We start from the raw sequence: 81,105 nt of genomic DNA, 5'->3' as shown, positions 1-81,105 counted from the left end.
CCATTCAGGCCCATTTCTCCGATCATTTTCGTTGAATATGCTCAACATTCGCCTCAAACGATCAAAAAAATGGACTCAAAATGGCTTTCCCTCGCTACGATCACCTAAGCCCGACAGCCTCCTAGCAATTCAATAGAGGTACTCTAAATGTATAAACCCAAGCGCATTCAAGCCTAAAAACTATGAATTGTTCAGGAGCATCCGAAATGCACCGAAAAGAAATACCAACACACTAAGCCCCTATTTTTAGACTTTATCTAAATGACGGCGCACGAAGTATAACACCGTAGCTGCATCGTGCAAATCCCTCTAATAAAGTAGCCTTACCTCCCGATACACAGTGCATAAAACAGACAAAGGGAGCTTGAGCTCCCTTTGTCTGTTTTATGCACTGTAAGAAATGGCCTAGCTCTTTTTCTCTTCTGAAGCAGGTGCTACCGGTAACAGCTCTGCACGAATAGCCGTCTCGATCGTCGCGGCAATTTTTGGGTTTTCCTTCAAGAAGTTGCGCACATTATCCTTCCCTTGGCCAATACGATTACCGTTGTAGCTATACCAAGCACCCGCCTTATCAACCAAGCCGAGTTTAACACCCAGGTCAATAATTTCACCTTGGCGTGAGATCCCATGCCCATACATAATTTCAAATTCAGCTTGCTTAAAAGGGGGGGCCACTTTATTTTTGACTACTTTTACGCGAGTCTCGTTACCCACCACTTCGTCGCCCTTCTTAATCGCGCCAATACGGCGGATATCCAAACGAACAGATGAGTAGAACTTCAACGCATTGCCACCCGTGGTGGTCTCAGGGTTACCAAACATCACGCCAATTTTCATACGAATCTGATTAATAAAAATAACCAGTGTATTAGAGCGTTTAATATTAGCCGTTAACTTACGCAGTGCCTGTGACATTAATCGCGCTTGCAAGCCAACATGTGTATCGCCCATATCACCTTCAATTTCTGCTTTTGGAGTCAAAGCAGCCACCGAGTCGACCACAACCACATCCACCGCTGCCGAACGCACCAACATATCTGTTATCTCCAGCGCCTGCTCACCTGTATCTGGCTGTGATACCAGCAGTTCATCCACATTGACCCCGATTTTTTCGGCATACTGGGGATCCAATGCATGCTCTGCATCAACAAAAGCACAGGTACCACCCGCTTTTTGTGCCTCGGCAATCACCTGCAACGTCAGTGTCGTTTTACCCGATGATTCTGGGCCATAAATTTCAACCACTCGCCCTTTGGGTAGACCACCGATACCCAGCGCAACATCCAGCGTCAGTGAGCCCGTCGATATTACCCCAATATCCCGCAGTGCACTGGTATCACCCATACGCATAACGGATCCCTTACCAAATTGCTTCTCAATTTGACTCAAAGCCGCTTGCAGCGCTTTCTGTTTATTTGCATCCACGAGAGTCTCTCCTGACGAGTATCTTTAGTTTTTGTTAGCCACCACCCAGAGGGGTTCCGAAGAGTTCATGATAATAGATATTATTCGGAAAACACTAAAGCAATGCCTGCTTGAAATGAATTATACACAACATGTACATTTATACACTATTTTTTCATCCTTCGACAACATCAGCAGGCTCATCCAAAATGCGCAGCACCCCCTGCAGGGCGTAAGCAATGGATTGCTCGCGAACAGCTTCACGCTCACCACTAAACTGTTTCACTTCGGATCGCAGTTCATCCTCTCCATAACTCCAGGCAAAACAGACTGTTCCCACAGGTTTATCTGCCGTGGCACCACTTGGGCCGGCGATACCACTAATTGCCAGTGTCAATTTAGCATCGCTATTTTGTCGAGCACCCAGCGCCATTTCGAGCACCACGGGTTCACTCACCGCACCATATTTAGCCAGCGTTTGCCCAGAGACACCCAACATCTCTTGTTTAGCCTGATTAGTGTAGGTTACAAAGCCACGGTCAAACCACGCTGAACTACCCGAAATCGCAGTAATAGCATAAGCGACACCGCCTCCCGTGCAGGACTCCGCAGCCGCCATCATTACGCCACGCACTTTTAGCGCATGCCCCACTTTCTTTGCCAAAATACACTTGTTCATCAAGGAACCTCTTGTACTGATTCGCTTCGAGTAATAGAGTTACGACCCAACTCTAGCAACCTTTGTGTGGTGGAATGAATAACAATACAAAACAGCGACTCACCCTTACCCTTCTTATGCTACTGGCAACCCATCTTGCTGTGGCCGGTTGTGATGACCCACCGCAAGCGGGCGTTAATTGGATGGACTGCGATCACAGTGGCCGTGATTTAGCTGAAGCTGATCTCAGTGAGGCCCTGCTACTCAACAGTAACCTGAAGAACAGCAGCCTTGCTGATGCCGATCTTACGGGCGCAGACCTTGATCGCGCCGATCTAAGTGGCAGCAACCTAAGCAATGCGGCTATGCGTCGCACCCATGCTGTACGCGCTGATTTCACTGGCGCCAATCTGAGCGGAGCCAAACTACAGAGAGCACGACTTGATCGGGCTGTTTTAAAAAAGGCCAATTTAGAAAATGCTCGCCTGCAAAAGGCGCGCCTCTACAGTGCCAACCTTAGCCAAGCCACACTCAGCGGTGCAAACCTAACAGAAGCCAATCTAGAACAAGCCAACCTGAAGAGAGCCAAGCTAAATAACAGCCAAGCAAAGCTTGCCAACTTCAGCAAGGCCAAGCTAGACGGCGCCGATCTCAGCCACGGTAATTTCACCAAAGCCAAGTTCCAAGGCGCCTCACTCATGGACGCCAACCTGACCGGTGCAAATTTAACTGGCGCTGACTTCAGCACGGCTGACCTAAGCGATGTCACCCTCGACAATGCGATACTTGGCAACGCCATCTGGCCGAACCGAAAGCGCTGTAAACCGCAATCTGTAGGTGAGTGCTTGTAGGTCACATCCGGAGGGCTTTTAACAACCTGCTCGAGTACTCAAGAAACCCCTGAATGACTCTGGATGAGGTTTTATGACTTGCTCAGAGCCTCTTCAACTACTCATAGAGCTTTACCTTCATCAGCTTCAAGCCCCTACGAATATCAACAGAAGCATCCATCACCATACGGATTGCCTTGGGATAATTCCCAGCATCAGCCGTAATTTGTGCCTGCTCAGCCTTCCACAAGCCTTCATCCACCTTTCGGGTGATCAACATCAGTTGCATTTTATTGGGTTTTTTCATCTCAATGGCTACAGGGATGAGTTCTTCATAACTGCGAAAACGCCCTACCTCATATTGATACTCACGCGCCGGCGTGCTGACATCAACAGGGTAGGTAACCGTCTGATTATCCAACATCTCCAGGGTAGCAAGGTCTACCAGCATTCGAGCTTGTCGCAAATGCCGGTTAGCCTCTTGATAGTTGTTATCAGCTACTTCACCAACCGCCAGCTGTTCAAGTTGATAAACCGCCTCCATATCAAAGTTAATATGTTGACTGGTTTCAGCCACTCGCTGGTAGGCATTTGTATGAAGCTCCTTAGCGTGAGCCAAGCCTTTAACCATACTGGAGTGGGATGTCTCCGCAAGAGCGCGTTGATGCTCACTAGGCACCAGAGTTGAGGCAATTGCCATGCTGCGATAGCACTGATTGACTAAATCATCAGCCTCCAGCAGCGCGCCATTAGCGAGCGCTTGCTGTGCAGCATCAGCCTGTGCATGCGCCTGCTCCAACAACATGGTTGCCTGCTCGTGATGACTATTAGCGATTCGTTTAGCGAGGCCCATATTAAAAAGACGATGGGCATACTCCACCTTGATACGTACTTCGCTTTCGCTCAAAGGAATATCTGTCAGGGTATTTAATTGAACTTCAGCGGGTAGTTCTGAAATATTTTTGCTGGGTTCTGCTGCAATAGCCGGAGCTAACAACACAAGCCATGCCAGACTCAGCAACAAAAAACATCGGCTATCTCTCATTTTAAATCCTTTCCATACCCTGAAATATCCACAGGTTTTTTGAAAAACCACAGTGTGATAAACCATCACGCGGACAGGGTAACATAACACTCTAATGCTTGAAAAAATCTGATGAATCGATGATACCCAACCCTCCGTTAGCACCCTTTTTTTCACGTTAGTTTGATGCTGGGCATAGACTATGCCGCACCAATTTATTAAGATGCTTCAATATTGGTGCAACTAGCCGATAAAGAGGGAACAAGGTTGCGGCTAATTATGCCAAAAAAAAATGGAACAAGATGAACTTAAAAGACTCTCTAAAATTTCATATGCCCTTGGGTGGAAAGCGCCTACTACTGCTCTCCGCTGCAATTGTAGCAGCCTTCGGGCTGTCGCAAGCTTTGGCGACGGTCGGGATCATAGCTGATCCCGTCATTGGCCTTAATGATCCGATCATGGGCTCGAAGCACGATTTTACTGGCCTTAATGAGCGTGCCGGGGTTAATGCAATGCCAGGGGTTGCCTTCTCTGATTACGGAAACCCATGCGTCTACTGCCATTTACCACCGGAAGAGGCCGATACTGACAGTGAGTTATTGGGAGGCATTGCTGGCTGGAATCGTTTTGCACCCTCAGTAGATCAATACACTCCCTATACATCACCCAGCCTTGACGCACCACTGCGCACTCCATCCAGCATTAGCCTGCTCTGTCTCTCGTGTCATGATGGCACTATGGCGATGGATATGGTGCTATTCAAACCCGGCAGCTTCAGAAGCGAAGATGATACCGCGCTACACATGCGGATGAACGGCTCAGAAGATCTGGACAGCTGTGGCCGATGTCATAACGGCATCGCAGCGCACGACATCTCCCCAAAAGTAATGGGTACAGACCTTTCAGATGATCACCCGATATCCATCCAGTATGGGGGCCTCAACTGGCGTGACCGTGATTTCAATCTCCCCTTGCAAACAACCGGCTTCAGTAATGGCGTTCGCCTTTACGATGGAAATATAGAGTGCGCATCCTGTCACGATGTACACAATTCAACCAACGAACTTCTACTAACGGTAAGAAGAGAAATTTTATGCAACACTTGCCACGCAAAATAATAACAACAACTATTGCGCTTTCACTACTATTTGCCACAGCCGCCCTAACGGGCTGCTCCGGCGAGACACGACCAGAGTTCAAGCCGCCGCAATACCCTCCAGAGGACCCCCGATTTGTATATGAGCGGACTATCTACAGCGGTGCCAGTATTAAAGATGTAACGGCCGCAATGAAATTCAAATTTCTGGCAACCGGCACCACTGAAAGCGAAACCGGGCTGGGAAAACCCTTTGATATCGCGGTAAGAAAGGGGAAGATATATGTCAGTGACACCGTTCAGCGCGCCGTCATTTTATTCGATGTCCCCAGGGGGAAAACCTCTTTTATCGGTGTAAAAGAGGGGCCCGGCGCACTCATGAAGCCACTGGGTATCGACATTGATGCTGATGGCAATCTTTATGTTGCCGACATCACCGACAAAAGTATAAAAGTTTACGATGAAGAGGGTGAATACCTGCGCAAGCTGGAAGGACGAACTCTCTTTGACCGACCATCCGGTGTCGCCATCAGCCCAGATGGAAAAACCCTCTATGTCATCGATAGCGGGGGAATCAGCAGCACCCGCCATCACCTGTATGTAATCGATGCGGAGACATTTGAAGTCAAAAGGGTTGTTGGAAAGCGAGGCAAAGAGCCGGGTAATTTCAACCTACCCATTCAGGTCAGTACTGCGCCAGATGGAACAGTTTACGTTGTAGATGGTGGCAACTTCCGCGTCCAGTCTTTCACTGCAGAGGGTGATTTTAAATCAACATTCGGCGTTGCCGGACGTTTCAGCGGTAACTTTTCACGACCAAAAGGGATCGCGACAGACAAAGATAATAATGTTTATGTTGGCGACTCAGCATTTGGTAATTTTCAGATATTCAACCCCAAGGGTGAACTGCTTCTATTCATCGGCAGACGTAGTAACGACGGCAGACCGGGCACCTTCATGCTCCCTTCTGGATTAGAGGTTGATGAGGATGGTCGCATCTATTATGCAGATCAATTCTTCCGAAAGATTGATATATTCAGGCCAACCTCAATCACATCACAAGATGGCTATTTAGGCGTAAAATATAGAAACAAAATCCGCAAAGAGATGGAAGAGCAGCAGTAGTATAGTCGCAGATTAGCCCTCAGGATGAGGGCTAACTCACCTTAATCCCACCCCTAATCCCTATCTCTATCAGAGCAGATTCAATTCGGTGCATAGAGAAGCGAAAATCACCCCTCCTTTACCTTCAACACCATCACCTCTATTTGATTATCCAGCAGGCGGTTACGGATTTTATCTAGGGATTTGTTGTTATCGAAAGGACCCACACGTACTCGATACCAGGTATTTGAATTATCAATAACAACCGGCTCAACATACGACTCGACACCTAAAAATGCCAGCTCAACCTTAACCCGCTCCGCATCAGAAGCCTTACGAAATGAACCCGCTTGCAATAGATAGCGTCCTGGCTTTTTAATTGGCTTAATGGCTTTTTTCGCCTCACTCCCCTGAGACTCTTTTCTCAACTCGTAGATCTCCTGATCCGGAATTATCACCTCAAGCGTGGGAAGAATTGAATAAAAATCAAAACGCGCTCCCTCGACATCGGCCGCTTTTTTCACTGATGGGGTGGGGCCACTCTCTTTTATAACCACCTCAACTTTAGATGCCGCCGCCTCCTCTAACGAGTCGGGCAAAAGAACAAAGTAGATATAAGCGGCTACGCTCAGACCAATACCCAGCCCCAAGCTCAATGCCACTACAGGTGACATTCCCGCACGAGGGGATGCCACAGCACTCTCAGGCTTACGCTTCGCGCTAACAGCTCCACGCTTTTTCGATATACTGGAGCTGCTCGAATCAGCCGCTTTTGAGCGACTACTGTTTTTATAGTCACGTGCCATTACATGGACTCCGGCGCACTCACCCCAAGCAGTTTCAGCCCATTTGCCAGCACCTGCTTAACCGCTAGAATTAGCGCCAGACGCGCATTTCTCTGTGTTTCACTCTCAACGATAAATGGGTGAGCATTGTAATAAGTATGAAATTTATTTGCCGTATCACGCAGGTAGTGTGCGATTTGATGAGGCTCATGATTAAGTGCCGCCGCCTCAACAATTTCCGGAAACTTGGCAAGTGCTACCAGCAATGCCTGCTCACACTCTTCACTCAACAGCTCCAGCGCACTAAACGCACTCGCCTGGTCATAGGTGAGGCCTTTCTCTTCTAACTGGCGCATGACACTACAAACCCGCGCATGACCATATTGAATATAATAGATGGGGTTTTCATTGGACTTCGACTTCGCCAGGTCAAGATCAAAATCAAGGTGTTGTTCACTTTTACGCATCACATAGAAGAAACGAGCAGCATCGTTCCCTACCTCATTACGCAGCTCGCGCAGCGTCACAAAGGAGCCACTGCGGGTCGACATGGGTACCCGCTCTCCTGCTCGGTAAAGTATCGCAAACTGCACCAGTAATACATCCAGCTTGCTCACATCCTCACCCAGCGCCTGCAGTGCCGCTTTCACTCGGGGAATATAGCCATGATGGTCCGCTCCCCAAACATCAATCACCCGCTCATAGCCTCGCTCTAGCTTCTCCATGTGGTAGGCGATATCAGAAGCAAAATAGGTTGTCTGGCCATTATCACGCACCACAACCCGGTCTTTTTCATCACCAAATGCCGTGGACTTAAACCACTGGGCACCCTCTTTCAAATAGATATAACCATTAGCCTCTAGGCGATCAAGTGCCTGCTGAATCTTATCACCACCCCCTTCTGTTAATGAACGCTCGGAGTACCAGTCATCATAGACAACACCAAACTCTTGCAAGTCTTGGCGAATATCGCTCAGTATCAAGTTCAAGCCATGGTCAAAAACAGTACGGTAGCCCTCTACACCTAACAGCTTCTTTGCACGGCTGATAATAGAGTCGATATAAGCCTCTTTATCGCCACTACCATCCGGCTGAGCATCAACCGGATGGCCCAATAGCACTTCGTCTGCCGTCCATTTAAATCGCTCACCCTCACGCTCTTTCAATAAGCTGGCAATATCCGAAACATAATCACCTTTATAACCATTCACCGGAAACATAATTTCTTCACCACACAGCTGCAAATAACGCAGCCAGACGGAAGCAGCCAAGATATCCATTTGGCGACCCGCATCATTTACATAGTATTCGCGATGAACTTCAAACCCCACAGCACTCAGCAGGTCAGCCACTGCCGCGCCATAAGCCGCGCCTCTGCCATGCCCTACGTGTAGCGGCCCGGTAGGGTTAGCCGAGACAAATTCGACCTGAACCAACTTACCCTCACCCATCAAACTATGGCCATATCCCTCGCCCGCTTCGACAATCCGTTTAACAACCGATTGCAACACATCATCGGTGATGTAGAAGTTTATAAAGCCGGGGCCTGCCACATCGACCTTACTCACACTCACCGAGCTTGGTAGGCGCTCAACAATCATTTCAGCCAGCTCACGTGGCTTGCGGCGAGCATGCTTGGCCATCACCATAGCGACATTGGTGGCAAAATCACCATGCGAAGAGTCCCGTGTGCGCTCTATTTTCACATCAATACTCGCCTCTTCGGGAAGAACCCCCTCTTTACAAAGTTGTGCGACAGCATCCAAAATCAAGCCATGTAGATGATCTTTCAAGTAAATTCTCCAGAGAGTAGCCAGCGTGTCTAATTTATGACGCTATTTTAACGCATCCTGACAGGATGCAAAATGGAGCGATACGATTATTTCGGTGAAAGCAGCTGGGCCGTCAAGCTAATACATTTCGATCGGGTCGATATCCAGCGACCAGCGGACTTTTCGCCCCAGCTTGCTCTTTTCTAATTGGGGTAACAACAGATCCAGGAGACGATGCAGAGCACCCCGTTGCGGTGCTTGAATTAACAGCTGGGCGCGGTAACGGCCCGCCCGGCGCTCCATTGGCGAGGGTACCGGACCTAACAGAAGAACATCGGGCAGCGCATGTGCCGCCGCTAACTGGTAGACCTCACTCAGAAATCTTTGCGGTAACGCCTGGTCAGTCGACTCCGCCCGCAACAGAGCTAACGCGGTAAAAGGCGGCATCTCCGTCTCTTTTCGTTCACGCATCAGTGCGGTGGAAAACTTTGTGTAACCCTGCTCCAGCAACTCGCGCAACATCGGGTGTTCGGGATGATGCGTTTGAATAATAACCGTACCCGGGCGCTGGGCTCTGCCTGCGCGCCCGGAGACTTGTAAAACCTGCTGCGCCATCCGCTCCATAGCGCGATAATCAGCACTATACAAACCCTGCTCTGCATCAAGAATTCCCACCAGCGTTACGTTGGGAAAGTGGTGCCCCTTTGCCAGCATTTGCGTCCCCAATAAAATTTGATACTTAGCATCATGGATCCCATCAATCATCGCTTGAAGTGAGCCCTTGCGCCGGGTGCTATCACGGTCGATCCTGACGATTCCATACTCAGGAAAATGGTGTTGCAGTGCCTCCTCAATACGCTCCGTCCCCTGGCCTATCGAACGTAACTGCTCACTTTTACACTGCGGGCAAACCCGCACCATGCGCTCATCCTTACCACAGTGGTGGCAACGAAGCCGCTGCTCGCGCTGGTGTAAGACCATGTGACTATCACAGCGCTGGCACTCGGCAGACCAGCCGCAATCATGGCATAGGAGGGTAGGTGAATAACCTCGACGATTAAGAAACAATAACACTTGCCCAGACTTTGCAAGATGTTGACGCATTTGTGTAATCAGCGCATTGGAGATGCCGTGCTCCATATATTGACCGCGCACATCCAGCGCCTCAATTTTAGGTGGTTTTGCTCCACCGGCTCGCTGGGTTAGTTTAAGCTCACGGTATCGCCCCTGCGCGACGTTATACAGTGTCTCCAGAGAAGGGGTTGCCGAACCCAAAACAATCGCTACTTTTTCAAGACGGGCACGCATTACCGCAACATCACGGGCAGAGTATCTAAAGCCATCCTGCTGCTTAAACGAAGCGTCGTGCTCCTCATCAACAATAATCAGACCCAGATTTTTTATCTGCGAAAATACCGCCGAGCGGGTACCGATAATCAATGGCGCACGGCCATCACGGGCAATGAGCCAGCTATCAAGGCGCTCTTGGTCGTTTAACCCCGAGTGCATCAATGCAATGGGCACTGCAAAGCGTTGCTGAAAACGTGAAACCAGCTGCGGTGTGAGGCCTATTTCAGGCACCAGTATCAACACCTGGCGACCTTGCTCAATCACCTTTTCTGCAATGGAGAGATAGACCTCCGTTTTTCCCGAACCGGTAACACCATTCAGTAAAAAGGGGTGAAAAGCAGACAGACCTGCCAGCACATCATTGACCGCCACCGCCTGCTCAGCATTGAGCTCTCTCAGCTCTTCAGCAGCCATTGGGTGAATTTCGGCTCGCTGCTCAGCCTCCACCAACGCCTTCTCACGCAGTGAACGCATGGCCGGCTGCCACCCTTTGGCGTATTGATTCAGTTGTCGATCACTCAATACTCCGTGTTCGCTCAACAGTGTCAGCAACAAACGTTGTTTGGGTGCTCGCTTAAGGCTCTCTTGGTCAACATCGAGACCTGTATCACTTAAATGCCAGCAACGCTGCCCACGATACGACAGCTCACCCCCTTGGCGCAGCAACGTTGGCAGTGCGGCCGAAAAAACCTCACCCATCGGGTGATGGTAATAACCACTGCTCCACGCCAGTAGGCGAAACAGCGTACCGCCCAACAACGCTTCATCATCCAACACCTTGATAATGCTTTTAAGTTTACTATCGGGTGTCACACTGCCGCCGGCCTGAGAGCGAATCAACACCCCGATCAGCTGCCGGCCGGCAAAAGGCACTTCAACTCGCAACCCAGGCCGAGGCACTACCGTCAAGCCATCCGGCAGCCAATAATCAAAAACACGGCGCAAGGGTGAAGGAACGGCAACTGACCAGATAGATTTACGACTCAACATAAAATTAATATTGCCATCTTTTCTGTATCTCCTAATCCCCAGATAGAAACGCGAGATGATGTGTAAGCGTTTGGTTTCACAGTGAAACTAAAAACATTAGTCGCACCCGCAGGTTCGGCGGCTATTTTTGTTTTGCTGTAGAATCAAGAGCTTGTGTAGCATACGGGTTTCTATCTGGGGATTAGGGGTATCTATATACAGATATTTCGCCCATTAAAAAGGGCGGCAATGCCACCCTTTTTAACTAAACACACCGCACAATAGAGGGGTTAAATTTCATCCACCGTACAGCCCTGAATCAAGCGAGTACCCGCATCATAACCGCGACCAAATGGACTGGTGTAACCCGCCGGAGGCACATCCTCCTGATTAAGGTCACTGGCCAGCGCCGGTAAACGGAAGCGTACTCGGGCTGAATCTTCCGTGCCATCAACAATGGCCGATGCGGTGAGTGACACCTCTAACCAGTTTGCATAGTTTTCAGGATAGATGACCGCAAAGATCGCGACACCGTTCTCATCCGTAGTGGTATTGATTGAGAAGGCACCGATAGTGTCATCCACTGAAATGGTCGCGATATTACCCGGATCAAGGCGGCCATTAACATTAACATCCACATCAACCGGCAGATCAAGTATGCCGTTACCGTTCAGATCTTCACCTGCATCCAGAAGCCCATTCTGATTGCTGTCTTCATAGGTATCAAACACCCCATCGCCATCAATATCCTCATCGACATCCAGCACACCATTGCCATTGATATCTTCGCTGAGATCTAAAATATTATTGCCATTGAGGTCTTCACCCGGATCCAGCGTGCCATTTCTGTTGGCATCTTCCAGCACATCCAGAAAGCCATTCCGGTTACGGTCCTCACTAACATCAATAATGCCGTTACCATTCAGATCCTCACCCAGATCTAGCAGACCGTTGAGGTTGCGGTCTTCGCTGACATCCAGCACCCCGTTACCGTTAAGGTCTTCCGTGGTTAATACGCCATCACCGTTAGTATCTTCACCCGCATCCAAAATACCGTTGCGATTAATATCTTCGCTGGTCAAGAAACCATCACCGTCCAGATCCTCCGTGGCGTCTAACACACCATTGAAATTCAAATCCTCACCTGGATCTAATCGGCCATTGAGGTTGGTATCTTCAAGCACATCCAAAACACCATTTTCATTAGTATCTTCACTGCCATCCAACACCCCATTGAGATTGATATCCTCAGTGGCATCCAGCTTACCATTCCCATTAAGATCCTCACCCGGATCTAAAATACCGTTACGGTTCACATCTTCAAGGATATCCAGAATACCATTTGCATTGGTATCTTCACTTAAATCGATCGTACCGTTACCGTTCAGATCTTCATTGATTCGATCAAAAAATCTATTCCTGTTGAGATCTTCGTCAAAGTCAGCAATACCATTCAGGTCAGTATCCTCATTACCGCAGGTGACCACACGCCCCCAGTTAATCACGCCATCATCAGGCACATCCCACTGATACTCATCAACGGGCGCATTGCTATAAAGGATAAAGCCACCGGTTGGAGAGTAGGTGGGGTAGTAGCTACCCTTGTAATAACGGTGCGACCAGATGGAGATACTGACCGCCTGATTAGCAACCGGTTGCCCAGCAGAGTCGGTGACTATTGCGCTATAGGGGAGAGCATAGCTGGTCAATGACTCATCATCATAATTAGCCATGGTATTACCGGTACCCAGCGCTACATGCAATGCTCTGTTTTGTACCGTAAGCTCTGTGGTCGAAAAAAGTCCCGATTCATAATCTTGCGCTTTAATGACCACATCATACAGCCCCGAACTGGCCATCCCCGCTGTATAAACAACCGTCGCCTCTCCATTGCTGTTGGTGATTGCTGTAGGAGGGTTGAGGTTACCATTACTGGCATCGGCATCAATGGAAAAGCTCACCGTTCTGTTTTTCACCAGATTATAGTGGCTATCACGCAGTGTGGCGACAATCTGGGTCTGCTCCCCACGTACCAAAATAGATTTTTCAGCCTGTACATTAACCTGGCTGACCGTGGTTGAAATAAACTCAAGTAGTTTTGAAGCACTCAAGCCATCATAAGCAGTTGTGGCACTGGAGGTGGTCGCCAGTACTTGAGCAAAACCCGCGCCCTGATTCGACAATGTATCATCCCAGCAAGTGGCAACTCCGTTCGAGCTATAAGAGGCAACCGCGCCGCCGCTTGAACCGAACGCTCCACGGGTGGATGAGATTTGAATAACGGTACCCGCTGCCACAGCCGCTGCGCTATCGGTCAGGCAGACACGAAACGCCGCATTGGCACCCAATGCAACCTCAGCATTATCAACGGGCAAGTCGAAGTAGAAGGAGATAGCATCTGCAGTGATAATATCCAGCGCAAAGCTACTATTATCCGCATTCAGGCCAGTGGCAGCCGTGGCGGTAATGATATCGGAACCCGCCACCCCGCCAAGCACCGTTACGGTAACACGGCCAGTGCTGTCTGTGGTCAGACCGTTAGGGGTTTGAATAGTATTACCCAAAGAGGAGATTAAGGTGATCGTCTCAAAAGCGATCGGGTTGCCACCGGCATCCACCAGTTGCACCACCAGCTCGGCACTCTCACCCACCTCAATACGCTGGGGGCCGGAAAAGACAAACTGTGTATCCCTCACTTCAACCAATTGGCTGGCACTCTGACCGGTTACACTATCAACTGCGGTCACCGTAATGGTTCGATTAGCGGGATCACCACCCACATCCAACGTTGCAGAGACTCGCCCTGAAGAGTTAGTTATGGTGCGCTCACCCGGTAAAATACCACCCGATGATGCAGAAAATTCAATGGTTGTATTCTCCACATACCGGTTACTGTTATCTCTGGCCACTGCCGTCAGGGTGACTGTATTTGAGCCATCTGAAGGCATTTGCCGACTACTGACCTCTAGCGTTATATTAGTTGCATTAGAGGTAGGGACGGGCACATCGGGATCGGGATCGGGCACTGTAGTGTCCTGGCCTGTTGAGTTGGAGGTTCCCAAGCCATCACCACCGCAAGCGGCCAGTACCAATGAAAAGGTAATAACCATTATTAGTTTAATCCAATCGCGCATCTATCTACTCCCACTCTTTGCTTTTGCCATACATCTGGCCGCTTCGAACCTTTCAGGACCCATGACTTTATACACTGGAATATGTACAATTCCTTTAATAATTGTAAGCTTCCATCAATTCTTTAACAAGCTACTTGATTGTAACGGCATAATCCAGCCAAACATGTGTGCCGATCGGCACTTTTTTCATTTTGAGGTCAAAAAAAGCTTTCAGCCCAATGAACAGACAAAAACGATATGAAATTTTTTCACGTTGGCGTGAAGAGAACCCTCAACCGGTTACCGAACTTAACTACTCAAGCCCTTTTGAACTGCTGATCGCGGTTATCCTCTCTGCACAAGCAACCGACAAAGGGGTGAATAAGGCAACTGACAAGCTGTTTCCCATCGCCAATACCCCGCAGGCAATTTTTGAGCTGGGCGAAAAGGGGCTCAAACAGTATATTAAAAGTATCGGCCTCTTCAACACCAAAGCGGCCAATATTATCAAAACCTGCGCCCTGCTGGTCGGCCGCCACCAGAGTGAAGTACCCGAAAGCCGTGAAGCTCTGGAGGCACTGCCCGGCGTGGGGCGAAAAACCGCCAATGTTGTACTCAATACCGCCTTTGGTCACCCGGCAATGGCGGTGGACACACACATATTTCGAGTCTCCAACCGAACCCGAATTGCGCCAGGAAGCAATGTACTGGTGGTAGAGAAAAAACTGATGAACGTTATTCCCAAAGCGTTTTTGGTTGATGCACACCACTGGCTGATTCTGCATGGCCGTTACACCTGTATCGCACGCAAGCCTCGCTGTGGATCCTGTCTTATTGAGGATTTATGCGAATATCACGAGAAAACGGAGATATAAACGATGTTTTTCAGTCAAGACCGCAAGCAGCTGCGTAAAGGTTTTTTTGATGCCTGGGAGAAGCAGCAACAACAGCTGCCGCTCACTCCGCTGGAAGAGATCATCACCGGGGTTATTAAAATGCACCCTGAATATCAAAAGCTGATAGCGCAAAAAAACCAGCACGCAGAACGCGAATACCCTCCCGAACTGGGAGAGACCAACCCCTTTTTGCATATGGCGATGCACATCGCCCTGCATGAGCAGATATCAACTGACCGCCCTGCCGGAATCCGTGATGTAGCCCGCCAGCTGTTAGAAAAAAAGAAGGTTGCTCACGATGCCGAGCACCTGATGATGGAACAGCTGGCGGAAGAGATGTGGCGCTCGCAGCGCTATAATGTATTGCCCGACGAGCAGGCCTACCTCGCACAACTACAGGAGCTGGCAAGGCAGCTCTAAGGCTCGGTGCGCCCACTCACCGCGAGCGGCCCTACCACTGCTTTTTATTTCCGGCAATCCGCAAACGTAACGCATTCAGTTTAATAAACCCTTCAGCATCGGCTTGATTATAAGCACCTTCATCATCTTCAAAGGTTGCGATATTAGCATCAAACAGACTGTTGCTCTTAGACTCACGACCCACAACGGTCACATTACCCTTGTAGAGTTTCAAGCGCACCTTACCGTTCACAGTAACCTGTGAAGCATCGATCATCTCCTGCATCATTTGCCGCTCAGGTGCCCACCAATAGCCGTTATAGATCATCTGCGCGTAGCGCGGCATCAGCTCATCTTTCAAGTGCGCCACTTCACGGTCCAGAGTAATCGACTCAATGGCGCGATGCCCTTTCAGCATAATGGTTCCCGCTGGGGTTTCGTAGCAGCCGCGAGACTTCATGCCCACATAACGATTTTCTACAATATCCAGTCGACCGATACCGTTATCACCTCCAACTTTATTCAAGTGCTCCATTACCTGAGCAGGGGTCATCCCCATATTGTCGATCGCAATAATATCGCCTTGTAGGTAGGTCAGTTCGATATAAGTTGCCACATCAGGCGCTTGCTCAGGAGAGACACTCCAGCGCCACATCTCCTCTTCTGGCTCCGCCCAGGGGTCCTCCAGAATTCCGCCTTCGTAGGAGATATGCAGCAGATTGGCATCCATCGAGTAGGGCGATTTTTTGCCTTTCTTGTTTTCAACCGCAATGCCATGCTCATCAGCATACGCCAGCAGTTTTTTACGGGAATTAAGATCCCACTCACGCCAAGGAGCGATCACATGCACACCGGGATTCAATCCGTAGTAGCCCAGCTCAAAGCGCACCTGATCGTTACCCTTGCCGGTGGCACCGTGAGAGACGGCATCTGCTCCGGTCTCTTTTGCAATCTCAATTTGGCGCTTGGCAATCAGTGGCCGGGCAATCGAGGTACCCAGCAGATATTCACCTTCATAAATCGCATTGGCTCGAAACATCGGAAAGATAAAGTCACGCGCATACTCTTCACGCAGGTCGTCAATGTAGATCTCTTTGATCCCAAGCGCCTCCGCCTTTTTCCGCGCTGGCTCAACCTCTTCGCCCTGTCCGATATCAGCCGTGAAAGTAACCACCTCACATTGATACTCATCCTGTAGCCACTTGAGAATAATAGATGTATCCAAGCCACCAGAGTAAGCCAGGACAACCTTTTTGATATCAGACATGAAAACTCCAAATCGAAAATATTAAATTAAACTGATTCTATTATACTCTAAATCCCTAGGGATTAGAGTGACTACTGGCCACGCATAAAGAGTTTATCCAGATCAGCCATGGCGAGCTGAGTCCAGGTGGGTCTGCCGTGATTACACTGGCCGCTGCGCTCAGTCTGTTCCATATCCCGCAGCAACGCATTCATTTCAGGCAGGGCCAACTGACGGTTAGCGCGCACTGACCCATGGCATGCCATGGTACCCAAAATCTCATTCATCTCCTGCTCAACACGCCGCGAGCTGCCATGCACCAGCACATCCGCCAGCAAATCCCTTACCAGCTGCTCTGCATTCGCATCTTTTAAAATAGTGGGCACCTGACGTATCACGATACTTTGCGGCCCTGCGGGTGAAAGCTCAAAGCCAAAATCACTAAAGAGCTCACCACGCTCCTCAACCAGGCGCGCCTCACACTCACTGACCGCCATATTAATGGGAACCAGCAGTGGCTGGGATTTAATCCCATCGCTCTGCATCGAGCACTTCATTCGCTCATAAGTGATTCGCTCGTGGGCCGCATGCATATCAACAATCACCATTCCCTGGCTGTTTTGGGAAATAATATAGACACCGTGTATCTGCGCAACCGCATAACCCAAAGGCGGCACTTCATCGCCCTCTAGGTCGCCGTTAAAAGATTGCGGCAGCCCCCCTCTACCTGACGATGCCGCACCCGCGTGTAGCTTGCCATAAAGGGCAACCTGCTCCATCACCTTCAAGGGCATCCGTTGCTGACTTTGTGGGTTAAATGCGGTGCCCTGTGGTGTGGCGTTTTCACCCACTGCGGCCAGACTCAGCGGTGGCGCAACATCGCCAACGGGGTGTTCAATAACCTCTGGACGATCACCGGGGCGAACGGCGGCCAACCCTTGATGAATCGATCGAAACAGAAAATCATGAACCAAACGCCCCTCGCGAAAACGCACTTCGTGCTTGGTCGGGTGAACATTCACATCCACTAATATCGGCTCAATCTCCAAATAGAGAATATAAGCCGGGTGTCGCCCCTGAAAAAGCACATCTTTATAAGCTTGACGAATCGCGTGGGTGATCAATTTATCTCGCACCACGCGGCCGTTTACAAAAAAGTATTGCTGGTCGGCTTGGCTCCGGGAAAAAGCAGGCTCGGCAATCCAGCCGGTAAGATGCAAACCGGCTGCCTCAAAATCGATAGTGATGGCATGCTCAACAAAGCCTGAACCGCAGATGGCCGCGATACGCTGACGATGTGAAGCAGCATCATTCGCGGCACGGTAGCCCTTCACCCGCTTACTGTTGTGATGAACGGTAATCGCTACATCGTGGCGACTCAGCGCAATGCGCTTTACCACTTCATCCAGATGATTGAATTCTGTTTTTTCGGTGCGTAAGAATTTCCGTCGCGCCGGTAAATTGTAGAAAAGATCACGAATTTCCAGTGTCGTTCCGGGTGGATGAGCCACCGGCTCCGGCGCACTGCTGACATCACTACCATCACCCTGAATGCTCCACCCACACTCTTCCGTCGCTGTACGGGAATCAATTTTAAGACGCGACACCGAGCTGATACTGGGTAGCGCTTCGCCTCGAAAGCCCAGTGTCGCCACCTCCTCAAGATCTTCAGCTCGACTAATTTTACTGGTAGCGTGCCGACACAGCGCCAGTGTCAAATCATCTTTATGGATACCACAACCATTATCGCGGATACGAATCAGCTTGATACCGCCCTGCTCCACTTCCAACTCGATTTTATCGGCACCGGCATCCAACGCGTTTTCCATCAGCTCCTTAACCACAGAAGCCGGGCGCTCGACCACCTCACCTGCGGCAATTTGGTTTGAGACCTGGGTAGACAAGGGGCGTATACGGGGAGCGGGTTGGCTTGATTTCATAGCAGCGTGCACACGTCATGTAAGTGTGCGGTATTCTAACACAGCAAAAAGCGTGAATCAGCCGTCAACATACGTTGGGATGAGAATGGCCTGCCCGATGCGCAGTCGGTCACTACGCAGTGCATTTGCAGAGCGGATCGCATCCATACTCACCCGATAGCGGTGAGCTAAACCACTGAGTGTCTCGCCCGAGCGAATAATATGCTTGGCATCATTAAGTGCCAGCAGCGTACCGGGCGGTGGCGTATCGACAAAATAGTCATGCACACCCGCCCAAATTGAGCGTGCCAGTTTATCTTGATGCTTGTGATCTTTAAGACGGCGCTCTTCACCTGGGTTAGAGAGAAAAGCCAGCTCAATCAATATCGAGGGTACGTCATGTGCTTTAAGTACCGCAAAACCAGCCTGCTCCACCTGGTTTTTATGTAATTTATTAACTTGGCCCATCTTGCGCAATACTCGCTCACCCACTGCAATGCTCTCCTTAATAGCTCCGGTCTGGGAGAGGTCTAATAGAACCGAGCGCAGCATCTCGTTCTCTTCATCAGCATCGGTACCGGCAATCAAGTCAGCCGCATTCTCTTTCTCGGCAAGCAGGCGTGCTGCCTCGCTACTAGCACCCCGCTGGGATAGCGCGTAAACCGATGATCCTTTAGCACGGTGGGAGCTGAATGAGTCGGCATGAATCGAGACAAACAGATCAGCATGGTTGTCGCGGGCAATTCGGGTACGCTCACGTAGTGTTAAAAAATGATCGTCTTCACGGGTTAAAACAGCCCGCATACCAGGCTGTGCATTGATCAACTTGGCAAGTTTTTTCGAAACCGCCAAGACAATGTTTTTCTCGTAGGTACCGGCTGCACCAATCGCCCCGACATCCTTACCGCCATGACCAGCATCGATCACCACCACCACATCACGATAGCTTTGTGGTGCTGTTTTTGACACATGCTTTGGCTTGGCTACAGCCGTCGTCTGCTTTTTTGCCACACGTTGCTCTGCCGACTCCCCTACCCCCGGAAAATCGATCACTAGACGATAGCCAGCCCCCCCTTGTGGCTCCAAAAGAAAAGATTTTGGCACTACCTTCTGATTTACATCCAGAACGATACGCAGGTCATCCCCTTTACGGGTGCCAAAGCGTACATGTTGAATCGGCCCGTGAATCAAGGCACGCTGGTTAATTGTGGCATCGAGGCGAGTATCGGCGATATCTACCACCACACGGTGAGGATTGCCAAGGGTGAAGATCTGATAATCGACGCGATTGCTCAGGTCGATAACAATACGAGTAGCGTTATGATCAGCACTGGCACGCAGCTCTTTCACCTGCTGCTCGGCAAAAGCGGCCAGCGGTAAGCAGAGCAACAAAAACAGTAACAAAACTCGGGTCATCATGCCTCGCACTCAGGGATAGTTAATCACCTCTAAATTCTGAACCGAGAACGCCTACTTTTCAAGATTTTAAACCTTTTTAAAATCAATAAGTTAAAAAAGAAACCTACCAAACACCATTAAGCGGCTACTAAAAACAACTCTTTTCAATCCAACTGAGCAAGAATAGTCCGCCCTTTTTCACTCCGTACCAACAACCGAGCACTGCGTGCAGGAAGCTGGTAGTCGAGGTAAATATCCAGATCAGCAGCGGGTAAAATACCCTGGCCACACTGCGGCCACTCCACCAGACAAAGCTCACCACAATCTGAAAAATAGTCACGAATCCCCATATACTCCAGCTCTTCAGGATCCGCTAATCGATAGAGGTCAAAATGATAGACAGATTGACCAGCCAACTCATAGGGTTCAACTAAGGTATAAGTGGGGCTTTTCACCGGCCCCTGATAACCCAGCGCCTGTAAAATACCGCGAACCAGGGTGGTTTTACCCGCCCCCAAATCACCGTACAGGTAAATTATCGCCCCCGAGGCACATGCCGCTGAGAGTTCACTACCCAAATTTAGAGTCGCCTGCTCATCTGCCAGAAAAATGTTTTTTTCATCCATCATTGTGAGTAACTATTCAGCGTGTTTAGATTTTTCTTCAAATCGAGGCCTTTTCGCACGGAAAGAGAGAGCATATAGGGCATATGTGACCGATTGGGTACGAAAATAACGAAGAGTTGAGGTAAAAGATGAATACGCCCATTCATCATGACGGGTTCACCAACTGACGAAGGTGAGGAAGCAGATCACTGGCCAATAAACCTCGTGGTGCATGGCCTGCGGCACCATCACCTGCTGCGGCATGGATAGCAACCCCCAAAGGAAGCGCTTGAGCAAGTGTCACGCCCTGTGCAATCAACGCTGCTAACAATCCGCTCAACAGATCACCCATGCCCCCACTCGCCATTCCGGGGTTGCCACCGCTACACAGCTTTATGCCACCCGAAGGGTCGCACATCAGTGTACCCGCCCCCTTAAGCAGCACATAACCACCATAACGTTGCTGCAATGCACTCACCGCCGCAAAACGATCCGCGCTCACCTCGGCAGTTGAAATGGAGAGCAACCGCGCGGCTTCAGCGGGGTGGGGGGTTAATAGCCAATTTCCCCGCCTGTGCGGGTTCTGGGCCAACAGGTTCAAAGCATCCGCATCCAGCACTAACGGCTGGGGTTGCGCTAAAACCTGCGCCAGCATTACCTCTCCCCAGCGGTTCATCCCAAGTCCAGGCCCGCAAGCGATCACCTCCGCACGGGCAAAAAGTGGTGAGAGTTGCGCTTCATTTTCAACGCCATGACTCATCAATTCAGGACGCTGTGCTGTGATCAGCGGTGCATGCGCTTTGCGGGTGGCTATGGAGACCAGTCCACTCCCTCCTCGCAATGCGGCCTCTCCGGCTAGGCGAATTGCACCACTCATGCCCAGCTCACCCCCCACCAACAACAGGTGCCCACACATCCCCTTGTGGGCGTAAGCTGGCCTGGGTCGAATCAAATGCTTGAGTGAGGCGTAATCGACCCGCTCAACACCACTGTTTAGCTGCAAAAATAGAGCCTCGGGGAGCGCCAGATCAGAGAAGTGGAGCTCACCGCTATAACCCGGCCCCACCCCCGTCAACAGTCCGCGCTTCAGACCAATGAAACTGATAGTTACTGAAGCCTTGACTCCGCACCCCATCACCTGACCGCTGTCGGCATTTAGCCCGGAGGGAAGGTCCAGCGATAAAACCGGCTTTGTCGCTTGGTTTATCCGCTCAATCGCATCGGCAACTTCACCACGCACCGTCGCGGCCAAGCCGCTGCCCAGTAACGCATCAACCACCACATCAAAACTATCAAGCGCCTCTGGCAGGCCATACACCCGTGTGACGGAGCTGTGCTTGAGCCTCTCGAACGCCTCAGCGGCCTCACCCTTCAGTCGCGTCGGCTTTTGCAGTAGAAAAAGTGTTACCGAATCCCCCGCCTGCTGTGCTAGACGTGCCACCACAAAACCATCACCACCATTATTACCGCCGCCACAAACTACCGCAATTTTTTGTGCGTTAGGCCAGCACGCTTTGAGCAGCTTAAACGCGGCCTCTCCAGCACGCTCCATCAGCTCAATGCCGGGAAGGCCACTCTCAATCGCTAACGCGTCCAGCGCCCGGGTCTGCTGTGCGGAATAAAGTGTGTGAGGAAGTGAGTCCATAGCGCTATCATAACCACTATGCCCGAAAAAAAACATAATGATAATCAAGCACTGCTGATAAAAATCAGACAAAAATCGCTCCAACTCGGCTTTCAGCAACTGGGGGTCGCTGACTGCCAGTTAGACGATGCCGAGCAGCACCTGAACCGCTGGTTGGAGAAGGGCTACCACGGCGAAATGGACTACATGGCGCGCCATGGCAACAAGCGTAGCCGTCCCGCCGAGCTGGAACCGGGCACTCTGCGCATCATCTCAGTACGGATGGACTACCTGCCACCCGATGGGGTCATTGCAGGCAAGCTACTACAACAACCGGACAGCGGCTACATTTCACGCTACGCCCTCGGGCGGGATTACCACAAGGTGGTGCGTAAACGGTTGCAGCAACTGGCCGACTACATTCAACAGCAGGTGGGGGCGTTTGGCTATCGCGCCTTTGTAGACAGTGCCCCGGTATTGGAAAAGGCGTTGGCCGAAAAAGCGGGGCTTGGCTGGATCGGTAAGCACAGCAACCTGATCAACCGACAGGCGGGCTCGTGGTTTTTTCTGGGTGAACTCTACACTGACCTACCACTCCCCATTGATATAGAAAGCCGCGCTGAAAACCACTGCGGCCGCTGCACGGCCTGTATTGATCTCTGCCCTACCCAGGCCATTGTCGCGCCTTATCAGGTGGATGGCCGTCGTTGCATCTCTTACCTGACCATTGAGCTGCACGGCGTCATCCCCATCGAATTCCGCAAAGCCATCGGCAACAGAATATATGGCTGTGATGATTGCCAACTCGCCTGCCCGTGGAACCGCTTTGCCCGCTATAGCCGTGAGCAGGATTTTCTACCCCGTCATGGACTGGCAGAACCGGAGCTGATCGAACTGTTTTTATGGAGTGAAGCAACCTTTCTCGACAATATGGCCGGCTCGCCAATTCGCCGTATTGGTCACACCCGCTGGATACGCAACATTGCCGTGGCACTGGGGAATGCACCAAGCAGTGAGCAAATCATCAGCGCCCTGCTAGAGAGAGCGGATGATAAAAGTGAGTTGATCAGAGAACACGTTGCCTGGGCGTTAGCCCAGCACCAAAACACCCCATAAAGCCCAAAATGACTCATCCCCAAATAACACTAAAAATGCTATCTGGGGATGAGTTTAGTCATCCTATAAATCAGAGGTACCCACGTTGCAGGTGAAAAGTGAGAGCACCCCCGATTAAGCTCTAGATCAAATAGGCGCGCACACCTCGCCGATACCAACAGGTATGGTAATACACGCTTCCAATCCGCTGCTACCCGCCCTAACCCGACCGCCGCTAAGTGTGGTGCAATCACCGGCAAAGCAGTAGTCACCGCTCACTTCACCACCGATACCCTGATTACCCAGCAACAGTTCAATATCACCACGGAACTCACCTTTTGGAAGGGTGATATTGGTGCTGTTATCACAGCCACGGGGGATATCACAGCTTGCAGGTATCGAGCAGGTGTTGGCAATATTGCATGAGCTGGGAACACTACAACTATTGGCGACATTACAGGTTCTGGCAACATTACAACCGCCCTGGCCGGTAATAACACTCCAACCACAAGTGACAATATCTGTAACCCATTGACTTCCACAAATAGCCGCACTGGTTACGCTCCTAGTACCGCATTGCACCGCGCTGGTCACGGTCTGGACACCACAAATAGCACCATCGGTTACGAGTTGAGTGCCACAAATAGCGCCACTGGTGACCGTATCGAGACCGCACCGGGCGGCATCGGTCACCCGTTCGGTACCACAAATGGCGGCATCCACCACCCACTCAACCACCGTCTCCACAACACTAATCGGAATAGTGATGCCGGTATTGCCGCGCATCTCAATACCACTGGAATCAATCTGCCCACGCATCCCGATACGGGTCAACGGCGTAACAAACTCACCACTCACCAGCATGCCCGCCGTACTGACCTCTAACCGCCCCTCACTAATTGGCGTATTGGCTATGGCCATATCACCGGTGATGTCGATACGCCAGTCGGTAGGAGAACCCGTAAAATTGGCATTTAGCTGGGCATCGCCATCAAAGCCCACATCAGGGTAGATGCTGGTGCGCGTATAACCGGTCAAGTTTATACCATCACGATCAGCGCTAAACGTTGCGTTGGTCGTACTCAGGTTGTTGAGGTTAATGCCTACCAAGCGCCCTAGGGTCGAAGCATCGAGATTGAATTCACCCTCACCTCGCAAAAATGACTTGGCAATATCGTCACTGATAAGACCGGCCATATTAACCGCCGCGCTGGGGCGGATGGGCACCAGCTCTTGTGGCAAGAAAGCGGTATCAGGATCAAGCATGCCGCTGAAGTAGGCATTCTGCTCACCATCGGTCACTTTAATACCCAAGCTGGCACTGCCTAATTCAAAACCAAAGCTAAAGAATCTCAAGAAATCGACACCCACATTGAGGGTACCATTACCCCCATACTCCACATCCGGTGCAAAGCTATTAAACAGCGTCTGTCCATCGTCATTGACATCAACATCGACTGCCAGCGAGCCATCAAGGTTTAGCGGCCAGCGTGCGAAGGGGATGACACCTTGCAGATAGAGGTTGGCATCAAAGCTACCAATACCCTCACTAATACCCCAGGTAGTATCCGGTGCAAAGGGAATCAAGCCCTGTAGTGACATGGCAATTCCAAGGCCTTCAACACCAATATCAGATAAACCGGGCAGGTCGCCGGTGAAGAAAAAGAAGGGGTCTAATGGATCGAGAACAAAGGTGACCGCTTTGCCACCCGGCGCTTCAAAGCTAATAGGGCCAACAGTCGCCTCAAAGCCGGCGCTAAAGTCGAAAAACAGATACTGGCGATCATCCACCAACGGTGCTTCAAGGTCAGACAAATTACGACCATAATCCAAACCCACATCAGCCATCACCGGCGTACCGACCTCTGCATCAGCTAGCATTCCCACATCGGGAAAGGGGACTTGCGCTGTACCCCGTAGGCGCTCGATACCGCCCACACCGGAAGCACCATACTCAAAAACCAACTCAGCCTCTTTCAATACAATATCACCGAGAGGAGTCAGCAGTAAGAGTGAGCCACTGGCCTGCAATCCGGTGAGTGTGCCGTTTAAGTACTGCTCTTCTAAATTATTCTCTTGCACACGAAAAATAATCTCACCTATCTGCAAGTCACGAAAGGCACTGCTATCAACCACGTCGGTCACCGCACAACCACTATTGTCGACGGAGTCACCCAAGGTGCTATAGGCACACAGGTCAATCTCATCCGGCACACCATCACCATCCATGTCGGCTTCAACAATAATATTGATACGCACGCTCTGCTCCAAGCCCGTACTAGGCAAGGTAGCAGTGAGGGTTAATTCAAAACGACCGGTTGTCAGAGGGCTGACACTCTGGCTAAGCCGAAAGCTATTACTGCCTGGGTTCAGGCGAATGATGCCACTATTACGGCTGCTCAATTGCAAAGCGCCCCCACCCTCTTCACGTAAGCTCACTTCTGTGATGACGGTATCCGGATTAAAGGCCAGCAGTTGATAACTGATATCGCGGCTCTCACCAACCCCCATTCGCAACTCATACTGTTCAGCATCAAAACTGAGGCTGGCTTCACGCTGAGCCTCAATAACCCAAACGAGATCATTTACATGAAATGGCTTGCTAAGATCACGTTGAAGAATAAAGCTTTTGCTACTCACCTGACGACCACCGGCATCCACATTGTCGAAACTCAAGGTACCATCAACGATGACAGTACCATCGGGGCTTTCGGTAATGCGTGCGGTCACTTGGCTTGCTGGAAAGTTGTCATTATCAAAGGTGGCGAGATATGTGTATTGTACCGTTGTGTCATCGACTGGGGTGCTCGCCACCAGAACATAACTCGAGATCTTGGATGTCGCCACAATTGCCTCCTCCTGCAACGTCTCCGGCGCGCCCTCCGCAGTGCTGTTTTCACTTCCGCCACAACCACTAAGCAGGGTTATGGAGAGAAGCAGCGCACCCATCAGAAACGGGTAAAACAAGGTACCTTTTTTCGGTATAGACATGTGGCAAATCCTTTTTTAATGCTGATATTTAGTGCGCTCATTATCACCTAAACAGCCTCTATCCAATATTAACTTTGGTTAGTAACTGCGACTAACTTTGGTTAGTATTGCGACGAAAAATGGGTTAGGGTCATCCACTCTATTTCTATCTCTGAGGCCGCACCGTTTTGCATCTATTACTTGCCGATGACCACGGCCTGTTCCGCGACAGCATGGCGGTCTGGTTGAAACAACTCGATGAAAATATGACCATTGATTTTGCCGATACACTGGATAGTGTCAGGGAGCGCCTGCATCACACGGATTACGATTTACTGATGATGGATTTGGGGATGCCAGGAATGCAGGGGGCTGTCAGTATCCAACAGCTCTGTTCGCAGCTAAAAGACACACATTTGATGATCGTTTCTGCCGATGAAAATAGCCAGACCATTCGCAGCTGTATTGACGCAGGCGCAGCCGGCTATGTCACCAAATCATCCTCCGGTGAGACCATTTTACTGGCAGTAAAACAGGTGTTATCGGGTGTTCGTTATCTACCTATTGATCTGGATAAAGCCAATACAATTGACCTTTCAGATAAACAGAAGCAGATTCTCGCTCATCTTGCCGAAGGGCTGAGCAACAAGGGTATTGCAAAAAAGATGTATCTATCGGAAGGTACCATCAAGCAGTACGTCACTGTACTGCTGCGTTTACTGAGGGTCGATAATCGCATGCAGGCTGGTCTGAAAGCACGCGAACTTTTAGGCATCTGCAGATAAAGCAGCAAGGTTATAAATTGCGGTGCGCAATCGCTCGGGTCGGATCGGTTTGTGTAAAACATCACATCCCTGCGTCACCGCCGCCACTTCTATCACCTTGTCGGTATCACCACTGATAATAAGCGCTGGAATTTCTGTATTGAAATATTGCCGCATCGCGATAACGACCTCCAAGCCATTCTGATTCTCCCGCAGGCGATAGTCACACAGCAATACATCGGGCTGCGGGTAGTTAATCTCGGCCAGCTCCCGCTGCAATGACTTCAGGCTATCCGCCACCAGTAACTCGCACCCCCACTGCAACAGCAGAGTACGCATGGCGTTTCTGATATCCGCTTCATCATCAATAAGAATGACAAACAGCCCAGAGACATCCAAACTGGCGGTGTCCACCGCATCGGTAATCACATTATCAACCACCCCCGCGAAGGGTAGGCGCAACTTAAAAGAGCAGCCACCTCCTGCCGCACTCTCCAAGTGCAACTCATGGTGTAGCAAACGAGCAAGGCGCTTAACGATAGCCAAACCCAGGCCTAGGCCTTTATTTCTATCGCGTTCAGGGTTATTCAACTGATAAAACTCAGAAAACACCTGTCGCTGTTGCGGCTCAGGAATGCCTTTACCATCATCGCATACCGTGAGCAGCACCTGCTCCCCCACCCTCTCGGCTTTAAGTGCAACATGAGTTCCTTCACTGTGGGTGCACGCATTATTAACCAGATTGCGCAACATCCTCCCCAGCATTAATTCATCACTCTCCACTAGCAGTTTCGACGGCTTAAACTCAAGCACCATTTTATGGCAGCTCGCCTTCTCCTGATATTCGTCACAAATAGTCTGGAGCAAAATATCAACATTAACGACCCCGCGATCAACAACCACATCACCCGCATCCAGGCGTGATACATCCATCAGCGCCGCCAACAGTTCACCCAGCGCAGCACTGGATTGCAGTCCTTTATTTAACAGCTCAACCTGCGCCGGCTCTGTCAGTATATTTTTTAAGGCACCAAAATAGAGATCCATGGCGTGCAGTGGCTGCCTAAGGTCATGACTGGTCGCCGCAAGAAACCGGGATTTGTCTGTATTTGCTTTTTCAGCAATATCTTTTTGCAGCTCAAGGCTCTCCAAAAGATCCAGATTCTCGAAGCGCAAGCGTATCGACTCCGAAACATTGCGGTTCATAATGAGGGAGAAGGCCAGGCTGGCAATAATGAACACCATCACCATATAGCCAATCAATACAAAAGTATCCTCAGGCTGATTGAATAAAACAACCGCCAGTGGCAACAGCGTCGGCACACCAAAACCAAAGTAGGCCGGCAAAAAAGTGGACAACGAAATTTGGCTTCCCGAAGCCATGCCAACTAACACCAATACCGCAAACAGGGTGTTAATCACATCGCGGGTATCCATAAACAACACCGCAATTTGACCCCAAATAATACCAGAAAGCACCGATGAAAAAGAGAACAATAGCCCCCACTTCACCAGAATAGCGCCCTGGGGGTTAACACGATGAAAAGACTTAACCAGCACTACCCTGGCAAAAGTGAGCGTCACGTTAATCACCACCCAGGAGATCAACAGCTTATGATCGACCTGCTCCCAGAAAAAGATGGCAACAATGAAAGTAACTGCCAGCACACTGAACAAAACAAAAGGTGACTGCTGATACAGGGCGCGTATTTGCTCATGATGGATCGGTGTATCAAATTTATCGATCAGTTTTTTCATACTTAAAGGGCTGCCTTTTTCGGCTCTTCGGACGCTTTTAATTCACCCAACACCTTCTCTATTAACACCAAAACACTCACCCACGCTTAATTCGAATCATTCATACATGATACGCAATTTTACTTGCCTATTAACTCCACAGCGCATATTCCCTGTAAAACCAACACCCTGCGTGACCTTTGCACAAATTCACGAAATATCCGGGCCAACAGATTCAACAAAAAACAAAAGGTTTTTAAGGGTTGGTCGACTATATATAGAGTGATTATGGTAGTAGCGCCAGACCAACTAACACTTACCTAACAAAATAACATCCTATTTTTTATCTGTTTTAACGAAAGACTAACAACTATACTATCAAAATAATCATTAGCATCTATATGTATAGATCGTGGAGGTTACATGCGTTCCAAGCTCTGTCCCCTGATATTACTCATCACAATCAGCAGTCTGCTATTGATGGCCTCAGTAGCCTCTGCGGATGGCTGGCGCGCCGCCTCCAAAGCACCTAACCATACCACGGTAGCCAACACCGGGCATAACCTGACCCAGCGCTACTCAGATATGGAGGTGTTCATGAACGCCTATCGCAACGACTACAATGAGGTGTGTGTCTATTGCCACACTCCCCATGGGGCCAGCGGCCAAATGGGGGCGATACCACTCTGGAACAGAACCCGCCCATCGGACCCCTATACACTCTACGCCATGCCCACTACCTTGGGCCAGACGATGACCGACCCGGGGGCCAACTCTTTAACCTGTCTCTCCTGTCACGATGGCACCATCGCTATGGACTCGGTTATCAACATGCCTGGCTCAGGTGGCTATAATCCTGCTCAGGAACTCAATGTCGATATGGCCTTTCTCGATAGCTGGAGTGGCCCTGGCCCTACCAGTGGCTATCACGCGGTTATGTTTAATAGCACCATCGTCGATTGCAACCGCTGCCATGGCACACCCGCCATGTTCCCCTCACTGGGCATGGCCGATTTTTCAGCATTTTTCATCAGTACTGACCTGCGCAATGACCACCCCATCGGCGTGGAATACCCCACCAATCTAGGGGCGGGTGTCGACTTTAGGATACCGACCGGCATTCAACTTGGAAAGTTAAGCTTTTTTGATACCAATGGAAATGGCCGGAGCGATACCAACGAAATTCGCATGTACCAGACGGGTGAGGGTTATGAGGTGGAGTGTGCCTCTTGCCATGATCCCCATGGGGTGCCTTCGGCAGGGCCAACCAGTGAATTTATTCCCAGTTTTTTGCGGGTCTCAAATGCGGAAAGCGCATTGTGTCTCACCTGCCATACCAAGTGAGAGGGTTTAAGCTCGGCTCTTGAGTGCTGCTGCGGTTTTCTGTGCCAGCTCACGCAGTGCATTTTCGGTCATCTCCCAATCAATGCACTTATCAGTAACCGACACACCATAGGCTAACTGACCATGGTCTGCGGGAATGGGCTGGTTACCCGCCTTGATATTGCTCTCAATCATCACGCCTTTGATGGATTGATTGCCGTCAACAACTTGCTGAGCAATATCATCCAGTACCGCCAACTGCTTCAGGTGGTTTTTCTGGGCATTGGCATGGCTGCAATCTACCATAATATTAAGTGGCAACCCGCCATGGGCCAGCTGTTTTTCACAGGCTGAAATATGCTTTGCGTCATAATTCGGGCCATCACTCCCGCCACGCAACACCATGTGCGTGTAGGGGTTGCCTTTGGTGCGAATAACCGCCACCTGCCCCAATGGGTCAATACTGACAAAATCATTTTTATGGGCTGCGCAGATGATGGCATTGATCGCCACATCATAATCACCATTGGTACCATTTTTGAACCCGACCGGTGTGGAGAAACCACTGGCCATTTTACGATGGGTTTGCGACTCGGTGGTACGCGCACCAATCGCCGTCCAAGAGAAGAGATCCTGAACATATTGCGGTGTGATCAAGTCCAGCGCCTCACCGGCAGCGGGTAGACCCAGTTCGGCAATTTTCAGCAGCAGTTTACGTGACATCAGCAGCCCTTTGGCGATATCACAGCTACCATCCATATCAGGGTCGTTGATCAACCCCTGCCAACCGATGCTGGTGCGAGGCTTTTCAAAGTAGACCCGCATCACAATGCAGAGGCTCTCTTTTAATTCATCAGCCAACACCTTAAGCCGCTTGGCGTAGTCAACTGCCAACTCAACATCATGAATGGAACAGGGGCCAACCACCACAAACAGACGTTTATCTGTTCCATCCAGAATATCGCGAATCTGCTGCTGCCCTTGCATAACCGTGTCGATACTTTCCGGGGTAAGCGGATACATCGCTTTTACCTGATCAGGGCGAATCAGGGGAACTTCGGAGATGATGTGCAAATTTTCGACGCGATTATCCATTGAGATGCTTTATTCTCTGGTTTTTGTAAATTCAGCTAAAAAAGAGGCACAAACAGTAGCAGGATACGCCGCTTAACGCATCCTGTTTTTCATTTTGAGGATTTTATTGACCACCGTTCACTCAACACGAAAGCTTCCCAGCACGGCACCCGACTGATCCAACACAATCAACCCGTCACCAAAGCGGCCACTGAGCGGTAGCAGCAATGAGTCATCTTCAGTTAACGGGTTTCCTGATAAAATCGAGTGGTAACGCGCCATGACTAATTCATTGTCACGATACCGGCGCTTCACTTTGTCAGACGCTGCCTGCAGTGCCGCCATATGAAGCTTAAGTGGATCAAAAAGTGTCACCACAGCCCATTCGGGAAGCGAGTTGATAAACAGGTGTATCACCACCCCAGCACCCTCTTCAGTTGTTTGAGGCTTGCGGGCGTAGTAAATCAACGGCAGTGGAGCACCCTCTCTATTCAAGGAGCCGATATCAACCTGCTGCTTCTCTAGATAATCCTTATCCACAACCTGAAAAGCACTGCCATCAAACACCAGCGCCAGTGGCTTTTGATCATATATGGTGTTAACGCCCCAAGCCAAAGCACCCACCTGAATGGCCGCTATCAGCATGAAATCCATCACAATATGGCGGCGTGTTTTAGTGGGGTTGTAAATAATCAGGGTTAACAGCGGCCCTAAAACCAAGTCGACTGCGATCAGGATTTGGACCCCGCTAACCCCGCCGTCGACCCAAAACAGCGCATCGGGATACCAGACGTAGACAATCAAACTGAGTAGTACCAGGAAAACAGCCAGGCTAAGAGCAAAGTGGATTGCACTCGCCCGTAATCGGGCGGGCAGTGTTGCGGGTAGTTTCATGCTTTTTTATCCTTAATGAACTACCTTGCTATCGACACCATCCACCTCTGATTGAAACCATATTGCCTGGCTGCCACTCTTTTTATCAATCAACTGCATCTGCTTATCATGCTCTTCGAGTTCACTTGCTGTCGCAGTGACCACTTTCAATGCTGCCCGCCCAGGCTTTAGACGTTGAATATCAGCACTCTCCATGGTATCTGCATTATCATCACCCTGGCTATCCAGCGAGAGGTTGCGCTGCCCACCGGTCATCGCTAAGTAAACATCTGCGAGAATTTCCGAATCTAGCAGCGCACCATGCAACTCACGCTTGGTGTTATCAATAAAGTAGCGCTTACAGAGGGCGTCCAGGCTATTTCTCTGCCCTGGGTGTTTTTTACGTGCCATTGCCAAGGTGTCAACCACCGTGCAGTGGTCACGAATATCCGTAAATTGACCATTCAGCAATTTGAACTCATGGTTAATAAAACCAATATCGAATGCCGCGTTGTGGATGATTAACTCTGCCCCTTTGATGAATTGAAGAAAGTCATCGGCAATCGCCCCATAGAGCGGTTTATCTGTCAAAAATTCATTGGTAATACCATGAATTTCAATCGCCTCCTGCGGCACCTCTCGCTCAGGCTGAATATATTGATGATAGTTATTCCCCGTCAAACGGCGGTTAATCATCTCAACACAACCGATTTCAATAATACGATGTCCCGATTTAGGCTCTATGCCGGTTGTCTCTGTATCCAATATAATTTGGCGCATAATAGTATAAGTCCTGATGCCTTAAATAATCTCTGAATTAAGAAGGGAGCTCAGATATCCCTCTGTTTGCCAGATCATCCGCTATCTCATTTTCACGATGGCCGGTATGGCCGCGCACCCAGTGCCACTCCACTTGGTGACGTGCCACCGCCGCATCGAGGCGTTGCCAAAGGTCCACATTTTTTACTGGTTTTTTATTGGCTGTTTTCCAGCCTCGTTTTTTCCAGTTTATAATCCAGTCATTAATGCCGTTTTTCACATATTGTGAATCGGTGGTCAGTGAAACTTCACACGCCTCACTTAAACTCTCAAGCCCCATAATGGCTGCCATCAACTCCATACGATTATTGGTTGTCAGCTTTTCGCCGCCAAACAGCGGTTTTTCCCTGTTATCGTATCGTAACAGCGCCCCCCACCCGCCGGGGCCAGGATTGCCTTTACAGGCACCATCAGTAAACAACTCAACTCTCTTCACTATCATTATCTCTTTGCATGGATGATTGGGCGGTTCCTAATACGCCAAGGCGACGGCGCATCTGCCAGCGGGGGCGAATAGGGGTCAATGTTGAAACCTGCTTTCTGGCCACAAGGATATAGCCTCCACCCAAAATAGGCCAGTAGCGAGCACCCCAGCGCTCCAGCCACATCAATTTTCCCATCAACACCGGATGGCGAAGCGCCGGACGGTAAAAATAGCTCTCTATATGCTCGATCTCATACCCCAGCAGCTTCAACCAATCTTTCACCCGTCCTGGAGATAAAAAGTGCCCTTGCCACGGTAAACGACCCACATTTTTTTGCAGCCACATCGTGCCCCCCCAAAGACTATAAGGGTTAAATCCCATCACCAAAACGTGCCCTTCAGGCACCAAAATCCGATCCACCTCGCGCAATATCTGATGGGCATTATCATGAATTTCAAGGGTATGAGGCAAAACCACCACATCGACACTGTCGGTCACAATCGAGAGTTTGTCGACTTCACACGGCAATAGCGGATAAGGCTGGGAGTGCGCCCGACTGCTATCATCGAGAATAATCCGCTGTTTAATACGGCTCTGACCCAACAGATCCACACTACCCAGCCCACCGACCTGGAGCAGGTAATAACCAAAGAGATCCGCCAGCAGCGCCTCTAGGCGAGGCTGCACCAGTGCCAGAAATTGCTGCCCAGTATAACCACCGTACCAGTGATTCAGCGCATCACGCCGCAATGGATACGTTTTATTTTGGTACTTTAGCTTGCTGATTGCGTTATACATTGCGTAAAATTTCATCTCTTCGATTAATTAGAGATTAGCACTCTTATGCTCACGGTTTACCCTATTACTGCCTTTGAAGATAATTATATCTGGTTAATTGGCAATCAGCAGCATCCACAAGTGGCCATTGTTGACCCGGGTGATGGTGAGCGGGTGATCGCCTACTGTCGATTGCATAATTTAATCCCTGTGGCCATTTTAATCACCCACCACCACGCTGACCATACCGGTGGCATTGCGGCCATTACACAACACTATGAGATCCCGGTTTATGGCCCGGCCCACGAAAATATCAATGGAGTCACTCACCCGCTAAAAGGGGCAGAGCAGGTTACAATCAGCGAAATAGCGGCTACATTCCAAGTCATTGATACGCCGGGCCACACCGTAGGACACATCATCTATTATGGTCACGAGAGACTCTTTTGCGGCGATACACTGTTTGCAGGGGGGTGCGGGCGAGTGTTTAAGGGCACCGCCGCACAGATGCAACACGCTATGGAGAAAATTAGAGCCTTACCTGACAAAACGTTGATCTATTGTGCACATGAATATACTCTCGCCAACCTGACCTTTGCACAGGTTGCCGAACCTGACAATGGCGCAATCACGCAGCGACTGCAGCAAGTACAGCAGCTTCGCACTGAAAGAAAAGCCACCGTACCCAGTCAGTTAAGTGTTGAAAAGCAGACCAACCCCTTTCTCCGCTGGGACAGCCCGCTACTGATTAAAGCCGCATCAAACTATAGTAAAACAGCGTTAACCCACCCAGTCGAAGTATTTGCCGCTGTACGCAAATGGAAAGACGATTTAGACTGAGCACAAAATCCCCTGATTCACATTGATGGAATATCACTTTGCTACAAACAACGCATAAAATTTCACTCAAGTTAATAGCCCTTTCCAGTAGCCTACTGCTACTCAATGGATGTATCACAGCGCCTGAAAAAGTGAGTGACACACCCTTAGACCCGATCAGCAAGACGGTTCAAACCGAGCAGCCCGAAGAGAGCAATATTGAGTCCATTCACTACATCAGCAAACAACCGGGGAGTGAGGCACTACGTGAGCCACTAGAGCCACTGATTCCCGAACTGACTGACGCTCAAGAGAGCCTGCCCACACCCGCCGCCATAGCCGATGTGACCATCGCAGAGCAAGCGCCCACCATAATCGAGCCGACAGATCTCTGGCACCGTTTGCGCCAAAACTATGGGCTACCCGATAGCGACCACCCCGGCGTAAAAGCTGACCAAGCGTGGTATGCAAAACACCCGGACTATCTACTACGGGTTACTGAGCGCGCACACCCCTATCTGCACTTTATTCTCGAAGAGGTTGAGGCGCGTGGTATGCCCAGCGAAATCGCCCTGCTACCCATCGTTGAGAGCGCCTTCCTGCCCTTCGCCTACTCCCATGGACGTGCCGCAGGCATCTGGCAATTTATACCCAGCACCGGAGAGTACTTTGGTCTAAAACAGAACTGGTGGTATGACGGCCGACGCGATGTCTACGCATCCACAATAGCAGCGCTCACCTATCTACAGCGGCTACATAAAACGTTTGATGGTGACTGGTTGCTCGCCCTTGCCGCCTATAACTCGGGTTCAGGCACTGTTTCACGCGCTATTCGCAAAAACAAGAGCAGAGGAAAACCCACCGATTACTGGAATCTGGACCTACCCAAAGAGACCAAAGGCTATGTGCCAAAACTGCTGGCACTGAGCAATCTTGTCGCCAAGCCTGATGCTTTTAATGTTAAATTCACCTCTATCCCGAATGAACATTACTTTGAAAAAGTCGAGACCGGTGGCCAAATTGACCTTGCCCTCGCCGCCGAATTGGCCGAACTCAGCACCGACCATCTCTACAACCTCAACCCCGGCTTCAATCGCTGGGCGACAGACCCCGCTGGCCCTCACTACCTGCTGCTACCCAAGGAAAACGCGACGATATTTACCCAAGCTTTATCGCAACTCCCTGAAAATAAACGGGTAAAATGGGTACGCCATATCATTCAGCCGGGAGAAAGCCTGCTATTGATCGCCAAAAAGTATCAAACCAGTGTTGATTTATTAAAAGAGAGCAACAAGATCAGTGGCAGCATGATTCGCGCCGGAAAACATCTTCTGGTACCCACCGCAACGCGCAACCTGAACAGCTACCGTCAAACAGCTGAGATACGCAAAAAAACCATCCAGCAACGCAAACGGGATGGCCATAAGGTCACCCATACCGTAATAGGTGGTGACACACTATGGGATATTTCGAGAAAACATAAAGTTGAGGTCAAAGCGCTTGCAAAGTGGAATGCCATGGCCCCTAGGGACCCCTTAAAACCAGGTCAACAACTGGTCATCTGGAGCAGCAAGCCACCACTGACAATACAGTTCAACAACGGGCCCGGCACACCGCTACAAAACATAAAATACCGAGTCCGCCAAGGAGACTCCCTCTCGCGGATTGCACAAAAATTTAGCGTAACCGTGGCCGACTTAAAACGCTGGAACAGCCTCAACACCCAAAAATACCTACAACCAGGACAGCGCATCACGCTCTATGTTGATGTCACCCGCCAATCGGGGAGCTAGCCCACCACCTGCTGGACAAGCTCCATTTTGGTGTTATAGCGTCCACTTCTCCCGGAGGAGACTTACAGATTTCACGGCGTAACCAGCTCTGCATAGGTTTCTGAAAAAGCGGTTATCGCTTTATCTAGGTCGGCCTTGGTGTGGGCGGCTGAGATTTGGGTGCGGATGCGCGCTTTCCCTTTGGGTACGACCGGAAAAAAGAAACCGATGGCGTAAATTCCGCGCTCCAGAAGCCGTTGTGACATTTTTTGCGCTAGCTGAGCGTCACCCAGCATGACAGGGACAATGGGATGCTCGCCCGCCGCAATGGCAAACCCTGCTGCCTGCATCCCGGCCCTGAAGTAACGTGTATTCTCTTCCAGTCGATCACACAGTGCCGTTGATGCCGAGAGCATCTCTAACACTTTAATCGATGCGGCACAGATAGCCGGTGCCACGGTGTTGGAAAACAGGTAAGGACGAGAGCGCTGACGCAACATGTCGATAATCTCTTTACGTCCCGAGGTGTAGCCACCGGAAGCGCCGCCCAGTGCTTTACCAAAGGTGCCGGTTATAATATCCACCCGATCCATTACGCCACAATACTCATGCACACCACGGCCTTGTTTACCCATAAACCCGACCGCGTGGCAATCATCATGGTGAACCATTGCATCATATTTATCAGCCAGATCGCAGATTTTATCAAGCTGCGCGATGGTGCCATCCATCGAAAAAACACCATCGGTAGTAATCAGTATCCGCCGCGCTCCGGCTGCTTTTGCCTCTTTTAGCTTCAGCTCAAGATCATGCATATCACTGTTTTTATAGCGGTGGCGGGCTGCTTTACAGAGCCGGACGCCATCAATAATCGAGGCGTGATTTAATTCGTCGGAGATCACTGCATCTTGATGGGTCAAAAGGGTTTCAAATAACCCGGCATTGGCATCAAAGCAGGCGGCGTAGAGAATGGTATCTTCCATGCCGAGGAATTGACTCACTTTATCTTCCAACACTTTGTGGATACTCTGGGTACCACAGATAAAGCGTACTGAGGAGAGGCCAAAGCCCCACTGATCGTAACTCTGTTTGGCTGCTTGAATCACTTCAGGATTATTAGCCAGACCAAGGTAGTTGTTGGCGCACATGTTGACCACTTCGCGGCCATCCGCCAGGGTGATGTCATTTTTTTGGTCTGAGGCGATAATACGTTCGGTCTTCCATAGCCCAGCCGCTTGTATCTCTGCTAGATCTTTTGCCAGACTTTTTTGTGCACTTTTATAGGCCATGGTAATTACCCCGTTAGAGGCCTTTGCATCTGTTTGTACAAAGGCATTCGCTTGTTAATCGCACCACTCCAGCACAACCTTGCCCGACTGCCCAGAGCGCATAACATCAAACCCTTTTTGGAAGTCGGTGTAGTGAAAGCGGTGGGTGATAATCTTCTCCAGCGGCAAGCCGCTTTGAACCATCATGACACCCTTGTACCAGGTTTCAAATATTTCGCGGCCATAGATGCCTTTGATATTTAACCCTTTAAAGACCACTTGATCCCAATCAATACCCGTTCCATTGGGCATGATGGCCAGCATGGCGATACTGCCACCATTGATCATTTTGCTCAGCATATCTTTAAACGCATGGGGTGACCCTGACATCTCCAGGCCCACGTCAAACCCTTCGAGAATACCCAGGCTACGCATAAACTCGCGGCTGATGGTGTGCTCTTTAACATTTAACGGGATCACTCTGGGTGCCACTTTTTTTACCAGGTCGAGCCGATATGGGTTGAGGTCGGTAATCACAACATTGCGCGCTCCGCAATGTGTCGCCACCATGGCGGCCATGATACCAATCGGCCCTGCACCGGTGATCAGGACATCTTCGCCCACCATGTTGAAAGAGAGCGCTGTGTGCACCGCATTACCATAAGGGTCAAAACAGGCCAGCACCTCGGTAGGGATTTTAATATTGGGTCTGAATACATTTTTTGCCGGGATCGAGAGATACTCAGCAAAGCAGCCGGTACGGTTCACGCCGATACCGATGGTATTGGGGCAGAGGTGTCGCCGCCCTGCCAGGCAGTTGCGACACCGTTCACAAACAATGTGCCCCTCTCCCGAGACCACATCACCGATCTTGATATCTTCCACGTTGGCGCCCATCTCCACCACCACACCGGCAAACTCGTGGCCAATGGTCATCGGCACTGGAATGGTTTTTTGCGCCCACTCATCCCAGTTATAGATATGGATGTCGGTACCACAGATCGCTGTTTTTTGAATTTTCACCAGCACATCGTTATTGCCCACCTCTGGCAGCGGCACATCCTCCATCCACAACCCCTGCTGAGCCTCGCGTTTAACCAGCGCTTTCATCGTCTCCATGCTCGAACCTCACTACTCATTAAGGGGTGTTAGGGTGTCGCAAACAGCTCTACCAACTTTTCACCTGGCTGATCCGCACGCATAAAGGCTTCACCAACCAGAAAAGCATTCACCTGGTGATCACGCATCAGAGCCACATCCTGTTGATCAACTATGCCACTTTCTGTCACTACAATTCGGTCGTCAGGTATCTGTTGTAACATATCCAGCGTGGTTTGCAGGCTCACATCAAAGGTACGCAAGTTGCGGTTATTAATTCCGATCAAGGGCAGGTTGAGTGGCAGGGTTCGCTGTAACTCCGCTTCATCGTGTACTTCAATCAACACATCCATCGCCAGTCTGCTCGCTGACTCAGCCAGCTGAGCCAACTGCTTGTCATCGAGCACCGCCGCGATCAATAAAATACAGTCCGCGCCGATTGCCCGTGCTTCAACTACCTGGTATTCGTCAATAATAAAGTCTTTACGAATCACCGGCAGGCTGCAGGCATCACGGGCCTGTTGCAGGTAGCGTTCATGGCCTTGAAAGAAGTCCGTATCGGTTAGAACAGAGAGGCAAGCCGCCCCCCCTTTTTCGTAACTGCGGGCAATCTCCGCCGGTATAAAATTTTCGCGAATCACCCCTTTGCTGGGTGAAGCTTTTTTTATCTCGGCAATGACCGCAGCCTGCCCGGCATTTAATTTGGTTTGAATTGACCGAACAAAACCACGGGGAGAAGATGCGCTGGCGGCTTGTTTTCTGAGTGTATCGATGGCGACTCGCGCACTGCGCTCTGCGATCTCCTGCCTTTTGCGGGCAATGATTTTCTTTAATATATCGGGGGGATTACTCATAGCGTGTCGGCCACCATTATTCGGCTAGGTTTAGAAGGTGTTTGTCAGGGTAACCAATGCATCCAGCTTGGCGCGTGCTCTACCCGATGCAATCACTTCAGCCGCCTTTTCGACACCCTCTGCAAGGGTGTCGACCAGGTTTGCGGCATAGATCGCGGCACCGGCATTCAGCACCACAATATCACGGGCAGGGCCTAGCTCGTTATTCAGTACCGCTTTGATCACTGCCAGGCTCTGGTCGGCACAGTCAACTGCAAGCTCGCTTATTTTGCCCCGTGCAATGCCAAACTCTTCGGGGGTAATGGTGTAGCCGTTAATCGTGCCATCTTTAAGCTCTGCCACACGGGTTGGGCTCTCTATGGAGATTTCATCCAGGCCATCAACCGCATGCACCACCAGTACATGCTGGCTGCCCAACTGCTTCAATACCTGTGCTAACGACTCAACCCACGGCTCGGCAAAAACACCTAGCACCTGGTTAGGTGCTGCGGCCGGATTGGTAAGCGGGCCAAGTACATTAAACAGGGTGCGAACCCCCATCTCTTTGCGTGGGCCAATGGCGTGTTTCATGGCTCCGTGGTGTGCCGGGGCAAACATAAAACCAACCCCAAGTTCATCCACACACTGTGCCACCTGCTGCGGGGTGATATCCAATTTTACGCCGGCGGCCTCCAGCACATCGGCACTGCCGGTATTACTGGAGATGGAGCGGTTGCCATGCTTCGCTACCTGCCCACCGGCGGCGGCAACAACAAAGGCGGAAGCGGTGGAGATGTTGAAAGTTTTAGCACCATCACCACCGGTTCCGCAGGTGTCGACCAGGTGGTCACCCGCAATGGAGACCGGTGTTGCCAGCTCGCGCATCACGGTGGCCGCTGCTGTGATCTCATCGACCGTTTCGCCCTTAATACGCAAACCAACCAGAAAACCACCGATCTGTGCCGGTGTCGCTTCACCCGTCATGATCAGACGCATGGTGGCGACCATCTCCTCTCGGGTCAGGTCGTGATTATCAATTACGGCTTGAATCGCCTGCTGCATTTTCACGCTTTGATCTCCCCTACCGGGCGCATGCCTGATTTCTGCTGCAAGAAGTTATCCAGCATCTCATGCCCCTGCTCAGTCAGAATGGATTCCGGGTGAAATTGCACCCCTTCAATCATATATTTTTTGTGGCGCACACCCATGATCTCTTCAAGTTCACCACCCGCTGTCTCTGTCCAGGCTGTCAGTTCCAGAGACTCCGGCAGTGCGCTTTTATCAATGACCAGTGAGTGGTAGCGTGTCACCTGTAACGGGTTTTTCAACCCCTTAAACACCCCAACATCCCGGTGTTTAACCGGTGAGGTTTTACCATGCATAATTTGACCGGCGTGGATAATGCGGCCACCAAAAGCCTGGCCGATACTTTGATGCCCAAGGCAGACACCCAATATCGGCAGCTTTCCTTTGAAGTGTTCAATCACCGCCAGCGAGATACCCGCTTCATTGGGTGTGCAGGGGCCGGGGGAAATCATCAAATGATCCGGTTTTTTTGCCTCAATCTGTTGCAGGGTAATCTGGTCATTACGGTACACCTCCACCTCAGCACCCAGCTCACCGAGGTATTGCACCAGGTTGTAGGTGAAGGAGTCGTAGTTATCGATCATTAACAGCATTAAATCAGCTTCCGCGATAGAAACGTAAAGACGTTTTTCAATTATTTATGGAGGATCTGAACACGTCATGAATATTTTATGCTGACTGAAATTACCCTCACTCACCCCAAAAAGGCACCAATAGGGCGACTATTGCTGCGCATTTCAAAACAAACGAGAGCAACCCCCTCTCAGTCTAAATTCATCCAGACTTAGTCAGAACTTCCTTTACGATGGCCATCAAGTCCTGCAGTGGCCATTTCGACGGCCTTAAAGACAGCACGCCCTTTGTTCATGGTCTCTTTCCACTCATATTTGGCAATGGAGTCGTGCACCACGCCAGCTCCCACTTGAATATGGAGCTGTTGATCCTTAATGACTGCGGTGCGAATGGCAATCGCGGTATCCATATTACCACTCCAGGAGAGGTAGCCCACCGCACCCGCATAAACACCTCGCTTAACCGGCTCTAGCTCATCAATAATCTGCATTGCGCGAATTTTTGGCGCACCGCTCACTGTGCCCGCCGGGAATGTGGCACGCAGCACATCCATTGGTGAGGTGTTCTTTTTCAGAATACCGGTCACATTAGAGACAATGTGCATGACATGAGAGTAGCGCTCGATCTTCATTTTTTCGGTGAGTTTAACACTCCCAGTCTCGGCGATGCGCCCCGCATCATTACGGCCAAGGTCAATCAACATCAGATGCTCTGCAAGCTCTTTGGGGTCGGCCAGTAACTCTTTCTCCCAGGCCTGATCTTCTTCTTCCGTGGTGCCACGAGGGCGTGTGCCAGCAATGGGGCGCACGGTCACCTCTCCCTCTTCCAGACGCACTAAAATTTCGGGAGAGGAGCCCACAATGTGGAAATCAGCTAAATCCATAAAGTACATATAGGGTGATGGATTGAGGCTGCGAAGTGCACGGTAAAGATCTAGCGGACGCGCTTTGAAAGGCACAGAGAGGCGCTGTGAAAGCACCACCTGCATGACATCACCCTCGGCGATATACTGTTTACACACCTCAACGGCATCCTTAAAACGCTGCTCGGTGAAGCCTGAAACAAAGTCATCCTCATCAACCGTATCGAGCCGTTCGGAACAGTGGCTGGGAACCGCCTCCCCCATCTTACCAACCAGGTGATCCAGGCGACGTTCGGCCAGGCCCAAAGCATCTGGCTGATCCAGATCCGCATGGACAATAATGTACATTTTACCACTGAGATTATCGAACACCACCACCTCTTCCGAGAGTGCCAGCAGAATATCTGGATTATTCAGTGGGTCGGGGTTTGGGCACGCTTTGAGCCTCGGTTCGATATAGCGGATCGTATCATAACCAAAGTAGCCAACCAGGCCACCGGTAAATCGTGGCAATCCCGCCACTTCACTCACCTCAAAACTTGCCTGTAATGTTTCCACCCAAGTGAGTGGGTCTTCAACGGTGATGGTCTCGATCACTCGCTGATCCTCAATCATCGAAATTTGATGACCATGGATACGAAAAGCGGTGCGACTGGGGAGGCCAATCATAGAGTATCGCCCCCACTTTTCACCGCCTTGTACCGATTCAAACAGATAGGAGTATGGCCCATGGGCCAATTTCAGATAAACACTCAGCGGGGTCTCCAGATCAGCAAGTATTTCGCGCATTACTGGAGTGCGTTTAAAACGTTTGTTACGCAGCGATTGAAACTGTTGTTGTGCCATTGTTGGTTACCACTAAATAGTAAGATGAATACCGAAACCCAAAATCAAACGGGCTTTACCATCGCTCTTTTAGTGTCATGACCTGTCTCATTCTCACGCCTTTATAACATTAGCCAGTTGCGCCATGGAGTCGATCACCAGGTCGGGATTTGAATCACGAATATCAGCACCGTGATTATAACCATAACTCATACAGATAATACCAAAACCTGCGGCACGCGCTGCCTTTACGTCTGAGATTGAATCGCCAATCATCAGTGCTTTTTCGGGGGCTACGCCCAACACCTCAGCAGAGTGCAGCAGCGGTAGTGGATGTGGCTTTCGCTCTGCAAGGGTATCACCACAAATGATCGATTCGAAATCATCAAAAACAGCCAGTTTTTTCAAAATAGGCAGGGTGAACTGCGCCGCCTTATTGGTCACACAGCCGAGTCGGATATTTTGGCTTTTCAACCAATCTATCCCTTCACGAACGCCCTCATAAAGGTAGCTTTTCTGGCAACTATTCTCAGCATACAGCGCCATAAAAATCGGGTAAGCTTGCTGAAAAAGTGCCTCATCAGGCTCGCCTTGCAGCTGATTGACCAGTGCACGTCGCACCAAACGTTCAACCCCATTCCCTACCCAATCGCGAACAGCCGTCTCACCACGTGGTGGCATCTCAAGCTGCTGCATCATTTCATCAATGCAGTAAGCCAGGTCGGGTACCGAATCGACCAGCGTACCATCCACATCAATCAAAACCATCTCTGGCTTATTAATCATAACTTAATCCTGATCATGCGGGCGCTCCCACTTCGCCATCTAGCGATGGCACCTAGGTGTTCAACAATATTTTAGCGGGAAACGCCTGTCGATAAGCTACCGGGCTACTTTAGCCAATTCGGCACGGAAAGCCGCCATAACGGTGTCGTAATCATTGGCATCTGCTGTATTTCGTGCGCCGAATACTGCCGACCCAGCCACAAACATATCAGCGCCTGCTTCAGCGATTTCACGGATATTATCGACCTTAACGCCTCCGTCAATCTCCAAACGAATATCGCGGCCCGACTCATCAATAATTTTGCGCGCTTCACGCAGTTTATCCAGTGTAGCGGGGATAAAGCTCTGACCGCCAAAACCGGGGTTAACTGACATCAGCAGTATAATATCCACTTTATCGATCACATGTTTCAATACATCGAGTGAAGTGGCTGGATTAAAGACCAAACCCGACTTACACCCTTCGCCTTTAATCAGCTGAAGGGTACGATCAACGTGCTCGGATGCTTCTGGGTGGAAGGTGATATAACTTGCCCCCGCTTTGGCAAAATCAGGAATAATCCGGTCAACCGGCTTCACCATCAGATGAACATCAATATCTGCAGTAACGCCATGTTTACGCAGCGCTTCACATACCAGCGGACCAATCGTTAAATTGGGCACATAGTGGTTATCCATTACATCGAAGTGAACGATGTCAGCACCCGATTTAAGTACATTGTCTACCTCCTCACCCAGTCGAGCAAAATCAGCAGAGAGGATTGAGGGAGCAATTTTAAAATCAGCCATGGTTAAAACCTCTTAGGTTGCGGTGCGAAACACCCTGTTTACATTCAGCAAAAATTCGAGCGCCAACTCTACCCGATTTGAACAATCTTTTCAGCCCTTCGCTGCGGATATCTTATTCAGATCGTGATAGAAAGGCAGAATACCAAGTAAAACAGGCAGGTTTAGAAGCTAAAAAAGATATTGATTGTATCCGCAAGGTCGGCGACTATTTTTATATTACCGTGGAATCAACAAGTTGAGAAGCGCGCAGACCTCTACCCTGGAAACAGGAATTATCGGTGCGTGTATAGCGTCGCGGCTCATGGTATCTTCAGGGTCTCTGAAACAAGCCTTGGTTATCGGCTCTGCCTTTTGCTGGCAATACCGGATCGATAGGTACTTTATAGAGGAATTCATGAAAATACTACTCGTAGAAGATGACTGCCTCACGCTAACACTACTCAGCCACTGGCTATCAGAAGCTGGCTTCACTTTTGACTGTGCACGCGATGGCCTAGAGGCCGTAACGCTGGCCTACCAAAGCAATCACTATCAACTCGGAATTATCGACATTGAGATGCCGGAACTAAACGGCATCGCTGCGGCCGATTTGATACGAAGCCACCAACCACATATCGTATTTATATTCACCTCTAGCGGTGTCACGCACCGAAACTATTGTCTCCACCGACCGCAGGATACCTTTATTGAAAAACCCTGCACCCAATCAAAACTAATGGAGCTGATTACAGCTGCAACATCAAAAATGTCAGGTGGACCTCTTGGAAGATAAAGAGTAAAAACAGAAGGGTTTCAGCTACTCGAATTTTGCAGATAGGCTTTTTGTGCTCGGCGGTAGGTATTAAAGTCACCAATCCTCTCGGAAAGGTGTTGTAAAGAGTTTTCGGTTAATTCACGCAACTTTTCATCGAGCGTTACGATACGCTGCAGTGCAACCTGTATCAACTGCCGCTCCGCATCGATAACAGGCAACAGGTCGTACTCTTTTAAATTTTTATCGCGCTCGTCTTGCAATAACATCATTGCCGACCACTCTTTCTCAACTACCAACGCATACATTTTTTCAGTCACTTTTTCAGCATCGAGCAGTCGCTGTAACTTTTCACTCACTATGAGCCACCTGCGCTGGGCCATCTCTTAGCGCCATGGGAATATCATCCCATCCCACCTTGACCTCCCGTAACAGGTCAATCACCTCATCAATCATCGCAATATCGTCATTGCGATTGGCCTCGACCAGTCGCCTTTCCATATAGTCGTAAAGAGAGTAAAGGTTCTGAGAAATATCACCCCCTTTATCCATATCCAAACTACCCCGTAAACCGCCAATAATCGAGATTGCCCAGAAGATAAACCGCCCTTTTTCAGCAATATCTCCACGCTCGACAAACCCTTTTGCCGCCGCTAATTTATCCAGGGCACCTTCCATCAGCAATTGTATAAGGCGGTGGGGAGATGCGGATTCGACCCCTGAAGAGGTACCAACCTGACTGTATTGATTGATGCCTTTTCTTGCATTTGGAAATGACATTAAGCTTCCCCAGTAAGTTATTTTTAACCAAGAAAGAGAGCCCATGCACTCTGTGAGTCTAGGCAGCTCTCATATGAGCTTTTGATTTACCCCGAAAAAACATGCACATTTCAGGATAGCACCCTATCGAAATTCGTTACCTCAAAGAATATTTTTCTCCGCATGAAGATCACAGAGTCGAACAGAATCACCCGTAAAAAACACTAATTGTTATTCGACATTGCACCCAATTGAGCGGTCAGATAAGCGCCTGTTGAATTCATTTTTGCAACCAATCCATCCAGCGTGCTGAATTGATTGAAGTAGTTTTGCTCCCGAGTCTCGAGCAGCGCTTCCAGGCGGAGAATGTTATTATCCAGTCGCCGAACACTCTCTTGCAAGCCATTTGAGCGGATATCGATAAGCCCGGTACTGGATTGAAGCATCAGATCTGCAGAATCGGCAAGCCGCATAGCAATGCCATCGGTGGCATTGCCAAACAGGTGCGCCACATCAGAAAAATTATTTGCAATAGCCGCATCAAAATCTGCAGCATCCAGCTCTAACTTTCCGGTATCTTTGTTGGTTGTAACCCCCACCTCGGAGAGCATCGTTAAGTTGCCGCCGGCCACAGCGGTATTAATTTCACCGCGAAATTCTGAAACGACTCTGCGCAGTGAACTGTCACCCGCCAGCTTCCCCGTGTCAACAGCACCCAACTGGTCAACTTTAGTCAAAAGGTCATTGTAGCCAGAGACAAACCCCTCAATTGATTTTTTTACTTCATCTTTGTCGTTCGCAATATCAACCCGGCTACTGCCCACACCGGTCAATTCCAGCGTAACACCACCAATAACATCATTGATAGAGTTCGAAGCTCGAGTGATACCGGCAACTCCATCAACTGAAAATAGCGCGTCCAGCTTACTCAAATCAGCCAAGGGCGTACCTGAAAGGTCAGGATCATCATTTAATGTGGCCAAGCCGAGTGCTGAGGTGTTTCCAGAACCCGCATAACTGGCCTGAATACGCTCATCATAACCGCTATTTTTTGAGGTGAGGCTCAGTTGCTGCTCACCGTTGTTGCCGGTAATAAGAGTTGCCGAGACGGCGTCGTTATCGGCATCTGCGTTAATGGCATCGCTTATCTCTGCCAAGGTCATCCCAGCACCGCCATTATAGGTATTAATGGAGAAGGTACTGCTGCCTGCGGTTATATTAAGCGCATCCAACGGATCGGCACCACCAAAAGTAGTGGTGGGTGCCACCATGCCCGCAGAACCCATTTTATGCGGTTGCGCCAAACGATCGACCGTCAGCTGATAGCTGCCTGCCGTTGCATCGCTATCAGTCGTAGCAGTAGTGACACCCTCGTCACTGGAGCTTGCTTTATAAATTTCAAACTTGTCCAGACTGGAGAGGTCATCCATTGCCGCCTTGAAATCATCCAACGCGCTGCGAAGTGTGCCGTAGCCGCTAATTTGATCCTCAAAACTCTGCTTTCGATCTTCAAGACGCAGCAGTGGAACCCGCTCAACGCCCATCATCGCATTAACAATGGCCGTCACGTCGAGGCCGGAGCCGATACCTGGAGCACTAATCATGACATCTCACCTCCAAAACAGAAAATCTGAACCTTACAGAGCATTCAGGCTTTCTCCTGGAACATTGTTCCCGTTATCTCAGAGAGCTGATGTGACATGGCCAACACCTGCTCCGAAGGCATCTGGCGAATCACCTCACCATTTTCAACATTCATCACCTTAACAACGGTGCGTCCACTCTCATCATCAATCTGAAACTGTAATTCACGACGGTACTGCTGGATATGATCATTTAAGTTTTTAACCACATCATCGAGTGCATCGCTCTCTTTTTTTACATCACCGCGATCATCAGCCTTTTTCACCTCGCTGAGTGGTGATAAAGGCGGTGTTTCCTGAGGTCTGCTTGCCTGATTAGGCTCGGTGCTTTGAACGCGTTGATTCGGCTGAGGCGTGGTAGTGATTTTTGATGGATCCAATGGCAACTGCGTAGGTATATTCATGCTCATTGTCCTTTTTTCACATCGAAACTAAACGATACCCCCAAAAACATTGGGGGTATCACCCTATCAGCTACCGTAACAAGCTCAACACACTTTGTGAGGACTGGTTGGCCTGTGACAACATCGCGATGCCCGCTTGCTGTAACACCTGACCTTTGGTCAAAGTAGCTGTTTCAGATGCAAAATCGGCATCCATTATACGGCCACGTGCAGCCTCCTGATTTTCAGAGTTGATACGTAACACATTAATTGCAGACTCCATTCGACTTTGTGCCGCACCCAAATTGGCCCGTGTACTGGTAATGGTATCAATTGCTGCATCAAGATTATCCATCGCAGTCGCCGCATTTGCAGAAGTCGTAATATCACCACCCGTTACAGCAGTAATCGTTCCCGCAGACGTGTAGTTAGAGGTGGTGACTACAATCCGATTATCCGCCTGGTTGTTAGCCCCCACCTGGAAGTTAAATGCACCAGCATCCGCACCCAAAATAGCCTTTCCATTGAATTCAGTAGAGGTAATTACACGCGTCACCTCAGAGGCAAGCGCCTGAAATTCCGCATCCAGATTGGCGCGGTCACTTGCGCTATTAGTGCCGTTGGCAGACTGTACAGACAATTCACGCATGCGCTGCATTAAATCACCCATTGAACCCAGCGCACCCTCAGCGGTTTGCGCCATGGAGATACCATCCGATGCATTACGAATACCCACATTCATACCCTTTACTTGGGCATTCATACGTTCAGCAATCGCAAGACCTGCGGCATCATCCTTGGCACTATTCACACGTAGTCCAGTCGAAAGGCGTGTCATGGAGGTGCTCAACATGCTATCGGTATTAGCAAGTGCGCGCTGTGCGGAAAGTGACATTACATTGGTTTGAACTGATAGAGCCATTTTAGTATCTCCCAAGACCTACCCAATATCCACGGGTATCGCCTCATCTAGATTGTGCTTAGCGGATATATCTTTCAACATTTTCGAAGATATTTACCGCTCCCAGTTCACCTAACGTCCCGGGCAATAAGTTCCTTTAGTTTTTTTATAAAAAAGCACGCCTCTACTCTTTAGCGTTACCTGTACCTTGCTGTTCACGCAGCATTTCCAAGATCGAAACCGAAGGAAACCCATCGGCTACCCGCCCTGTAGATGCTTGATAACTGCGCACTGCTTCACGGGTTTTTCGACCTGCGATGCCATCGGGTGTTCCTGCATCAAAGCCTAGTTCATTGAGGCGCTGCTGCATCTCTTTTGCCGCATCAAAGCTTAAGGGGCGATTATCGGCATTTCGACCACCCTTCAACTCGGGCAGGTCGATTAGACGATCAGCCAGGTGCCCCACCGCAATTGCATATTTAATCGATCGATTCCAATCCATAATGACATCAAAATTATCATAAACCAGAAAAGCCGGGCCCGCTGCGCCTTGGGGTAGAATAATCGCCCCCAATGTTTTATCTTTTGCCAGTGGGCGGCCATCCGCTTTGCTAACACCTTGTGAGCGCCAATAATCAACCGTTTGACGGTTTTTTAAGGTGGCCAGTTGCCAGTTAAAATCTGGGGGCAGGCGTACTTCACGCCCCCAAAGCTCGCCATAGCGCCAACCGATACTCTTTAGATAAAAACCACCTGAGGAGAAAACATCGGGCAGATTCCCCCATAGGTCAATACGGTTATCATTATCGCCATCGGCGGCATACTGCAAAAAAGTGCTCGGCATAAATTGTAGGTGCCCCACCGCTCCAGCCCATGAACCCACCATGTTTTCAGTTTTCACATGCCCCTGATCAATAATACGCAGCGCATCAATCAACTGTTTACGGAAAAATGTGCTACGCCGAGGGTCATATGCCAATGTTGCCAGTGAAGCGATCGTTGAGTGGTTGCCAAGATAGTTGCCGTAGTTGGTCTCCATACCCCAAAAAGCAACCAAATAGCGTGCAGGAACACCGTACTGCTGCTCTATTTCAGAAAGCAGTTTGGCATGTTTTTTCAACATGCTTTTGCCGCGCTGGATACGCCAGTTGGTTATACGAGCATCCAGGTAAGACCAAAAGGTCTGAGTGAATTCTGGCTGGCGGCGGTCGAGTGCCACCACCTTCTCCACCACACTCAGGTCGGTTAAAGCATGCTGGACCGTTTCGGCTGAAATGCCCTCGCGAAGCGCCTCGTCGCGCAGATCAGCCAGCCACTCTGCAAAAGAGATTTCACTATTCACATCAGATTTGCTATAGACCGCACTACTAAAAAGCAGTGCTATAAAAAATAGCACGATTGGAATGGTTGAGTTTTTACGTCGCTTTACTATCATCATTTCACATTATCACAATTTATTATCTTGACCCATTAAAACGGCGGCTCTGAACTGAGCCGTAGTCGTTCTCTCGAGGTGGGGTGTTGAATAACGAGTTCGTTGGCGTGCAGTTGGAGGCGCGGCACTTTCATCTTAATATCAGGCGGCGCGTAAAGGGAGTCCCCCAAAATAGGGTGGCCTAGGGATAACATATGCACCCGCAACTGGTGGGATCGACCTGTAACGGGTGATAGGGCAACACGTGTCGCCTCTAAGGTCTCATCATAAGAGAGGGAGTGGTAACGGGTTAAGCTGGGTTTTCCCGCTTCATGATCTACTTTCTGTCGCGGACGATTTGGCCAATCACAAATAAGTGGTAAGTTAATTTCACCACTCTCGGCATCCGGCCTGCCCGCAATAAGAGCGGTGTACTGTTTTTCAACACACCGTGTCTGGAAAGCATGGCTGAGCAGCCGATGCGCCTCTTTACCTCGTGCTAAAATCAGAATACCCGATGTCGCCATATCCAGGCGATGTACGGTCAACGCATCGGCAAAGCAGCGCTGCACACGATAAATCATACAATCCTGTTTATCCACTCCCCGTCCCGGCACAGAGAGCAGCCCACTCGGTTTGTTGACAACAACCAGCTGGTCATCCTGGTAAATAAGATCCAAACCATCGTCCACAGGAGGTGTATAACAGAAATCATTCATCGGAGAGTTGGAGGGAGCTGGTGTTTTTCATGGGAATAGGTGCGGCGTGTAGAAGGGTAAAGGGCACCCCGCAGAGCACCCCTCTAGTGTAGAGGATAACTACCCTTTGTAACGCTGCATCACCAGTGTTGCGTTGGTACCACCGAAGCCAAAGCTATTACTCATCACCCTATCCAGGTGCAGCTCTTCGAGCTTGCGTACAATCGGCATCCCTTGTGCCGCTGCATCGAGTTCTTCGATGTTAGCGGATGCGGCAACAAAGCCCTCTTCCATCATGATAATCGAATAGATCGCCTCATTAACACCCGCCGCACCCAGTGCGTGCCCGGTGAGTGATTTAGTGGAGTTGATCTTTGGCATATCATCGCCAAACACATCACGAATTGCTCCCAGCTCTTTCACATCACCCGCCGGGGTGCTGGTTCCGTGGGCGTTGATATAGTCAATTTTGCCATCAACCGTCGACATCGCCAGCTGCATACAGCGCACCGCACCTTCTCCGGATGGCTGCACCATATCAAAGCCATCAGATGTGGCACCATAACCTACGATTTCGGCATAGATTTTGGCACCGCGTGCCTCCGCATGTTCCAATGACTCTAAGACCACCAAGCCACCGCCACCGGAGATGACAAAGCCATCACGATGAGCATCGTAGGCTCGGGAGGCTTTATCAGGCGTTTCGTTATATTTGCTTGAGAGCGCACCCATTGCATCAAACATCAACGAGCTCTCCCAGCTCAGCTCCTCACCACCACCGGCAAAAACAACATCCTGTTTACCCATTTGAATCTGCTCGCAGGCGTTGCCAATGCAGTGAGCACTGGTCGAACAAGCTGAACTGATCGAATAGTTAATCCCTTTAATTTTGAAGGCGGTTGCCAAATTTGCTGACGTGGTTGAACCCATGGTTTTTGGCACCATATAAGGTCCAACACGGCGAACACCACGCTCACGCAGAATATCTGCCGCAGCAACGGAGTTGGCATGAGATGCACCACCAGACCCTACGATTAAACCGGTACGCGGGTTGGATATTTGCTCTTTTGTCAGACCCGACATCTCAACCGCTTGCTGCATTGCGATATAGTTGTAGGCCGCTGCCGCCCCCATAAATCGACGAATTTTACGCTCAATCAGCGCTTCAATATCGATATTGATCGAGCCGTAAACATGAGAACGAAAACCCTTTTCCGCATATTCAGAGGCGTACTCGATACCCGACCTTCCTTGTCGCAATGAGTCCGCTACTTCTTGTCTATTGTTGCCAATACTGGAAACAATGCCCAAACCGGTAATAACGACGCGTTTCAAGAGCACCCCCTAAAAGTTTTCTGTCGAGGTAAAAAGACCCACTCGTAAATCTTTGGCGGTATAAATTTCACGGCCATCCACCTCCATGCGAGCGTCAGCAATACCCATCACCAATCGGCGCATAATTAACCGTTTGATATCGATGCGATAAGTTACTTTTTTGCACTCAGGCGTTACTTGGCCTGTAAACTTAACCTCACCGGATCCCAAGGCGCGACCACGACCCGCGCCGCCCATCCAACCTAGGTAAAAACCAACTAACTGCCACATTGCATCCAGCCCCAAGCAACCCGGCATCACTGGATCATTATTAAAGTGACACTCAAAAAACCACATGTCGGGATTGATATCCAGCTCGGCAATAATCTGTCCTTTTCCGTGCTCCCCACCCTCCTCAGAGATCGTTGTGATCCGATCCAGCATCAGCATTGGCGGCGCAGGCAGTTGTGCGTTGCCAGGGCCAAAAACTTCACCTTGTCCGCAACGAATCAAATCTTCGTAGGAGTAACTTGGTTGTTTTGTCATTTTCCATCCTCGGATGCCGAACGATAGTGCCGACAACGCTAGTTCTTTAAATACACACCAAAAAGTTGTCGCATTATACTGCAATTAATACGCTAAGCCCATCCTTTGGACTCATTTCATATTGAACAATGCAGTGAGTAACGCGCTCACCTTCTTTCTGCTATGATTGATAAAACCGTATGACAACAATAAAGAATTGAGATTCAATGAGTTCAGCAACCTTAACCCTCGCCAAACAGTTGATCAACCGACCTTCGATTACGCCCTCTGACGGGGGGTGTCACGATTTAATGATCAAGCGACTGGAAGCAATTGGCTTTACGATTACCCGGCTCCCCTTCGGCGAGGTCGATAATTTTTGGGCGCATCGAGGTGAATCTAAGCCTCTGTTTGCATTTGCAGGGCATACCGACGTTGTGCCAACAGGCCCTTTAAATGAGTGGGACTCCCCCCCTTTTGAGGCGACTGAGCGCGATGGCTACCTCTACGGGCGTGGTGCGGCCGATATGAAAGGGAGCCTTGCGGCGATGATAACCGCCTGTGAAACATTTGTAGCACAGCACCCTGATCACCTCGGCACCCTTGGCTTTTTGATCACCAGTGATGAAGAGGGCCCCTCCATCAACGGCACGGTCAAAGTTGTCGACTATCTTGAAAAAAACAACATAAAGATGGATTACTGCCTGGTTGGTGAGCCTTCAAGCACCACAAAATTGGGTGATGTCATCAAAAATGGGCGGCGTGGCTCACTGGGATGCCGCTTGGTTATTAAGGGAATTCAAGGACATGTTGCCTACCCACACCTGGCAGAAAACCCGATACACAAAGCGATGCCTGCACTAACCGAACTCTGCGCAATTGAGTGGGACAATGGGAATGAGTTTTTCCCCGCCACCTCTTTTCAAATATCCAACATTAACAGTGGCACGGGCGCAACGAATGTTATTCCTGGTGAATGCGAGGTGATTTTCAACTTTCGATACTCAACTGAAACCACCCATCAAAAGCTCCAGCAACAGGTGGAGTCGATCCTTGACCGCCATCAGCTCAATTACCAAGTCGAGTGGAATTTATCAGGACTCGCCTTTCTAACCAAAGCGGGTGCGCTGGTCGAGGCCACGGGTGATGCCATAGAGTCTATAACCGGTTACCGTGCCGAGCTCTCCACATCCGGTGGAACCTCAGATGGTCGTTTCATTGCGCCAACAGGCTCACAAGTGGTAGAACTGGGGCCCATCAACGCAACCATCCACAAGGTAAATGAGTGTGTACGCAGCAGTGACCTTGACCTCCTTAGCTCAATATATCAACGCCTGCTGAAGAATCTACTCACCAAGTAACAAGATAAAGATTGCATCATCGGCTTTTAATGCAGTAGTTTAATACTGAGCCTACCGGGGGAAATATGATAGAGAAGAGACGCTTTACACGCATACCATTTGAGGCAACTGCCAATATTGTCAACGTTATGGGCAGCTGGAGCAGTCCGCTTATCGACATCTCGTTAAAGGGCGCACTGCTTGACCGACCCAGCGACTGGGAAGGCGCGTTGGGGGATAAGTTCTTGATTGAGCTTGATCTTGATGGAGGAGAGAATGCCGTCTCGATCAGAATGGAAGCTGAGGTGACACACCTGGATGATAAACATATCGGCTTCAACTGCCTGCACATAGGCCTAGATAGCATCACCCACCTGCGCCGCTTAATTGAATTGAACCTAGGCGATGAGAGTATTCTCGATCGTGAACTTGCCGCTCTGATTGAGAACAAAGATCGATAGAAATCAGCAACTACAAATAGCCTAATGCGTCACTCAAGCGACTGACGGCTATAATCTCCAGCCCCTCTATTTTACCGCTTTTGGGGGCATTCTCTTTTGGTATAATCGCACGCTTGAAACCGTGCTTCGCCGCCTCTTTCAAGCGATCCAAGCCACTCTGCACTGGCCGCACCTCTCCGGACAGCCCCACCTCACCAAAGACTATTGTCCCATTATCGAGGGGTCGGCTACGCAAGCTGGAAAGCACTGCCATGATCACAGGCAGGTCGGCCGCTGTTTCGGTGACCCGAACACCACCCACCACATTCACAAACACATCCTGATCAAAGGTGGGTATACCGCCATGCCGATGCAGCACCGCCAGTAGCATGGCCAAACGGTTGTGTTCCAAGCCAATCGTTACACGCCGTGGGTTGGCAAGGTGGCTCTCATCCACCAGTGCCTGAACCTCTACCAGCAGTGGCCGAGTTCCCTCGCGGGTAACCATCACCACACTGCCAGGAACCGGCTCAGGGTGCCGTGAAAGAAACATCGCTGAGGGGTTGGTGACAGCGCGCAGCCCTTTCTCTGTCATGGCAAACATACCCAGCTCGTTCACCGCGCCGAAACGATTTTTGATGGCGCGTATGGCGCGAAATGAGCTACTGGCATCACCTTCGAAATAGAGCACCGTATCAACCATGTGCTCCAACACCCTTGGCCCTGCCAAGGTACCCTCTTTTGTGACATGTCCCACCAGAAAAATCGCCGTATCACTCTGCTTAGCATAACGTACCAGCATCGCAGCACTTTCACGCAGCTGGGAGACACCGCCGGGTGCTGATTGAAGCGCCTCGGTGTAGACCGTTTGAATGGAGTCAATGACCATCACTTTAGGCTGCGCTTGTTGAGCAATTTCCAGGATACGTTCAACACAGGTCTCTGCCAGCAGCTGAAGACGATCCAGTTGAAGGCTGAGCCGCTGAGCACGCGCACTCACCTGATAGAGCGACTCCTCGCCGGTAATATAGAGACAAGGCAACCGGTCGCTCAGCGCCGCTATCGCTTGTAGTAACAGAGTGGATTTACCGATTCCAGGGTCACCGCCCAGCATCACAACCGCACCATGGACCAAGCCGTCGCCTAATACCCGATCCAGCTCCTTAATGCCCGTGAGGGTTTTCAGGTCGGTGCGGCGCTCCACGTCAGAGAGCATCTGTATTTGTGAACGAACTCCACCACTGTAACCTGCAAAACGGGGGTGAACATTCGCCGGCGATGCCGACTCAAACTTCTGCTCAACCAGCGAGTTCCAGACCCCACAATCTGCACATTGACCCGCCCACTTGCCTGCCTGGGCACCGCACTCGGTACAGGCAAAAACTGTTTTAGCCTTGGCCATCGCTCACCCCAAATACTCCAACTTAACCCGTGATGTAACTCCGCACAGCAGCTCATAGCCAATCGTATCTGCTGCGATGGCAACCCGTTCTATGGCAAGCCCAGCACCCCATAAAACAGCCTCGTTACCACATTGGGCACCTGGGTGATTTCGCAGATCCACACAGATCATATCCATAGAGACCCGCCCCACCAGCGAGCAATTATAACCGTCAATCAACACGGGTGTGCCGCTGGCGGCATGACGCGGGTAACCATCGCCATAGCCGATAGAGACCACGCCAACCTTCATATCCTCGGGGCAGACCCAACTACCACCATAGCCGATAGCATCGCCCTTTTTGAGCCGTTTAATCTCAAACAGCCTCGCCTTTAACGTCATCACAGGGCGTAGATCGTGCCCTTCAGCTTCCCACGCGACGAAAGGAGAGCAGCCAAAAAGCATGATACCCGGTCGTACCCAGTCAAATCGACTCTGCGGCAGCGCAAGCAGTGCTGCGGAATTCGCCATACTTTTCGATGATGTTTTCGATAGCGTATTGAACAAAGAGAGTTGCCGCTGATTTGCCGGGTGAGAGGGTGAGTCGGCATTTGCAAAATGACTCATCAGGGTAATATCACTACCAACCACCGCACAATTTTTCAGGCGTGCTGCGGCCTCAACAAACTGCGCGGCAGAAAAACCCAAACGGTGCATGCCTGTGTCGAGCTTCAGCCAGGTGGATATCAAGCCATCACGGCTATTCGCTAACTGCTCTAGCCACTCAACCTGCTGAAGCTGGTGAACAACAATCGACAATTGATACTGCTGCACCCCTTTAAGCTCTTCAAAGCTGAAAACACCTTCCAACAGCAGAATAGTTTTCTGGATGCCCGACTCACGCAGCTTGATCGCCTCTTGCAGGCAAGCCACACCAAAACCATCGGCATTTTTCAGCGCCTTGGCGACCTGGCAGAGACCATGACCATAACTATCCGCCTTGATCACCGCCAATAACTTACTCTGTGGCGCGGCCTGTTTTGCAACCGACAGATTATGCTGTAGCGCGACCAGGTCAATGGTAGCCCAGGCTCGTTGAATCACGTGAACCCATCCTCATCGTAGGCAGGCCCGGCGTAGTTTTCAAATTTGGTGTATTTACCCAAAAAGGTCAGGCGCGTGGTGCCAATGGGGCCATTACGCTGTTTACCGATAATAATCTCCGCCACACCTTTGTCTGGGCTATCTTCGTTATAAACCTCATCACGATAGATAAAGACAATCACATCCGCATCCTGCTCAATCGCCCCCGACTCGCGCAAATCAGAGTTGATCGGACGTTTATTAGGCCGACTCTCCAAGCTACGGTTAAGCTGAGAGAGCGCCACAACCGGCACATTCAACTCTTTAGCCAACGCCTTCAACGACCGTGAAATTTCAGATATTTCTGCAGTACGGTTCTCTTTTGAACCCGGCACCTGCATCAGCTGAAGATAATCAATCACGATCAGTGCCAGATCACCGTGCTCACGCACCAGCCGACGGGAACGGGCACGCAAGTCGTTGGGGCTTAAGCTAGGTGTATCATCGATAAAAATCTGCGTCTGCTGCAAGAGTGAGACAGCCGAGGTAAGACGCGGCCAATCTTCATCCTCCAGATTACCACTGCGGAGCCTGGTCTGATCAATACGGCCAAATGAGGAGAGCATTCGCATCACCAACTGCTCACCCGGCATCTCCATACTGAAAATAGCCACTGGCTTTTTGGTCTTCAGTGCCGCGTTTTCAGCAATGTTCATTGAAAAGGTTGTTTTGCCCATTGAGGGCCGGCCCGCAACAATAATTAAATCTGACGGCTGCATCCCCGAGGTCTGTTTATCAAAATCGACAAAACCGGTCGTAATACCGGTAATCGGTGAGTCGCTATTATAGAGAGTATCAATTTTATCAACAGCCTTGACCAGCAGCTCGTTAATATCCTGAAAGCCCTGCTTACTTTTCGAACCCTGCTCCGCAATTTTGAAAACCAGACTCTCAGCCAGGTCAAGCAGCTCACTACTGCTACGCCCATCGGGTTGATAGCCACTGTTGGCAATCGTTGTTCCCACATCAATCAACTGCCGCAACACTGATTTTTCGCGGACTATTTCAGCGTATGCACGAATATTGGCCGCACTCGGGGTGTTTTTTGCCAACATCCCCAGCTGACTAAGCCCCCCCACACCCTCCAGCTCTGCCATTTTATCCAGCTGTTCAGAGAGTGTAATGGCATCACATGGCTCATTTCGCCCCGCTAGAACCGCTATCGCCGCAAAAATCATCCGGTGATCATGGCGATAAAAGTCCTCCTCGGCGATCAGATCAAGCACCTGATCCCAGGCGTTGTTATCTAACATGAGCCCGCCGAGCACCGACTGCTCCGCCTCAATCGAGTGCGGTGGAATCTTTAAAGAGGCTGTCGATTCATCGACCGGGTTACCCGAGTTTGCTTTTGGGGACATAATCACTTTATTCAGAATAGAGGGTTAACTGAGAGGTTATCACAATAGAAGGGCGTACCACAGATGCCGTTGCCACCCCAAATATCACAACGAAAAAAGGCGGGCACCCGTTTCGAGTGCCCGCCCTCTTTTACCGCAGTGTTATTCAGCTATTACGCTAACACTCACTTGGCTATCAACATCAACATGCAGATGAACCGCAACACTATATTCACCTATTGCACGAATAGCCCCTTCAGGCATACGCACTTCAGCTTTACTGAGCTCAACACCCGCCGCTGTTACTGCAGCCGCAATATCGGCTGTACCGATAGAGCCAAACAACTTACCTTCATCGCCTGCATTACCAACGATTGTTACCGCTACAAGCCCTTCCAGCTTTTCCGCACGCAACTGAGCTGCTACCAACAGTTCAGATGCGTCCTTTTCAAGCTCGGCACGACGTGCCTCAAAAGAGGCAATGTTTGATGCCGTTGCCGGCACTGCCTTACTTTGTGGAATTAAAAAATTACGGCCATAGCCCGATTTTACAGAAACTTTATCACCCAGGCTTCCCAGGTTACGAACTTTCTCGAGAAGAATCACATCCATCCCAATACACCTCTTGTTTAATCATTAAATTCAATCAGCGCTGTCCTGATCATCACTCTTCTGCTGATCTTTCTCGGGGCGAGAGAGGCGTCGGCGTATATCAAGCCAAGTATCACTAAGCCCCAGCAGCATCAACAGAGCTGCAACTTGCGGCAGTGCAAACACCATCAAAAGATAGAGGCCGATCAACCAGCCCACATTCATTTTCCGTTCGGCAACCACGCCATGGATAATCGCCACCCCCTGTAGGAGGTAGAAAAAAACCAAAACAATCATCAAGTTGCCTGCCAGCATCCCCGCGCCCTGCTGGGCAAACATTGACACTAACATCACCACAAGGGCTATCCATGCGAGTGCTTTTGGCAGGCGAAGCTGATGAAACTCTAGCCTAAACCCGCCCGGGTTATACAACTGTGACTGCCACCATCGCCCAATAAAAAGGCCAAACAGTATATTCAGTGTCAAGGCAACTACGACAATCGCTGTCATGAGTCGGGACAACTGCTCGGTAAAAGCCGCCATTTCGACGCCACCGGCCACATCACCCATGGTTGCCAAGAGCGGCTCCAACACCTGCTGCCACCAGGCAACCGGATCACCCAATAACAGATGTGCCAACAAGGTCAATAGCAACCCGATACCACATGCGATGGCGATCACGTAATTCAGCGAACCGCTCTGCCGTAACTGCACTGATAGCGCCCAAACGGGCAACCAGATCATCGCCATGAACACAATGCCGGGAAGCAAGCTCCCCATCGCAATCATCGCTAATAGCGAAATCGCAACACCGGATATTAGAACAACCGAAAAGCCGCTCAATGGACCCAAGCGCAATGTCACCAGCGCCACCGCACCACCACTCAGGTAGATGAAGGGCGCGAGCGGCAGCGATAATCCAGCAAACAGTATTGTAATCAGAACTGCCTGCATGCGGCCACGCATAATAAATGATGCCAAAGACCGCATAACCTATTCCTACCTTATACCTTGTACAAAAACGGCTTAGTTTTCGTGCGCATCACAATAGGGCAATAGCGCAAGGAAACGAGCACGTTTGATAGCGGTAGAGAGCTGACGCTGATAGCGTGCTTTTGTACCTGTAATACGACTAGGTACAATTTTACCGGTTTCAGTAACATAATTTTTCAGGGTAGCGAGATCTTTGTAATCGATTTCTGTAATACCCTCTGCCGTGAAGCGGCAGAACTTTCTACGACGAAAATAACGAGCCATCTCTATATCCTATCTTAACAATTCAAATAACAAACAGCGCTTACTCTGCAGCTGCTTTAGTCTCTTCAGTACGTCCCTGGCTCTCTTCACGACGTGCTTGTGGTGATGCTTCAACCACTGGGCCCTTCATGCTGACAACCATATTACGCAGCACCGCGTCATTAAAGCGGAACATACTGGTCAACTCATCCAATGCATTTTTTGAGCACTCAACATTCATCAGAACATAGTGTGCTTTATGGATTTTGTTAATAGGATAGGCCAACTGGCGGCGACCCCAATCTTCCAGGCGATGAACTTTTCCTTCATCCGCCTCGATGATTCCACGGTAACGCTCGATCATTGCAGAGACCTGCTCGCTCTGATCCGGATGAACCAGAAATACGATTTCATAATGTTTCATTAAAAGCTCCCTTCGGACTTTTTCTGGCCTTCAGCACATAGCAAAAGGCAAGGAGTTAATACAAAAATACCGCACACACAAGTACGGCAACGCGCATTCTACTGAAGCCCGAAAGATAATGCAATCCCCCTCACCCCCAGATAGAAACCTCTAAACCGCAGAAAGCCTTGACTGTATAATGGTTAGCAACGAAACCCACCATCACCCAATGGGTGCACAGCTCAAGGCTTATGATGATTCGACCCTACAAACTTGATACCACAAACGACTTACTCACATCCCGTGCCGGCTTATTAGCCACGGCCCAGTTAATGGACTCTCCCAATCTCGCCGAGCGTATTGACCATCACTTTCCGCTGCCCAAAAGCAATCGCGGATATAAACCGTCTGAATTCATCAAGGCGCTCATTTTAATGCAGCATGAAGGCCGCTTTCACCTAGACGATCTTCGCCACCTTCAGGAAGATGAAGCACTGCGCACTGTACTGGATCTCAACACACTCCCCCAAGTAAAGAGGGTCAAGTATAATATTAACTATTTATCTATACCAGGCTGACAAACTAAGCTCTTATTTTCTTCTAATCACCTCTTCATTTTTACCTGGTCGCTGGAATATTTATTGTGCGCCTCAATCCTAAGTGAACAGTGAGTAGTCTGTATAACCAAGGATAGGCTATACAACCAAAGAGTTAATATTGTATTTGACCCCTTATTAAGCTCTCTCTTCTTGAGAGACCGTTCAGGATCTCCCGAGTTGCCGATACTTCATAATGGTCAACATGCCATGCTTTACAACCCCGAAGCAGCTCTATGGCACTTGTCTGATGCACCACGCAATGGAGACTTCCAGGAGGGGTACCCTGTCGTCCTGCTTGGATAAAAAACTTACGAGGCTAAATCACTTCAGCTAATGCTTACGGCCTGTTGCCTTGCGCACATCGTGCTTAATATTTGGAGTTACCTCCGCCTACCCGATGTTTACTACCCAGTGGCTGACATACCTTGCTGGAACGGGATTCTCACCCGTTGGAAATATCGACCTTGCTCGGCCGCACACCCCTTATTTTCTTATTTTTTCGTAGAAAGAGTAACTTTTGGCGCATCTCCGAAGGATAGCTATCAAATACGGCCAGTACCTCCGGTTTTTCTATCTCACTCACACGCTTCCAGCTTTTTCTTGTCGGCTTTAGTCAGCTTACTGACAACCAAATCATATGACCCATTGGCCAAATCCAGAATCATCTCCTCGGGCAACTCTCCGCTTAATGAAATAGTGATCCAGTGTCGTTTATTCATATAGTACCCAGGTGAAATAGAGTCATATTGACTCACTAATACCTCGCCATCCGCCGGGCGGCATTTCAATGTAATTCTGGGCATTTCTTCCTTCTGAGATACCAACGCAAACATTTTGCCCATGACTTTAAAGACCAGTGCCTCTGGGCCAAATGGGTTACTTCCCTCTGCGCCTTTTTGTTTTCCGAGAGTTTCTTCGAGCTTATTTACCTTCACAGAATGTAACCTCAGTTCTTACAGGTGATCGCTAAAAAACCCATATCGAAAAACCGCTGATCAAACTCTTCTTTATCTTCTCTGCGGCGCATATCTTCCAACGCCTTTTTTCTTTCAAATGAAGGCGTTTGTATGCGTGTTTCTGGCCTTGGAAAAAAGATACGTTTTAGGCAATAGATTGTCAGTGCCACGCCCAACACCCAGTGGAGAAAAAAACCAACGGATATCCCTACGAATAGCGCCAAACATGCATCTATAATTTTCAGTATGATATTCCGCATTCTCTTACCCTCTAAAATCATTCAGGGAATAGGAGGATCAACCACGCGCTTAAACCAAGATTTAACATAATGAATCGGCATATGCCATACGTTATTTATAAATCACTTGAAATCAATCAATATCCTCAACATCACTCCCCCACTCCACCGCCATCTCTTCCACCACAAATTCAGCAAAGGCACTGATATCATGTTTCGATGAGGCTAGATCCAACGCATCCATGTATTTATCTCGCCGTGGTTTGTCAGAGCGAATCACTGTCCAGCGATAGCCACCTGAGGCCAGCATCGCATTCATAATGAAACGACCAATGCGGCCATTGCCATCCATATAAGGATGGATAAAAACAAACATGAAATGCCCTAACACTGCCCTCACCGAAGCTTCTGGTTCGTTTTTTAGGCAATAGAAAAATGCCTCCATCGCATCCATCAACGCACTTTTTGGTGGAGGCACATGGGCGGCACCACGAATGAATACCTGATCATTACGATACCCGGCCAAATCGGAGGCACGCACTATTGCGGCTTGAACAGAGGGTTCAAATAGTGATTGATACCATTTATGCAGATCACGCTCGATCACCTCACCCGCAGTGGCGTTCTCAAAGATGGCCGATAGACTCTCACAGACTTTATTGAACGCTAAGTGGTAGCCTTTAGCCGCCATGGCATTACGTTGATCACGATCGTTAGCTGAGTCATCAGGGTTCCATGCCCCCTGCCGGATGCGTTCTATCAAATCATAGTTGACCTGATAACCTTCGATAGAGAGTGAGTGATAGGCATCAAACCGGTAACGTTCCTCCACTTGGGCAAGGTACTGGGATGAGTCATCAGGCAATCCTGGTGCTTTAGGAAAAGCAGCCATCACGCCTTCGCGCATCTGTTGCCACAGGGCTTCAATACGTGCGACATAGGGGGAACGTGTTGGGCGTGAGCGTTGCCCTAACAGTGGTTGCTCAATGGTGAATGGGTTGGTTTCACGAATGCGCTCCCCTGCCATGTTATATCCGGCACTGATGGTCTCTGCTGCGGCCTCATCGCCTAAAAAGCGATAAGCCGCCACCATACGCCCTGCGATTACCGAGTGACCACCGTCGAGCACATAGCGGGCGATAGCCGCTGGATCGACCATGCGCAGAGCGATCTCGGCAGAGGTGGGGTTATGGCTAAAAAATGAGGGGGAGGCACGGCAAAGCGCAGCGGCCAGTGGCAGGGTTTGAATGCCCTCAATCACCTCACGCGCCTGAGCAACCTCACCTTTCCAAACCAACAGTGAGGTGTCATGGGGTAGTTCTACACGGGTATTGCCCCCTGAGGCACCCACCACCATCAACTGTTGGGGGACGTTATTCTGATCCAGCCAAAAATCTAATGATGACTCTGGAGAGAGGCAATACGCTTCACCGTATCGTTCAGCTAGGTAATCACAAATAAAATGCCAATAGGTGGCATACCACTGGGTGGTTTCCCCCTGCCCTTCAGGATGACCAAGAATGTACCAGCCACGGATAATCGGCGTGAGCCAGCCATTTTTCAGCAAACGCTCCCGGTCAGCACGCCCTATGTGGCTTGCCTGTACAATATTATCCTTAGCAACACCCTTTACACGTTCCAAAGAGGTTGCCAGTAATTCCCCAAATGTGGCCATCAGATTCTCATTTTACGACTTAGATTTTATTGTTTAGTGTTGAATGTTACTTATAATTTAACGCTGAACTATATTTATACTTTAATGTTGTAGCAAAGCATTCCTTTAATGTAAACCTCACTAAAATTAAAATACTCACAATACGGCTAATCTTGCCAAGCATCTCTCCCGTTAAGGCTAATTCTGTGATCTTAGCTGTATCTTCAACGCTTTTACGCTAGACTTTCCGATGCGAAAAAAGAAAAAAGAGGCTGATGATTTCGCGCTTGAGCAAATGGATCGCTTTGGTATCCCCGTCGACCATTTTGCGGCGGTCATGGGGCGCTTAGGAGGTTTTTACCTGAATAAAAATGATGCGGCGGAAACAGAAACACTACAACAAGAAAAATCAATTGCTGATTTCTTTTCTACACACCCAACGACTAAAGAACGAATAAAACTCGTTGATCAATTCAAAGCAAACCACCCATGATAGTCACCCGGAGACGTTAGGCCTCACCTCATCAGATAATTTTTTCCAAGTAAAGTGTTCATAAACACCCGACCAATACATGCCGAAACCGATGGCGAATAGCAGCTCTTCGATGGGCATAAACCAAATCGTCATACCGGTTAGCACGTCCATATTCCACACCCGGTCGATATAGCCCGGCGCACTCCACTCCAAACCGGCCAGAAAGATGGCGTAATAGACCAAAAACAGCAGTCCGCCTATCCAGGTTTTTCGCTTCAGATCCGGTCGGCACATCAGGGTGGCCCATGCGCCGGCAAACATGGCGATAATAGCGGGGTAGATTGGATTCCAGGGGAAGAAGTAGAGCACCATAAATACAACAAATGGCGTGGAGAGTGCTGCATAATGATAACGGTGTTGATGGCGTGTACAAGCCGCCACGGCTTGGGGGACTTTCTGGCTTATCAGGTTGTAAAATACCGACCCAATACCGCCAATACCAAAACAGAAAATCAGGCTTTCGATATCAAAGCCGGTCGTCTCTGCCAGGTCAAACAGACTGGGGGGCATCCAGTATTCGGGCACAAAAATAGGCTCGCTCAGGCCAAACGGCATGGTAAACAGGCTGGCCCATAGCATCGCTCGCCGCTGTGCGGGAAAGCGCCAGTAGACTAGCCCCCACGGAACTAGGAACGCACTCGACCAGAGTAGCCACACATATTGATCAGAATTCATCACTCCCCCTTACCCTAGGAGGCTGTCGGACTGAGGGTGAATCGACTGCGGAAAAGCCATTCAGGCCCCTTTCTCCGATCCTTTTCGTTGAATATGCCCAATATTCGCCTCAAACGATCAAAAAAATGGACTCAAAATGGCTTTCCCTCGCTACGATCACCTCAGTCCGACAGCCTCCTAGTACATCAACTCTCTTATATTGCCGAGGCGAAGTGCCACAGAAACGCCCGCAGGGTTGATGTACTCGTTGTTTACAACCAGCGCCGCACGCTCCACCCCAAAAGTTCAGCCAACCGAGGAATCCAGCGGCGTTGCCGCCAACGTGTCGCACACACCGGCGAAGCCTCTGCCAAATCGGCCTCAAACTGTGCTTGCAGACGTTGACAAAGATCGGGGTCTCGACTGACCAGGTTCAACTCGTAATTTTGAAGCAGGCTGCGGTAGTCAAGGTTGGCGGTACCCAGCGTTGCCCACTGGCCATCGGCAATAGCCACTTTGGCGTGCAGCATTCGCGGCTGATATTCATAAATTTTCACCCCGGCATCCAGCAGAGAGGCGTACACTGCATTTGCGGCCCAGCGGGCCAGGCGAACATCACTGGAGCACGGTACTAGCAGACGCACATTAACACCACGTTTTACCGCTGCCAGCAAGGTTTTCTGGGTGTGGTGATCAGGCACAAAGTAGGGTGTCGTCAGGCAGACCTGCTGTTTGGCAGCGCCCAGAAAGTCGGCATAGATACAGGCGATTCTCCGCCGGCTGGAGCGCGTTTGGTTGGGTACTAATACGCTATTCACCTGTTTATCTTCTCGCGGTACATGTTTTTTATCGCCCCGCCAAAAGGCATCAAACAGCTCATCAGCCTGAAGTGCTAGCGCCCCTTTAAATGAAGCGTGAGTATCACGCCAGCGCTTAGCGCCATAATAGCGTTGCGAGCTTTGTCGGTGAATATTAAAACCACCCAAAAAAGCGACCTCACCATCCACTACCAGCAGTTTGCGGTGGTCACGGCGGTTATATCGGAAGGGCTCACGCCAATACCAGCGATGAAAATGGTGCAGCTCCACACCGGCTATTTTAAGCTGCGGCCCCAGTGTTCGGTAAAACTGAAACAGCGAACCCCACGCGTCCACCAAAAGGTGTACTTCAACACCCGCTTTCGCTTTATCTGCTAGAGCCTGAGCAAAACAGCGCCCCACTTCATCATCCGCAAAAATATAGGTCTCCATCCAGACCCGTTTTTTCGCTGCCGCTATCTTCGCAAGCATGGCATCAAACAGCTCATCCCCTTCGGTATAAAGCTTAATAAAATCGTCATCAGCTTGTTGAGCTGGCTGCGCGTTACTGACACTGGAGGTTGTCATTACACCCTCGGCACCCGGATAAAATTGTATCGTCAAAGTCTATCGTAGTTCTCACTATTTGACAGGTCTTGTGCTGCGATGGCACCCGAGTGAACCATCAATCACATCTCAACCCCTTATCATTAATACACGGTTATAGGGTTTCATCTGCTCTCTATTTTCCATGTTCACGGCTTTCTGACTCATCAGTAACAGCAGGCTGACGCAAATAGTACCGCTCGCCCACAAAGACAATCAACACGCCAATCAACGCGGCATAGATCACCATCATATCAGTGGAGGCTTTCACGATTAAAAAGGCACTCAATACCACCACATCAAAAACAATCGCCGTAATCAAAACCGCCGCGTTGGCTTTAATCTCTTTTCGAAGGTGGCGGTAGACACCCCAATGCACGGCAATATCCATTAACAGATAGAAAATAGCGCCGAGGGATGCGATACGGCTTAAGTCAAAAAACAGAGTGAGGAAAATAGCAATCACGATGGTGTAGACCAGGGTGTGATTTTGAATAGTACCCGGCATACCAAAGTGGCGATGGGGCACCAGCTTCATGTCGGTTAACATTGCCAGCATGCGTGATACGGCGAATATGCTGGCGATCACACCGGATGCGGTGGCAACAATGGCCAGCGCGACAGTAAACCAGAGGCCATAGTCACCCATTGCCGGGCGCGCCGCCTCTGCCAGTGCAAAATCCTTTGCGGCGATAATTTCCGGTAGACTCAAGTTACCCGCGACCGCCAGTGCCACCAGAAAATAGATCACCACACAAATCACAATTGAGATAATAATCGCTCGACCGACATTGCGATGAGGATCTACAATCTCAGAGCCGCTATTAGTAATCGTGGTAAAGCCCTTATAAGCCAAAATCGCCAACGCCATAGCGGCAATAAACCCGGTAACAGTAGCATCTGCCTCGCTTGTCACCGGACTACTTTCAAACGAAAAGTCTGCAATCCATAAACCACCCACGGCAAATACCACAATGCCGCCAATTTTAATAAAGGCCATCACCAGCGAGAAAAAACCAATCGCACGGTTACCCGAAACATTGAGCAGAAAGGCAAAAATAAGCAAACCAACCGCCAGCGCCAGCACGATCCAGCTGCCCGGATCAATATCAAACAGTTGAACACTGTAAGTACCAAAGGTTTTTGCCACTAGACTTTGGTTAATAACCATTGAAAAGTACATCAGCAGTGCGCCCGCCGCTGTCATCACGCCCTTGCCGTAGGCTTTTTGCAAAAACATCGCAATACCACCTGCCGAAGGGTAGGCGTTGGATAGCTTCACATAGGAGTATGCACTAAATCCTGTTACCACCGCCGCCGCAAGAAACGCCAGCGGAAACAGCGAACCTGCAAGCTCTGCAATCTGCCCGGTCAGCGCTAGAATGCCCGCGCCGATCATCACCCCAGTACCCATGGATACCGCGCCCAATAAGGTCAGGCTATTTTTCTTATACTGCAGTTTTTTATTGTGTTGAGAGTGATTTTCCATAGGGAGCCCTTTGATGAGGTGCTCTTAACATTGCGCCTGGATAGCCGCACAGCTATGAGCATTATCTTTTTAGTTCACTTGTCCTTGAGCTTTCAATTAAGCTCAAAAACAGAAACCTGATAAAAATCAGAAAAACAGTAAAACGCATCAATCTGCCGAATCACCTTGCCCTGTTTTTTTGCATGTTTATTCAACATCTCCATCAAATCTACCTGCCAAAAACTCCCCAGGAAGGGTTCCAGACGCTGCAATACCCAGCGTGTTACTGGAAACCGCCACAGCAGGTGCTTTTTAGGAGAGGCGCCATATTCAGTGATAACAAAGCGACCGCCAGGTTTGAGTACTCGAATGGCCTCTCCAAGGCTGCGTTCCCGCGCATCAGGTGGCAATTCGTGCAGTAGAAAGAAGATTAAAACCGTGGTAAATACATCATCACCATAGGCAAGGTACTCTGCATTCATACGCGCACAAAGTAACCGCTTTTTATCTGCATCCGTCAGTTTTTTCTGGGTTGCTCTGAGCTGAATATCCGCTACATCCATAAGATAAAGCTCATCATCCATCGCTTTGAGCAGCGAGGGTGTCATGCTTCCATAAGCACAGGTGAGTTGTAACATCCGCCCTTCTGGCCGCTCTTTCATGCAGTCGCTTAGTGCCCGTTGAGAGAGTGTTTTGTACTGGCCAAAAAGAATCGCATTGATAATCAGTTGATGATCAAAAAACCAGACACCCCAATGCCAGAGATAGGCCCACCAATAGTTACGCACCAAATATTCGGGTTTACCATCGATAAAACGATACCAAATATTCATGACCTTCCACTGTGGTGTTCAACCTGCTCTACTAACGTTCCTGAAAGCAACTGATCCAGAAACTCTTTTTCATCGAGGCTTGTCGCACGAAACATCACACCGATCCCCCTATCCCCGCTGTGCACCACCAAAGCAGGTAAATACCCACAAGATGAGCATTCAACATCGACCGCCGTATGTATGGGTACGCTCTCGTTCAGTTCAATAAACATACCCTCGCTGGAGATATCGCAACTTCGGCCATACAGAATCGAACCATCACCTCCCCTGACAGTGACATCCAAAGAGAACTGAAAGCGTTTTTTATATCGATGTTCCATATTCAAGCTCCTTGAACTTGCCATTAGCGGCTCCCCTCACCATGCACCTCAACGGTGAGAAATGCCTTCCACTGGTCTAGCGGTGGAAAAAAGCCGCTGTTTTATGCACATATTCACTGTATGTTTCGCCGAATTCGACCTCGGCGCGCCGCTCTTCTACCCGCGCCAGGTGTACATAGGCGTAGAGCATCATGGGTGCCATCAACACCGTGAGAAAGGTAGGCCACTGCACCAAAAAACCGATAATGAGCAGAAACAGCCCTGTATATTGTGGGTGGCGGGCGTAAGCATAAATACCATCGGTTACCAGCTCGCCTCGGGCGGCATGGATCTGTGTCCAGCCTTTTGAGAGCAGGGTGTAACCCATCAGCATCAACAGCAGACTTAAGCCCATCACAATGATCCAGGCCAGATTTGAGCCACCAAATACCACTACCCAGAGGTGCCCCAGTTTGTGATTAAAGGGTTGCAGAGCAGGGTAAGCATCGCCCAGCCAACCGGTGAGTAGATAGATGGTGAGCGGGAAACCATACATTTCACTAAAAAGTGCTACCAGAAAGGCAACCACCACTCCCATGCTACGCCACTCCTGCCCTCCCCTTGGCTTAAGAAAGCTCAAGATAAAAAACAGAAACAGCCCGACATTAAAGGCGGCAACTACCCACATGCCATAAGCGTATTCGAGATCCCCACCGTGCATTTTTTGACACCCCTTGTTAACCCTAAAATCAATCTTTTGGACGCTGATATACAAAAGGTGCAATGGATTTTTTATGGCTCCCTTTTCGCTGAATTTCGACCACGATACGGTAGCGCTCGGCTTGATGCATCATGAAGTAGTTGCCATAACTCAAGGCATTTCCTGGCATCACTTCCAACTCTTTTGAAGAGCCCGTAACACCCAGAAGACCCACCGTAGCTTTTAACTTGGCATCCGCAATGCGCAGGCCGTTTTTACTATCAAAAATGGCAATCAGGATGTGATAACCATGCTCTTTAGGGGTTGCGCTGTTGTGCATTTTTTCCGAGGTTAACTGTGCCGGAATAACACCTAGGTAAACATCCATACCATCTATTTGAAGATGGCGATTAGAGTCATCAGCCATCACTAGACTGGCCGCAAACAGTAAACAGAAAAAAACCGCTATATTTCTATATAACATTGTCTTGCTCCTCTTTTGCATGAGCCGCTTGGTGCGGAAAAACACCCCTTCACCCCCCCCTTTAAAAAAAAGGGGGGCGAAGGGGGTTAACGCCATTACAACTTAACCCTCTTTAATCTAAGTGCATTAGTAATCACCGACACTGAACTAAATCCCATCGCCGCCGCCGCAAAAATAGGCGAGAGCAACAAGCCAAAGGCTGGGTAGAGTAAACCGGCGGCAATGGGTACGCCCGCCGTGTTATAGATAAAGGCAAAAAAGAGGTTTTGACGGATATTACGCATGGTTGCACGGCTCAGACGTCTGGCCCGCACGATGCCTCGCAGATCGCCTTTAACCAGGGTGACACCGGCGCTCTCCATGGCGACATCGGTACCGGTGCCCATGGCAATCCCCACATGGGCTTGAGCCAGCGCCGGAGCATCGTTGATGCCATCACCCGCCATGGCAACAATATGACCTTCGGCCTGTAACTGCTTGACCACTTCGGCCTTTTGCTCTGGCAGCACCTCGGCGTGTACTTGATCAATATCCAGCTTGGCGGCGACCGCTTCTGCGGTCTTGCGACTGTCACCGGTGAGCATCACAATTTTGATCCCCTCACCATGCAGGTCACGGATCGCTTCGGGGGTCGTCTCTTTAATGGGGTCGGCCACACCGATCAAGCCAGCCGCCTTGCCATCAATGGCCAATAGCATCACAGTTTGACCTTCAGCCCGCTGGTTGTCTGCCTGTTGTGGAAGGGCACCGGCGTGGATACCCAAACTCTCCAGCAGTTTAATATTGCCCAGTGCCACCTGGCGCCCATCAACCACTCCCGTAACACCCATACCGGTAACCGATTGAAAGTCATCAGCCTGAGTCAACGCCACACCTCTCGCCTCAGCACCCTGTACAATAGCCTCAGCCAGTGGATGCTCGCTGGCCCGTTCAAGCGTGGCGGCAAGGCGCAGATTTTCATTCTCCTGAAAACCCTCGGTGGCCATGACTGAAACTAGCTTGGGCTTGCCTTCAGTGAGGGTGCCGGTTTTGTCAACCACCAAGGTGTCGACTTTTCGTAACACCTCTAATGATTCCGCGTTTTTAAACAACACGCCCATCATGGCCCCTTTGCCGGTGCCCACCATAATTGACATCGGTGTTGCCAAGCCTAATGCACAAGGGCAAGCAATAATCAGCACAGCTACCGCATTAATCACCGCATAAGCAATCGCAGGCTCTGGCCCCCACAGACTCCAAACGATGAAAGTAATTATTGAGATGAGCACCACCACCGGGACAAAGTAACCGGAAACGGTATCGACCAGCCTTTGGATGGGTGCCCGGGAGCGTTGCGCCTCAGCGACCATTTTGACGATCTGTGATAGCAGTGTGTCTGAACCCACTTTTTCGGCGCGCATCAACAAGCTGCCGGTACCGTTAACCGTGGCACCAATCAAACGTTCTCCCGCTGCTTTGGCAACCGGTAGCGGCTCTCCTGTGACCATCGATTCATCAACATTGCTTTCACCGCTAAGGGTAGTGCCGTCGACGGGGACTTTTTCACCTGGCCGTACCCGAAGCGTGTCACCCACCTGCACGTGCTCCATGGGAATATCTTCTTCACTGCCATCTTCTCGTACAATACGTGCGGTCTTGGGCGCAAGCCCCAGCAGCAGCTTGATCGCCGCATTGGTCTGGCTGCGCGCCCGCAACTCCAACATCTGTCCCAGCAGTATCAATACAGTAATCACCGCCGCCGCCTCGAAATAAGCGGGTACAACACCGACTTTGTTAAGCACTTCGGGTGGAAAAATACCGGGGAAAACGGTGGCGATAACGCTGTAACTCCAGGCCACAGAGACACCCAGTCCAATCAGGGTAAACATATTAAGGTTACGCGTAACCAGCGACTGAATTGCACGCACATAAAATATCCAGCCACCCCAGATGACCACCGGGGCTGAGAGCACCATCTCAATCCACTGGCGAAGGTTGGGTTCAATCAATTCAGCCATCGCCTGTGGCCAAAACTCAGCGGCCATGGCACTGAAAAAAACCGGAATGGCGAACAGGGCGCTGATCCAGAAGCGGCGGCTCATATAGTCCAGCTCGCTGGTGTCATCCTCCACTTCAACCGTCATTGCCTCTAACGCCATACCACATTTGGGACAGGAGCCAGGGTGATCCTGAATAATTTCTGGATGCATCGGACAGGTGTATTGAGTTTTGGTGGCGATGACGGGAACCCCTTTTGGCTCCAGTGCCATGCCACATTTAGGGCAGCTGCCAGGGCCTTGTTGCTCCACTTCCGGGTGCATCGGGCAGGTGTAGATTGCAGACTCATCCACAGGCTGATTTGATGCTTGTGTGGCGTGAGACACCTGTGATTTTCCATCACAACAGCTGTGGGGGTTTTCTGCTGTCGGCTCTGGTTCGGCCGCCGCTTTGCCACCGCAGCAACTCTCTGTTTTTTCTGCTGGCTCGGGCGTGGCACTCTTCTGGCCACCGCAACACCCCTCTGTTTTTCCTGCTGGCTTCGATTCTGCCTGTTTTTTACTGCTGCAACAGCAGCCACCCTTCTCTTTACCCTTATTTTCTGCCAGATACTGGGTCGGTGATGCCGAAAATTTACTCAAACAACCTGCACTGCAAAAAGTGTATTTTTCACCTTCATACTCTGCATGATGTTCAGATGCCTCAGTGACACTCATGCCACATACCGGATCCACCAGCGCCTCACTCGGTAGATATTTTTCAGCATCATCCTCAAATTTATGCTGACAATGCTCACTACAAAAGTGATAACGCTGCCCTTGGTACTCAGCGTGATATTTTGACTCTTTAGTAACACGCATTCCGCATACCGGATCGCTTTTCATAACCCATATCCTTTTATCATCTTTAACCTACTCACAGGCTAGGCCTGCGCAATCACTACTTTTCCATACTCATTTTTTGTTGCTGCATCATCTGCTCCATCATCTGCTCCATCATATTTTGCATCATATCCATACGCTGCATCATCATGCTGTGACAGTTTTTCATCTTTTCGGGGGCCATCATGCCCGACATATTTCCTTGCATACCTTTGGGCATCATAGCCATCCCTTTGTGCATCACCTGCATATGTTGCCGCAGCAGTTTTTTCTTCTCCTGCTTGTTCTCTGCACTGTGAATTCGCATCATAATCGCCTTCATTTCGTTCATATGTTGATGCATTTTTTCCATCTCCATCGTGGCCATTCCATCTGACTGGAGAGTCTTTTCAGTGCTATTTTCTTTCTCTTTATGATGGCTGCTGTCTGCCAGCAACGGTGTTGATAACAGCATCAGAGCCGTGGTTGTTACAGCCAATAATTTAATGTTCATTTTCGCTCTCCCGGTTAGTTTAGGTAGGTCATAAATATCATTTTATGGATTCAATCAGGTGGCAGATCGCCTCACCATCCGGTTCGCCATCCGGCATCTCCTTCCATCTATTAAGAGCTTCATCCATACGTTGTTGCAGGTTGTTCAATTCGAAGAGTCGCACTCTATTTTCATCAATCCGTTGTTGAATCATGTCGCGCACCACCGGACAGGGCGACTCTCCATCACTGCTGTGGTCAAAAATGGTTTGTATATCACCTAACGTAAAGCCAAGCCCTTTAGCACGGCGAATAAACGCCAACTTTTTTAAATCATTATCAGAAAAAAGCTTGTAACCGTTTACAGGGTTTCGAGTGGGCGTTAATAATCCGATGCGCACATAGTGACGCACCGTGTCGGGTGTGGTTTTTGTCGCTTTTGATAACGTTCCAACCGTTAGCATTGCTTCACTCTCTTCCCATTCCTGCGGCCCTACTCCCAAGAGTAAGGCCTATGTGTTGCACACAGGTCAATGCACTATTTTTTTATCCGAGAAGGATCCAACCCAATCGAGTGGTGCGGCTGACAATCTCATCAGCCGAAAGACCCTAGACAATCGCTTCTTTGCTTAACGATAGACGGTTTAGGATGTCACTGTGGTGACATGTTCATTACAAAGCTGTCATAAATGCACCTGTACATCTGAGCGCGTGCTCTACGCAAAACAGAACCCCCCATGCCATTCACCCCCCCTTTTTTAAATGCGAACGATAGTAATTATCATTTACATTTGCATTCAATGCGTTCATAATTTACTCAGCTACCCCCTATTCAATGCTAGCGAGCGATACAGCATGATCTGGGTAAAGCCCGCTACAGCAACCCTTATTGAGGAAATATAACAGTGAAAAAACAATACCGTTTACTGCACGGCGCTATCACCATGGCGGCACTTGGCCTGGCACTTCCTGCGGGTGCAGCAGATAAGATGGCGGTTGATGCCCATGCGGGTGCCAAGGTGCTTGATAAGATTATGGTGATCGGCAATCCGGCGAATATTGAAAAAATACCCGGCTCTGCTCAGGTTGTTAAAAAAGAGGATATTCGCCAGCAGAATTATGATGATGTGAATCGCGTGCTACGCAAAGTACCGGGTGTCTATGTGCGTGAAGAGGATGGTTTTGGTCTCTTTCCAAGCATCAGTTTGCGAGGAGTGGATACCACCCGCAGCTCTAAGGTAACCGTTATGGAAGATGGCGTGATGATGTCCCCCGCCCCCTACACCGCACCCGCTGCTTACTATTCACCCACCGCAGGGCGCATGAGTGGACTAGAGGTATTGAAAGGTTCCAGCCAGATAAAATATGGCCCACACACTACCGGTGGCGTTATCAACTACCTCTCAACAGCGATTCCAACCCAAGAGAAAGCGTATCTAAAGTCAACCTTTGGCCGCTTTAACGAGCAACGCACCCACGCCTATGTAGGAAATACTTTTGATGCCGGTGCCGCCGGTCAGTTCGGTATTTTGCTGGAGGGGTATCGCCGACAGAGTGATGGTTTCAAAAAAATTGATGAGCGTGCTGATTTTCGCAACGGAGATGAGACCGGATTTTCTAAAACAGATGCCATGATTAAACTTTCATGGGAACCAGACAGCACAATCTATCAGCGTTTTGAGTTTAAATACGGTAGCAGTGAGCTGGATGCTAATGAGACCTACCTCGGCTTGAGCCAAGCCGACTTTGATGCCGACCCAACACGCCGTTATGCCGCGTCACGTTTTGATAACATCAAGAGTGAACAGAGCCAGACATCTCTGCGCTGGAGCATCAGCCCTACAGATGATATCGATGTTATTACCACCCTCTACCAAACTGACTTCAAACGCAACTGGTACAAACTCAGCAGTATTAATGGAGATAAAATCGCCGCCGTTGTGGAGACACCCGGCCCATCACAAACATGCATGAAAGGGCGCGGGCCTTGTGATATGGATATCAAGGCCAACAACCGATCCTACACTACACAAGGCATCGAAACAGTGGGTTATTTTCGTTTTTCGAACGGTGATATCCAACACGAAATCATGGCCGGTCTTCGACTGCACGAGGATGATATAACGCGCTTTCAGTGGCAGGACACCTACACTCAGGATGGTAATGGCCTCATCACCGCAGTGAGCCGTGGCACCCCGGGCGCTGCCGGTAATCGTTATCAAAAAACCAAAGCATTGGCACTGTTTGTTCAAGACACCATTGAAACCGGCGCCTGGACTTTTACCCCCGGATTTCGTTACGAGCAGCTCAATCAGACCTCCGAAGAACCCAAGGGCACCCTGCAAAGCGCCGGTGGCACCAAAGGCCGAGATGGCGAAAACAGCTTTAGTGTCAACGCCTATGGTGTGGGTGCGGCGTACCAGATCAACACACAATGGACGGGGTTTAGCAGCCTGCACACCGGCTACTCCACCCCCAGCCCACGAGGTACCCGAGGCGGTCTTGACCCGGAATCCAGTACCGCCTTTGAAGTGGGCGTACGCTATGCCAACCCAGCACAGGCATTCGCCGCTGAAAGCACATTTTTCTACACCGCTTTTAATGACTTGATCGTCACCGACAACGTCGGCGGTACCGGAACCGGTGAGGATGAAAATTTTGGAGAGTTGGATACTTTGGGTATCGAGCTTGCCCTTCAATATGATGCCGGTCTTGCTAATAGCTGGGGGCTGAGCAACCCCTCTTTTATCAGTGCCACCTACACCAATGCTACACAAAAAAATGACTCGATCTCTACCGATGCCGAGTCTATTTTCAGCTATGGCAAAGCGGGCAACGCCGTTCCCTATATTCCGGCACTCACCTTGAGCCTCGGCACGGGTATCGAGACCCAAAAATGGGGCGCATTCATCTCCGGTAACTATGTAAGCGCCACCTATACCAGTGCCAGCAATGTTAATGATCAGATCAACGGCGCGGGTGATCCCGATGCACGATATGGCAAAACAGATCGCTATTTTACCGCTGATATTTCAGCCTTTTATCGCCTGAATGAAACCGTGAAAATTTTCAGTGGAGTACAGAACATCTTTGATGCGACATATGTGGTATCACGTCAACCCTATGGCGCACGCGGTGGTTTACCACGGTTTGTTTATGCCGGCATTGAGGTGGATATGTAAACCACCCTTTCTTTAAAGAGCGCTCTCTCAACAATCAAAACCACGGTAAATAAACATGAACATAGTCGATCTATTCCAACAAGGTGGGCCGGTGATGTGGGTATTACTCGCCATGTCGATACTGGCCGTCACCATTATCCTACTGAAGCTGTTTCAGTTCTTTCGTAGCGGTTTGCGGCGCCTGGACTTTGTCGACCCTGCACTCACGGCACTCCAGCACCATGACCACCACACGGCATTAGCGGCCTTAAAAAAACAGCGCAGCCCGGTAGCCCATGTCATGGAGAGCGCCATACGCTGCGGCGCTGATCCCGCCATGAACGCAAAAGATGTCGAGGCGGAAGTGAGCCGCATCGGCTCGGCCCAGATACGCAACCTTGAATCATGGCTGCGCGGGCTCTCATCCATCGCCCACTTGAGTCCACTATTGGGATTATTGGGAACGGTGACCGGTATGATCGCCGCCTTCATGAGCCTTGAAGCGGCGGGCAGTCAGGTTGATCCATCGATCCTCTCCGGGGGGATCTGGGAAGCGCTACTCACCACCGCCTTTGGTTTAACCGTAGCGATTCCGGCGATGGCGGCCTTCTACTATCTGGAAGGTGAAGTTGACCATGTACGCGCCTCCATGAAAGATGTGAGTATTCGGGTATTGCGCCATTTTGGTAAAACACCCAGTAACATCTCTAGCCGCGATGATGAGAAAATCGAGGATGAGACCCATGGAATTTGAAGGCCGTGCACGCATTCACTCGCACCTCGATATTGCTCCACTCATCGACATCGTCTTTCTGTTATTGGTGTTTTTTATGTTAACCAGCACCTTTTTAGTACCCGAAGCGATTGAGCTGGAGCTACCTAAATCCAGCAGCGCCACCCTCACCGAAGAGAGGCCGATAGTGGTCGCCTTCAATAGAGAGGGCCAGCTCGCACTCAACGGCAAAACCCTCCAACTCAGCGAACTTGGCAACGCCATCAAACCACTGATTGCAGGCAACAGTGAACTCACCATCACCCTAAAAAGTGATGCCCACACTGAAGTGCAGCAACTGCTGGCGATTATGGATGAGATCCGAGCTGCCGGTGGCAACAACGTTGCGTTAGCAACCCTACAGAAGTAGAGCATACCGATGTCAATTACATGGCGACAGATGAGCATTGCACTGCTCGTCACACTTGCGCTACACGCTGGCGTGGCGGCTTGGTTGGTGCTACCTGCGCCCCTATTGGTAGAAAAACCACCGGAGAAAATGCTTCGAGTCAGTCTGTTGGCGATTGCCGCCGAGCAGACCCGTGTAACAGCGGCTGCCCCTACACCAAAAACTGAACCCACGGTACAACCAAAACCAGAGCCAGAGCCAGAGCCAGAGCCCATCATTCAAAAGCCTGAGCCTGTCATTAAACCCACACCACTACCCGTTGAAAATATCCCCGAAGTGGTAGCGCACCCAGTGATCGAGCAGAACGCCCCCAGACAAGATGTCGCCCCCGCACCGTTAAGTGCCGTAGCGAGCGCACAATATGAGCAGCAACTGGGCGCCTGGCTAGAGCAGCAGAAAAAATACCCCCGTCAAGCCAAGCGGATGCGTATTGAAGGTGAAGTCTGGTTACGCATTTTAATCGATCGCAATGGCCAGACCAAAAGCGTCACATTAGAACAGCGCAGTGGTAACCGCTTGCTTGATAAAGCGGCCCTCAAGATGGCAGAGCGGGCAAATCCTTTCCCGCCCATACCTGAAAACGACCCGCGCCAGAAGGTAGAGTTTATCGTGCCGGTACTGTTTGCCTTGCAGTAACCGTTTGCTAATGTTTGTGATCGTGCCCATCATCACTCATCTCATCCATGCCACTAAAGTCCATCATATCGTCGTGATCGGTCACCTGCCCCTTGTCATCTCCATGGGCATGACCGCCACCCTCACCGTGCGCATGAGAATGCCCGTCACCTTCGGACTGCGGCAACGACATCACGCCTAAACCATAGCGGTAAACCAACTCACCGCCGTGCCAGGCAGTAGCGCCTAAAACACCCCCCGCAATAACCATACAGGCTGCAAAGGCGACCCCCCTAGCGCTCTCTTTTCTGGCCCAGATAATCGACCAGGCAGCCAATGTCAAAAACAGCGTAACAGTAACTACCGCCCAGTTACGGTGTTCGGTCATCGCCAGATGAGAAGGGGTGTCATGGGCAACCGTGTTATAAGCATCCAGCCCGGTAAGCGCGGTAATAACAGTCACTCCAGCACCAAACCAGAGCGACCAGTTTGCCACCGTTTTCCACTGCTCTTTTAACGGTGATTTGACAAAAAACATCACCACATGCAGAGCCACAGAGAGTGAGAGTAGCGCCACCGTAAAGTGGACAAAAATGGGATGAAAATTAGGGATGATTTCAGGCATTACTCGGTTCCTTATAAATTTATTAGACGTTTTCTACCACCGCCTCAGAGCGGGTTCGAATACGGTAGAGCTTTTCTACTGGCAGTACCGCGACGATTCCATCTCCCGCCAGTCCCACATGGGCTGTATCTATGATCGCCTAGGCAATGGTTTCGGCATTTTTCTCTTTCGTAAATATCTCAATCCGTGCATGGCTCACCATCCAGTCGCTCGAGTAAAAGTCCACATACTCACCGTAACCCTTCACCTTGGTCACACTAATACCACTCACCCCAAGGTCTTGCAGCCTCTTCTCTACCTTCTCCAGCACATCACGCTGGATAATCGCGGTTATTTTTCGGTAATTCATATTTTCACCTCTTTTTTGGGGCTCACTCATAACCGGCTGTGGTGCCACCGCACAAAAACCCTGCGGCTCCACACCAAGCGCTGCATTAAATTTACTCGACATATTTTGAAAGCCAATCAACCCGGTCATCTCTATAATCGCATCATCATCAAAGTACCGACGCAGCACCTCAAAGTGTGCTTCGTGGGTCTGTCTATTGCTATAGGTCATCGCCTCAGCATAATGGAGTGCCGCTTTCTCCTGATCACTGTACAGATCACAATCAGCAAACGCTGCAAGCTGGATGAGCTTCTCCTCACCGATACCCCGCTTTAGTGCAGTGGAAGAGTTAATATCGACACAGAAAGGACACCCATTTATCTGCGAAACCCGCACCGTTATTAATGTCCTTAAAGCCGGTTCCAACGGTGAAGAGGCACAGTCAAAAGCACCATAGAGCAGCGCAAGGGAAGCAAACACTTTAGGTGACCGCCCCCACAGTCGAGCAGGCTCCAGAACCGCACCATATTTCCGCTTTTGATTCCAGAAAAAGAGCTTCACATACCAAGGGAACTTATACTCGGCGGCGGTGCTGATGATTGACATAGCCACTCCTCCTATTATGAATCACGCGAAAGCCTATAGACTTGTAGGAGTCTAGTAACCGCACCCTGTCTATCGGGTGACATACTCATTACAGTTTTGTCATGTTGCCGCCCCTAAACTAAGAAAAGAAAAGAAAAGAAAAAAGGGGTCAAATGCAATATTACTCTTTTTGTTGTATGACTTATCCTTGGTTATCCATGCTGCTCTCAGTTCGCTTGGGATTGAGGCGTATGATGGAAGAAGATAAAAGTTTAGTTTGTCAGGTCTAAAAAACATAGCGTCAATATTGTATTTGGTCGAGTAGATGGGTTCCTCTAGCTTTATCAGGATCATGATGGCCATCACACGGCCGATTTCCTGCTTCTACCATTGTTGCCACACCCCTCTCAGAACCGTGCTTGCGCTATTTACGCACAC

At 50.0% G+C, this 81,105-nt stretch carries 76 protein-coding genes and 2 pseudogenes; 19 read left to right on the top strand and 59 right to left on the bottom strand.

Annotation, left to right across the window (positions count from 1 at the left end; genetic code table 11):
* Positions 1-405: 405 nt before the first annotated feature.
* Both recA and L3J94_03150 read right to left on the bottom strand, forming a co-directional pair.
* Entirely contained in the window at positions 406-1,425 is a 1,020-nt protein-coding gene (gene recA, locus L3J94_03155; protein MCF6217754.1) for a recombinase RecA, read from the bottom strand.
* Positions 1,426-1,579: 154 nt separating this feature from the next.
* Positions 1,580-2,083 carry a nicotinamide-nucleotide amidohydrolase family protein gene (locus L3J94_03150; protein ID MCF6217753.1) on the bottom strand — a complete coding sequence of 168 codons (504 nt, stop codon included), beginning with the start codon at positions 2,081-2,083 and terminating at the stop codon, positions 1,580-1,582.
* 74 nt (positions 2,084-2,157) lie between these two features.
* Here L3J94_03150 and L3J94_03145 point away from each other — a divergent pair, with 74 nt between their 5' ends.
* Positions 2,158-2,913, top strand: a complete 756-nt coding sequence (locus L3J94_03145; protein ID MCF6217752.1) for a pentapeptide repeat-containing protein — start codon at positions 2,158-2,160, stop codon at positions 2,911-2,913.
* Between the two features lie 97 nt (positions 2,914-3,010).
* On the opposite strand, the gene L3J94_03140 is transcribed toward L3J94_03145, so the two are convergent.
* Positions 3,011-3,937 (bottom strand): hypothetical protein, encoded by a 927-nt coding sequence (locus tag L3J94_03140; protein MCF6217751.1) that lies wholly within the window; start codon positions 3,935-3,937, stop codon positions 3,011-3,013.
* A gap of 281 nt (positions 3,938-4,218) precedes the next feature.
* Here L3J94_03140 and L3J94_03135 point away from each other — a divergent pair, with 281 nt between their 5' ends.
* Together L3J94_03135 and L3J94_03130 are read left to right on the top strand one after the other, a co-directional pair.
* Positions 4,219-5,034, top strand: coding sequence for a hypothetical protein (locus L3J94_03135; protein ID MCF6217750.1), 816 nt, complete (start codon positions 4,219-4,221; stop codon positions 5,032-5,034).
* A 170-nt stretch (positions 5,035-5,204) separates the two neighbouring features.
* Complete coding sequence (locus L3J94_03130) at positions 5,205-6,137, top strand: 6-bladed beta-propeller (GenBank protein ID MCF6217749.1); 933 nt, start codon at positions 5,205-5,207, stop codon at positions 6,135-6,137.
* Positions 6,138-6,244: 107 nt separating this feature from the next.
* Here L3J94_03130 and L3J94_03125 read toward each other — a convergent pair whose 3' ends face one another.
* The 4 genes from L3J94_03125 to L3J94_03110 form a co-directional block, all read right to left on the bottom strand.
* On the bottom strand, positions 6,245-6,922 hold the full coding sequence (locus L3J94_03125) for an SPOR domain-containing protein (protein ID MCF6217748.1): 678 nt from the start codon (positions 6,920-6,922) through the stop codon (positions 6,245-6,247).
* On the bottom strand, positions 6,922-8,694 hold the full coding sequence (argS, locus tag L3J94_03120) for an arginine--tRNA ligase (GenBank protein MCF6217747.1): 1,773 nt from the start codon (positions 8,692-8,694) through the stop codon (positions 6,922-6,924). The genes L3J94_03125 and argS overlap by 1 nt, the downstream gene beginning before the upstream one ends.
* A gap of 117 nt (positions 8,695-8,811) precedes the next feature.
* Positions 8,812-11,013, bottom strand: a complete 2,202-nt coding sequence (locus L3J94_03115) for a primosomal protein N' (GenBank protein MCF6217746.1) — start codon at positions 11,011-11,013, stop codon at positions 8,812-8,814.
* Positions 11,014-11,282: 269 nt separating this feature from the next.
* On the bottom strand, positions 11,283-14,126 hold the full coding sequence (locus tag L3J94_03110) for an Ig-like domain-containing protein (protein MCF6217745.1): 2,844 nt from the start codon (positions 14,124-14,126) through the stop codon (positions 11,283-11,285).
* A 218-nt stretch (positions 14,127-14,344) separates the two neighbouring features.
* Between L3J94_03110 and nth the strand changes: the two genes are divergently transcribed.
* Together nth and L3J94_03100 are read left to right on the top strand one after the other, a co-directional pair.
* Positions 14,345-14,980 carry an endonuclease III gene (nth, locus tag L3J94_03105; protein MCF6217744.1) on the top strand — a complete coding sequence of 212 codons (636 nt, stop codon included), beginning with the start codon at positions 14,345-14,347 and terminating at the stop codon, positions 14,978-14,980.
* Positions 14,981-14,983: 3 nt separating this feature from the next.
* The gene (locus tag L3J94_03100; protein MCF6217743.1) at positions 14,984-15,421 is read left to right on the top strand and encodes a DUF1841 family protein; all 438 of its coding nucleotides are present in this window, start codon (positions 14,984-14,986) and stop codon (positions 15,419-15,421) included.
* Between the two features lie 31 nt (positions 15,422-15,452).
* Here the strand turns inward: L3J94_03100 and L3J94_03095 are convergent, their stop codons facing one another.
* The 5 genes from L3J94_03095 to L3J94_03075 form a co-directional block, all read right to left on the bottom strand.
* On the bottom strand, positions 15,453-16,667 hold the full coding sequence (locus L3J94_03095; GenBank protein ID MCF6217742.1) for an argininosuccinate synthase: 1,215 nt from the start codon (positions 16,665-16,667) through the stop codon (positions 15,453-15,455).
* Positions 16,668-16,738: 71 nt separating this feature from the next.
* A complete protein-coding gene (mutL, locus tag L3J94_03090; GenBank protein MCF6217741.1) occupies positions 16,739-18,586 on the bottom strand; it encodes a DNA mismatch repair endonuclease MutL in 1,848 nt (615 codons plus the stop codon).
* A gap of 57 nt (positions 18,587-18,643) precedes the next feature.
* Positions 18,644-19,984 carry an N-acetylmuramoyl-L-alanine amidase gene (locus L3J94_03085; protein MCF6217740.1) on the bottom strand — a complete coding sequence of 447 codons (1,341 nt, stop codon included), beginning with the start codon at positions 19,982-19,984 and terminating at the stop codon, positions 18,644-18,646.
* 143 nt (positions 19,985-20,127) lie between these two features.
* A complete protein-coding gene (gene tsaE / locus L3J94_03080; protein ID MCF6217739.1) occupies positions 20,128-20,589 on the bottom strand; it encodes a tRNA (adenosine(37)-N6)-threonylcarbamoyltransferase complex ATPase subunit type 1 TsaE in 462 nt (153 codons plus the stop codon).
* A gap of 145 nt (positions 20,590-20,734) precedes the next feature.
* The gene (locus L3J94_03075) at positions 20,735-22,213 is read right to left on the bottom strand and encodes an NAD(P)H-hydrate dehydratase (protein MCF6217738.1); all 1,479 of its coding nucleotides are present in this window, start codon (positions 22,211-22,213) and stop codon (positions 20,735-20,737) included.
* Positions 22,214-22,231: 18 nt separating this feature from the next.
* Here L3J94_03075 and queG point away from each other — a divergent pair, with 18 nt between their 5' ends.
* On the top strand, positions 22,232-23,308 hold the full coding sequence (gene queG / locus L3J94_03070; protein ID MCF6217737.1) for a tRNA epoxyqueuosine(34) reductase QueG: 1,077 nt from the start codon (positions 22,232-22,234) through the stop codon (positions 23,306-23,308).
* A gap of 126 nt (positions 23,309-23,434) precedes the next feature.
* Here queG and L3J94_03065 read toward each other — a convergent pair whose 3' ends face one another.
* Complete coding sequence (locus L3J94_03065; GenBank protein ID MCF6217736.1) at positions 23,435-26,278, bottom strand: hypothetical protein; 2,844 nt, start codon at positions 26,276-26,278, stop codon at positions 23,435-23,437.
* A 167-nt stretch (positions 26,279-26,445) separates the two neighbouring features.
* Between L3J94_03065 and L3J94_03060 the strand changes: the two genes are divergently transcribed.
* Positions 26,446-27,042 carry a response regulator transcription factor gene (locus L3J94_03060; GenBank protein ID MCF6217735.1) on the top strand — a complete coding sequence of 199 codons (597 nt, stop codon included), beginning with the start codon at positions 26,446-26,448 and terminating at the stop codon, positions 27,040-27,042.
* Here the strand turns inward: L3J94_03060 and L3J94_03055 are convergent.
* Positions 27,025-28,779, bottom strand: a complete 1,755-nt coding sequence (locus L3J94_03055; protein MCF6217734.1) for a hybrid sensor histidine kinase/response regulator — start codon at positions 28,777-28,779, stop codon at positions 27,025-27,027. The genes L3J94_03060 and L3J94_03055 overlap by 18 nt on opposite strands.
* Positions 28,780-29,181: 402 nt before the next feature.
* Here L3J94_03055 and L3J94_03050 point away from each other — a divergent pair, with 402 nt between their 5' ends.
* On the top strand, positions 29,182-30,102 hold the full coding sequence (locus L3J94_03050) for a hypothetical protein (GenBank protein MCF6217733.1): 921 nt from the start codon (positions 29,182-29,184) through the stop codon (positions 30,100-30,102).
* A 6-nt stretch (positions 30,103-30,108) separates the two neighbouring features.
* Here the strand turns inward: L3J94_03050 and L3J94_03045 are convergent, their stop codons facing one another.
* The 5 genes from L3J94_03045 to L3J94_03025 all read right to left on the bottom strand — a co-directional run bounded on the left by L3J94_03045 (position 30,109) and on the right by L3J94_03025 (position 34,085).
* Positions 30,109-31,176 carry a 3-deoxy-7-phosphoheptulonate synthase gene (locus L3J94_03045; protein ID MCF6217732.1) on the bottom strand — a complete coding sequence of 356 codons (1,068 nt, stop codon included), beginning with the start codon at positions 31,174-31,176 and terminating at the stop codon, positions 30,109-30,111.
* Between the two features lie 117 nt (positions 31,177-31,293).
* Positions 31,294-32,049 carry a hypothetical protein gene (locus L3J94_03040; protein MCF6217731.1) on the bottom strand — a complete coding sequence of 252 codons (756 nt, stop codon included), beginning with the start codon at positions 32,047-32,049 and terminating at the stop codon, positions 31,294-31,296.
* Between the two features lie 12 nt (positions 32,050-32,061).
* Positions 32,062-32,808 carry a DNA polymerase III subunit epsilon gene (gene dnaQ, locus L3J94_03035; protein MCF6217730.1) on the bottom strand — a complete coding sequence of 249 codons (747 nt, stop codon included), beginning with the start codon at positions 32,806-32,808 and terminating at the stop codon, positions 32,062-32,064.
* Between the two features lie 37 nt (positions 32,809-32,845).
* Positions 32,846-33,283, bottom strand: a complete 438-nt coding sequence (gene rnhA / locus L3J94_03030) for a ribonuclease HI (GenBank protein ID MCF6217729.1) — start codon at positions 33,281-33,283, stop codon at positions 32,846-32,848.
* The gene (locus L3J94_03025; protein ID MCF6217728.1) at positions 33,270-34,085 is read right to left on the bottom strand and encodes a class I SAM-dependent methyltransferase; all 816 of its coding nucleotides are present in this window, start codon (positions 34,083-34,085) and stop codon (positions 33,270-33,272) included. Before L3J94_03025 ends, rnhA begins: the two co-directional genes overlap by 14 nt.
* A gap of 30 nt (positions 34,086-34,115) precedes the next feature.
* Between L3J94_03025 and gloB the strand changes: the two genes are divergently transcribed.
* Entirely contained in the window at positions 34,116-34,889 is a 774-nt protein-coding gene (gloB, locus tag L3J94_03020) for a hydroxyacylglutathione hydrolase (GenBank protein MCF6217727.1), read from the top strand.
* Positions 34,890-34,927: 38 nt separating this feature from the next.
* Entirely contained in the window at positions 34,928-36,661 is a 1,734-nt protein-coding gene (locus L3J94_03015; protein ID MCF6217726.1) for a LysM peptidoglycan-binding domain-containing protein, read from the top strand.
* A gap of 71 nt (positions 36,662-36,732) precedes the next feature.
* On the opposite strand, the gene kbl is transcribed toward L3J94_03015, so the two are convergent.
* The 8 genes from kbl to rpe all read right to left on the bottom strand — a co-directional run bounded on the left by kbl (position 36,733) and on the right by rpe (position 44,760).
* Positions 36,733-37,929, bottom strand: a complete 1,197-nt coding sequence (gene kbl, locus L3J94_03010) for a glycine C-acetyltransferase (protein ID MCF6217725.1) — start codon at positions 37,927-37,929, stop codon at positions 36,733-36,735.
* A gap of 54 nt (positions 37,930-37,983) precedes the next feature.
* On the bottom strand, positions 37,984-39,018 hold the full coding sequence (gene tdh, locus L3J94_03005; GenBank protein MCF6217724.1) for an L-threonine 3-dehydrogenase: 1,035 nt from the start codon (positions 39,016-39,018) through the stop codon (positions 37,984-37,986).
* Between the two features lie 38 nt (positions 39,019-39,056).
* Positions 39,057-39,860, bottom strand: coding sequence for an indole-3-glycerol phosphate synthase TrpC (gene trpC, locus L3J94_03000; protein MCF6217723.1), 804 nt, complete (start codon positions 39,858-39,860; stop codon positions 39,057-39,059).
* Between the two features lie 30 nt (positions 39,861-39,890).
* Positions 39,891-40,907 (bottom strand): anthranilate phosphoribosyltransferase, encoded by a 1,017-nt coding sequence (gene trpD / locus L3J94_02995; GenBank protein MCF6217722.1) that lies wholly within the window; start codon positions 40,905-40,907, stop codon positions 39,891-39,893.
* Positions 40,904-41,518, bottom strand: coding sequence for an aminodeoxychorismate/anthranilate synthase component II (locus L3J94_02990; GenBank protein ID MCF6217721.1), 615 nt, complete (start codon positions 41,516-41,518; stop codon positions 40,904-40,906). The genes trpD and L3J94_02990 overlap by 4 nt, the downstream gene beginning before the upstream one ends.
* 191 nt (positions 41,519-41,709) lie before the next feature.
* The gene (trpE, locus tag L3J94_02985) at positions 41,710-43,206 is read right to left on the bottom strand and encodes an anthranilate synthase component I (GenBank protein MCF6217720.1); all 1,497 of its coding nucleotides are present in this window, start codon (positions 43,204-43,206) and stop codon (positions 41,710-41,712) included.
* A 93-nt stretch (positions 43,207-43,299) separates the two neighbouring features.
* Positions 43,300-43,971, bottom strand: coding sequence for a phosphoglycolate phosphatase (locus L3J94_02980; protein ID MCF6217719.1), 672 nt, complete (start codon positions 43,969-43,971; stop codon positions 43,300-43,302).
* A 96-nt stretch (positions 43,972-44,067) separates the two neighbouring features.
* Positions 44,068-44,760: a ribulose-phosphate 3-epimerase gene (rpe, locus tag L3J94_02975; protein ID MCF6217718.1), complete on the bottom strand. Its 693-nt coding sequence runs from the start codon at positions 44,758-44,760 to the stop codon at positions 44,068-44,070.
* Positions 44,761-45,154: 394 nt separating this feature from the next.
* On the opposite strand from rpe, the gene L3J94_02970 reads away from it, so the two are divergent.
* Complete coding sequence (locus tag L3J94_02970) at positions 45,155-45,532, top strand: response regulator (GenBank protein MCF6217717.1); 378 nt, start codon at positions 45,155-45,157, stop codon at positions 45,530-45,532.
* 20 nt (positions 45,533-45,552) lie between these two features.
* Here the strand turns inward: L3J94_02970 and L3J94_02965 are convergent, their stop codons facing one another.
* The 9 genes from L3J94_02965 to fabA form a co-directional block, all read right to left on the bottom strand.
* On the bottom strand, positions 45,553-45,870 hold the full coding sequence (locus L3J94_02965; GenBank protein ID MCF6217716.1) for a flagellar protein FliT: 318 nt from the start codon (positions 45,868-45,870) through the stop codon (positions 45,553-45,555).
* The gene (fliS, locus tag L3J94_02960) at positions 45,863-46,291 is read right to left on the bottom strand and encodes a flagellar export chaperone FliS (protein MCF6217715.1); all 429 of its coding nucleotides are present in this window, start codon (positions 46,289-46,291) and stop codon (positions 45,863-45,865) included. Before fliS ends, L3J94_02965 begins: the two co-directional genes overlap by 8 nt.
* Positions 46,292-46,494: 203 nt before the next feature.
* Positions 46,495-47,874, bottom strand: coding sequence for a flagellar filament capping protein FliD (gene fliD / locus L3J94_02955; GenBank protein MCF6217714.1), 1,380 nt, complete (start codon positions 47,872-47,874; stop codon positions 46,495-46,497).
* 44 nt (positions 47,875-47,918) lie between these two features.
* Positions 47,919-48,317 carry a flagellar protein FlaG gene (locus L3J94_02950; GenBank protein ID MCF6217713.1) on the bottom strand — a complete coding sequence of 133 codons (399 nt, stop codon included), beginning with the start codon at positions 48,315-48,317 and terminating at the stop codon, positions 47,919-47,921.
* 70 nt (positions 48,318-48,387) lie between these two features.
* Positions 48,388-49,218: a flagellin FliC gene (locus L3J94_02945; protein MCF6217712.1), complete on the bottom strand. Its 831-nt coding sequence runs from the start codon at positions 49,216-49,218 to the stop codon at positions 48,388-48,390.
* 163 nt (positions 49,219-49,381) lie between these two features.
* Positions 49,382-50,635 carry a lytic murein transglycosylase gene (locus L3J94_02940; GenBank protein ID MCF6217711.1) on the bottom strand — a complete coding sequence of 418 codons (1,254 nt, stop codon included), beginning with the start codon at positions 50,633-50,635 and terminating at the stop codon, positions 49,382-49,384.
* A gap of 32 nt (positions 50,636-50,667) precedes the next feature.
* Positions 50,668-51,330: a pseudouridine synthase gene (locus L3J94_02935; GenBank protein ID MCF6217710.1), complete on the bottom strand. Its 663-nt coding sequence runs from the start codon at positions 51,328-51,330 to the stop codon at positions 50,668-50,670.
* Positions 51,331-51,429: 99 nt separating this feature from the next.
* A complete protein-coding gene (gene fabB, locus L3J94_02930) occupies positions 51,430-52,644 on the bottom strand; it encodes a beta-ketoacyl-ACP synthase I (GenBank protein ID MCF6217709.1) in 1,215 nt (404 codons plus the stop codon).
* A gap of 9 nt (positions 52,645-52,653) precedes the next feature.
* A complete protein-coding gene (gene fabA / locus L3J94_02925; GenBank protein ID MCF6217708.1) occupies positions 52,654-53,169 on the bottom strand; it encodes a 3-hydroxyacyl-[acyl-carrier-protein] dehydratase FabA in 516 nt (171 codons plus the stop codon).
* Between the two features lie 206 nt (positions 53,170-53,375).
* Between fabA and dapE the strand changes: the two genes are divergently transcribed.
* Both dapE and L3J94_02915 read left to right on the top strand, forming a co-directional pair.
* Complete coding sequence (gene dapE / locus L3J94_02920; protein ID MCF6217707.1) at positions 53,376-54,509, top strand: succinyl-diaminopimelate desuccinylase; 1,134 nt, start codon at positions 53,376-53,378, stop codon at positions 54,507-54,509.
* A 65-nt stretch (positions 54,510-54,574) separates the two neighbouring features.
* Positions 54,575-54,949 carry a PilZ domain-containing protein gene (locus L3J94_02915; protein ID MCF6217706.1) on the top strand — a complete coding sequence of 125 codons (375 nt, stop codon included), beginning with the start codon at positions 54,575-54,577 and terminating at the stop codon, positions 54,947-54,949.
* Between the two features lie 10 nt (positions 54,950-54,959).
* Here L3J94_02915 and radA read toward each other — a convergent pair whose 3' ends face one another.
* The 7 genes from radA to rpsF all read right to left on the bottom strand — a co-directional run bounded on the left by radA (position 54,960) and on the right by rpsF (position 61,040).
* On the bottom strand, positions 54,960-56,330 hold the full coding sequence (gene radA, locus L3J94_02910; GenBank protein ID MCF6217705.1) for a DNA repair protein RadA: 1,371 nt from the start codon (positions 56,328-56,330) through the stop codon (positions 54,960-54,962).
* Positions 56,331-56,333: 3 nt separating this feature from the next.
* Positions 56,334-57,413 carry an alanine racemase gene (gene alr / locus L3J94_02905; protein MCF6217704.1) on the bottom strand — a complete coding sequence of 360 codons (1,080 nt, stop codon included), beginning with the start codon at positions 57,411-57,413 and terminating at the stop codon, positions 56,334-56,336.
* Positions 57,410-58,810: a replicative DNA helicase gene (gene dnaB, locus L3J94_02900; protein MCF6217703.1), complete on the bottom strand. Its 1,401-nt coding sequence runs from the start codon at positions 58,808-58,810 to the stop codon at positions 57,410-57,412. Before dnaB ends, alr begins: the two co-directional genes overlap by 4 nt.
* A gap of 141 nt (positions 58,811-58,951) precedes the next feature.
* Positions 58,952-59,401: a 50S ribosomal protein L9 gene (rplI, locus tag L3J94_02895; GenBank protein ID MCF6217702.1), complete on the bottom strand. Its 450-nt coding sequence runs from the start codon at positions 59,399-59,401 to the stop codon at positions 58,952-58,954.
* Positions 59,402-59,431: 30 nt separating this feature from the next.
* Positions 59,432-60,370, bottom strand: a complete 939-nt coding sequence (locus tag L3J94_02890) for a YybS family protein (GenBank protein MCF6217701.1) — start codon at positions 60,368-60,370, stop codon at positions 59,432-59,434.
* Positions 60,371-60,406: 36 nt separating this feature from the next.
* Positions 60,407-60,637, bottom strand: a complete 231-nt coding sequence (gene rpsR / locus L3J94_02885; protein MCF6217700.1) for a 30S ribosomal protein S18 — start codon at positions 60,635-60,637, stop codon at positions 60,407-60,409.
* A gap of 40 nt (positions 60,638-60,677) precedes the next feature.
* A complete protein-coding gene (gene rpsF, locus L3J94_02880) occupies positions 60,678-61,040 on the bottom strand; it encodes a 30S ribosomal protein S6 (protein ID MCF6217699.1) in 363 nt (120 codons plus the stop codon).
* Positions 61,041-61,273: 233 nt separating this feature from the next.
* On the opposite strand from rpsF, the gene L3J94_02875 reads away from it, so the two are divergent.
* On the top strand, positions 61,274-61,597 hold the full coding sequence (locus L3J94_02875) for a hypothetical protein (GenBank protein ID MCF6217698.1): 324 nt from the start codon (positions 61,274-61,276) through the stop codon (positions 61,595-61,597).
* Positions 61,598-62,193: 596 nt separating this feature from the next.
* On the opposite strand, the gene L3J94_02870 is transcribed toward L3J94_02875, so the two are convergent.
* The 3 genes from L3J94_02870 to L3J94_02860 form a co-directional block, all read right to left on the bottom strand.
* A complete protein-coding gene (locus L3J94_02870) occupies positions 62,194-62,553 on the bottom strand; it encodes an MmcQ/YjbR family DNA-binding protein (protein MCF6217697.1) in 360 nt (119 codons plus the stop codon).
* An 11-nt stretch (positions 62,554-62,564) separates the two neighbouring features.
* On the bottom strand, positions 62,565-62,834 hold the full coding sequence (locus tag L3J94_02865) for a hypothetical protein (GenBank protein ID MCF6217696.1): 270 nt from the start codon (positions 62,832-62,834) through the stop codon (positions 62,565-62,567).
* A gap of 112 nt (positions 62,835-62,946) precedes the next feature.
* Positions 62,947-64,488, bottom strand: a complete 1,542-nt coding sequence (locus L3J94_02860) for a Fic family protein (GenBank protein MCF6217695.1) — start codon at positions 64,486-64,488, stop codon at positions 62,947-62,949.
* Between the two features lie 229 nt (positions 64,489-64,717).
* Here L3J94_02860 and L3J94_02855 point away from each other — a divergent pair, with 229 nt between their 5' ends.
* The gene (locus L3J94_02855) at positions 64,718-64,960 is read left to right on the top strand and encodes a M48 family metalloprotease (protein MCF6217694.1); all 243 of its coding nucleotides are present in this window, start codon (positions 64,718-64,720) and stop codon (positions 64,958-64,960) included.
* Between the two features lie 3 nt (positions 64,961-64,963).
* Here L3J94_02855 and L3J94_02850 read toward each other — a convergent pair whose 3' ends face one another.
* The 10 genes from L3J94_02850 to L3J94_02805 all read right to left on the bottom strand — a co-directional run bounded on the left by L3J94_02850 (position 64,964) and on the right by L3J94_02805 (position 74,636).
* Positions 64,964-65,677, bottom strand: coding sequence for a lycopene cyclase domain-containing protein (locus L3J94_02850; protein MCF6217693.1), 714 nt, complete (start codon positions 65,675-65,677; stop codon positions 64,964-64,966).
* A 251-nt stretch (positions 65,678-65,928) separates the two neighbouring features.
* The gene (locus tag L3J94_02845; GenBank protein ID MCF6217692.1) at positions 65,929-67,077 is read right to left on the bottom strand and encodes a phospholipase D-like domain-containing protein; all 1,149 of its coding nucleotides are present in this window, start codon (positions 67,075-67,077) and stop codon (positions 65,929-65,931) included.
* A gap of 118 nt (positions 67,078-67,195) precedes the next feature.
* Positions 67,196-68,548, bottom strand: a complete 1,353-nt coding sequence (locus L3J94_02840; protein MCF6217691.1) for an APC family permease — start codon at positions 68,546-68,548, stop codon at positions 67,196-67,198.
* A gap of 92 nt (positions 68,549-68,640) precedes the next feature.
* Positions 68,641-69,360, bottom strand: coding sequence for a class I SAM-dependent methyltransferase (locus tag L3J94_02835; protein MCF6217690.1), 720 nt, complete (start codon positions 69,358-69,360; stop codon positions 68,641-68,643).
* Positions 69,357-69,680, bottom strand: a complete 324-nt coding sequence (locus tag L3J94_02830; GenBank protein ID MCF6217689.1) for a PilZ domain-containing protein — start codon at positions 69,678-69,680, stop codon at positions 69,357-69,359. The genes L3J94_02835 and L3J94_02830 overlap by 4 nt, the downstream gene beginning before the upstream one ends.
* A gap of 76 nt (positions 69,681-69,756) precedes the next feature.
* Positions 69,757-70,380, bottom strand: a complete 624-nt coding sequence (locus L3J94_02825; GenBank protein ID MCF6217688.1) for an isoprenylcysteine carboxylmethyltransferase family protein — start codon at positions 70,378-70,380, stop codon at positions 69,757-69,759.
* Between the two features lie 28 nt (positions 70,381-70,408).
* Positions 70,409-70,843, bottom strand: a complete 435-nt coding sequence (locus tag L3J94_02820; GenBank protein MCF6217687.1) for a hypothetical protein — start codon at positions 70,841-70,843, stop codon at positions 70,409-70,411.
* A 95-nt stretch (positions 70,844-70,938) separates the two neighbouring features.
* Positions 70,939-73,704, bottom strand: coding sequence for a cadmium-translocating P-type ATPase (gene cadA, locus L3J94_02815; protein MCF6217686.1), 2,766 nt, complete (start codon positions 73,702-73,704; stop codon positions 70,939-70,941).
* 55 nt (positions 73,705-73,759) lie between these two features.
* Complete coding sequence (locus tag L3J94_02810) at positions 73,760-74,194, bottom strand: hypothetical protein (protein MCF6217685.1); 435 nt, start codon at positions 74,192-74,194, stop codon at positions 73,760-73,762.
* Between the two features lie 37 nt (positions 74,195-74,231).
* Positions 74,232-74,636, bottom strand: coding sequence for a MerR family transcriptional regulator (locus L3J94_02805; protein MCF6217684.1), 405 nt, complete (start codon positions 74,634-74,636; stop codon positions 74,232-74,234).
* A 441-nt stretch (positions 74,637-75,077) separates the two neighbouring features.
* On the opposite strand from L3J94_02805, the gene L3J94_02800 reads away from it, so the two are divergent.
* Genes L3J94_02800 through L3J94_02785 form a run of 4 tightly spaced genes read left to right on the top strand, consistent with a single transcriptional unit; the run spans position 75,078 to position 79,150 of the window.
* Complete coding sequence (locus L3J94_02800) at positions 75,078-77,354, top strand: TonB-dependent receptor (GenBank protein ID MCF6217683.1); 2,277 nt, start codon at positions 75,078-75,080, stop codon at positions 77,352-77,354.
* A gap of 55 nt (positions 77,355-77,409) precedes the next feature.
* Positions 77,410-78,087 carry a MotA/TolQ/ExbB proton channel family protein gene (locus tag L3J94_02795; protein MCF6217682.1) on the top strand — a complete coding sequence of 226 codons (678 nt, stop codon included), beginning with the start codon at positions 77,410-77,412 and terminating at the stop codon, positions 78,085-78,087.
* Positions 78,077-78,475: a biopolymer transporter ExbD gene (locus L3J94_02790; GenBank protein MCF6217681.1), complete on the top strand. Its 399-nt coding sequence runs from the start codon at positions 78,077-78,079 to the stop codon at positions 78,473-78,475. Before L3J94_02795 ends, L3J94_02790 begins: the two co-directional genes overlap by 11 nt.
* 9 nt (positions 78,476-78,484) lie before the next feature.
* Positions 78,485-79,150 (top strand): energy transducer TonB, encoded by a 666-nt coding sequence (locus L3J94_02785; protein ID MCF6217680.1) that lies wholly within the window; start codon positions 78,485-78,487, stop codon positions 79,148-79,150.
* A gap of 7 nt (positions 79,151-79,157) precedes the next feature.
* On the opposite strand, the gene L3J94_02780 is transcribed toward L3J94_02785, so the two are convergent.
* The 3 genes and pseudogenes from L3J94_02780 to L3J94_02770 form a co-directional block, all read right to left on the bottom strand.
* Positions 79,158-79,754, bottom strand: a complete 597-nt coding sequence (locus tag L3J94_02780) for a DUF2231 domain-containing protein (protein MCF6217679.1) — start codon at positions 79,752-79,754, stop codon at positions 79,158-79,160.
* A 22-nt stretch (positions 79,755-79,776) separates the two neighbouring features.
* Positions 79,777-80,103 (bottom strand): annotated as a pseudogene (locus L3J94_02775) (P-II family nitrogen regulator).
* A 48-nt stretch (positions 80,104-80,151) separates the two neighbouring features.
* Positions 80,152-80,688 (bottom strand): annotated as a pseudogene (locus tag L3J94_02770) (carboxymuconolactone decarboxylase family protein).
* Positions 80,689-81,105 lie beyond the last annotated feature (417 nt).

The organism is Gammaproteobacteria bacterium (assembly GCA_021647245.1).
Taxonomy (GTDB): domain Bacteria; phylum Pseudomonadota; class Gammaproteobacteria; order RBG-16-57-12; family RBG-16-57-12; genus JAFLJP01.
The sequence above is the reverse complement of the archived record's forward strand: the minus strand, read 5'-3'. Positions and strand labels throughout refer to the sequence as shown.

Coding starts and splice junctions, on each gene's coding strand:
- L3J94_02855 (MCF6217694.1), top strand. CDS start 64,718: ATGCGAAAAAAGAAAAAAGAGGCTGATGATTTCGCGCTTGAGCAAATG.
- fliS (MCF6217715.1), bottom strand. CDS start 46,291: ATGTCATTTCCAAATGCAAGAAAAGGCATCAATCAATACAGTCAGGTT.
- L3J94_03055 (MCF6217734.1), bottom strand. CDS start 28,779: ATGAAAAAACTGATCGATAAATTTGATACACCGATCCATCATGAGCAA.
- L3J94_02940 (MCF6217711.1), bottom strand. CDS start 50,635: ATGATGATAGTAAAGCGACGTAAAAACTCAACCATTCCAATCGTGCTA.
- rplI (MCF6217702.1), bottom strand. CDS start 59,401: ATGGATGTGATTCTTCTCGAGAAAGTTCGTAACCTGGGAAGCCTGGGT.
- L3J94_03025 (MCF6217728.1), bottom strand. CDS start 34,085: ATGAAATTTTACGCAATGTATAACGCAATCAGCAAGCTAAAGTACCAA.
- L3J94_02835 (MCF6217690.1), bottom strand. CDS start 69,360: ATGAATATTTGGTATCGTTTTATCGATGGTAAACCCGAATATTTGGTG.
- L3J94_03135 (MCF6217750.1), top strand. CDS start 4,219: ATGAACTTAAAAGACTCTCTAAAATTTCATATGCCCTTGGGTGGAAAG.
- L3J94_02890 (MCF6217701.1), bottom strand. CDS start 60,370: ATGCGGTCTTTGGCATCATTTATTATGCGTGGCCGCATGCAGGCAGTT.
- rpsF (MCF6217699.1), bottom strand. CDS start 61,040: ATGAAACATTATGAAATCGTATTTCTGGTTCATCCGGATCAGAGCGAG.
- L3J94_03125 (MCF6217748.1), bottom strand. CDS start 6,922: ATGGCACGTGACTATAAAAACAGTAGTCGCTCAAAAGCGGCTGATTCG.
- trpE (MCF6217720.1), bottom strand. CDS start 43,206: ATGGCACAACAACAGTTTCAATCGCTGCGTAACAAACGTTTTAAACGC.
- L3J94_02990 (MCF6217721.1), bottom strand. CDS start 41,518: ATGCTGTTAATGATCGATAACTACGACTCCTTCACCTACAACCTGGTG.
- L3J94_02865 (MCF6217696.1), bottom strand. CDS start 62,834: ATGCGGAATATCATACTGAAAATTATAGATGCATGTTTGGCGCTATTC.
- L3J94_03085 (MCF6217740.1), bottom strand. CDS start 19,984: ATGATGACCCGAGTTTTGTTACTGTTTTTGTTGCTCTGCTTACCGCTG.
- trpC (MCF6217723.1), bottom strand. CDS start 39,860: ATGAGTAATCCCCCCGATATATTAAAGAAAATCATTGCCCGCAAAAGG.
- nth (MCF6217744.1), top strand. CDS start 14,345: ATGAACAGACAAAAACGATATGAAATTTTTTCACGTTGGCGTGAAGAG.
- L3J94_03150 (MCF6217753.1), bottom strand. CDS start 2,083: ATGAACAAGTGTATTTTGGCAAAGAAAGTGGGGCATGCGCTAAAAGTG.
- L3J94_02850 (MCF6217693.1), bottom strand. CDS start 65,677: ATGAATTCTGATCAATATGTGTGGCTACTCTGGTCGAGTGCGTTCCTA.
- L3J94_03040 (MCF6217731.1), bottom strand. CDS start 32,049: ATGAAACTACCCGCAACACTGCCCGCCCGATTACGGGCGAGTGCAATC.
- L3J94_03095 (MCF6217742.1), bottom strand. CDS start 16,667: ATGTCTGATATCAAAAAGGTTGTCCTGGCTTACTCTGGTGGCTTGGAT.
- kbl (MCF6217725.1), bottom strand. CDS start 37,929: ATGGCCTATAAAAGTGCACAAAAAAGTCTGGCAAAAGATCTAGCAGAG.
- L3J94_02935 (MCF6217710.1), bottom strand. CDS start 51,330: ATGAATGATTTCTGTTATACACCTCCTGTGGACGATGGTTTGGATCTT.
- L3J94_02945 (MCF6217712.1), bottom strand. CDS start 49,218: ATGGCTCTATCAGTTCAAACCAATGTAATGTCACTTTCCGCACAGCGC.
- L3J94_03130 (MCF6217749.1), top strand. CDS start 5,205: ATGAAATTCAAATTTCTGGCAACCGGCACCACTGAAAGCGAAACCGGG.
- L3J94_03050 (MCF6217733.1), top strand. CDS start 29,182: ATGCGTTCCAAGCTCTGTCCCCTGATATTACTCATCACAATCAGCAGT.
- L3J94_02795 (MCF6217682.1), top strand. CDS start 77,410: ATGAACATAGTCGATCTATTCCAACAAGGTGGGCCGGTGATGTGGGTA.
- queG (MCF6217737.1), top strand. CDS start 22,232: ATGCCCGAAAAAAAACATAATGATAATCAAGCACTGCTGATAAAAATC.
- fliD (MCF6217714.1), bottom strand. CDS start 47,874: ATGATTAGTGCTCCAGGTATCGGCTCCGGCCTCGACGTGACGGCCATT.
- rpe (MCF6217718.1), bottom strand. CDS start 44,760: ATGGCTGATTTTAAAATTGCTCCCTCAATCCTCTCTGCTGATTTTGCT.
- L3J94_02785 (MCF6217680.1), top strand. CDS start 78,485: ATGTCAATTACATGGCGACAGATGAGCATTGCACTGCTCGTCACACTT.
- L3J94_02790 (MCF6217681.1), top strand. CDS start 78,077: ATGGAATTTGAAGGCCGTGCACGCATTCACTCGCACCTCGATATTGCT.
- L3J94_03115 (MCF6217746.1), bottom strand. CDS start 11,013: ATGTTGAGTCGTAAATCTATCTGGTCAGTTGCCGTTCCTTCACCCTTG.
- L3J94_02780 (MCF6217679.1), bottom strand. CDS start 79,754: ATGCCTGAAATCATCCCTAATTTTCATCCCATTTTTGTCCACTTTACG.
- L3J94_03065 (MCF6217736.1), bottom strand. CDS start 26,278: ATGTCTATACCGAAAAAAGGTACCTTGTTTTACCCGTTTCTGATGGGT.
- fabA (MCF6217708.1), bottom strand. CDS start 53,169: ATGACAAAACAACCAAGTTACTCCTACGAAGATTTGATTCGTTGCGGA.
- tdh (MCF6217724.1), bottom strand. CDS start 39,018: ATGAAAGCGCTGGTTAAACGCGAGGCTCAGCAGGGGTTGTGGATGGAG.
- dnaB (MCF6217703.1), bottom strand. CDS start 58,810: ATGTCCCCAAAAGCAAACTCGGGTAACCCGGTCGATGAATCGACAGCC.
- L3J94_02805 (MCF6217684.1), bottom strand. CDS start 74,636: ATGCTAACGGTTGGAACGTTATCAAAAGCGACAAAAACCACACCCGAC.
- tsaE (MCF6217739.1), bottom strand. CDS start 20,589: ATGGATGAAAAAAACATTTTTCTGGCAGATGAGCAGGCGACTCTAAAT.
- gloB (MCF6217727.1), top strand. CDS start 34,116: ATGCTCACGGTTTACCCTATTACTGCCTTTGAAGATAATTATATCTGG.
- L3J94_02820 (MCF6217687.1), bottom strand. CDS start 70,843: ATGTTATATAGAAATATAGCGGTTTTTTTCTGTTTACTGTTTGCGGCC.
- L3J94_02810 (MCF6217685.1), bottom strand. CDS start 74,194: ATGAACATTAAATTATTGGCTGTAACAACCACGGCTCTGATGCTGTTA.
- L3J94_03145 (MCF6217752.1), top strand. CDS start 2,158: ATGAATAACAATACAAAACAGCGACTCACCCTTACCCTTCTTATGCTA.
- rpsR (MCF6217700.1), bottom strand. CDS start 60,637: ATGGCTCGTTATTTTCGTCGTAGAAAGTTCTGCCGCTTCACGGCAGAG.
- L3J94_02825 (MCF6217688.1), bottom strand. CDS start 70,380: ATGCACGGTGGGGATCTCGAATACGCTTATGGCATGTGGGTAGTTGCC.
- L3J94_03110 (MCF6217745.1), bottom strand. CDS start 14,126: ATGCGCGATTGGATTAAACTAATAATGGTTATTACCTTTTCATTGGTA.
- L3J94_03140 (MCF6217751.1), bottom strand. CDS start 3,937: ATGAGAGATAGCCGATGTTTTTTGTTGCTGAGTCTGGCATGGCTTGTG.
- dnaQ (MCF6217730.1), bottom strand. CDS start 32,808: ATGCGCCAAATTATATTGGATACAGAGACAACCGGCATAGAGCCTAAA.
- L3J94_02950 (MCF6217713.1), bottom strand. CDS start 48,317: ATGAATATACCTACGCAGTTGCCATTGGATCCATCAAAAATCACTACC.
- L3J94_03075 (MCF6217738.1), bottom strand. CDS start 22,213: ATGGACTCACTTCCTCACACACTTTATTCCGCACAGCAGACCCGGGCG.
- L3J94_02860 (MCF6217695.1), bottom strand. CDS start 64,488: ATGGCCACATTTGGGGAATTACTGGCAACCTCTTTGGAACGTGTAAAG.
- L3J94_02970 (MCF6217717.1), top strand. CDS start 45,155: ATGAAAATACTACTCGTAGAAGATGACTGCCTCACGCTAACACTACTC.
- dapE (MCF6217707.1), top strand. CDS start 53,376: ATGAGTTCAGCAACCTTAACCCTCGCCAAACAGTTGATCAACCGACCT.
- L3J94_03045 (MCF6217732.1), bottom strand. CDS start 31,176: ATGGATAATCGCGTCGAAAATTTGCACATCATCTCCGAAGTTCCCCTG.
- radA (MCF6217705.1), bottom strand. CDS start 56,330: ATGGCCAAGGCTAAAACAGTTTTTGCCTGTACCGAGTGCGGTGCCCAG.
- L3J94_03100 (MCF6217743.1), top strand. CDS start 14,984: ATGTTTTTCAGTCAAGACCGCAAGCAGCTGCGTAAAGGTTTTTTTGAT.
- L3J94_02840 (MCF6217691.1), bottom strand. CDS start 68,548: ATGGAAAATCACTCTCAACACAATAAAAAACTGCAGTATAAGAAAAAT.
- cadA (MCF6217686.1), bottom strand. CDS start 73,704: ATGAAAAGCGATCCGGTATGCGGAATGCGTGTTACTAAAGAGTCAAAA.
- L3J94_02830 (MCF6217689.1), bottom strand. CDS start 69,680: ATGGAACATCGATATAAAAAACGCTTTCAGTTCTCTTTGGATGTCACT.
- mutL (MCF6217741.1), bottom strand. CDS start 18,586: ATGAAATCAAGCCAACCCGCTCCCCGTATACGCCCCTTGTCTACCCAG.
- L3J94_02875 (MCF6217698.1), top strand. CDS start 61,274: ATGATTCGACCCTACAAACTTGATACCACAAACGACTTACTCACATCC.
- L3J94_02915 (MCF6217706.1), top strand. CDS start 54,575: ATGATAGAGAAGAGACGCTTTACACGCATACCATTTGAGGCAACTGCC.
- L3J94_02980 (MCF6217719.1), bottom strand. CDS start 43,971: ATGATTAATAAGCCAGAGATGGTTTTGATTGATGTGGATGGTACGCTG.